The sequence below is a fragment of the Cryobacterium psychrophilum genome, assembly GCF_004365915.1.
Taxonomy (GTDB): Bacteria; Actinomycetota; Actinomycetes; order Actinomycetales; family Microbacteriaceae; genus Cryobacterium; species Cryobacterium psychrophilum.
On sequence record NZ_SODI01000001.1, the window covers coordinates 570,336 to 685,678 of the forward strand.

92 protein-coding genes, 1 tRNA gene, 3 rRNA genes and 4 pseudogenes (1 of these 100 only partly in view) are annotated in these 115,343 nt (G+C 63.4%); 32 read left to right on the forward strand and 68 right to left on the reverse strand.

Annotated features, from left to right (window positions below):
• Window positions 1-83: 83 nt before the first annotated feature.
• Together EDD25_RS02740 and EDD25_RS02745 are read right to left on the reverse strand one after the other, a co-directional pair.
• Window positions 84-740, reverse strand: coding sequence for a hypothetical protein (locus tag EDD25_RS02740; protein WP_206751349.1), 657 nt, complete (start codon window positions 738-740; stop codon window positions 84-86).
• Window positions 741-1,087: 347 nt separating this feature from the next.
• A pseudogene (locus EDD25_RS02745) lies at window positions 1,088-1,351 on the reverse strand (transposase); the annotation flags it as partial.
• Between the two features lie 122 nt (window positions 1,352-1,473).
• On the opposite strand from EDD25_RS02745, the gene EDD25_RS02750 reads away from it, so the two are divergent.
• The 4 genes and pseudogenes from EDD25_RS02750 to EDD25_RS02765 all read left to right on the forward strand — a co-directional run.
• Entirely contained in the window at window positions 1,474-2,592 is a 1,119-nt protein-coding gene (locus EDD25_RS02750; protein ID WP_134171926.1) for a tyrosine-type recombinase/integrase, read from the forward strand.
• A 599-nt stretch (window positions 2,593-3,191) separates the two neighbouring features.
• Window positions 3,192-4,841 carry a tyrosine-type recombinase/integrase gene (locus EDD25_RS02755; RefSeq protein ID WP_241986305.1) on the forward strand — a complete coding sequence of 550 codons (1,650 nt, stop codon included), beginning with the start codon at window positions 3,192-3,194 and terminating at the stop codon, window positions 4,839-4,841.
• The gene (locus EDD25_RS18325) at window positions 4,831-5,277 is read left to right on the forward strand and encodes a DUF6262 family protein (protein WP_422386768.1); all 447 of its coding nucleotides are present in this window, start codon (window positions 4,831-4,833) and stop codon (window positions 5,275-5,277) included. Before EDD25_RS02755 ends, EDD25_RS18325 begins: the two co-directional genes overlap by 11 nt.
• Before the next feature lie 101 nt (window positions 5,278-5,378).
• Window positions 5,379-5,636 (forward strand): annotated as a pseudogene (locus tag EDD25_RS02765) (transposase); the annotation flags it as partial.
• A 138-nt stretch (window positions 5,637-5,774) separates the two neighbouring features.
• Here the strand turns inward: EDD25_RS02765 and EDD25_RS02770 are convergent.
• On the reverse strand, window positions 5,775-6,476 hold the full coding sequence (locus EDD25_RS02770; RefSeq protein ID WP_338419612.1) for an NAD(P)H-quinone oxidoreductase: 702 nt from the start codon (window positions 6,474-6,476) through the stop codon (window positions 5,775-5,777).
• Between the two features lie 1,107 nt (window positions 6,477-7,583).
• Between EDD25_RS02770 and EDD25_RS17700 the strand changes: the two genes are divergently transcribed.
• Window positions 7,584-7,925, forward strand: coding sequence for a flavodoxin family protein (locus tag EDD25_RS17700; RefSeq protein WP_198418838.1), 342 nt, complete (start codon window positions 7,584-7,586; stop codon window positions 7,923-7,925).
• A gap of 204 nt (window positions 7,926-8,129) precedes the next feature.
• Window positions 8,130-10,043 carry an ABC transporter ATP-binding protein gene (locus EDD25_RS02780; RefSeq protein ID WP_134171927.1) on the forward strand — a complete coding sequence of 638 codons (1,914 nt, stop codon included), beginning with the start codon at window positions 8,130-8,132 and terminating at the stop codon, window positions 10,041-10,043.
• 68 nt (window positions 10,044-10,111) lie between these two features.
• On the opposite strand, the gene EDD25_RS02785 is transcribed toward EDD25_RS02780, so the two are convergent.
• Complete coding sequence (locus tag EDD25_RS02785; RefSeq protein WP_241986306.1) at window positions 10,112-10,564, reverse strand: hypothetical protein; 453 nt, start codon at window positions 10,562-10,564, stop codon at window positions 10,112-10,114.
• Window positions 10,565-11,213: 649 nt separating this feature from the next.
• Between EDD25_RS02785 and EDD25_RS02790 the strand changes: the two genes are divergently transcribed.
• Both EDD25_RS02790 and EDD25_RS02795 read left to right on the forward strand, forming a co-directional pair.
• On the forward strand, window positions 11,214-12,161 hold the full coding sequence (locus EDD25_RS02790; RefSeq protein ID WP_134171929.1) for a class I SAM-dependent methyltransferase: 948 nt from the start codon (window positions 11,214-11,216) through the stop codon (window positions 12,159-12,161).
• Window positions 12,162-12,700: 539 nt separating this feature from the next.
• Window positions 12,701-13,510: a hypothetical protein gene (locus EDD25_RS02795; protein ID WP_134171930.1), complete on the forward strand. Its 810-nt coding sequence runs from the start codon at window positions 12,701-12,703 to the stop codon at window positions 13,508-13,510.
• A 254-nt stretch (window positions 13,511-13,764) separates the two neighbouring features.
• On the opposite strand, the gene EDD25_RS02800 is transcribed toward EDD25_RS02795, so the two are convergent.
• The 3 genes from EDD25_RS02800 to EDD25_RS02810 form a co-directional block, all read right to left on the reverse strand.
• Window positions 13,765-15,039: a hypothetical protein gene (locus EDD25_RS02800; RefSeq protein ID WP_134171931.1), complete on the reverse strand. Its 1,275-nt coding sequence runs from the start codon at window positions 15,037-15,039 to the stop codon at window positions 13,765-13,767.
• An 8-nt stretch (window positions 15,040-15,047) separates the two neighbouring features.
• Window positions 15,048-15,311 (reverse strand): hypothetical protein, encoded by a 264-nt coding sequence (locus tag EDD25_RS02805; protein WP_134171932.1) that lies wholly within the window; start codon window positions 15,309-15,311, stop codon window positions 15,048-15,050.
• Window positions 15,312-15,430: 119 nt separating this feature from the next.
• Window positions 15,431-15,823: a sulfate permease gene (locus EDD25_RS02810; RefSeq protein ID WP_175182980.1), complete on the reverse strand. Its 393-nt coding sequence runs from the start codon at window positions 15,821-15,823 to the stop codon at window positions 15,431-15,433.
• A gap of 276 nt (window positions 15,824-16,099) precedes the next feature.
• Here EDD25_RS02810 and EDD25_RS02815 point away from each other — a divergent pair, with 276 nt between their 5' ends.
• Window positions 16,100-16,993, forward strand: a complete 894-nt coding sequence (locus tag EDD25_RS02815; protein WP_134171933.1) for a DUF808 domain-containing protein — start codon at window positions 16,100-16,102, stop codon at window positions 16,991-16,993.
• Window positions 16,994-17,102: 109 nt separating this feature from the next.
• On the opposite strand, the pseudogene EDD25_RS02820 reads toward EDD25_RS02815, so the two are convergent.
• A pseudogene (locus EDD25_RS02820) lies at window positions 17,103-18,971 on the reverse strand (ATP-dependent DNA helicase); the annotation flags it as partial.
• 75 nt (window positions 18,972-19,046) lie between these two features.
• On the opposite strand from EDD25_RS02820, the gene EDD25_RS02825 reads away from it, so the two are divergent.
• The 6 genes from EDD25_RS02825 (at window position 19,047) to EDD25_RS02850 (ending at window position 25,640) form a co-directional block, all read left to right on the forward strand.
• Window positions 19,047-19,952, forward strand: a complete 906-nt coding sequence (locus EDD25_RS02825) for a site-specific integrase (protein WP_134171935.1) — start codon at window positions 19,047-19,049, stop codon at window positions 19,950-19,952.
• Between the two features lie 91 nt (window positions 19,953-20,043).
• Window positions 20,044-20,574 carry a hypothetical protein gene (locus EDD25_RS02830; protein WP_134171936.1) on the forward strand — a complete coding sequence of 177 codons (531 nt, stop codon included), beginning with the start codon at window positions 20,044-20,046 and terminating at the stop codon, window positions 20,572-20,574.
• A 218-nt stretch (window positions 20,575-20,792) separates the two neighbouring features.
• Entirely contained in the window at window positions 20,793-22,274 is a 1,482-nt protein-coding gene (istA, locus tag EDD25_RS02835; RefSeq protein WP_134175076.1) for an IS21 family transposase, read from the forward strand.
• Window positions 22,271-23,002 carry an IS21-like element helper ATPase IstB gene (istB, locus tag EDD25_RS02840; RefSeq protein ID WP_175183030.1) on the forward strand — a complete coding sequence of 244 codons (732 nt, stop codon included), beginning with the start codon at window positions 22,271-22,273 and terminating at the stop codon, window positions 23,000-23,002. The genes istA and istB overlap by 4 nt, the downstream gene beginning before the upstream one ends.
• 200 nt (window positions 23,003-23,202) lie before the next feature.
• Window positions 23,203-23,724 (forward strand): tyrosine-type recombinase/integrase, encoded by a 522-nt coding sequence (locus EDD25_RS02845; RefSeq protein WP_134171937.1) that lies wholly within the window; start codon window positions 23,203-23,205, stop codon window positions 23,722-23,724.
• Window positions 23,721-25,640 (forward strand): hypothetical protein, encoded by a 1,920-nt coding sequence (locus EDD25_RS02850; RefSeq protein WP_134171938.1) that lies wholly within the window; start codon window positions 23,721-23,723, stop codon window positions 25,638-25,640. The genes EDD25_RS02845 and EDD25_RS02850 overlap by 4 nt, the downstream gene beginning before the upstream one ends.
• A 386-nt stretch (window positions 25,641-26,026) precedes the next feature.
• On the opposite strand, the pseudogene EDD25_RS02855 reads toward EDD25_RS02850, so the two are convergent.
• Window positions 26,027-26,176 (reverse strand): annotated as a pseudogene (locus EDD25_RS02855) (ATP-binding protein); the annotation flags it as partial.
• Between the two features lie 3 nt (window positions 26,177-26,179).
• Entirely contained in the window at window positions 26,180-29,152 is a 2,973-nt protein-coding gene (locus EDD25_RS02860) for a DEAD/DEAH box helicase (protein WP_166671179.1), read from the reverse strand.
• A gap of 493 nt (window positions 29,153-29,645) precedes the next feature.
• On the opposite strand from EDD25_RS02860, the gene EDD25_RS02865 reads away from it, so the two are divergent.
• Complete coding sequence (locus tag EDD25_RS02865; RefSeq protein WP_134171940.1) at window positions 29,646-31,445, forward strand: alpha/beta hydrolase family protein; 1,800 nt, start codon at window positions 29,646-29,648, stop codon at window positions 31,443-31,445.
• Here the strand turns inward: EDD25_RS02865 and EDD25_RS02870 are convergent.
• The 6 genes from EDD25_RS02870 to EDD25_RS02890 form a co-directional block, all read right to left on the reverse strand.
• Entirely contained in the window at window positions 31,358-31,921 is a 564-nt protein-coding gene (locus tag EDD25_RS02870; RefSeq protein WP_134171941.1) for a hypothetical protein, read from the reverse strand. The two genes, EDD25_RS02865 and EDD25_RS02870, sit on opposite strands and share 88 nt — an antisense overlap.
• A gap of 7 nt (window positions 31,922-31,928) precedes the next feature.
• Window positions 31,929-34,376 (reverse strand): AAA family ATPase, encoded by a 2,448-nt coding sequence (locus tag EDD25_RS02875; RefSeq protein WP_134171942.1) that lies wholly within the window; start codon window positions 34,374-34,376, stop codon window positions 31,929-31,931.
• Entirely contained in the window at window positions 34,373-34,549 is a 177-nt protein-coding gene (locus EDD25_RS17380) for a hypothetical protein (protein WP_166671180.1), read from the reverse strand. Before EDD25_RS17380 ends, EDD25_RS02875 begins: the two co-directional genes overlap by 4 nt.
• Before the next feature lie 43 nt (window positions 34,550-34,592).
• Complete coding sequence (locus EDD25_RS02880) at window positions 34,593-35,186, reverse strand: hypothetical protein (protein ID WP_134171943.1); 594 nt, start codon at window positions 35,184-35,186, stop codon at window positions 34,593-34,595.
• 458 nt (window positions 35,187-35,644) lie between these two features.
• Window positions 35,645-36,241, reverse strand: coding sequence for a metallophosphoesterase family protein (locus tag EDD25_RS02885; protein ID WP_134171944.1), 597 nt, complete (start codon window positions 36,239-36,241; stop codon window positions 35,645-35,647).
• Window positions 36,238-38,982, reverse strand: a complete 2,745-nt coding sequence (locus EDD25_RS02890; RefSeq protein WP_134171945.1) for an N-6 DNA methylase — start codon at window positions 38,980-38,982, stop codon at window positions 36,238-36,240. Before EDD25_RS02890 ends, EDD25_RS02885 begins: the two co-directional genes overlap by 4 nt.
• 335 nt (window positions 38,983-39,317) lie before the next feature.
• Between EDD25_RS02890 and EDD25_RS02895 the strand changes: the two genes are divergently transcribed.
• Window positions 39,318-39,497 (forward strand): hypothetical protein, encoded by a 180-nt coding sequence (locus EDD25_RS02895; protein WP_134171946.1) that lies wholly within the window; start codon window positions 39,318-39,320, stop codon window positions 39,495-39,497.
• A gap of 72 nt (window positions 39,498-39,569) precedes the next feature.
• Here EDD25_RS02895 and EDD25_RS02900 read toward each other — a convergent pair whose 3' ends face one another.
• From EDD25_RS02900 to EDD25_RS02940, 9 genes are all read right to left on the reverse strand, one after another.
• On the reverse strand, window positions 39,570-40,565 hold the full coding sequence (locus EDD25_RS02900) for a TY-Chap2 family putative peptide chaperone (protein ID WP_134171947.1): 996 nt from the start codon (window positions 40,563-40,565) through the stop codon (window positions 39,570-39,572).
• Between the two features lie 62 nt (window positions 40,566-40,627).
• Entirely contained in the window at window positions 40,628-42,736 is a 2,109-nt protein-coding gene (locus EDD25_RS02905) for a GmrSD restriction endonuclease domain-containing protein (protein ID WP_134171948.1), read from the reverse strand.
• Between the two features lie 163 nt (window positions 42,737-42,899).
• Window positions 42,900-43,253, reverse strand: a complete 354-nt coding sequence (locus EDD25_RS17385; protein WP_166671181.1) for a hypothetical protein — start codon at window positions 43,251-43,253, stop codon at window positions 42,900-42,902.
• Entirely contained in the window at window positions 43,254-43,856 is a 603-nt protein-coding gene (locus tag EDD25_RS02915) for a hypothetical protein (protein ID WP_134171949.1), read from the reverse strand.
• A gap of 954 nt (window positions 43,857-44,810) precedes the next feature.
• Window positions 44,811-45,650: a hypothetical protein gene (locus EDD25_RS02920; protein ID WP_134171950.1), complete on the reverse strand. Its 840-nt coding sequence runs from the start codon at window positions 45,648-45,650 to the stop codon at window positions 44,811-44,813.
• A gap of 31 nt (window positions 45,651-45,681) precedes the next feature.
• Window positions 45,682-48,870: a type I restriction endonuclease subunit R gene (locus EDD25_RS02925; RefSeq protein ID WP_134171951.1), complete on the reverse strand. Its 3,189-nt coding sequence runs from the start codon at window positions 48,868-48,870 to the stop codon at window positions 45,682-45,684.
• Window positions 48,870-50,087: a restriction endonuclease subunit S gene (locus tag EDD25_RS02930; protein WP_166671182.1), complete on the reverse strand. Its 1,218-nt coding sequence runs from the start codon at window positions 50,085-50,087 to the stop codon at window positions 48,870-48,872. Before EDD25_RS02930 ends, EDD25_RS02925 begins: the two co-directional genes overlap by 1 nt.
• Window positions 50,080-51,699 (reverse strand): type I restriction-modification system subunit M, encoded by a 1,620-nt coding sequence (locus EDD25_RS02935; RefSeq protein ID WP_134171953.1) that lies wholly within the window; start codon window positions 51,697-51,699, stop codon window positions 50,080-50,082. Before EDD25_RS02935 ends, EDD25_RS02930 begins: the two co-directional genes overlap by 8 nt.
• The gene (locus EDD25_RS02940; RefSeq protein ID WP_134171954.1) at window positions 51,699-53,903 is read right to left on the reverse strand and encodes a hypothetical protein; all 2,205 of its coding nucleotides are present in this window, start codon (window positions 53,901-53,903) and stop codon (window positions 51,699-51,701) included. The genes EDD25_RS02935 and EDD25_RS02940 overlap by 1 nt, the downstream gene beginning before the upstream one ends.
• A 402-nt stretch (window positions 53,904-54,305) precedes the next feature.
• Between EDD25_RS02940 and EDD25_RS02945 the strand changes: the two genes are divergently transcribed.
• Window positions 54,306-54,782 carry a hypothetical protein gene (locus EDD25_RS02945; RefSeq protein ID WP_134171955.1) on the forward strand — a complete coding sequence of 159 codons (477 nt, stop codon included), beginning with the start codon at window positions 54,306-54,308 and terminating at the stop codon, window positions 54,780-54,782.
• Window positions 54,783-54,851: 69 nt separating this feature from the next.
• Complete coding sequence (locus EDD25_RS17890) at window positions 54,852-55,733, forward strand: Ltp family lipoprotein (protein ID WP_166671183.1); 882 nt, start codon at window positions 54,852-54,854, stop codon at window positions 55,731-55,733.
• A gap of 97 nt (window positions 55,734-55,830) precedes the next feature.
• Here EDD25_RS17890 and EDD25_RS02955 read toward each other — a convergent pair whose 3' ends face one another.
• From EDD25_RS02955 to EDD25_RS02965, 3 genes are all read right to left on the reverse strand, one after another.
• Window positions 55,831-56,679 carry a metallophosphoesterase family protein gene (locus EDD25_RS02955; RefSeq protein ID WP_134171956.1) on the reverse strand — a complete coding sequence of 283 codons (849 nt, stop codon included), beginning with the start codon at window positions 56,677-56,679 and terminating at the stop codon, window positions 55,831-55,833.
• Between the two features lie 172 nt (window positions 56,680-56,851).
• Window positions 56,852-57,394 (reverse strand): hypothetical protein, encoded by a 543-nt coding sequence (locus tag EDD25_RS02960; protein ID WP_134171957.1) that lies wholly within the window; start codon window positions 57,392-57,394, stop codon window positions 56,852-56,854.
• A gap of 397 nt (window positions 57,395-57,791) precedes the next feature.
• Complete coding sequence (locus tag EDD25_RS02965) at window positions 57,792-58,304, reverse strand: hypothetical protein (RefSeq protein WP_134171958.1); 513 nt, start codon at window positions 58,302-58,304, stop codon at window positions 57,792-57,794.
• 354 nt (window positions 58,305-58,658) lie between these two features.
• On the opposite strand from EDD25_RS02965, the gene EDD25_RS02970 reads away from it, so the two are divergent.
• From EDD25_RS02970 to EDD25_RS02990, 5 genes are all read left to right on the forward strand, one after another.
• Window positions 58,659-58,988 (forward strand): hypothetical protein, encoded by a 330-nt coding sequence (locus tag EDD25_RS02970; RefSeq protein WP_134171959.1) that lies wholly within the window; start codon window positions 58,659-58,661, stop codon window positions 58,986-58,988.
• Between the two features lie 133 nt (window positions 58,989-59,121).
• The gene (locus tag EDD25_RS02975; protein WP_134171960.1) at window positions 59,122-59,325 is read left to right on the forward strand and encodes a hypothetical protein; all 204 of its coding nucleotides are present in this window, start codon (window positions 59,122-59,124) and stop codon (window positions 59,323-59,325) included.
• Window positions 59,322-60,218: a site-specific integrase gene (locus EDD25_RS02980; protein WP_134171961.1), complete on the forward strand. Its 897-nt coding sequence runs from the start codon at window positions 59,322-59,324 to the stop codon at window positions 60,216-60,218. The genes EDD25_RS02975 and EDD25_RS02980 overlap by 4 nt, the downstream gene beginning before the upstream one ends.
• 101 nt (window positions 60,219-60,319) lie before the next feature.
• A complete protein-coding gene (locus EDD25_RS02985) occupies window positions 60,320-61,318 on the forward strand; it encodes a site-specific integrase (RefSeq protein WP_134171962.1) in 999 nt (332 codons plus the stop codon).
• A complete protein-coding gene (locus EDD25_RS02990) occupies window positions 61,315-63,234 on the forward strand; it encodes a hypothetical protein (RefSeq protein WP_134171938.1) in 1,920 nt (639 codons plus the stop codon). The genes EDD25_RS02985 and EDD25_RS02990 overlap by 4 nt, the downstream gene beginning before the upstream one ends.
• A 237-nt stretch (window positions 63,235-63,471) precedes the next feature.
• Here the strand turns inward: EDD25_RS02990 and EDD25_RS02995 are convergent.
• The 4 genes from EDD25_RS02995 to EDD25_RS03010 form a co-directional block, all read right to left on the reverse strand.
• Window positions 63,472-63,545 (reverse strand) — tRNA-Pro (locus EDD25_RS02995).
• Window positions 63,546-63,818: 273 nt separating this feature from the next.
• On the reverse strand, window positions 63,819-65,792 hold the full coding sequence (gene acs, locus EDD25_RS03000; protein WP_134171963.1) for an acetate--CoA ligase: 1,974 nt from the start codon (window positions 65,790-65,792) through the stop codon (window positions 63,819-63,821).
• Window positions 65,792-67,405 (reverse strand): solute symporter family protein, encoded by a 1,614-nt coding sequence (locus EDD25_RS03005; RefSeq protein WP_134171964.1) that lies wholly within the window; start codon window positions 67,403-67,405, stop codon window positions 65,792-65,794. The genes acs and EDD25_RS03005 overlap by 1 nt, the downstream gene beginning before the upstream one ends.
• Window positions 67,402-67,770, reverse strand: a complete 369-nt coding sequence (locus tag EDD25_RS03010) for a DUF485 domain-containing protein (RefSeq protein WP_134171965.1) — start codon at window positions 67,768-67,770, stop codon at window positions 67,402-67,404. Before EDD25_RS03010 ends, EDD25_RS03005 begins: the two co-directional genes overlap by 4 nt.
• A 176-nt stretch (window positions 67,771-67,946) precedes the next feature.
• Here EDD25_RS03010 and EDD25_RS03015 point away from each other — a divergent pair, with 176 nt between their 5' ends.
• The 4 genes from EDD25_RS03015 to EDD25_RS03030 are packed head-to-tail and all read left to right on the forward strand — an operon-like array spanning window position 67,947 to window position 71,768.
• Window positions 67,947-69,140, forward strand: coding sequence for a histidine kinase (locus tag EDD25_RS03015; RefSeq protein WP_134171966.1), 1,194 nt, complete (start codon window positions 67,947-67,949; stop codon window positions 69,138-69,140).
• Window positions 69,141-69,172: 32 nt separating this feature from the next.
• The gene (locus EDD25_RS03020) at window positions 69,173-69,895 is read left to right on the forward strand and encodes a LytR/AlgR family response regulator transcription factor (RefSeq protein WP_134171967.1); all 723 of its coding nucleotides are present in this window, start codon (window positions 69,173-69,175) and stop codon (window positions 69,893-69,895) included.
• Entirely contained in the window at window positions 69,892-70,287 is a 396-nt protein-coding gene (locus tag EDD25_RS03025; RefSeq protein WP_134171968.1) for a DUF485 domain-containing protein, read from the forward strand. Before EDD25_RS03020 ends, EDD25_RS03025 begins: the two co-directional genes overlap by 4 nt.
• Window positions 70,284-71,768 (forward strand): sodium/solute symporter, encoded by a 1,485-nt coding sequence (locus tag EDD25_RS03030; RefSeq protein WP_134171969.1) that lies wholly within the window; start codon window positions 70,284-70,286, stop codon window positions 71,766-71,768. The genes EDD25_RS03025 and EDD25_RS03030 overlap by 4 nt, the downstream gene beginning before the upstream one ends.
• 175 nt (window positions 71,769-71,943) lie before the next feature.
• On the opposite strand, the gene der is transcribed toward EDD25_RS03030, so the two are convergent.
• From der to EDD25_RS03120, 18 genes are all read right to left on the reverse strand, one after another.
• Entirely contained in the window at window positions 71,944-73,455 is a 1,512-nt protein-coding gene (der, locus tag EDD25_RS03035) for a ribosome biogenesis GTPase Der (protein WP_134171970.1), read from the reverse strand.
• Window positions 73,448-74,137, reverse strand: coding sequence for a (d)CMP kinase (gene cmk, locus EDD25_RS03040; RefSeq protein ID WP_134171971.1), 690 nt, complete (start codon window positions 74,135-74,137; stop codon window positions 73,448-73,450). Before cmk ends, der begins: the two co-directional genes overlap by 8 nt.
• 4 nt (window positions 74,138-74,141) lie before the next feature.
• Window positions 74,142-75,263 carry a prephenate dehydrogenase gene (locus EDD25_RS03045; protein ID WP_134175081.1) on the reverse strand — a complete coding sequence of 374 codons (1,122 nt, stop codon included), beginning with the start codon at window positions 75,261-75,263 and terminating at the stop codon, window positions 74,142-74,144.
• Window positions 75,264-75,304: 41 nt separating this feature from the next.
• Window positions 75,305-76,213: a pseudouridine synthase gene (locus tag EDD25_RS03050; RefSeq protein ID WP_134171972.1), complete on the reverse strand. Its 909-nt coding sequence runs from the start codon at window positions 76,211-76,213 to the stop codon at window positions 75,305-75,307.
• Window positions 76,210-76,797: an SMC-Scp complex subunit ScpB gene (gene scpB / locus EDD25_RS03055; RefSeq protein ID WP_134171973.1), complete on the reverse strand. Its 588-nt coding sequence runs from the start codon at window positions 76,795-76,797 to the stop codon at window positions 76,210-76,212. Before scpB ends, EDD25_RS03050 begins: the two co-directional genes overlap by 4 nt.
• On the reverse strand, window positions 76,787-77,596 hold the full coding sequence (locus tag EDD25_RS03060; RefSeq protein ID WP_134171974.1) for a segregation and condensation protein A: 810 nt from the start codon (window positions 77,594-77,596) through the stop codon (window positions 76,787-76,789). Before EDD25_RS03060 ends, scpB begins: the two co-directional genes overlap by 11 nt.
• Entirely contained in the window at window positions 77,580-78,467 is an 888-nt protein-coding gene (locus EDD25_RS03065; RefSeq protein WP_134175083.1) for a ParA family protein, read from the reverse strand. The genes EDD25_RS03060 and EDD25_RS03065 overlap by 17 nt, the downstream gene beginning before the upstream one ends.
• Window positions 78,468-78,909: 442 nt before the next feature.
• Window positions 78,910-79,116: a hypothetical protein gene (locus EDD25_RS03070; RefSeq protein WP_134171975.1), complete on the reverse strand. Its 207-nt coding sequence runs from the start codon at window positions 79,114-79,116 to the stop codon at window positions 78,910-78,912.
• 139 nt (window positions 79,117-79,255) lie between these two features.
• Window positions 79,256-80,170: a site-specific tyrosine recombinase XerD gene (gene xerD / locus EDD25_RS03075; RefSeq protein ID WP_134175085.1), complete on the reverse strand. Its 915-nt coding sequence runs from the start codon at window positions 80,168-80,170 to the stop codon at window positions 79,256-79,258.
• A 5-nt stretch (window positions 80,171-80,175) separates the two neighbouring features.
• Window positions 80,176-80,799 (reverse strand): NUDIX domain-containing protein, encoded by a 624-nt coding sequence (locus tag EDD25_RS03080; RefSeq protein ID WP_134175087.1) that lies wholly within the window; start codon window positions 80,797-80,799, stop codon window positions 80,176-80,178.
• A gap of 41 nt (window positions 80,800-80,840) precedes the next feature.
• Window positions 80,841-81,050: a hypothetical protein gene (locus EDD25_RS03085; RefSeq protein WP_134171976.1), complete on the reverse strand. Its 210-nt coding sequence runs from the start codon at window positions 81,048-81,050 to the stop codon at window positions 80,841-80,843.
• Complete coding sequence (locus EDD25_RS03090; protein WP_241986297.1) at window positions 81,043-82,752, reverse strand: CTP synthase; 1,710 nt, start codon at window positions 82,750-82,752, stop codon at window positions 81,043-81,045. The genes EDD25_RS03085 and EDD25_RS03090 overlap by 8 nt, the downstream gene beginning before the upstream one ends.
• A gap of 17 nt (window positions 82,753-82,769) precedes the next feature.
• Window positions 82,770-84,473 (reverse strand): DNA repair protein RecN, encoded by a 1,704-nt coding sequence (recN, locus tag EDD25_RS03095; RefSeq protein ID WP_134171977.1) that lies wholly within the window; start codon window positions 84,471-84,473, stop codon window positions 82,770-82,772.
• 9 nt (window positions 84,474-84,482) lie between these two features.
• Entirely contained in the window at window positions 84,483-85,403 is a 921-nt protein-coding gene (locus EDD25_RS03100; RefSeq protein ID WP_134171978.1) for an NAD kinase, read from the reverse strand.
• Window positions 85,404-85,407: 4 nt separating this feature from the next.
• The gene (locus tag EDD25_RS03105; RefSeq protein ID WP_134171979.1) at window positions 85,408-86,358 is read right to left on the reverse strand and encodes a TlyA family RNA methyltransferase; all 951 of its coding nucleotides are present in this window, start codon (window positions 86,356-86,358) and stop codon (window positions 85,408-85,410) included.
• Window positions 86,355-86,555: a hypothetical protein gene (locus tag EDD25_RS03110; protein WP_134171980.1), complete on the reverse strand. Its 201-nt coding sequence runs from the start codon at window positions 86,553-86,555 to the stop codon at window positions 86,355-86,357. Before EDD25_RS03110 ends, EDD25_RS03105 begins: the two co-directional genes overlap by 4 nt.
• A gap of 9 nt (window positions 86,556-86,564) precedes the next feature.
• Window positions 86,565-87,605, reverse strand: a complete 1,041-nt coding sequence (locus EDD25_RS03115) for an HAD-IIA family hydrolase (RefSeq protein WP_134175091.1) — start codon at window positions 87,603-87,605, stop codon at window positions 86,565-86,567.
• Between the two features lie 106 nt (window positions 87,606-87,711).
• On the reverse strand, window positions 87,712-88,737 hold the full coding sequence (locus tag EDD25_RS03120) for a hypothetical protein (protein ID WP_134171981.1): 1,026 nt from the start codon (window positions 88,735-88,737) through the stop codon (window positions 87,712-87,714).
• Window positions 88,738-88,845: 108 nt separating this feature from the next.
• Between EDD25_RS03120 and EDD25_RS03125 the strand changes: the two genes are divergently transcribed.
• The gene (locus EDD25_RS03125; RefSeq protein WP_134171982.1) at window positions 88,846-89,532 is read left to right on the forward strand and encodes a hypothetical protein; all 687 of its coding nucleotides are present in this window, start codon (window positions 88,846-88,848) and stop codon (window positions 89,530-89,532) included.
• Window positions 89,533-89,784: 252 nt separating this feature from the next.
• On the opposite strand, the gene rrf is transcribed toward EDD25_RS03125, so the two are convergent.
• The 4 genes from rrf to tyrS form a co-directional block, all read right to left on the reverse strand.
• A 5S ribosomal RNA gene (gene rrf / locus EDD25_RS03130) occupies window positions 89,785-89,901 on the reverse strand.
• 139 nt (window positions 89,902-90,040) lie between these two features.
• Window positions 90,041-93,167, reverse strand: a 23S ribosomal RNA gene (locus tag EDD25_RS03135).
• Between the two features lie 478 nt (window positions 93,168-93,645).
• Window positions 93,646-95,180 (reverse strand): 16S ribosomal RNA (locus EDD25_RS03140).
• The 16S, 23S and 5S rRNA genes sit together here, the layout of an rRNA operon.
• Window positions 95,181-95,886: 706 nt before the next feature.
• On the reverse strand, window positions 95,887-97,188 hold the full coding sequence (tyrS, locus tag EDD25_RS03145; protein ID WP_134171983.1) for a tyrosine--tRNA ligase: 1,302 nt from the start codon (window positions 97,186-97,188) through the stop codon (window positions 95,887-95,889).
• 113 nt (window positions 97,189-97,301) lie between these two features.
• Between tyrS and EDD25_RS03150 the strand changes: the two genes are divergently transcribed.
• Window positions 97,302-97,961, forward strand: a complete 660-nt coding sequence (locus tag EDD25_RS03150) for a DNA-binding protein (RefSeq protein ID WP_134171984.1) — start codon at window positions 97,302-97,304, stop codon at window positions 97,959-97,961.
• Window positions 97,958-98,563, forward strand: coding sequence for a hypothetical protein (locus EDD25_RS03155; protein WP_134171985.1), 606 nt, complete (start codon window positions 97,958-97,960; stop codon window positions 98,561-98,563). The genes EDD25_RS03150 and EDD25_RS03155 overlap by 4 nt, the downstream gene beginning before the upstream one ends.
• A 64-nt stretch (window positions 98,564-98,627) precedes the next feature.
• Here EDD25_RS03155 and EDD25_RS03160 read toward each other — a convergent pair whose 3' ends face one another.
• From EDD25_RS03160 to argC, 8 genes are all read right to left on the reverse strand, one after another.
• Complete coding sequence (locus EDD25_RS03160; RefSeq protein ID WP_422386771.1) at window positions 98,628-99,221, reverse strand: DNA-3-methyladenine glycosylase; 594 nt, start codon at window positions 99,219-99,221, stop codon at window positions 98,628-98,630.
• Window positions 99,218-100,654, reverse strand: coding sequence for an argininosuccinate lyase (gene argH, locus EDD25_RS03165; RefSeq protein WP_134171986.1), 1,437 nt, complete (start codon window positions 100,652-100,654; stop codon window positions 99,218-99,220). Before argH ends, EDD25_RS03160 begins: the two co-directional genes overlap by 4 nt.
• A gap of 7 nt (window positions 100,655-100,661) precedes the next feature.
• Window positions 100,662-101,861: an argininosuccinate synthase gene (locus EDD25_RS03170; protein ID WP_134171987.1), complete on the reverse strand. Its 1,200-nt coding sequence runs from the start codon at window positions 101,859-101,861 to the stop codon at window positions 100,662-100,664.
• Window positions 101,862-101,932: 71 nt separating this feature from the next.
• The gene (argF, locus tag EDD25_RS03175; RefSeq protein ID WP_134171988.1) at window positions 101,933-102,868 is read right to left on the reverse strand and encodes an ornithine carbamoyltransferase; all 936 of its coding nucleotides are present in this window, start codon (window positions 102,866-102,868) and stop codon (window positions 101,933-101,935) included.
• 36 nt (window positions 102,869-102,904) lie between these two features.
• Window positions 102,905-104,095 carry an acetylornithine transaminase gene (locus EDD25_RS03180; RefSeq protein WP_134171989.1) on the reverse strand — a complete coding sequence of 397 codons (1,191 nt, stop codon included), beginning with the start codon at window positions 104,093-104,095 and terminating at the stop codon, window positions 102,905-102,907.
• Entirely contained in the window at window positions 104,092-105,036 is a 945-nt protein-coding gene (gene argB / locus EDD25_RS03185; RefSeq protein WP_134171990.1) for an acetylglutamate kinase, read from the reverse strand. The genes EDD25_RS03180 and argB overlap by 4 nt, the downstream gene beginning before the upstream one ends.
• Window positions 105,036-106,208 carry a bifunctional glutamate N-acetyltransferase/amino-acid acetyltransferase ArgJ gene (gene argJ / locus EDD25_RS03190; RefSeq protein ID WP_134171991.1) on the reverse strand — a complete coding sequence of 391 codons (1,173 nt, stop codon included), beginning with the start codon at window positions 106,206-106,208 and terminating at the stop codon, window positions 105,036-105,038. Before argJ ends, argB begins: the two co-directional genes overlap by 1 nt.
• The gene (gene argC, locus EDD25_RS03195) at window positions 106,205-107,248 is read right to left on the reverse strand and encodes an N-acetyl-gamma-glutamyl-phosphate reductase (protein WP_134171992.1); all 1,044 of its coding nucleotides are present in this window, start codon (window positions 107,246-107,248) and stop codon (window positions 106,205-106,207) included. Before argC ends, argJ begins: the two co-directional genes overlap by 4 nt.
• Window positions 107,249-107,544: 296 nt before the next feature.
• Between argC and EDD25_RS03200 the strand changes: the two genes are divergently transcribed.
• Window positions 107,545-108,549, forward strand: coding sequence for a hypothetical protein (locus EDD25_RS03200; protein WP_134171993.1), 1,005 nt, complete (start codon window positions 107,545-107,547; stop codon window positions 108,547-108,549).
• A gap of 139 nt (window positions 108,550-108,688) precedes the next feature.
• Here EDD25_RS03200 and pheT read toward each other — a convergent pair whose 3' ends face one another.
• The 6 genes from pheT to EDD25_RS03230 all read right to left on the reverse strand — a co-directional run.
• Complete coding sequence (pheT, locus tag EDD25_RS03205; RefSeq protein WP_134171994.1) at window positions 108,689-111,214, reverse strand: phenylalanine--tRNA ligase subunit beta; 2,526 nt, start codon at window positions 111,212-111,214, stop codon at window positions 108,689-108,691.
• Complete coding sequence (gene pheS, locus EDD25_RS03210) at window positions 111,214-112,272, reverse strand: phenylalanine--tRNA ligase subunit alpha (protein ID WP_241986364.1); 1,059 nt, start codon at window positions 112,270-112,272, stop codon at window positions 111,214-111,216. The genes pheT and pheS overlap by 1 nt, the downstream gene beginning before the upstream one ends.
• A gap of 20 nt (window positions 112,273-112,292) precedes the next feature.
• Window positions 112,293-113,204 carry an amino acid ABC transporter permease gene (locus tag EDD25_RS03215; RefSeq protein WP_134171995.1) on the reverse strand — a complete coding sequence of 304 codons (912 nt, stop codon included), beginning with the start codon at window positions 113,202-113,204 and terminating at the stop codon, window positions 112,293-112,295.
• Window positions 113,201-113,848, reverse strand: a complete 648-nt coding sequence (locus EDD25_RS03220) for an amino acid ABC transporter permease (RefSeq protein WP_134171996.1) — start codon at window positions 113,846-113,848, stop codon at window positions 113,201-113,203. Before EDD25_RS03220 ends, EDD25_RS03215 begins: the two co-directional genes overlap by 4 nt.
• Before the next feature lie 155 nt (window positions 113,849-114,003).
• On the reverse strand, window positions 114,004-114,873 hold the full coding sequence (locus EDD25_RS03225; protein WP_134171997.1) for a glutamate ABC transporter substrate-binding protein: 870 nt from the start codon (window positions 114,871-114,873) through the stop codon (window positions 114,004-114,006).
• A gap of 52 nt (window positions 114,874-114,925) precedes the next feature.
• Window positions 114,926-115,343 carry the 3' portion of an amino acid ABC transporter ATP-binding protein gene (locus EDD25_RS03230; RefSeq protein ID WP_134171998.1) on the reverse strand. The gene runs 371 nt beyond the window's last position, so only the last 418 of its 789 coding nucleotides appear in the window; its start codon lies off the right edge, out of view; the stop codon is at window positions 114,926-114,928.

Consider the following 115,343-nt stretch of genomic DNA (forward strand, 5'->3'; position numbering starts at 1 on the left):
TCGCCGATAAGCGCGATTACGTTACCCGGTCCCAAATCGCGAGGCGCCAGTCCCACCCCCGTGAACCTCTCCAGATCCGGTTGCTATTTCACGTCTTTGGCTAGAATCGCTACCGCCACTTTGCCCACCACCGTCGTCAGGACGTAGTTGGTTGAGCCACTGAAAGCGACACCTATGCCTAGCGGGAACGCCTTCGCCATCGACTTCTGGGTGAACGTGATGGCCGCCTTCTTGAAGAGCTGCTTGATCGTGATCAAGGCGGGTCCCTTTAGGTACTGGTAGACCAACTTCTGGGCGATCTTCTGGACTACCGGCTTGCCCCCCTTCATCACCATCTGTTCTGCCGAACCCGCGAGAGCGAGCACAAAGGTGAGGTGCTTCTTATCCTCATTGCTCAGGTCGGCCTCGTACAGTTCAACCAAACACATGCACATGTCGATCTGGAGCTTGAGTGTTATTGCGACGTCAGCGAGACCGCCTCCCAAGACAGCGACCGCCGTCCCGACCCCCGGTACAACGCTCGGGAGCGCAGTGACCGCACCACCGGCTGCCGACAGTTTGGAGTACCGGCCAATGATCTTGGCGGCAATCCGGCGCTTGTCCTCTAGGCTTTCGGGCTCCCGCTCGAACTTGGCCTTGAAGGTCGCACGGTAACCGCCCACGAGTTCAGCAGCCGCCTCCGGGGTGATGGCGATTGCCTCCACGGCCTTCTGGAGCCTAGTCGGGTCGATCTCGTCCACGGCTTGGTTCATTACTTTTCCCCAAATCTGCTTCAACTCATGATCCGCACAATTCCTACTGCACAAAGTCTCACACGCGGAGAGCCTGTGATTCGCTTGCGCCAAAGTGTCGATTTCTCAACGGGGGATCGTTCAACTTCTAGGTAAAGGGGTAATTCCCACAGCGAGCGTTGCTTCATAAGCGTGAAGGGAACGCTATTGCTTAACCTGAATCCACCGGTCGACCGCTGATGGAATCGTGATTTCGGTTTGATCCTGTTTCAGGGTTTCGGGCGCGGTTGAGGGCTGGGCCTCGATGCCGTGCGTGTTCCACTTGGGTTCCTGGTTGCGCCTGTCGGGCTGGGTGGTTAGGTGGCCGCGGGGCCGGGCGGGCCGCAGGTGCTGGTGAACAGCGTGGTCCAGCCGTCTTCCCAGGGCCAGTGTTCGGGCAGGTGCAAGGTGATGCGGCGGGCCGAGGTGGAGACTCTCGCGGCGACGTTGATGAGTTTGCGGCGAACGGTCGCGGTGACGGCTTTGCCGAGGGTGGGGCTGGCGAGGGTTCCGGCAGCGCGGGTCAGGTTGAACGCGATGCATGCGAGCACGAGCCAGGCTGCGTTGGCGGTGAAAACACCGTCCGTTATCTTTAGTCCCGAAAAGGGTATACAGCACGTGCACGACGGGGGTTAAGCGCTCGGGAAACGCGTCGTGGATGCGGTTACCTTGTGTTGTCCATTACGGCAACGGAAGGTGATTTATGAAAGTCCAACGTGTGCTCATGCCAAGTTCTCAGGCCGAGTCCTGGACGGTGCTTGGCGATGATCTCTCGCCTATAGATCCAGTTGAACGGTTCCTGGCCTATCTCGCTTCGATCGAACGGTCGCCGAACACCGTCAAGGCATACGCCCATGACTTGAAGGACTGGTTTGCTTTTCTCTCCAGCCGAAGCCTTGACTGGCGTTTGGTCACACTGGAGGACGTCGCCGGGTACGTGGCGTGGCTTCGGCTGTCACCTGCGGCTCGAGATGGTCAGGTGTTGATGTTGCCTTTGGTGAAGCATCACTGCAGTGCGTCGAGCGTGAATCGTAAACTTGCCGCGTTGACGTCGTTTTGTGAGTTTCATGCCCGTCACGGAGTGCCCTTGTCGGGGCTGCTGGTCACTATGGCACCAGCAGGGTGGAGGTCGCACACGTCAACGTCGTTCAAACCGTTCCTTCATCACATCACGAAGAATAACGATCAGCGTCGTCGCACAATCAAACTGTCGTCCTCGCCTCCGCAACCCAGAATCCTCACGGTCACCGAGGCTCAAGCGATCCTCGATGCTTGCGAGCATTTACGAGACCGGTTCTTATTCGCTCTGCTGCTGGATACTGGCGTGCGCATTGGTGAGGCCCTCGGACTACGGCATGAGGATTTGGCTATAGCCGAACGGGCGGTCGCCATCGTGCCGCGGGACAACGAGAACCGTGTTCGAGTTAAGGGCGGTAGATCACGGGTGATTCCGGCCAGTGCCGAACTGATGCGTCTCTATGCGGACTACCTCAACGATGAGTATGGTGCGCTGGACTCCGACTATGTTTTCGTGAACCTGTGGGGCCGTCCCCGGGGGCATCCATTGACCTACCCCGCCGTTTACGATCTCGTGGGCCGCTTGCGCCGACGCACCGGCGTTTTCTTTGGCCCACATTGGTTCCGCCACACGTATGCGACGTGGTTGTTGCGCCGGGGAGCTGGAGTTGAAAACGTCAAGGAACTGCTGGGTCATGCCTCGATTACGACAACGATGGACACCTACGGTCATCTCACCGTCGAAGACGCGCGGGCGAGTCTTCAGACTGCTGGCTGGTTCACCGGTCAGGAAGTACGCTGGTGAGCGCCGCGTCCCGACGCCATGAAGCGTCGTCGTCTCATACTGGGCTCCTGGGGAAACTGATGGCCGTGGTGCGTCCGGAGTTCCGTGCCGATATCTATTTTCCGGACCCCGATGACCCTGTGTTGGGGCGTCGACTATGTGTAGTGCCCGGTTGTGATCGCTCGTGGAATGAGAACGGTCTTTGTTCCGGTCATGGTGGGCGTCGTCGTCGTCAGGGCAGCCCGGAAATGGCGGTGTTCCTCACCGACCCCGGTCCTGCACTGAACGGTCGCCGCGATCTGAGCACATGCTCTGTTCTCGGTTGCCGATATGGCAGCGCAGGAGCGAGTCTTTGTCAGCGACACCGGCCGTCCTGGGTCCGGGCAGGCAAACCTGAGCTGGATGGTTGGGCAAGTCAGGCTCCTCTTAATCGAGCAGTTGACCCGGTTGAGTGTCTGTTGCCGTTTTGCACACTATGGGTTGAAAACGCCAATGGTTTGTATTGCAACTCCCATACGACACGCTGGGTCCAACTTGGTCGTCCTTCCGCGCCGGACTATTTGATGCACTGCCAACGCCGCGGCAAAGCACATATTGACTTCCGAGGATTGGCCCCGCAGGTGAAGCTCGAATTGCAGTACACCATTCAGTGTCGCCATGATCAAGCCACCCTCATCACGGGGCCATCGATGGTGACGTGGGTGGTGCGCAAGGTCAAGGAGGCTGGGGTGGACTCGATGCTGGACCTTGCGGTGGACCAGTGGCGTGAGCTGGCCGGTCAGAAGGCTGGCAGCTATACAAAGCTTCTCGAGTTCGCTCGGGACGCGGTCGATGCTTTACACGAGGGTGTCGGCTGGGAAGTTGAGTACTCGCGCGATGTTTGGCGTCTTCACCGGCTACCCGGGCTGACGGTGTCTCCAGGCAAGCGGCCCAACTCCCGTAGTCACTTACGTTTCGACCGGCTAAGCCAACCATGGTTGAAATCGTTGGCCAAACGCTGGGCTCGACTGCGCCTGAGCTCTGGCTTGACCCGGAACACCGTGTCCGCCGACATTCTGGGGCTGACTCGGTTTAGCGCCTTCCTGACCGAGACCGGCTTGGCCGCTGACGCTCTGGCCGATGTGGATCGGGAGGTACTGGAACGCTTCCTGGCATGGGTGTCTACTCAGCCGATTGGACACGGCGCAAAGGAAGACGCGATCACGGCACCAGGTACTTTCTTTCAAGCGATTCGCCAGCACGACTGGGATGGCAGCTTGTCGACCAGTGCTGTGTTTTTCCCTAGCGATTTCCCTCGTCGTCCAGCCAGAACCGACCGTCACGTTGCCGAGCACATCATGACGCAAGTCGAATCGGTAGCCAACCTTGACCGATGGCCTACCGCCGAGGGTCTCCTCATCACGCTCATCTTGATCCAAGGCGGATTGAGGGCAACAGACGCCTGCACCTTATCGTTCGATTGCATCGTCCATGATGGGCAGGGAGCGCCCTACCTCCGCTATTTCAACAACAAGATGCGTCGGGAGGCGGCCATTCCGATCGATGAGGACCTGGAAACGGCGATTCGTACGCAACAACAACGAGTGGCGAAGCGCTGGCCCGCTGAGCATCCTCATCTGTTCCCGGCATTGATAGGCAACGCCGGAGGGCAAAATCCGATGACCTACTACAGCTACCGGAACATGTTGATCTCGTGGTTATCCACCTGCAAGGTCCTCGATGAACACGGCCAGCCGGCGCACCTGACACCGCATCAATGGAGACACACGTTCGCCTCACGACTCATCAACCGCGATGTCCCTCAGGAAGTCATCCGGGTCCTACTGGACCACGAATCGACCCAAATGACCGCTCACTACGCACGACTCACCGACCAGACTGTTCGTCGTCGTTGGGAAGCGGCCACCAAGGTCAACATCACGGGGGAACAGGTTGACATTAGCGCCGAAGGACCGCTGGGCCAAGCTCAATGGGCCAAGACACGATTTGGCATGGCAACCCAGACTCTGCCCCATGGCTATTGCGGTTTGCCGGTGCAAAAGAGTTGTCCGCACGCCAACGCTTGTCTGACCTGTCCGCTGTTCCTGACTGGACCTGAGTTCTTGCCCGAGTTGCGCGAGCACCGTGGTCGAACCCTGACCCTGATCGACAAATCAAAAGCGAACGGTCACACCCGCGTGGCAGAGATGAATAAGGGAGTATTGACCAATCTCGACAAGATGATCAGCCAAATTGACGGCGACGCCACCGGGCTTCCCGATGCGATCTGATAACTCCCGCCACATTGTTGCCTCCGCCCAGAACCGATCCATTGAGACCCGTGCTCGTGCACTGCAGGCGCTGCGGCGTCTCGACGCTGGCGGCAAGGCGATCACATTCGAGTCAGTCGCCCGCGAGGCCAACGTCTCCCGGTCCTGGCTATATACGCAACCCGATCTTCGGGCAGAAATCCAACAACGACGCACCCGTGAGACGTCCACATCGGGAACTGTATTAACCCCTCATCGACAACGTGCCTCGGACGCGTCGCTGCTCTGCCGACTGGACGCGGCCAACGAACGATTGCATCGACTTGAGAACGACAACCGTGAACTACGTGCCGCCTTGGCCCAAGCCCTCGGCCTCGCGCGGGAAGACCGTGTCCTCGGACGACGACCTCTCGACACGCCCGGGCGACAGAGTTTAGAAATTGTTGAATCGCCTTGACTCAAGCCATTATGCTGTCTCGTGAGAGACATAGTCCACCACAAAGAAATGCTGATCAGCCCACTAGAACGAAACCGGGACTAAAGATAACCGAGGGGGTGTTCACGCCCAACGCGGCCTGGCTCGTCCTGGCCTGCATCGCGTTCAACCTCACCCGCGCCGCCGGCACACTGGCCAGCGGCGCCCTCGGAAAAGCCGTCACCGCGACCGTTCGCCGCAAACTCATCAACGTGGCCGCGAGAATCTCCACCTCGGCACGTCGCATCACGTTGCACCTGCCCGAAAGCTGGCCCTGGGAGGAAGGCTGGACCACGCTATTTGCCCATTCCTGCGGCCCGCCCGGGCAGGCCACCACCTAACCATCCAGCCCCAACGGGCGCGACCAGGAACCCCACAGTGGAACACCCAAGCATCGAGGCCCAGCACTCAACCGCGCCCAAAAATCAGAAGCAGAACCAGAACGAAATCAAGACTTCATCTCAGGTCGACCGGTGAATTCAGGCTAAGGCGCGCAGATTGCGGTCCAGATAAGTCGCGCCGACTACATCGAGAATCACGTCGGCCCCGTGCCCGAGCGAAAATTCGCGCATCCGCTCGACGAAATCGTCGTTCCGATAGTTTATCCCCGCCTCGGCGCCGAACCCACGGCAGTACTCGAGCTTCTCCCCACTGCCGGCGGTGACCACAGGATGGGCCCCAAACGCCGCAACCATCTGGGTGGCCATGGTGCCGATGCCGCCGGCCCCGCCGTGAACTAGCACCCAATCGCCGGTGACTACCCCCGCTTCCATGAACAGGTTCGACCACACCGTGCAGGTGACCTCAGGCAGCGCGGCCGCCTCGACCAATCCGGTGTTCCCGGGTACCGGAAGGACCTGCCCCGCCGGTACTGCAACGTATTCGGCGTATCCGCCCCCGGCAAGCAGCGCACAGACTGATGCCCCGGCCACGTGTCCATGGACGTCCCTGCCCAGTGCCGCTATCGTGCCGCTGACCTCCAGGCCGGGGATATCCGAGGCACCGGGCGGCGGCGGATAGACCCCGCGCCGTTGCTGGACGTCCGCGCGATTCAACCCGGCGGCGGCGACCTTAATGAGCACCTCACCCGGTCCCGCTTCTGGTCGTGGACGCTTGACGACGCGTATCATTTCCGGTCCCCCGGCGCCGTCATACTCAACGGCTGTCATAGTTTTCGTCATTCCGCCTCCACATCGTTGGCCGTGTACGACCGGTTGAGATTTACATGGCTCCGGTTCCGCCCCTGATCTGATGTCTCGCGGCGTCACCGCAACGCTTCTTGTGAGCGCTCGACTGCGCCTGTTGAGCTACATCTTGGCGCGCGATTCTCCGCTCACCTTGCCACAGCGAGCCTCGTGGAGTCATACGTGCGCTACGTGCGCAGCCACTCAACGGTGGTCACGTGTGTGGAGCGCCGGCTTTCGGCCAATTTACTCAGCGTCCTTCACCCAACAGGTAGAGACTATCGGGCAAGCGCGTCCCAATCGCGCTCGAACTTCCGGCTTTACTGGCGCGATAGCTCTGCCGTGGTGGTGGCGCCCATTAGAGAAACCTTGTAGGTGACAACGCCGTTGTCGTACGAGGACGTTTTCGTTGGGTCAGGAAAAACGCGAGCTTCGCGCCATCGCTTTGGGAGGTGTCGTTCTCCGACTCTCAAGTGAACGGGCCAAGGCTCGTCGGATGCCGATAAGGGCGCTAGACCGCGCAGTCCGAAGTAGCTGTGGGCTCTCGCAGCAGGTCGCTCAGCTCTATGAAGCGTTGAAGTCGCGCGCGGCGTCCCGGCTGGGCGCCGATAAGTGCGGACATGACGAGTCAGACGCCGGCCCGGGCACGCGATCACCGAACCGCAGCCCATTGTCCGTCCCTGGGCGACGGCTTCTCGGTTCAGGTGTCGGATTCCGCTCCCGAAGCCATGCCGGGCCCCAAACCGCGCCCACTCCCCCCGGACTTGTGCGAGACAAATCAGATTCTCGCTGCGCATTCCCGACATTTTGGTTGGCTCAGGTTCGTGCTGGTTAGTTTTCCAACCATGCAACCGACACGCTTTCTAGGCAAGAAAGAGCCCCCGTGAGAAACCATGTCCCACCCGGGCTTTTTCACTTTGTCGGGCTGTCAGGATCTGAACCTGCGGCCCTCTGAAGGTTCAAGCCTTAACTCGATCTGCACGGAATGTCTCGGAAAACCCGCGGATTCCCTTGTGTTTACAGGGAACCGGGCAGTTCACTGCCTCCAATTGCACTCGGTCAATTCGAGCCGGCTGAAATTGATTCTGATGAAATGATGACCATTTGAACCGCTCTTGGCGGGCGTTTGTTGTTGCCGACACTTACGCCAGCATCTTCGGAACCCCGACCTACACGGGAAGTGCGTCAGACGCATTCCATGCTTTCGCTGAGGCGTCCTCCAAGCCCTGGATGCAACGCACGTGGCAGGACAAGCTCGCCGCCGGATTCACCAACTCCGGCTCCATGAGCGGCGACAAGCTGCACACGCTGCAGCACCTCTCTCTCCTCGCCGCACTGCACGGCATGCATTGGGTCAGTCTCGGGCCGCTCCCCGGCTGGAACACCACCACGTCCACCGACCACGACGACAACCGTCTTGCCTTCGACCTCGGAGCCGGCGCATAGTCATTGAATGGCCGCGGACCAACGCGGTCCATGACGCTGACCGACGCACCGCGCGTCACCTCGGCCTCCGGGGCGCAGATACCGCCCACAAGCTCGTTGCCGGCCGAGCCATTTCCTCAAACACCCTCGGCTCGCCGCCGCTGAGGAGAACCCCGAGGTCAAGTCGCCATCTAAACTGGTCGTTTGCCCACGGAAGGAACCTCAATGAGCATGGAAGGCGCGGCCTGGAGCTCGCTCTACAAGATCTCAACCGCCAGGGACGGCAAGCACGGCTTCTCCCGTGAGTCCGTTCGGCGGATCATGACGTTCGCGGTGCCCTACCGGTCCAAGCTGCTGATCTTCATCACCCTCTCCACCGTGGGGGCTTTCCTCGCGGTCGCGACGCCGGTACTCGCCGGCCAGGTGGTCGACGTCATCGTCGCCCAGGGCGCGGCCACCACGATCGTGTGGCTCGCCGTCGTCATCGCCCTCGTGGCCGTGGCCGACGCCGCCGTGTCACTCGTGACGCGCTGGTACTCGGCGCGGATCGGCGAAGGCGTGATCCTGGACCTCCGCACCGCCGTCTTCAACCACGTGCAGAAGATGCCGATCGCGTTCTTCACCCGCACACGGACGGGCGCCCTCGTGAGCCGCCTCAACAACGATGTGATCGGCGCTCAGCAGGCCTTCAGCGGCACGCTGTCCGGCGTGGTCACGAACGTCGTGGCGCTGATCCTCACCCTGATCGTCATGCTCAGCACGTCCTGGCTCGTGACGGTTCTCGCCGTGATCATGCTCCCCATCTTCCTGGTACCCGCCCGCCGTATGGGCAGTCGCCTCGCTGCGCTGCGCCGCGAGGCCGCCGATCACAATTCCGCCATGAGCACGCAGATGACCGAGCGCTTCTCGGCGCCCGGCGCCACCCTCGTCAAGCTGTTCGGCCGGCCCGACGAGGAGGCCGAGGAGTTCCGCGTCCGCGCCGCCCGCGTCCGCGACATCGGGGTCCGCACCGCGATGCTGCAGTTCGTCTTCTTCACCGCACTGATGCTCGTCTCCGCTCTCGCCCTCGCGCTCGTGTATGGGCTCGGCGGCTTCCTCGCACTGGCCGGCCAGCTGAATACCGGTGACGTGGTCACCCTGGCGCTCCTCCTCACCCGCCTCTACGCGCCGCTCACCGGCCTCGCAAACGCACGGGTGGAGATCATGAGCGCGGTGGTCAGCTTCGAGCGCGTCTTCGAGGTGCTCGACCTCGAACCGCTCATCCAGGAGAAGCCTGACGCCGTCGCCGTCCCCGAAGGCCCGGTGGCCGTCGAGTTCGACGACGTCCGCTTCGCCTACCCGTCCGCGGACAAAGTGTCTCTCGCCTCTCTCGAGGAGGTTGCCACGCTGGACACCCGCGGCGGCGAGGAGGTGCTGCACGGCGTGTCCTTCAGGATCGAGCCGGGGCAGACCGTTGCCCTCGTTGGTTCGTCCGGTGCCGGCAAGTCCACGATTGCGCAGCTCCTCTCGCGCCTGTATGACGTCGACAGCGGCGCCGTGCGCCTCGCGGGGACGGATGTCCGCGATGTCACTTTTGCCTCCATGCGGCACACCCTGGGCATGGTGACGCAGGACGGCCACCTGTTCCACGAGACCATCCTCTCCAATCTGCGCCTCGCGAGGCCGGAGGCGACCGACGACGAGGTGTGGGACGCCGTCCGCCGTGCAAGGCTCGAGCCGCTCATCCGGTCCCTGCCGGACCAGCTGGACACCATGGTGGGAGAGCGTGGCTACCGATTGTCCGGGGGTGAGCGCCAGCGGATGACCATCGCGAGGCTCCTGCTCGCCCAGCCGCGCGTCGTCATCCTCGACGAGGCGACGGCGGCACTGGACTCGACGTCTGAGGCCGCCGTGCAGGCGGCGCTCAGCGAGGCGCTCAAGGGACGGACAGCGATGGTGATCGCACACCGCCTCTCCACCATCCGCAGCGCGGACCTGATCCTCGTGGTTGAGGACGGCTCGATCGTGGAGCGCGGCACGCACGAGGAACTGCTGGCCGTGGGTGGGCGGTACGAGGAATTGCACCGGACCCAGTTCGCCGTGCAGAAGAATGTTGCGGCCGATGAGGAAGCGCTGAGCGGGATCGGGACTGTCTCTTAAAAGGTGTTTCCGGCCTCACGCGCTGGACGTGGGTCTGGCGGGAGCGGCGTCGATGCAACGAATTGCCGCTACGCGGGGTCGACAAGGGCGACGTCATCCTCGTCGCCCCAGTGCTCAACAAGCGTGATTCGCCCGCGCGAATCGCGAATCGAAAGCACGAGCGCAATGATCGCGGTGGCGATGCCGATAACGCCCAGGGGGTTCGCGATACCAATAGCGATATCCAACCCAGGCTGTGTGGGTCCGCTGGTGATTGTCTGCAAACCGCGAGGTGTTGAATCTGGAAGCGTGAGTCCCAACAAGATTCCGCTAACGCCTGATGCAATGAGAAACGCGTATGTTATCGCGCGAGTTTCGAACCCTCGACGCGCCGTGCGTCGTATCGCGAGCCCTGTGAACACCAGCAAGGCGGCAAAAATCACACCCAGCGTTGCCGCGTAGATGATGGTGAGGTCGCCACCGATCCCGAAGAGGTGGCGGCCGAAAGAGGTCCACGCGGCCACCGCGATACCAGCAACCACGACCACACCACCTGTGTGCCCTGATCGCGAGGCACTAGGCGTCGCGCGAACTCGAATTACGCTGTACGTCATCACGCGCTCTCAATCACTGTGCTCGCCACAATCGTAGCCATGGAAGTGCGTGCGCGTGCGAACCTCCAAAGATGGACAAGCCCCGCGAACCGCGAAATAGATGCGACGCTATCCGACAACACACCTCTACGTCACTTGGGACTGCTGCCGGTTCGATCGACTGACCTAGCCGTACTGTTCGCCGGATGCCTGCCGATAGGTGCGGTTATGTCGGCACGGCCGAAACCCATCAGTGGCCGCACCGCGGCACTCCCCCGCCGGTGCCCCTGCGAACTCGAACCGGGCGGCAGCTCTTTCCGCGCACCCTGACAGTGAACTGACCGAATTGGGCGTCACCGGTGGCCGTACTGTTGCCCACGTCACGAGCGACGACCGGACCATCACCACCTTGCTCGCAGGGTGGCTCCGAAACACAGTCACCTCTTCGATGGCACGCAGCCCCCGGGGTTCGTTTCACTTCCAAGCACGGACACCCCACGGGCACGGGCGCCCGCGTTTCACCGCAATGACCCTAGAAGCTATGGAGTCGAGAGCTGAGACCTTCCGATGGCATGGATCGGCGTACTAATCTGATGGCGTGATCGTCCCCAGTATCTCCCAGAGCGCCGTGGCTGTCGCGGATCACTACGACGAGCTCGATCCGATTTATCGTCGGGTGTGGGGTGAGCATGTTCATCACGGGCTATGGGCGACGGGTAACGAGACGCCCGCCGAGGCCGTCAAGGCGCTTGTCGACACCGTCGGCGACCGGTTGCACCTTATGCCCGGCGAGGCGTGCGTCGACATCGGTTGCGGCTATGGTTCCACCGCGAGGCAGCTCGCGGTAACACGCAGGGTCCGCGTTACCGGCTTCACGCTTTCCGCTGAGCAGGCCCACTACGCTGCCGCGCATCCCGAACCCGAGGTGGACATCCATCTTCGCGACTGGCTCGTCAACGGGCTGGCCGATGCCTCGGCCAATGCCGCATGGGCGATCGAGTCGAGCGAGCACATGGTCGACAAACCCAGGTTCTTCGCCGAGGCGCATCGCGTGCTCTCGCCCGGCGGTCGCTTCGTCGTCTGCGCGTGGCTCGCCGAGACTGATGCTAGCGGTTGGAAGGTTCGCCACCTGCTCGAGCCGATCTGCCGCGAAGGGCGCCTGCCCTCGATGGGCACGCGCGAGGAGTATGAGGCGATGGCAATGGCGGCGGGCTTTGTGATCGCTGGCTATGAGGATGTCAGCCGCCGCGTCGCGCGCACATGGACGATCTGCGCCCGTCTACTTGTGAAGGCCTTGCTCGTCGATCGCGAGACCCGTCGTCTCGCCTTTGGCGCACGCAATCGCATCTTCGTTCTGAGCTTCCCCCGCCTGATCCTGGCCTACCGCACCGGTGCGATGCGCTACGGGATATTCACGCTGTCGAAGGCGAGGGAGAACGAGGTGCCACGCGAACCCGACAAATCAACGCAGCATGAGCCATGCTTGATCGCCAGAACCACTACACGGTCAAGCTCTGGAAGAACAGAACGAGGGCACGGGCACTGAGCCGATGCCTTCCACACGCTCGGGCGGCAGCTTCCGCTCCCCTACGTGTCAGGGTCGGGTGAGACGAGTAGCTAACAGCAAGTCCGCCGCATGACGTAGGGCGAGAACCAGGAAGCCACCACCATGTCCAGCCCATCTTTGATCGCCGTGCGCGACGATAGTCCCACGTGTTAACGCCGACTGAAAACAGTAAGCATGGAGCTGCTGCGCAGCCGCACCTGGGCGGATGAGAATCGAGAGGCCTGCACTGAACGATTGCTAACGTTGCCTTCCCGCCCGCGGGAGGAAAGCCTGCGGAAACGTCGGCCGGGCCGGCCGTTTGGCCTGCTCGATCTGGTGGGTGGATTCCCAGCAGGCCGTCACCGCGGACGGCTGTAACCACGAGCTCTGAAACGCTCAAGCCGCCCGAGGGTTTGGCCGATAGGACCGGAAATGTCAACGGTCCGATAGCCGTCACGCCAGGCAAGATCCGCGGGGTAGGCAATTTCCTGTCGGCGCGATAGTCTCACTCTTCGACTACTAGCAGGGGGACGAACCGCGTGGAGTTCATCATCAGTGGGGAAAAGCGCGACTTGTCAGCAGCCGACGTCAGCGCACGGCTGCGCGGGCATGATCCCGATCGCGTGTTCGAATACTCGGTTGAGATCGACGGACGAGACTGGCCGGTAAAGCAAGCCTTCGGCATCGCGGCAGGCCTACGGCTCAGTGCCTTCACCTCCCAGACCGCGCGGCGCCAGCTGCGGAAGCTCGGATTCCCGATGACGGCGGAGCCATCACTGGTTCCCGCGCCGCCGTCCCGGTCGACGCGGAACTCCCGAGTTTTTGATCAATCCCGGTTGCATGAAATGGACACTGTCTCGGCAACAACGAGCTTCACCTGGCTGCTCGCCGGCGAAATCACGCTGGACAACAACGGCTGGCCAGCGTTCCCACCGCTCCCGCACGCGCCTGGGCTCTACCGGTTCTCGTTCCGACCGCTCGAGCAAGCCGGAGGGGGCACGGTCTACGTTGGGGAATCCGTCAATCTTGCGCGCCGTGGGAGCAACTACCGGAACGCGAAGACGGATCGTTCCCGCCAGCGCACCAGTCGGCGCATTCACAAGGAATTGGTTCGGCATCTGGCCATCGGGGGCGGCGTGGATTTGTCGATTGCGACGGACGTCGTCCTCGGAGTCGACGGTGAACCGGTCGACTTGAGATGGAAATCGGCGAGACGCCTCGCGGAGAATGCTGCAGTATTGCTTGCACAGCTGGATGGCGAAAAAGAGGTGTTGAACATCGACGCGGACCTCGGCAGCGCGGAATCCATAGGCGACAAGGGGCCTGCGAACGAGATCACTTTAGGCTAAGAGTAAACAAAACCATCATCAGTTCCTTCGGGAGTCCTGACGATCTGGTTGACTCCTGCGGCCATGGTCGCCACAAACGACCGATATGGGCGCATATGGCAAGTGGCCGCAGAGATTCTCTAATTTGCGAACCTAGGCGTGTCCAGCCGAAAGGTTGGTGACACTCGGTTGATCGGGGTGGTTCAGATGACCGTGCGGCAGGGTTCGTGGGGCACAGAATTCGACCATGCCAAACGCGACACGCCACCGGTCAGTTATCCGATCGACCGGCCGTGAGTGGGCTCCCCCGCATTGTCCGGACGACCGCGGAACTGTAGAGCAATTCGCAGCTTCGCGACGCGGGCGGCATTTCGAACATCCTCGACGACCAGCGTGTTCGTTGGCAGGCTCTCCATGGCCTCTTGAATTGCGAGCTGCACGACCAGCGACTCGACGGATGCACGCGGTTTCCCTCTGTGCGCCCGTGCCTGGTTCTCCATCTCCGCGTCAACGGCATAACGCGCACTGTTGCGGTTCACTTGCGTCACCACAGTCTTTACAAGCTGATCGAGCTGCCGCTGACGCTCCTCGCGTCGGACCTCGGCACGAGTGCTTCGCACGGCCGCAGCGACGTCGCGGCTGGTGAGCAGGTCGATGCGACGCATGCGTTCTGCGACGATCTCGACAGCTCGGGCGTAGACGATGTTCTCGACCGGGACCGCAGGGAGTCCCATGCGTGCCCTGGTTGCCGCGTAGGCTTCGGCGAATTCGCGCATGCGGGCGCCGTTTTTGAGCATGTGCTCGGTCAGGGATTCAGTGAACACGGTGAACTGCCGTAAATGCTCGGGCAGCGCTGGATCACTGAAATAGGTGTCGGCTTCGCGTTCGTTTGCACGGCGTTCTGCGGCGGTCGACGGGTGGAGCTGCTTCGGCGGGAGACCGGCCCGGCCGAGCGTGCGCTTAAGCCGTCTCGCGGCGGCGTTGGCCTCCAGTTCAGACTGGTAGGTCTCCGGGTCCCTGCGCCGGTCGCGCTGCAACTCGGCACGGCGCTCCTTGTTGCGCTCCGCCCACTCCTTGCTGGCCTGCTTCGTGCGGTCGGGATTCTGGTCGCGTCTGGCCGCCGCCCGGGTGCTGACCTCGTCGCGATGGGCCTCGTAGTAGCGGTTGTAGTATTCCCGGATCTTCTCGCGGTTCGCCTCTACCCACCCTCGCTGGTACTCGCGCCTGCGATCCGGATGCGCTTCCCGCCAGCGCTTGGCACGCTCCCTCCCCCGAGCCCGCACGTCTTCCTCGTGCCGCTTGCGGTCCGCGACGCGGCGCATCGAGTCGCGATTGAGCTGCCGTGATCGCTCGAGGTGCTCCGCCGGCCATCGCCGATTCATCTCGCGAACCCGGTCGCGGTTCGCTGCCACCCACCGGTGGCGGGTTTCCGGGTTGCGATCGGGGTTGCTCCCTCGACTCGCCTTGCGCTTGGCGTCATCGTCGTGGACAGGCTGCGGATTCCCCAGCGACTTGTGCGCCGCGGCATTCTCATCGGATGGATCGTTCATGATTGCTGCTACTTGGGCGGTTGCGCCAGCTCGATGACGAGCGCGAGAAGTTCGGAACGATGCGCCGTCGGATTCGTGATCACGCGCCCGACGACAGCGCGGAGCCGCACGGCATCCGCGTCACCGATCCCGGCGACGGGCTCCAGGCAGTACGCGATGTCATTCTGGATGCTGTACTCGTCATTGTCGACCGCGATCTCCGGATAGTAGAAGAGCGCGGCGAGTGCGGCGCGACTGAGTAGGTCGTCGAATTGTTCTTGCGGGATTGTCATGGCGAAGCCTCCTACTGGCGGACGTGTGTGAGCCCATCTTGCCGCGAACAGTAGGTACGCCGACGGTTACTGGCCGCGAACCTCACCGAGTTTCCGGCTGTGCACGCGACGGTGGCGACTCAGACGCGCCGCGAGGCGAGCTCCGGCTCCGCAAAGCGTTCCAGGCCATTGCCGTCCCTGGGAATCGCCCGCGACGCCTGGCGCCGCCCGTTGGCCTCGCGGGCAAGCACCCACAGCAGACGCATCAACGTCATGGGTCCGACGACGAGGAACTTCAGTGCGTTCCACGCGAAGACCAGCGCGAGCAAGTTGAACCAGCCGGAGCCGCCTGCGTCGGCCTGCCCGGTACAGAACACGGCGGCGAGTGCGTACGGAACCGCGAGGAGCATGGCCGGCACGCCCCACTTGAGACCGCGCCGCGTGTGGAGAGCGTCGAGCAGGACGTTGGTCGGCATCAACCCGCGCAGAGCGTAGTGAATGCGGGCGGTGGCACCCAAGATGAGTCCGAACATGATGCAGCCTTCCAGAAGTTCAGCAACAAGAACCTGAAAGGACTGCCCGGTGAACGGGAGTCATACCATCGCGACAAGCGATGGCGCGTATAGAGGTTGCCTGACAATATTTTAGAACCGGATGCCCGCGGACGGGCCCCACAGAGACCTCCGCCCCTCTCGAGCGGATGCTCCCGCCTGCCCTGTTGCCACGGCTTGCGGGCACCTTCCCGCGGTACGGTTGACACCACTGCCGTTGCCGTTCACGAGGACGACGCCCCATTCGAGGAGAACCAGATGTCGGTCGGTTTGCTCGCCGTAGTCGATGACATACTTACCGCCGCCCTCAAGGCGAGTGCTAAAACCGCAGGCGTCGTCATCGACGACGCGGCCGTCACCCCGCAGTATGTTCAGGGGCTCTCGCCGGCACGCGAGCTCCACGTCGTCTGGCGCATCGCACTCGGCAGCCTGTTCAACAAGTTCGTCATCATCATCCCCCTCGCATTGCTCCTTTCCGCGTTCGCGCCGTGGGTGTTGCCGTGGTTGCTCATCCTCGGCGGCACCTATCTGTGCTTCGAGGGCGCGGAGAAAGTCACCGAATGGTTCGGCGCGCATCACGCCGTCGACGAGACCGAAGCCCGCGATGAGGGCAAGCTCATCTTCGGCGCGATTCGCACCGACCTCATCCTCAGCACAGAGATCATGCTGATCGCGCTGGCCAGCCTCGACCCCGATTTTGGCCTCTGGAACACGCTCGGCGCGTTGGTGGTCATCGGCCTCGGCATGACAGTACTCGTCTACGGCGCCGTCGCTCTGCTGGTCAAGATCGACGACATCGGACTGTCACTCATGAAGAACTCAGAACGACGGGTGCGACGCACCGGCGCGCGCATCGTGCGTTCGATGCCCACCGTCTTCCGAGTGATCGGCATCATCGGCACGGTCGCCATGTTGTGGGTGGGCGGCCACCTGGTGATCCTGAACCTGGCCGAAACGTTCTGGCATGCCCCCTACGATGTGCTGCACGCCGTGACGCAGGCTGTCGAATCTGCCGGACCTGTCGTCGCCTGGGTGACCGACACGGCAATGTCGGCCGTGTTCGGACTCATTCTTGGCCTGATCATCGTCTGGATTGTTTTCGGTATGTCGGGTCTCTTCAAGCGGAACAAGACAGACGTCGTCGCGGCCTAACCGAAGTCGATTCCCGCTTGTGATGACGGGTTGCTGGGCCTCGCTTGCTGGAGGAACACTCAGCGCCGCCTGTTGAGCTGGCGCGCAATATAGGTTGCCTAACGACACTTCAGAAACGGATGCCCGCGGGCGGCATCCCCACAGCAACAGTCCGTCTCGGTGGTTCATGGGCCTGACGTTTCTCCGCCAGCCGATGCGCTGCTTCGAGCGCGGCATGAGCGCGGGCGGCATCGAGTTTCTGCGCCGTCGAGTCCGGTGCCGCACCGAGCGCCCTCGCGCCGACGATGCCGTAGCGGTCCCGATAGGACGAGACCGTGCACGCATGCTGTCGCCACGCCGCCGACGCCGATCCCCGTGGTGCAACCCCGAGTGCTCGAGTCCAGGTCTCCCCCGCTCGCAATGCCTGATCGAGGATGGCGCTCGCTCGTGATTCCATCAGGTCGCTTCGCTCGACGAGAGCACGGCTCATGGCGGCATCCATCGGCCCGATCGCCCTCGGGATGAGCCCGGCGACCAGGCGCGGCACTCTGCGAGAACGCCCCGCCCCGCTATCTCGCGAGACTACTGCCGCGACTCGGACTCGAAGAACGGCCGCGATGTCCTGAGCATCCTCCAACCCGCGAGCCGCAACCACGCGTGAAAGCACGCTGGGAATGTCGAGGTTCTCTCGCGGCATGCTCGATGCGACGACGACGTGCGCGGTGTCGGTGGTGATTCCCTGCGCACGGTGAGTGGTGACCGCGTAGCCGAGTTCGACGTGGCTTTTCACGTAGTCGGCGGGAAGCAGCACAGTGCTCCCCCACCGCCTTCCGGGGCGGCGCACTTCGATCGCGCCGTTTCGGCGCACGCCGATCACCGCCCATCGGTCGCCGTTGCGCACCCAGGTTCCGGGCGCGAAGAGCCGGCGGTCGTTGCGGCGCGTGATAACAGTGTCACCGACGGCCGCTCGGGTTCCGTCATGCAGGGCGACTTCGCGGAGCGCATCGATACGCCCCTCCAAAATGAGTTCGGTGCGAGCACGCTCGTTGAGTGACGCAACCGCCTCGTTCGAGTCGCTGATCAGTACCGTCGCCTTGCCAGCTCTAACATCTGCGCGCCAGGCATCGTACGCGGCATCGGCCATTTCCTCGGTGGTGCCATCGCGCAAGCGGTCGTGCGCGGCATAGTGGTCGATGGACTCGGAGTTGCCCTGCCTCAGCGCGAGGGATGCGGTCTTCTCCCACTCGTAGACGAAACGGTGCACGTCGATGAGTTCGGGAGCATCCGCTCGATCGTGCACAAGCAGGGAAAACGCGCCGCCCGCGTCGACCGACTGCAGCTGGGCGTAGTCGCCGACCAGGAGAACTTTCGCGCCGGCATTTGCGGCGATGGCGGTGACGCGATCCAGAGGCAACGTGCCCGCCAAAGATGCCTCGTCGATGATCACGAGCTGACCGGCGCGAAACGTTGCTCCGTGGTCACCATGGTTCTGCCACCATTTGGCAAGGTTCTCGGTCGGGACTCCGAGGTCCGTGGCCAGTACCGTCGCGGCAGCGGCGGAGGGAGCGAGCCCGACAACGGAGCCCGCACCGTGCTGTGCGTCCCCGGCCCGACGCAGCGCATTCATGGCTGTCGTCTTGCCTGCACCGGCCGGCCCCACGAGAACATCGACGACGCGACCCGAGCTGGCGATCGCCAATAAAGCCGCGATCTGGTCCTCTGCGAGCCGCCCGCCACCCGGCAACTGCGTGCGAGCTACCGAACGCAGGGCGGTCGCAGCGAGTCGCGGTGCGGTCAGCTCGGCGGCGCGCTCCAGCAGCCAAGTCTCTGCGTCGAGCAACTCCGTGGAGGTGAAGACGATGGAGTGCTTGGGACGGAAGACCGACGTGCCGTCATCTCGTTGGAACGGCACGGGGCTGGAGGCGAGGTCTGGGGGCGTGAGGCGCAGGGATGCGTGCTCGGCGGCATCCACTACGAGCCCGACAACAGCCTCTCGATCGGATGCGCCCGTACAGTGAATTGAAACAGATTCTCCTAACGTCTGTCTCAATTCACTGTACGGGCGCAGTTGGTCATGACCGCCGCCGAGGCTCGCCCCTACGATTACCGCCCCATCAACGCTCTGCCCTATTGGGACACGATTGGTGACTTCATCAGCGCTGCAGTCGCAGACACCGCCTCAGCGACGAACCGCGACGAACGTTCCCTCTACCCCGCAACCGTCGCGTTCGTGCTTTGGTGCTGGCAAAGCAGAGGCACGCCCCTGGAACGCAAACGCATCTTTCGCCGCAGCACGGTCGAAGAATTCATCCACCTGGCCATGAAGAAATATGCCACCAGCAGCAGAGCCACCCACCGATCGACGCTCTGGCTCATGGTCGAAACTCTGAACCCGGCAGGCGTGACTGAGCACCGGCCGATCCCGCGTTCAGTGCCGACGAAACCCTATTCGTCGTCGGAGGTTGCCATGCTCTACAGCTGGGCCACATCGCAAGGAACCGAACATCGGCGCCGCGATGCCGTCGCCCTCCTGGCCCTCGGGCTCGGGGCCGGCCTGGCGGCGAGAGAGATCCTCGGAGTTCGCGTGAAAGACCTCGACACCACAACCGATGACATTCACGTAATCGTGCAGGAAAGCCGGCCACGCGTCGTACCCCTCAGTCCCCAGTGGGACCGACCCCTCCGGCGAATCCTTGAGGACCTCACACCCACTGACTGGCTCTTTCGCCCCGGCCGCATCAGCGCGACCTCCGGACAAGTCACGGATTTTCTCCTGCGCGCCCGCACCGACCTCGACGTTCGGCCTAGTCGCATGCGCGCGACATGGCTCATGGAGCACCTCCGCGAAGGGACACCGCCCCAAGAACTATTGCGAATCTCCGGACTCAAGAATCTGGCAGCCCTCGACAAAATGGCCGTCTTCGTGCCCCGAACGGCGGTTCCTGCAAAAATTTCTCACAAAAGTTTTAACAGTGGCTGATCAGGGCTTTGGTGCGTCATGATCACAGAGGGTAGTGCGATACAGGGGGATTTGATCCTGGCCCGGAAATTGCGCCGCACACACAGTCTGCGTGACCCGAAAAGACCGACTCAACGACATCTTCCGCCGCGACTCCCGCACGTACGCCCACCTGCGCGCTGCGGACCCCGAGCTTCCCGAGCACGTCTGGGAAGTGATCATCCGATACCGGCCGCAGCTCTCCGCCCTGCAATGGGATGCCGTGCGCGAGTTCACGATCGTGACTGCAATCAACATGGAACCGCGCACGTTCGAGACCGTGCGGCGGATGATGACGATGACCGCCCGCTTCAACGCCTGGGTCTGGGCGACCACCGGCACAATACTCACCGTCGAACGCGTGTACACGCAGAACAACGTGTATCGATACCTGCAGGAACGCCTCCCCAAACACTCCGAAACTCACCGCTGGGGCGTTGCACGCCAACTCGGCACCATCGCCGAGGTGCTGGCTCAGAACACGGTCGACCGCCTCCCCACGCCCCACGCCCACCGTCGCCGCCCCTTCACCATCGCTGAAGTCGCGTCTGTGTGTGATCAACTCTTTGTAGGCCGTTTCGGCGCTGGATTCCTGCCAAGTTAGCGGCTGGTTTCCTGCCAAAAAAGCGCTAAGAATCAGGCCAGCAGATTCCCCTCCAAAACCTTGGATCCGGGGATGCGTAGAGATTGAGATCACCGGTGGCCGTGGCCCTCTCCCAAGCGATGGAGACATGGGCCCGCCACCCCCCGATAGGTTCCTAAAGGCGTGTCTACTGCCAAGCGGTCGCGCCGGAAGGAACCAGGAAGCAGATGACGGTACCCATGTCCGTGCAAGAAAATATCAGAACTCTCGACTCCCACGGAATTGCGGGCCGTGAAATCGCCCGCCGGTTGGGAGTCAGCCGCGACGCGGTGGTCAAATACACCGGTCAACGTGACTACTCACCCCAGCCTCCGGCGCCGATGGCCCGGCCCGCGGGCTCGGCGATGACTGGGTTTGAAACGACCGTGGAAGAGTGGTTGAGCGAGGACCAGCGCCGACCCCGGAAGCAACGCCACACGGCCAAGCGGGTCTTTGACCGGTTGGTCGCCGAGAGGGGTTTCACCGGCAGTTACTCTCCGGTGCAACGCTTCGTGAAGAAGTGGAACGACCTTCATCGCCAGGCCGGGGAGGGCTTCACCGAATTGGTCTGGCCGGCCGGCACCGCGCAGGTCGACTTCGGCCAGGCCGAGGCCATCATCGGCGGGCTCCGGCAGGTCCTGCATATCTTCGTTGTCACGTTTCCGTTCTCGAACATGCGCTTCGTGCAGGCCTACCGCGGCGAAACCGCCGAGTGCGTCTGCCACGGGCTGCGCACTGTGTTTGATCACATCGGTGCTGCGCCGCGGCACTTGGTCTTTGACAATGCCACTGGCATCGGACGACGCGTCGGCACCAAGGTCGTCGAGACCAAGCTGTTTGGCGCGTTCAAACTGCACTACCGATCCGAATCCAGATACTGCAATCCATACTCCGGCAACGAGAAAGGCAACGTGGAAAACGCCGTCGGGTTCCTCCGCCGGAACCTGATGGTCCCCGAGCCCGAAGCAGCCACCTTGCAGGGCCTGAACGAGGTGCTGATGACGCGGTGCCTGGCGCTGGCTGAGGCCACGCACTACCGGAAAGGCCTGCCCATCAGCGAGCTCTTCGCCCAGGACGTCGCTGCCAGCCTGGCGTTGCCCGGCGTCGGCTTTGACCCGGTGCGTTACGAGTCCCGCACCGCCGACAAGAAGGGCAACCTCCTCATCGACGGGAACACCTACGCGGCCGGTTCCTCCTTCCACAGCCGCACCCTCACGGTCGGATTACGCCACGACGTCATCGAGATCCTCGACGAACAGTCGACGCCCGTCCGCTCCTTCCCGCGGGCCTTCGGACGACAGACCGAGACGATCTTCGGACCGGCCGCGCTCCTGCCGTTGCTAGTGACCAAGCCCGGCGCCTGGAGCCATTCCCAGCTGCGGCCGTTGGTCCCAGGGCCCGTGCGCGACTGGCTCGACAAGGCCACCGCAACCAACCGGCGCCGACTTCTCAGTGCCGTTGATGCCGCATCAGGATCGGCCGGGTTCGATGCTGCCATCACTGCTGCTGACATGCTGATCCAGCGCGGAGACACCCCGGAGATCGCTGCGTTGGGCATGCTCGCCCGGCGCCTGGCCGGCGGGACCAGCCCGGCAGTGGAGAACGTGGACTTGAGCGTTTATGACATCTTCACCGCCGACGCCTTCACTACCGTCAACACGCTGACGGGAGAAATCGCATGACCCTGATCACTGCGCAGGACATCATCGCGACCGGCCGGCAAGCATCGCTGACCCACGCCGTGCTGGTCGAATGGGCCGAGAAAGGCACCCCGAAACAACGCGAATACCTTCACGGAGTGCTCCTGGCCGAGCACGAATCCCGACAAGCATCACGCCGTCAACGACTGTTGACGGCCGCTCGGCTGCCGGCGCTGAAATCGCTCACAGGTTTCGACTACTCAAGCGTGAAATTCCCCGAGGACTACGGCCGGGAGGAGCTGACGTCGTTGGATTTCATCAACCGGGCCGAAGACCTGGTCCTCTACGGCGACGTTGGCACCGGCAAAACCCACCTCGCCAGCGCGCTCATCGCCGCCGCCTGCCAGCAAGGAATCCCAGGCCGCTTCTACACGACCTCGTCGCTAGTGATGCAGCTGCGCCGCGCCAAAGACGAAGGCCGCCTCGACCGGGAACTAGCCAACATAGCGAAGAACCGGCTCATCGCAATTGACGAATTTGGCTACCTCCCGATTGATACTGAGGGAGCTCGGCTCTTGTTCCAAGTCATCGCGGATGGTTATGAAAAAAGAAGCCTGATCATCACAACAAATCTAGAATTTTCGCGCTGGGGAACGGTGTTCGGCGACGACAACATGGCCGCAGCCGTCATCGACCGCATCGTCCACCACGGCCGCCTCCTCCAGTTTCGCGGCGAGTCCTACCGCGTGAAGCACGCGCTCATGAAATAGCCCTGGACCGGCCCGGCCGACCTCGAACCTGACGCCGACCGGGCCACCGCAACGCCCTGCTCCAAGGCTCGTGGCGACGGAGTTAACCCCGAAAACCGGCCGATGAGGCCGCGGTGCTCAACTGGCCGGAAACGGTGCTGAACTGGCAGGTTTCTTAGCGCTGAAATGGCCGGCTTCAAGTTGACAAAACACACGCGTCCATGCACAGCTGGGCGGCAAGCCTCACGACAGACCTGAAACGGCAAAACGCCCAGGCCCTCCTCGGACTCGCCGGCGGCGCCGGACTCCGCGCCAATGAAATCATCGACCTCCGCCTCGGCGACATCGACGTCATCGACGGGCGCCTTTTCGTCAATGTGCCCGGCGTGAACCCTCGCCGAGTTCCGGTGCGGCACCCGTGGAACCGCACCCTGCTTCGCAGCGTCGCCTGCCGCACCGACCCCAACGAGTACGTCTTCCGGGCCTACCGCTTCGAGGAGTACCGCCCGCGGGCCATCCAGACATTCCTCACCGACCACCCAGGCCGCGTGCGAGCTACCGTGTCACGTCTGCGTGCAACATGGATCGTTGCACAGATCGATCTCGGACTCCCTCTCCCCGTACTCATGGCCCTGGCTGGGTTCTCCACGACGGGGAGTCTGGACAAACACCTCGTGCACGCCCGGTCACTCGATGTGGCCAACTACGTCGGCCTCGTCATTGGTGAAGAGGTGTCCGCATGAGCGCTGGCGACATCGACTATGGCTTTACGGGATACAGCCCCGACCTCGGCGGGATGACTGAGGCAGAAATCATGGGCCGCGGGCGCATCCACGACCTGATCGACCACCAGACGGTGGTGCTGACGGAAGGACGGGTGCGCAAGACTCGTGTTCTGGAACGACTACAGGCGTGGCGCGACGAAGACGCTCTCGCGTTCAGCATCGGTGGCCGCCCATCACTCATCTCCGAACGCGCCGTTATCACCGCTATGTTGCTGCTCGCCAAGGAAGGATCAGCTATGTTCCTCACCAACGTGCGCGATCTCTTCATGTTTCGCCTCAGCGACGCCTCCCGGGAACTCCTCGGATTGGAAAAATCCACCGAAGCCTTCGTCGGCCACGTCGGTGAAAAAAAACGCTGGTACGCCAATACCAGCCGCGCCTTCCACCGAATGACCGACCTCATGGACCCGTTCCCGCAGGAACGGCGACATTCAAAAACCTATACAGAAATCCAGGCAATCCTCCGCGCTCACGACGTGGAATTGGAAGCGAAACGCAAAGCCCGTCTCGATGAGTTCACCAAACTCTTCCTGGTAATGACCTACAACGAACAGCCTCGCAATATTCGACGTGCCTCCAAGAAGATTGACCTTTCCTTCGACCAGACCTACATCGGAACCCCGACTGTGAAGGGGTACTCCAAGAAGGACCTCGCGAAACGCGTCGCGGACGAATCCAAGGTTAAGGACATGAAGACCTTGAAACCGGGGCCCGTCGATGCCTACGCCGGCTGGCACGTCACTACAGGACCCCGCACAGACGTCGGCAAGGGCCAGACAGATTTCACCGAGCCTGGCAGGAAAGCCGATTCCGCAGAGTATCGGTGGGGTTGGGAAGTCAACATCGCCGTTCGCGTTGATTCCGAAGCTCCCGGACAGAAACGATTTCCCGCTCTCGCCGTCGCCGCGACGATGAGTCTGCCCAATGTCCGCGTCGCCGAGGAAGCAGTCTCCCTGATGCGCGCCGCCTTAGCCCTTGGTCTGGAAGCCGGGGTCGGCGACGCAGACAAGCAATACTGGGCAAACTCACTCGCCGAACGCCTCCACGAGCCCGCCTTCAACTTAGGGTTCACGCCGTCCACGGACTACCGTACCGACCGTCTCGGGAATCAGGGCGGCGACCACGGCGCCCTTTACATCGAAGGCGGCACTTACTGTCCCGCAACGCCCGCACCCCTGCAGAACGCCACCAAGGACCTCTTAGGCGCCGTCATCGACACCGAAACATACCGAGCACGTATCGCAGGCCGAACCGCATTCAAACTTCATGTCAAGGAAAAACCTGATGCCAAAGGCCGCACCGTGCTGCGCTGCCCCGCGCTTGGACCCAGCCCCACAGTGACCTGCCCACTGCGAGAGCTCCTCAAGACCAGGAAAGTCCTGGAAGGGGTCGACAGCGAAGATCTCCCGGACTTCGCCGACAAGATCTGCACCCAGCACTCCGTGTCCTTCGACACGGCCGACAACCGCCGCACCGCCCAGGCGTTTGACTACGGCACCAAGGAATGGGACAAGTTTCACACCCACGCCCGAAACAGCATCGAGTCCCTCAACAACCAGGTGAAAAGCGGCGGCACCGAAGATATCGAATCCGCCAGCCGCCGCCGCGTCCGCGGCTTTGGTGCCGCCCAAATCATCGTCACGATGCTGCTTACCAACTTCAACCTGCGCAAAATCGCCGCCTTCATCAGCGACAAGATCAAAGACGACGCCAAGAAGCAGGTCAACGGTGAGCCCCCAGTCGCGCTCGTCCGCCGTCGCGATCGCGAATTCCACAACCCCTACACGGACACCTACCCACCCGATGTAAAGCGACCCACCAAACCCAAACGCTCAGACAGCGACGAAACCGGCGGACCACCGCGAAGAACCTAACCGGCCACATACGCCGCCACTACCGCCCAAGAGGGCAAGCCTCCCCGCATTGCGAACAATCCGACGCGCCCCAAAACACAAAAAACCACCGCAGACACGGTCGCGGTCGTCGAATCGCCGACACAGTCCCACGAACACACCGCTTAAACCAGAAATCGCTCCTGAGAATCCTCAGGAGCGATTTCTTTTTGTTCCGACCGGGCCGTTTCGTGAACAGTTCCGCGAACGGCCCTGCGGTGGGCTGTTTACGAAAGCCAGCAGGGCGCCTATCCGGCAGGATCACGGATTGCATTTTCCTCCGCGGCCCACCACATTTTCCTCCAGTGTCGACGCCGTTGAAACGTTATCCGCTGGTGCTCTTCGAAAAGTAGGCCACCGTCGTTCATTTATTTTGCGGTGTTCTCGGGTCGAGCGGAAGGCAAAGTGGTGATTCCACTGTCCTTGATTCGGTAGTTGGCGCCCTTGAGCGAGAGGACGTCGGCATGGTGAACGATGCGATCGATCATGGGTGCGGCCACGACCTGGTCGCCGAAGACGCGCTATTCATTCACAACGATACGAAGCCGCGCTCCCACAGCTCCGGCAGAAGCCCAGACACTTTGGATTAGGTAGAGCGCCTGCAGAGCTTGCGGTGTTCCCCGCCTCGCGGAGGGCATGAATTTATTCTTGTTCAGAATCCCTGCAGTTGCGATCAAGACTTCACGTTCATAGGACGGATCACGGAGCGCATTCCACACGAGAGCTGCCGCAGTCGCCGCATCGTGCCCTGACTGAATCCGGGGCACTTCGCTGCCCTCGAGCAAAGTCCAGCGCTTCTTCCACCGAGCAGCCATCTTCTTCCGATCGAACCCTCTACCGCCAGGTCGCATCGTGCCGAGGTGTTTCTGTGCTTGAGCTGCAACATCGTGGAGACCAGATGCGCCCCTTCCCCCGCTGCCCGCTTTGACTTTGGCATGGATTGCGATCAGCTTACGATTGGTGACATCGACTACATAAAAATCAGCAGTTTCTCCCGAATCGTCGTCGCAAACCACGAGGGAATCCGCCGACACCCTCTCGCCGAAAAGGGTGCCGGCCTTGATCTCTTCGCAGATAAGTCGGAACATGCTTCCTTGCGTCCAGGTGCTGGCGACTACCGCACCGCCTTTCTCTGAGGTTACGGCGCTAAGAGCAGCCCCAGCCAGCAGTCCGTCTAGAACCACGCCGCTCCCATTGCTACTGAGCGCCATGCTGCTTCTTGGTCTAACAAACTGCGCATCGACGTACTGCATGAGTTCATCCGGCGAGTGTCGGTCGTGCACGATGAGGCGGAAAGCCTGTCTGTCAGAGATCTCAGCCGACAGTGATCCATACCGAGAAACAGGACTTGAGAACTCCGAGTCGAGCTTGCCGCTCGTAAACTCGTACCGCCGACCCGACCAAGTAAGCGAACATTCAAATTCTTCGTTGTCCGACATCCGGAACAATTTGAGGCTCGAATCAGAAACGAGATCGACACAGATATCAGTCAGATTCAGGGCCATGCCGTCTGTCCCCACGTACTCCTCCATCGTGGCGGCATCTAGGTCGAGGAGAAAATTCTGCGCCACGGGATCACCGCACGAAACGATTTCGGCGTACCTCGAAAAGATTGAGTGGTCAACATTGGTGACATGCGCAAGGAGCGCTGCCTCGATTTGTGCCAGCCAATTAAGACATTCGTCGATCGACACGCGCCCGTGTTCACGGATGCGGCTCTTTGAAAAACCGACGTAGCGAAGCGAACCGTATTTCTCTCCATCAAGAGCCACGTTGTTCACGGTTCCAGTGATTGTGCTCGGAGATTTGAAGTAGTCGCCAAGGTCAGGCGCGAGATCCGACAATGAGACGGCAGTCTGCGTTCGCGTTCTCTCGGCCGTGGAAGAAAGGTCCGTGTTCTTGAGAGACACGCTCGTAAACGTTCCGTTAGAGTCGGCAAATGCTGACCGGAGAACGTCTGGAGAAACCGTCCGAAAGCCGTTGCCGACGAAATCGAGACGGACAGCGGGTTGAGCGTACACGCGCGATCCCGTGACAGCAAAGAATACGAGTTTAAGGGACGAGTCGTAGAAGCTGCTCCGCGCGAGGATCGGCGACTGTTCGCTCACATAAACGAGTTGCGCCACCCAAGCGATGGTCGGGGATTCAGGCCGCGTCCACTCGCCTACGATGGGGCTTCCAACTTTTTCGCCGTCGGTTTCTCCAATACTCGTATCGAGCATTTGAAGTAGAAGGCTGATCGGATCGGTGGCGGACGCCGGAAGTTCGTGCACAGTGAATGAGCGTGGGACCCGAAGCTCATTGGGATCGATGTTCTCGATGTCCAATGGCAATCGAAATGTGCCGCTCGTGTAGAAATGGCGGCCGGACGCGAGCCCAAGAATTCCCCGAATTGAAGACACAGACGAGTCATTCTGGAAGTCGTACGAGAGAAAGGCGTCCCAAACTCTGCGGAGGTCATCGCCGCTTATTCCGAGAACTAAGGCGCGAGGGTTCTGGTGCGCGCCGCGCAAGACTCGACCTATCTGCTGAATGAGAGCTCGATCGCTTCTCGGGGATCGATATAGCGCGACGCAACGGAATTCCGCATGGTCGACGCCTTCTATCAACTTGTTCTGGTGCACCCAATATCGAGCCTCATGCGTCGCTGGAACTTTCGCGACAAGTCCCTCTGACGAATCCTCCGCTGTAAATCGTTCATGTATTCCGAGCACGGATTGTTCGGCTTGCTGGAGCAGTTGAACGACGCGCCTGATCTCCTGATGAGTCGCGCAACGAACGATGATCTTGTCAGCGTCGTTCAGATTCTCCTCGACGAACGCCGTCAGCTGCTCGACAAATGACTGAGGTGTATCCACAGAAATAGAGTGAAATTCCGGGGTGCGCAACCTCCCGGACTCTATGGCCGCCCTGGCCGGGTAGTGGAAACTGTCTCCCTCGGCGACATCAAAATACTTGACGTCGTTCCTGAATGGTGTCGCGGTGAAGAGAAGGGTGCGTTTGCCAAGTTTTCGCACGGCCTGCGCCCATGAAGGTGCAGGCTCGTAGTGGCCCTCATCAATGATGACAGTCTGCAGGCGCGCCTCAAGGCTCCGCCTGTCTTCGGCAGCCATCCCGACAAGCGCCGCCAACGTCATGATCCAGATCGTGGGCTTCACGGCAGACTGAATCTCGCCGCGGGCGGTTGAGGGATATAGGCGAACTGGCGCCAGCATGGACGACGCATCGACCCCGGCGTGACTCCAGAAACGAGCGCCGACGTCGTCGCTGAGCTGCGTAACAAGGGCGTCCCACGGACAAAGAAGCAACACGTCGCCCGCATCACCAACCCGGTCCTGAGCGACATATGCAATGACTCCGCTCTTGCCGCTCCCCGTGGGCATTGAAACTATGAAGGTATTCCCGCGCGATTCGTCTGCGTCCAGGAAACTCTCGACGGACTCCACCGCGTCGAGCTGGAAGTCGTAAAGCGTAGATCGAACCGGAATGTCCAAACGTGACACGTTTCCCCCAACTGGCGCTGACGCGCACATGTCAACTATGTCGGAGATATTCGCGCACGGGCTGCTCGACGTTAGGAATTCTCTCGCCCGGTTCCGCTTAGCGAGCGAATTGGCGACTGCTTCCACGACAGCCGCCGGTGGCGCCTTGTAGGCAACAACGACATGACGAGCGAGCGTTTCCTTGTCGAGAATCTCAAGAGACTCGTGCCGGAATAACTTCGGGGTGAAGCACGTCGATGTAGCCACTCTGGGGTCAATTAAGTCTGGTGTGACTCGTTATCGTGACGGCTCAGCCGCGGTTCAGCAGATCGCCCCATAGGTGCGTCTCAAGCTTGCGGTGCTGATGACGCTGCCAGTTAAATCGCCACTTACGTGCACGCGGGCTGTCCCGCGCAGGCGGTTCCATGTTAAATCGCTATTCTTGACCTGAAGTCCTGGGTATTCAGCTCTGAATGCCGAAGGGCGGCGCGGACTGGGGGCTCCTTTGTCGAACGACCCGATTTTGCTGTTCTTGCATGGGATTGGGGACGGCGACCAGGACGACTCCTGGAAGATTAGCGCGACAGAGGCCCTGACCCGTCTGGGATACCCCGATCTGGACACAGTGCGCGTGATCGCACCCAAGTACGCGCACGCGCTCAAGGGCTGGGATGACAAAGTGCCCCTGCCGGGCGTGACGATCAAGCAGGCTTCCCGCGAGGCGGCCAAGACCAACCGCAGAGACTTCGAGCGCCGCATGGGCGCCGTTGAGTACAGGCTCGGACGTCATGATCGCGGCAATGGCCAGCCAGGTGGAGACGCTCTTATCGGTGTCGCCGTCGGACTTCCTTTCTTCAGGCAAGCTCACAACTACCTCAAGAATCCTGAGATTCGCGCGCAGGTCCTGACTCGTATCCTCACGAGGCTGCCCGAGTCAGGGAGTCTTGTGATCGTGGGCCATAGCCTCGGTTCCGTGATCGCCGCCGACCTCGTGCGTCGCTTGCCCGTTGGGCTCGATGTTGTCGGCATGGTGACTATTGGGAGCCCGTTGGCAAACGGAACCTTCGATGTTGACAAACTGAGGGAGACGCTAAAGGAACCGCCGATAAATCTGGGATGGTGGGTCAGCTTCTGGAATGCCCCCGATCTCGTGGCCGCACACCGTGGTGTGTCCTCCGTATTTCCCTGGATGGTCGATTTTCGGATTGACACGAAAAATGTGGGGACCCAAGCTCACGCGGCGGCAGAATATCTATCCAACGAGGCGGTTGCGGCTGCCATTGGCTTCGCGCTGTTCGGGTCTAGATCGAAGGAGCTCGCCGGCATCGACAAGGGTCTCGACATCCCCGTGGACCAAATAGAAAACATGGCTCTTGTTGCGCTGCGGTACGCGCACCTCACGAAGATGAGGATGGAAGGTGACCAACAGGATCGTTTCGCCGGCGCACTTCGACACGTTCAAGGGACCGTCATCGAGGGCATCAGAAGACGAAACGACAGCGAGGACAGAGGAATACCATACGCGGTTGCACGCCTCGCCTTCGACCTGTCCGATCCGCAAGTGACTGTGCCCGAGCCGCTCCCGAGCAGCCACATGGCGAAGGACGAGGCCGCCGTTCTGTTGACGATCCTCGCGGCAGAGAACGTCATCCGACCGTTCGAGATTTCGATTTCAAAGGATAAGTGGCAGGAGGCCATGAAAGATCTCACCGCCGAGATGGGTTTGGGAAGCCAGTACGGCGTCGATATATTCGCGGCCGCCAAGCGTGCGCAAGAGGCACTAAGCGGCGGAGTGAACTGGGTGAAGTGGGGTGTACTTGGTGCCGGCGCGGCCCTGATTGTTCTGGCGACCGGCGGTTTGGTCCTCGCCGCTGGAGCAGGTCTGGCCGGAGCCGCAGTGATTACCAGCGCATTGGCGGCCTTTGGGCCGGGCGGGATGATGGGGGGCCTGCTGACGGCTGGCACCCTCCTAACAGCGGGTGGCAGCGGCCTCGCACTCGGCCTGGCTAGCCCAGGAACCACCGCGGCGACTCTCGAAGCGGTTGTCGAACGCCAGCTGGCTATTGCAATTTTGCGGCAAAGTCAAGACCTCGAGCAGGATCCGGCTGGCTGGAGAGTCCTAGCCGAGACCGAGATTGAGGTCCGTCGTGAATATGAGCGGCTCGACGAGTTCTCGGACGATTCGTCACCGGCGCTTAAAGAGCTGAAGCGGAAGATTCAGACCATCGAGCGTGCGCTCAAATATCTGAAAGACAATGGCCTCGAGCCAGGTAATACCTCCAGCATTCCCGACCACACCGGTTGACGCGCCGAGCTACAGACGCAGTTCAGCTGATTGCCGCACGCGGTGCTGCCGGCCATCTCGCGGGAAACCGAGGAGCCGCCTGATCGCCCGCATCGAACGAACAGTCGATGAGTACGGCTGGGATTCTTCAGGTCCGATAAAAGCGGATATGTCAACACCGCCGAAACCTGCCAGCCCATCGCGCCGCGCCAATGGCTTCTAACCAGCCAGTTCCTTGGCTGAAATAGTGCACAGAACCGGTTCAGAAAGGCGAGCTGGCCGTGGGCCTTGGTATGCGCCAGCCCGGCGGTGATTGCAGCGTTGTTGTACTCGGCGTTCTGGTCGTTGGTGTTCAGCGACACGGCGACACCCTCAACGAGATTTCGCAGTTGTAGCAGCATGTTTTGAGACAGCAGCCCGCGATGGTCTCCGAGCGCGTCAATGTTGCTGCCGATCGCTTCATCGATGCCGCGAATGTGCACGGCGACAGTACTCACGCTGACCCTACTGCTTCTTCTTGAGGTTCAGGTTGTACTTGCCACAGGCGCAGCGCAGCGCTTCTTCCGGGCGTCCGACAACGTAAATCCAGCCGCCACACGCCGGGTTGTCGCAGGTGAACAGATTCAAGAATTCGCGAGACGCCTTGAGCACGGGCTTGAAGTCGTTCACGGAGCCATTCGCCCAGTCATTGTTGTGCACGAGAGCATTGATGAGCCACGCTTGGGCTTCCTGTCCAGGCGCAACTGCGGCGCGGGCATTCTTCTGGGCTTGAACCGCTGCGACAGCGTCCGCGTCGCTCCACGAGTTTGCTGCCGCCGCGGCCTTACCAAGGAGGTCTCCATATCGACCTTTTACGGCATCGAGGAAGACAGACAGATCGTAGTTATTGTCTCCTTGGTAGGCGACCTTCCCACCGATGGCTTCTGCGATGTCCGAAACAGCAGCCTCAAGGCGACGACGAAGCTTGTGAGCAGCACCAGCGACTTCTTCCTTCGCGAGGTCTTCGTCGATTCGCTCCCAGATGTCACCTTGCTCGTGGACCGGTCCGCCATTGACCGTCCACCCGTAGAAACGGGCTTGAGACTTCGACGTGATGAGTCCCGCGGACTGCATCTGCCGCGCCCACACTACGTCGTGCGTGGTAATGATGAACTGGACGCAGGGAAACTCGGCCTTCAAGAGTTCGCAGAACTGCTTGCGGTGATTGACGTCGACTGACATGACCACGTCGTCGAGCACTGCGTAGCGGAAGCCTTCGCCGAGCAACTGCTTCACGAGCGCAAGGTACAGGCAGACCCCCATTCCGTCCTGGTGACCCTCGCTGTGGTACGCCGTCGGCGGGAACTTGCCGATGCCATAGAAGTCCACCGACAGATCGAGACTTCCGGACGATGGCTTCAACTCCGCGGTGAAGTGCCCCTCATCGTCGGAGTTGATGATCTGGTAGAAGCGGCTGAAGTCCGCCTCGACCGTTTCGTAAAGCTCCTTGAGCGCTGTATCCGAGACCTCGCAGAAGCTGTCGTAGATCATCTGAGCGTTGTCTCGGACAGACATCGCCTTGCCTGCCTGCGACCGCGCTACTCGGACCCGTGACCAGCGGTCCTGTGCAACCGCGAGGTAACTCCGGGCCGCCGTCGCTGCGCTCTGATCTGGCAACGCCTTTAGGTTCGTGTCCATTTCACCAAGTAGGAGACGGATGTCACCTTCAGCTGTGAACGCCGAAGCGAGCAGCGTGTTTGCGGCAGCGAGGATTGATTCCGGTGTCGCCCCGACGGTTTGTCCATGCGCAGCGAGGCCAGCCGAGAAGGTGGTGAGGAGGTGGGGAAGCGTGTCATCGCCATGGGACATAGCGAACGGAATGGCGTTATCGACTGACTCCTTCATCCGACGAACATCTGCGCGGTAGAAGTCTGCAGCTTTCAATAGCCGGGTCCGTGCGTCAACCGCGCTCTTCGACCGCTCGATCTTCGAGCTCAGGTGAGAACGAAGCGTATCGATGTCCTCCCAGTCATGGTCACAGAGCGGACAATGACCATCAACCAAAGCGGCGAGCCCGGTGTCGAGGAGTTGCCGGTGCTGCAGCGCCTCGAGCAGGGCTGGATCGTCGACAAACTCCTGCGCCACTGCAGCCAGCTCTGATTGATGAGTCCTGAGGTGGGTCGTGTCCTCGAGCGCCGCGATCAGGCCGGCCACCTCAGAAAGCGCGGTGACGAGATTGAAGCTACCCGAGTCCGCGGTGGCCGCGAGTCTTTCCTCGAGGTTGGTATCGATGGTGATCTCAGTTAGGGACGGAGCACCTAAGGCGCTGCGGCGCTGGTTCACTTCGCGCGCGATCTCTCCCGCAAAAAGCTCCCCGATTCCCAGATGGGCCGCGAAATTCGTCTCAGCCGTCGACTTCTCAGTGGTCGACACATTGAGCGCAGCGCTCGTCTTAGTGAGCGCCGACTTCAAAAGCTTCCTGAACTCGTCGAGTCGGTCGAGCTTGAGCAGGGCTTGCACCTCTTGGGCGCGGGTACCTGGCTGAGCGAGAACGTACCTAATAATTTCCCGGCGCGACAGTGTGAGTTCGGGGTGAGCTTGAGCCTCAGCGATCGACGCGCGCATCGGCGCCGTGTCGGGCGTCAACGAGAAGATGTTCGGGTCCTTGATACTTCGACGAATGACGGCAGTATCACCGGTGTCGATGTCTTTCACTGTCAATTCAACGACGGCGGCCCCCGGGTCGTTACGCTTGTGCACATGCGGGCCGTGCTTGAGGAGTGAGACGCCTCCGGTTCCGGCGCCCAGAAGACGATGGATGCTGCCCGAGAGCGCGAAGTCGATCGCATCGACGACACCGCTCTTGCCCGATCCATTGGGACCGTGGATCGCGAACGACTTCGATTTCAAGGGCAGGTTCAGGACCCGGATACCTCGGAAGTCCTCAACATGGAGGTGTTCGAGCTGAATCATGCGAGCTTGTCCCCACTATGGCTCTTGATCAACTCGGCCAGCACTTCTGCGTTCGGCAGCTTTTCGACCATGAATGCCAGGCCAACTGCTTTCACGAGGCCTTCCTGCACTCCCTTTTCAAGAAGGTCAGCAAGACACGACGCAAGAACCGCGTCTTCGAGCGGAGTGCTCATCCTGTTCACTTGCTCCTGATCTGGAGTCATACCGGTCATTCGTTCAGAGCGCAACAGTGGTCGCATTCACTATGGACATCGTGCCGCTCACCATCGGGCGGGCTTCCAGCTTTGAAATCAGTTCTCTGGCCTTAGATTCATCTCGGCACCACCGCAGTACGCGCCAAGGCATTTCTTCAATCGATGAACCTGGCTCGGCACGTAAAGCGAAGTCTGCTTCATCTTTTCGAAGTCGAACGAGACGCTCGCTCGCATTCCTCAGGACCGCATCCGGGACACTTACACCGGTTCTCACCATTAGTTCAGAAGCTTGATCTGCCCTATCCAAATCTTCTTCCACGACCAGGTTTTCGCCGTCAACCAGAATATGAGCCTTAGTTCCCGTCAGATAGACGCGGGAATATAGAGATTCAGAGTCGTCGCTCGACGAGCTCTCCTCAAAGTGGAAGTCTGGAGCGTCGATAGCGGCTTCCAGCCTTACTGCTTCAGACCGGGCCCTTGAGGCGCGCTGGCGCGCATCTTGTCTAATGTCATCTGGATCAATAGGCGCGGCGATAATTGCCCAGGAATCCCTTACGCGTTCAGTGGTCGAATAACGCGTTCCATCCGGAAAAATGATTGACTTCGAAACGTTCATTGACTGGTCCCCCCAGGCGTTCGGCGGTAGCTCCGTCGAGCAGCAACCTCCCCAGTCTGCCTGACATTCGTCTGTATGCAGAAACGTAACCCGCGGTCAGGTTGGTCATGCGCACTCTTGCGAGCTTCGAACGCCGTTTCCGCATGCAACATCACCGATTTCAGGTGCTAGATTCCGAACGCCGCCAGTTTGTCAGCGCGAAATCGTGCAGCTCACTGACCCGTCGGACCTGGAAAATTATCCATGCAATCACTCTAAGGTCACGCACTCGTCTTGAAGAACTCAGGTGCTGCGGGCAATTCGGACGGCGGAATTAGTGACATATTCTGGGCTCCCAAAGCTGGCCGTTGACAACCGGAGTGGACTTCATCGCCAGCGTCATCACCCCGGTCCGGGTTCGCGATTCGTGAGATCTCAACGCCGGCCGCGATGCCCGAAGTGCGCAGCCTCCCCACAGTTCATTCGATCTCACTCTTCGAAATCAGGCCTTCTAACCATCGCAAGATGACGGACTCTCCGACAGGCGCATACTGGCGAACATCCACGCCAACGTTGAACTGGCGGCCGCGCTCGACGAATTCATTGTGGACGTGGCCGTGGATGATGGGCAGCCCCTTGTCGACGGGACGATACGTAAGGTACCTGTCATGATCTTTCGAGTCCCCGATATAGGGGAAATGGCAAACGAGAACCCGGTGCGCTCCAATGGAGTGTTCAAACTGCTCGGGAAGAATGATCCATCCAGCGTCCTCGTACATACGTGAGAACCCTGCTGCGTTTCGTCGCCCAGCGAACGACTCCGCTATTCGGTCGTGATTTCCACGTACGAGCCGTTTGTCGCCGTGGAGCTCCGCAGTCAGAGCAATCTGTCGCCCAATATCGTGCCCAAGAGCCAGGTCGCCCAGGTGAAAGACAACGTCGTCGGCCGCTACAGTCGAATTCCATTTCTCAATGAGGGCCTCATTCATCTCCTGAACATCTCGAAACGGACGATTGCAGTACTCAATGATGTTCGCGTGGGAGAAATGAGTGTCGCTGGTCCACCACACGGTCATGGTGTCAACGGGTCCTGTATTGCGGTCGTACCGATCGCTTGCCTGATGACTGGATTCCTGAGCGTGATCTCACTCTGTTCCGCTGTTTCGTAAGATACGAACCGAAATCCTTCCCCGTCGGCGCGGCTGTAGAAGTAGCTCGTGTACCTCTCGCTGGCTGGAGACTGTTGCATAATCACGAACGGTTGCAAGGCGAGACCGATGTCACCGGGCGGTGCGATTAGGTAGAGTCGCTCGCCGTCCAGCATGTCCGCCACCTCAAGTCGGGTTACTCGAAAGGGAGTCGACGGTCCCAAGAGCAACTCCGCATTCTGGCTAATTTGACCGCCGTGTTTCGAGGCGTTTCCTGCTCTGACGAGTTGAAGGCCTCGCCAGGCCGACCCCACCTCGGCTCTTAACTCATCGAGGAGCCCGTTCATATGATCTAGGTGACCTTGGAGCTCCGTCTGGCTCGCCGCACCAGAATGGCCATCCCACGCGTTCCGTTTGTTGTTGGCTTCGGACACGAGCCTCACCACGGCAGGTGCGATCAGCCTCGACAAAGACGACCGGGCGACTCCCCCGAATGTTCGAAGAACGCGTTCTTGCTGATCCATCTCTTTACTAGTGAGCATGTCCCGAAAGATTGCCCCTAATCGCTGCAGAATGATGGACCACGTCCCGAGCGTGGCGCGCTCCAGGCTGAGTCCCACGTCGTTCAATGCTCGTTTCAGGCCCGGCATTTCAGCGTCACGCAGCGACTCATCAACCGCCAACGCGGATAGGAGCATCGTCGCGGTAAACGCCGCATAGGCTTCCCAGAAGAGGAAGGTCTGTTTGTGCTTCGCTTCGACCGTCTCCTTCGTGTGGAGCGTCCACAGTGCGGCTGCCACTGGGTACGGCAGATCATTGGCCCACTTATGCGGACTCTCATCGAGGAGGTCATCGAACTTACTCACGAACTCTTGCCCCTTGGTGGGCTGCTCCCAGAACTCTCCGCGAGTGCGCCGTACCAAGGACTCCACGCGCTTGAGCTTCGCGTCCTCGGTCGCAATGCGCGACTGCTCAGCCAGCGCCGGGACAGGGACAACGATCTCGGCCGCGAGCTGCATCAGACTCCGAGAATCGGACCGCACGATTCCCAGGGTTCCTCCTAGACGCCGGTGAGCCGCTGTGATCGACTCACGCCCCAGCGGACTCGCAAGCCATCCGTTAAGAAACGCAGCGTCAGCGCGCCCGCTAGCAACCGCGATGCTCAGGACGGCCCCACTGGAGCCCAGCCACGGAGTGGCATCCTCCTCCGAGGCGGCGGCCACTGCGAAGGTTGAGCTCAGACCGGCCTTGCCGGGCGGATGCAGGACGGGCGGCGCTGTTACTACAGTGGCCAATCGAGATGTTGGCCACTTCATCTTCAGCGCCCAGCGCGCAACCTCGTCTCTTTCGAAGAGCGGCTCCACCTCGATCCGACAACTTGACGACACCTCGGTTTCTGAAACGGTGACCTCTCCCGGCTCGTAGCGTGCCGCGAGGAACTTCTCTAGCGATTCACTGTTCGGAACGTCAATGTTCCACTCAACCGCACCCGGCGCCATGCTTCGCACTCGCCTGCGAACGATCTGGAACCGCTCCACAGGCACAGTGCGCGCCAGTTGGCTGTCCTTTGTCGACCGCAACGATTGTTGCAAGAGCTCGAAGCCGGAACTCGTCAGCTGCCACCTCGCCGATGCTCGACGCGGTGTGTTCTCGAACTGACTTCGAAGATCAACAACGCGGACTAATCCAGCTCGATTTCTGTTCTTTCGCTTGTCGAAAACCAGAGCGTAGATGGGAATTGTTGTGTTCGGGAGGATTCCTCCTGGCAGTGCGATTACCGCGTCGAGCAAATCATTGTCGAGCAACGACTGACGGAGGCCCGATGAATGCCGTTCTTGGAGCGGCGAGGAGTTGCTGAACACCACAGCGCGCCCACCACCTTCGATTCGCGACTCCAGTTTCTCCAGCGCGCGCTGCGCGAAAAGCCACGTGGCGTCCGACTTGGGCGGCAAACCATGTCGAAAGGCCCTCCCGCTGTCGGACAGTTCGGAGACCGCGTCGAATGAACTTCTCCAATCGAGCCCCATCGGAGCCTGGGACACGGAGAAGTCTGCCAAATCTTCTTCGAATCCGTCGTCGGTCAGCGAGTTACCAACCGCGGCCCGAGATGGCATCCCGGCCAGATAGAAATTAGCCTCGGCCAGGAGCGCTACCTGTTGGTTGATCTCCTGAGCTAGGAGGAACGGACTAAGGCCGACGGTATCTGCGGCGCGACCCGCGGCGACCAAGGAAGCCCCGATCCCCGCCGCCGGATCGTAGATGGTGACCGGCCCTTCCGACGATATCCTCCGAGCGAAAAGCGCAGCCTGGGCCACCTCATCCAGCGACGGTGTAGCCACATGCTCGGCCAGCTCGTCCCTGCCAATAACGCTGATTAGCCCCGGCAAATACCGCCATACCTCGGACTCACCTAGAGTCGCCAGAAAGTCTCTCTGAAGAGCGAGAACCTCCGTGGGTAGTTGGGCGGCCAATTGTTGAGAACTCTCGATCGTCTGAGGAAGGGGATGTCCTGAACTCCGCTGAAACCAGAGGGCGGCATCGATCGCGAGAGATGTGACTGCGTCAGGAGCTGACCGCCCGCGAAGAGTATCGGCGAGACGCCACAAGTGGTCCGTCAAACGACCGCCCACCGGCTCCACAAACCGATCGAAGACTGGCAGATCTTTCACTCGATACCTCCAAGCCTTTGACGCGCGCCACCGAAGGCGAGGTGCCCCCTTAACATGCGCCGGACTGCCCCGCTGCCCATTTCGCTCCCGACGTCAATTACCTGTGCTCAGTATGCCGGAGGCGATTGTCTCCATAGTGCACACATAGGTCCGACCACACGATTCTCGTAGGCAGCAAGACCGCATACCGATTGATCCGACCTCAACGGCCCCTGCTGCGATGCAGCAGGTCCCGACCACGCCGCGAGCGGTCACTTCGGCCCCGCCGATAGTCACAGGGCGGCGCCGGGGCCAACTGTCGTTCGGCCAGAACACCGCTCGCTAGACTTCCACGCATGGAACCCCGAACCGAACCGGTTACGCCGAACACGCTCGCGCGCGATCTTCCCGTCCTCGCCAAGACGATTCGTGGGTGGCTCAGACAACAGGGGTTCCGGCCCGAGGTTGAAAAAGGAACGCGCTGGCAGCTGACGGAGGAGCAAGCTGCGCTCGTGCGCGAGCATTTCAACCGCTAAGACTGCAGACCGCGGCTAGGCACGCTACACGCACAATCTCAGTGATCCGGACGCTGCGCAGCCGCTTGCATGTCAATGCAGCCAGTCGCCCGCGCACTTGGCGACAACATGGGTGATGCTGCGTCCAACCGCCTGGTATTCGGCCATGAGGTCGAATGTGCCGCTGTCCCGGTAGAGCACGCCGTCGATGGAGATGATGGCGACGGGTTCCTCGTCACGCAGGATCGCCCAGAAGTGGGACTGCGGCTCACCGGGCAGGCCGATCTCCGGCGCCGTTCGCGCTGCTTCGGCCGCTGCGGGGAACCGTCCGAGATACCCGCGGAGGTTGTCGTGGTTCCACACGGAGTCGAGGAATTCGTTGCGGGCATCCCAGGTGTGGCGGTCGTGCAGCTGCAGACGCAGCAGTGTTGCGATAAAACGGTACGCGAGTGTACGTCGCGTCGAGGACGGGCGGGAGCCGCCCAGCGTGAGCCTCGCCGCCTCCTCAATCGCTTTGACTGGGCCGTGTGGAGACTGGTCTGCCAGCACGTCACTCCAGCTGAGGTGGAAATCGGTACTCGTGAGCACGTGGAGCGACCCGGCACGATTCAGCTGCACCGACGGATCCTCCCCTGGCTTCCATAGGGCAAGGCAGTCATACATCCCGCCGCCCGGATGCATCTCCCATATGAGGTGCTCGGGGTGTCGAGTTGCGAGCTCACTGGCGATCCACCACGACTCGGAGATGATCCGGCGCATCGCCGGCGTTGCGGGAGCGACCACCGGTGCGGGTTCGTCGACATCTTCAGCGTCGTGGATGTCCGGCACATCCGCCACATGGGTCAATGTCGGGTGTTCCACCGCCAGGAACTCCGCGACCATCGACTCGATCACCACCTCCATTGGTTGATTAGTATCGATGGGCGACCAGTTGGCGCCATAGGTCGAGGTGGTCTCTTCGCGCATGGCCAGCCATGTCTCGTATGTGTGCGCATTTCCCCGATCAGCGAAGGACTGGGCACCCTTCGCCTGTAGCGCGCCCGTCGACACCGGGTAGTGACACTCGCCGTCCTCATTCCAGATTCCCACTGGTCCGTTCTGAGAGTGCCCTGGTATCCAGTCGAAATGAATCGCGTATCGTCGACATTCATTCACACGAATACCTCGGCGTTCTGAACGATGTCGGTCAGCGGCACCAAGCCATTCTCGGTTTCTAGCGCCCAGAACTCGAGGCCGCTCATGTTGGTGACGCCCACGTGGTACGCGGCCTCGTCCAGGGAGTCAAACACGTGCACGCCGTCGATAACGAGAGTGCCATCATCAGAAATGGTCGCATCAACCTCCCAAGCTGGATCGACAGGGTCGAGATTGTCGCCGGCACTGAGCAGCGATCGTTCGACCAGCTCTGCGAGAGTCGGCTCAGCCACAACGTCAATGTCCTCAACGATGGCGGGAAGCAAGATGTTTGCGCCCTTTCCCTCACTCAGGCGCGCGAAGGCATCGCGGATCACGGTCGCGATGAGCCGACGTCGCTGTTGTAGGAAGTCGTCATAGCCCAGGCTCTCCCAGTTTTCGGGCAGCGCGTGCCAGTACTGCTGCTTGGCGAGCCACCCGGCATCAGCTCCACGATCGGCCACCAACTGGGGCCAGTACTCCGACGGGTTGCGGTCCGAGATGAGGATATTCGTGTCCCAGTCAGTGGGAGCGAAGTTGGACGCTTGGTTGATGCGCTTGAGGTCTGTGATGCCGAGGACCTTTTCCTGGTAGCTCCGGGGGAAGAGGTGGTGCCCCTCGACTCCCTTCACGCTCGGCAGCGACGGGTCCATCCAGTCACGCACCGACATCCGGAGCATGAACATGTCAGCGTCGAGGATGTTGAGTGCGGCCAGGTAACACTGGTAGGCGGGCGAGAGCGACATGCTCGACGTGACGAGCGCATCGGGCACCCGATAGGCCCAGAAGTCTGGGGTGAGCTCATTCGCGATGACTTCGTCGGCGATTCGGATGAACCCGACCGAGTCGTTTGGGCGGAGCTCCGCGAAGCGGTCCAAGTCCTTCTGCAGCTGGGACTCTCCGCTGCCGGTATACCGCGCGGTGAGCTGCGACATGAATAGCCACCGGCCGACGAGGGTGCGCAGGGTCTGCAGGTCTACCCCATAGCGCGTCCGTCCGAGCAGGAAGAAAACGTAGGTGGAGACGATGTTGGTGCTGGAGGTGATGCCTCTGCGAGACCGGAAGCCAGCAGTCTGGATGGAGCGGATGAACTCCTGCCAATGCAATGGGTTCAGCACGGTGGGCAATGCGTTGCTGAGCAGCTGCAGTTCACGCTGCTGCCGCTCGGCATCTACCATCCCGGTGACGCGATCCTTAGCCTGCAGCGCGTTGTAGGCGTCGGCCAGCTTCGCCCGATTCTGACCGATGGCAACGAGCGCACGAATGACGTGACCGGTCTCCACGTCGAGGTATGGATTCTTCGCGGTCCAGGCAACACGCTGCCCGGAGACCTCACTGGCATGCGCCGGATGAAGCCGCGAGTTGCGGGCAAAATCCTCGATCTCCTCTCGGCCGTCCGGCCAGAACACGCTCAACCACGTCAGGATGTAGTCGTATGCCTTGAGGCTCACGCCCTCGGAGTTGATGCGCACGAAAATATCGGCGACAGTGCGTTTGCCAACCTCCTTCTGAATATGGACGACGTCGAACAGATAGTTCTGCAGGCCGTGCAAGCGAACGAAGACGTCGGCGAGTTGGTCATCCATCTCCTCGTTGAGATCCTTGCCGGAGGCGGTGTACCGCCGCACGAATGCCCGGTGGGCCGCAAGGGGCGAGGTGAAGCACGTGGAGATGTCCTCCACCCAGTCCGCGGACTTCGCGTAGGCCGGTGTCCGGACTTCGAATCTTTCAGTGAAGGGGTTGAACGAGATGGTGATCTCTTTCGGCCGATAGTTCTCGTCGCGAACCTTCTGGCCTTTGATCGCCGCATACAGGCTTGTTAGGCGCTGCTGTCCGTCGACAATCTGGTGCGCAGCACCCATGTTGTCCTTGCCTGAAATGGAGCGAGTCTCGCCTAACGCCGAGACGTCCCAGAACATCAGCTCACCGACCGGGTACCCGCGGTACATCGAGTCGAAAAGGTCTCGTACCTTCGTCGCAGGCCACACAAAGGGGCGCTGCAAGTCCGGCAACTGAATCGTGCCGTTCTCCACTGAGGACACGAGCGACCCCACCTGCCATGACACTGTCTTGAAAATCGCGTTCATGCCGCGTCCCCCATCTATCTCGTGTCCATCCTGTCAGTCATCGTGGCCCGTGCACGGTTAGCGACCAGCCGTAGCTGGTCGATCATTGGCGGGCGAAGGCCGCACAGCACCTCCTACTGGTGGCTGGTGGGCGCGCGTGGAGAAGCTGCCCTGATTGTCGCCGCTACTCGCGGTCGTCCGGGTACGTGGACTGGTACAGATCCGGGTCCGTGACGGCGAAAACCCGAAGTTCCCACTGGGAGAGATTCCCCGTCCAGCTGCGGAAGCCTTCGCCCGGTCCGTACTCCGACTCGGTCAGACCCAGGACGTCAGCCCAGGACGCGCAGAGCGCTTCGGAGTCCGGGTGGCCGCGACCGCCCGGGTGCGTCCCGTCAATGCCCGCGTCGTCTTCGAAGACCAACGTCCAGGCCAGTGCCGGCAGGTGCGCGGCTGCCCCGAAATCGTTCAGGAATCCGTTGATGGCAGCAAGGAGCCCGGTGGAGAGGACCTGGTCCAGGTCGGGACCGATGACGGTCATCTACTTCGCCCCTTCCGCGGCGAGGTAGTCGGCGACGGCTTCGTCGATGCGTTCGAGGGCCCGCAGGGAGCCGACGAACAAACGCTCGGCAGCGTCCAGCGCTTCCGGGTCGACGTCGGCGATCCGGCCGTTGAACCGGGCCGCGAACGTCTCGAACTCGACCGGGGTGCCGGCATGGATGATGATCGCCGCGGCCTCGTCGATGAGGTCGGAGTTGACGGTGCAGAAGGCCAGCGACCATGCGGCCACCTCAGCGACGAATCCGTTCGCGGCGACCATGTCATCCAGATACGCCCCGTCGCCGCGGGCGGCATCGTCCCGCCATGACTCCAACATCTGAACCATCGACTCGCCCGGATCCCCCTCGCCCTCGATCATCTCGATCACGATCTCCAGGCAGGGACCGGCCGCGGAGACGCGGCCCGGGGCCTTCGGGTCCGCCCCGGCGTCCAGCCCGACCAGCGTGCACAAACCGTCGGCACTCGACCTCGCCGAAACGAGGCTCCCGCCCACGGCGAGACACGCCAGAACGTGGGCCGCCTCGTGCCGGGCCAGACCGAGGTCGTGCCGGACGGGCGCCACCGGTAGGGCTGCTGACTTCATGATTCTCCTTGCTTCGAACGCTCTCGTGCCCGCACTGCCGCGCTGCCGAAGATGAACGCTACCGGATCTTCCGGCCGCCGTCCCGCCAGCCCAAGCACAATCAGACGTGAGGGTTGGTCAGGTATTTTCCTCCTCCATCCAGCACGCCTTGTCCAAAGTGACAAGTGGAGATCGAATCCGTCAGACCCGGGCCTGCGCGGCCATCCTCCCCGAAGCGTCAAGGACTAAATCGAGGTTTTCGGCCGCGCCGTTGCGTCCCCGATTCCTGATCTGTGACCCATCGGTTCGACCCGAATTGCGTGCCCGACGGGCCCGGATCCCGCTGCTGGGGCGCGACTCGTGCCCGCGGTGTTCGCTGGCCGGCCCAGGGAAACCGCGGCCCGACCCGGCGCACGAACCGGATTCCCGGCCGTCGCGGCGGTTAAGAAGTGAATTCTCGTTTGCACCGGATCACGTAATTCGGGCCGCCGGGGCGGTAGAGATCGGTAAAAACCGACAAGTGAAAGGGAATCGGACGAGCCCGGATCTGGGCGGCCGTCGGCACCGTCCGTGGGCGCGGGGAGGGGTCCGGCTGCCGGGATTTGGCCCAAAAGAATTTTCGATATTGGTCGGCGACACGGCCCGGAGCGCCGTTTTTGTTCCGGAAACGACCTGGTCAGGGCTCCTCGGCGGCCCGCGTTGGACTCGCCGGATTCGGGTTCCGCTTCGCCTGCGGCCCGACGGCCGGGAGAATCCGGGGGCCTGTCGGGTCCGGCCCTGCCGCCTCCGAGGAAGCCGGGTCTGGCCGATAACGGGTACATATGTCCAGAAGTTTGAGCCCGCCAGTCCGTACCGGCGGTTCCAGGCCGCACGGGTGATACGCCCGGCTACCACGGCATAACTCCGTACCCGAATTCCGCCCGCTGTCCGACAACGGCCAAAGTGCCAGGGATAAAGTCGGCAATTCGTTTGAACTTAGATCTCCTGAAGCCTGCGGAAGATATTGGCCAGCTGAATCACGGCATCCGCAGCGATGCCAGCTTCCATGCGCGTGCCCGACGGTCGGTGCTTGACGCCCTGCGCCATCTCGATGGACGCCCTGGTGAGTTTGCGCAATGAGGCATTCTCCGGCCCCGGCATGGAGACCTCCACATACCGATCAAATCGATCCTTCGTGCTCGCGACAGGTGGCTCTGACTCTCCCGAGCGAAGGTGGACAGCTGCGTCGTACACGACAGCACTGAGCGCTTCCAACACCGTCACACAGTCGTTGCCCGCGTTTCGGTAGTCCTGAGGTGAAACAGCAATCTCAAAGTGTCGTCGCAACTCTGCGATCTCTTCGTCGACCCGGGGCCATCCGGTTGTCTTGTGGGGAGAAATTGACGACACCAGGGAAGACGATATGTTTCCGGCCTCAAGATCGGCCAAGCGAACATGAAGAGGCTCGAAGACTATGTTGAGCATGTCCCGGCGAGCCTGCCAACTCCCGTAACCGTCGTTTCGGTTCCAGTAGGTTTTGAAAGTACTGAAGTCGCTGAACGGAGGAGAGAAGTCGCTAATTCCGAGTCGTTTCGCCACGGAGATGAGTGAGCGTAGGGTCTCTCGCGAACCGACCTCAGTCAGAAGCTGAGTGCTGTCGGTGCCGAATTTCTCGAACTCGTCGTGATTGAGACGGGCAAGGGCCACCGCAACCTCGGCATCGGGATGGCCGACAACCACTCCGGTGCGAACCTGAGCCAACAACTCCATATCGAGCACCGGCGGCCTATATCCCTCCGGGCCGATCTGGTCCATCCAGAAATCGTCAGTTCTCATGCGTGGTTGTCGATTCCACACTCGGAGCCGCTCACGCAGCCCGCTCTTCGCTATACCGCGGCGCCATCGACTCCATCTGCTCCATCACGAGCTTGATGGCGACCGGCTGCCGGTCCGGCGGATAACCGTGCTTCACCAGTAGCCGTTTGATCGAAGATCGCAGCTTGGCGCGCACATCGTCGCGCACGGTCCAGTCGGTGCGCACATCTCGGCGCATCACGGCGACCAGTTCGCGGGCGATATCGGCCAGCACACCCTCGCCCTGCACCTCGACGGCGGACTCGTTCTGCGCCACGGCATCGAAGAACGCCAGCTCGTCGTGGTTCAGCGGTGGCGTGAAGCCGGCCCCGCGGTTTGCCTCTGCGGCGACCTCGCGGGCGAGGGCCACGAGTTCGGCGATCACCTCCGCCGAGGTGAGCTGCTGGTTCGTGTACTTGTTCATCAGCTCGGAGATCCGGTCCGAGAAGGCGCGCTGGCGCACGAGGTTGTTGCGCGTCGTGCGCACCGCCTCATCGGTGAGCAGCTTGCGCAGCGCCTCGATCGCGAGCTGCGGGTTGCGCGCCTGCTGCGTTTTGGCCATGAACCCCGGGCTGAGATCGTCAAGCGAGGGCTTCGGCATCCCGGCGGCCTCGTAGATGTCGAGCACCCCGCCCGCTGATGTCGCGGATGCGATCAGCTCGCCGAGCAGGCGCTGCACGTCTTCGGGCACGGGTTGCCCGGAGGCCTGCCGTTCGGCGGCATCGAACTTGGCCATCCACACCCGGGCCTCTTCGTACAGCTGGATCTCCGGCCGGCGCTCCTCGAGCTCCTGCGACCCGGCACCCGAGCACAGCGCCCACGCCCGAGAGAGCTGCCCCGAGTAGCGGCGGTACGCGGCGGCCAAGGTCTCTTCGCCGTCGGCAACCTGGTTGCCCGGCGTCGCCGCATCCCGCAGATAGTTGACCGCCCCGGTCACCGCGTTCAGGTAGCGCTTCGGGCCGCCCTTGGCGAGCTCAGCCTTCCAGTCGTACCCGGCGAGCATCGCACGCAGCGTGTCGACGAGCGACAGGGTCAGCACGATGGCGTCGTCGACGTCTCGCCCGATGGGCTTGCTCTCCTGGTCGCTCTTCGTGTACTCGCCGAGCGCCTTGGCCAGGTTGTCGGCAAGCGGCGCATACGCCACGAGCAGGCCGTCCTCCTTGCCGCGGAACGTGCGGTTCACCCGCGCGAGCGTCTGCATGAGCAGGGCACCCTTGAGCGGCCGGTCCAGGTAGAGCGTGTGCAGCGGCGGCGAGTCATACCCGGTGAGCATCATGTCTTTCACGATCACCAGCTGCAACTCGTCGTCGACATCCTTCAGCCGCCCCTTGACCACGGCGTTGGCCGAGCTCCGGCGCACGTGGTCGGAGACCGGCGGCTTGTCCGACGCGGTGCCCGAGTAGACAACCTTGATGACGCCCTTGTCGAGGTCGTCGGAGTGCCAGGCCGGGCGGAGCGCGACGATCGCCGAGTACAGGTTCGCGCAGATCTCCCGCGTTCCGCCGACGATCATGGCCTTGCCGGGCGACTTGATGAACTTCGTCATCTGTCCGCTCCGGTTTTCCCAGTGCGTCACGATGTCCTCGGCGAGGGCGGCGATGCGGTCCGGGGCGCCGTAGACGGCGTTGACCACGGCGACGGATGCCTCGATCCGCGCCCGCTCGGTGTCGTCGAGCCCCACGGTGGCTTCGTCCGCGGCCCTGTCGAGGGTCTCTTCCGTGACTTCCGTTGCCAGGTTCACCTTGATCAGGCGCGGCTCGAAGTACACCGGCACCGTGGCGCCGTCGTCGACGGCGCGGGAGAGGTCGTAGATGTCGATGTACTCGCCGAACACGTCGCGGGTGTTGCGGTCGTCGAAGGAGATGGGCGTGCCGGTGAACGCGATGAGGGTGGCGTGCGGCAGGGCGTCGCGCAGGTGCCGGGCGTAGCCGTCGAGGTCGTCGTAGTGGCTGCGGTGCGCCTCATCGACGACCACGATGATGTTGCGGCGGTCGGATAGCAGCGGATGCTCCGCGCCGGCCTGCTTCTCGGCCTCGCTGCGCCCGAACTTCTGCAGTGTCGTGAAGTAGATGCCGCCCGTGGCGCGGTTGCTGAGCTCATCGCGCAACTCGCTGCGCCGCTTGATCTGCTGCGGCTTGCCCGGCAGCAGCAGGCTCTGCGCGAACGTCTCATAGAGCTGCCCGTCGAGCTCGTTGCGGTCGGTGATCACCACGACCGTCGGGTTCTTCAGCTTCGGATGCCGGGACACCAGGTTGGTGTAGAGCTCCATCTCCATCGACTTGCCCGAGCCCTGGGTGTGCCAGACCACGCCGGCCTTGCCATTGCTCTCCACCGCCTGCACCGTGCTGCCGACCGCCTTGGTGACGGCGAAGTACTGGTGCGGCTTCGCGATGCGCTTGGCGAGCCCGTCGGCGCCCTCGTCGAACGCGGTGAAGGAGCGCAGCAGCTGCAGGAACCGTTCCTGGTTGTAGAGGCCGAGCAGCGCGATCTCCATGCCGGTGGTCGCGTCCCAGTCGTTCGTGTCGCCGGGCTTCACCGGGGTGCCGTCGTCATCGACGTTCCACGGCGAGAAGTGGTTGAGCGGCGTGAACGGGGTGCCGTACTTGGCGAGGATCCCGTCGCTGGCGAGCGTGAACACGCAGAACCGGAACGCCATCGGGAACTCGCGCAGGTACGTCTGCAGCTGCGCGTGCGCCGCGGCGACATCTGCCGTCTCACTGCCCGCCTTCTTCAGCTCGATGATGCTCACCGGCATGCCGTTGCAGTAAAGCACCAGGTCGAAGCGCCGCTTGTAGTCGCCGCGGATGAGCGTGACCTGGTTCACCGCGAGCCAGTCGTTCTCCGACGGTTCGGCACTGACCAGACGGATGCTCGGATTCACCTCGGTGCCGTCGTCGCCGATGTAGCTCAGCCGGAATCCGTCGATCAGGTAGTCGTGGATGCGCTGGTTCTCGGTGATCGCGTCCTGCGACTTCGGCGACGCGATCTCGGCGAGCGCCTGCACCAGGTACTCCCCTGGGACTGTCGGGTTCAGCCGCCGCAGCGAGTCCAACAGTCGCGGACGGATCAGCAGCTCATCCCAGCTGTCCCGCTCACCGCTGCCCGGCGCGATCTTGTCGCCCGCCTTCGGCTGCCAGTCGAGTGGCCCAGCCAACAGATCAAGCGCAACGTTCTCCCACTCCGCTTCCGAAAATCCCGCCATCAGAGCACCCCCTCAAGTACTTTCTCTGCATCCCTCACCCGAAGCTTGCCAGACATGAGCGCAGGGAAGAGCGCGTCGCGCGTTGCGCTTAGCGCTTCGCTCTCACTCGTCAGGGAATCGCTCATTTCCAGCATTGGCAGAGCGACTGATGCATAGTGCTGCTGGACGACCGCAGAAACTCGAGGAGCACTGAAAGTGGGTATCGCAGCAGAAGCAAGGTGAAGCACCGTCGTGCCGCTCGTTCTGCTCTTGCAATGGGTACGGAATCGCCCCTGGAGCATCAACCCGAGTATAAATTCGACGGGGACGCCTGTAACAGGGCGGACGATTGCGAGATCCAAGCTGGCCACCAGGGTCTCATGGTTTCGGCTTGCAGGGACACGAATTGCTCGCCCGACAACTTCGGCGGCCTGGGTGAGATCGGTCTGGGCAACCACAATTTCGCCGGGGTGAATCTGCTGCACGGGCTTGTAGGGGCCAGCGTAATCTTTCAGACCGCGGGCTGAATAGCCACCAGTTCTGTCAAATGACTTAAGAGTGACCAGGGCTGTCCGAGAGTCCACAAGATCAACGCTTCGATAGGACACACCCTTGGTCACAGTGGCAAGGTCGCTGAACGCCACGAAGCTTTCAGGCTCTCTCACAATTGAAGTGAACGAAGCCTCGAGATTCTCGCTCAGCAAGGCGACCAGTTTGGTGTTGGCCGCGACTTTGTCGTCGAGCGCTCCCAGCACGTCAGCAATTCCTTCTTGGTCATTGATAGGCGGAATCGATACGTTCATCTGCCGAAGGTGGCTAGGGCCGAAGTGACGCATGACGCTGCCTACGCCCATTGCTTGGATCTGCCGCTTGAACGTTGGTGCGGTCAGCACAAAGGGAATGAAGCGCTGGCAAAGTCGGCCATCTCGTGCTCTGAATCCGATTATTCCGGTGTATGGAACGGCTCCGACCGCGGCATGATCCACGGTCGCGACCTCGCCAAGCGAAGCGGAAGAGCTCAACAGGACCTCACCAAGTGCGAGCCTGAACTGGGACCATCGGGTTGACACGAGTTCCGGATCAAGAAAATTGCAGCCTTTAAGCAACCCCGCACCCTCCTTGAGACCAGCCAAGCGGATGAGCGGTACGCCTTGCGCATGGAAGTCCTTCGCAAGCACGCCTGGCCCTTCACGAAACGTCATCAGTTCGGCCAGTGGGAGCGTTATCCACTCAGACATAGACCCGGCCCAACTGATCGCGAACGACATCCGCTAGGCGCTCAGACCCCTCGAACTGAGCGAAGAGCTCCGTGCGCAAACGCAGGATCTTTTCCTCGATCGGCTCACCGTCGTCTTCGACGTCGACCGCCCCGACGTAGCGGCCAGGGGTGAGTGCGTATTCAGCGGCTTTGACATCTGCCAGCGACGCGGAATATGCAAAGCCGAGCTGGTCTGAATACGAAGGTGCATCATCTAACGCCGAAGGAGTCCCCCGCCACGCGTGATACGTGCCGGCGATCTTGGCGATGTCGTCGTCGGACAACGCGCGCTCAGCCCGGTCGATCATGTGGCCGAGATTGCTGGCGTCAATGAAGAGCACCTGGCCGGTGCGGTCGATGCTGCCATGCTCGCCAGCCGACTTGTCCTTGGCGAAGAACCAGGTGCAGACCGGGATACCGGTGCTGCGGAACAGCTGCGTGGGCAGAGCGATCATGCAGGAGACAAGGTCCGCCTCAACCAGCTGGGCACGGATCTCACCCTCACCGCTCGAGTTCGACGACATCGAGCCGTTCGCCATCACCACGCCGGCGCTGCCACCGGGTGCGAGCTTGGAGATGATGTGCTGGATCCAGGCGTAGTTAGCGTTGCCGGCCGGGGGCACTCCGTACTTCCAACGCGGGTCGCTCTCGCTGCGGGCCCAGTCCTTGATGTTGAAGGGCGGGTTGGCGAGCACGTAGTCGGCCTGCAGCTCGGGGTGCTGGTCTCGGGCGAAGGTGTCGCCCCAGCGGCTGGCGAGGTTGCCGTTCAGCCCGTGGATGGCGAGGTTCATCTTGGCCATCCGCCAGGTTCGCTCGTTCATCTCCTGCCCGTAGACGGAGATGTTCGACCCCTCCTTCTGGTGCGACTCGAGGAACTTCTCGGTCTGCACGAACATGCCGCCCGACCCGCAGCACGGGTCGTAGACGCGGCCGTGGGTGGGTTCGAGCACCTCGACGAGCACCCGCACCACACCGGCGGGCGTGTAGAACTCGCCGCCGCGCTTGCCCTCGGCGGCCGCGAACTTCTCCAGGAAGTACTCGTAGACCTCGCCGAGGATGTCGCGGGCCTTTGTGGCGCCGTGGCCGGTGAAGCGGGCCGAGTTGAGCAGGTCGAGCAGCTCGCCGAGGCGGCGCTGGTCGACGCCGTCGCGGTTGTAGATGCGCGGAAGTGAACCGGCCAGAGCGGCGTTGTCGGCGGAGAGCAGGTCCATCGCCTCGTCGATGAGCAGCCCGATCGACTTCGGCGCCTCCCCCGGGGCGGCCGGCAGGCCCTTCGCGTTCTCGGCGAGGTAGGTCCAGCGGGCGCGGGCGCCCACCCAGAACACGCCACGGCCGGTGTACTCGTCGACGTCGTCGATCAACTGGCCAATCTGGTCCTCGTTCAGGCCGTCGGCCTCCAGCTCGGTGCGGATCTGCTCACGGCGCTCATCGAACGCGTCGGACACGTACTTGAGGAACACCAGACCCAGGATGACGTCTTTGTACTGCGAGGCATCCATCGAGCCGCGCAGCTTGTCGGCGGCCTTCCAGAGGGTGTCCTTCAGCTCTTTCATGGTCGACGGCAAGGCGGCGACTTTGGTCTTGGGTGCCACTAGTTGGTTCCTTCCGATGAAGCGAATGCGTGTGAAATGTGTGAGCCGACGGTCTGGGAGACCGTGAGGCTGCCCGCGGTGACCCCCGCCATCAGCAGGGAAGTCAGCTCGTCAAGGTGGGCGAGACGTTCGTGCGCCCGTTCCTGTTCCAACCGTACCGAGGCGAGCGCGTCGGCGAGCGCAGCGCGCTGCCGGTGGTGCACCTGGCGCAGCGGCCAGCGCTGCCAGCCCCGGTGCTCGTGCGGGAGCGCCGTGATGTCTGAGGCGACAATCTCGCTGAGGAGCCCGTTCGGGTCGTCGGGGTTGATCCGCAGGATACGGGCGGGGAAGAGCACCACCGAGGTGCCTTCCCGGTCGACGATCGCGGCCGGGCGCGGCACGGTGGTGAACACCACGTCGCCGGGTTCCGTCACCCGGCCTGAGGGGTAGTCGGCGGCGAAACGCAGCCGGTCGATGCTTCGGTGACCGAGCGCGGTGTCGCCGAGCACTTCGGCCGGGCCGATGAGACGGATGCCGCCCGTGCGCCGCCCGCCCACGGCGATGTCGTCGACGTCGAGGCGATTGCCCGGGATGTACCGGAGATGTTTGGCGGCGAGGAGCTGCTCGATCGTCTGAGGTGCGGCGGAGCCGGCGGCTGTGTGGGCGGCGGAGCCGGCGGCCGTGTGGGCGGCCGAGCCGGAGTGGCCGGAGGGGCCCGGCGCACTCGTAGATAGCCGGGCGAGCCCGCTGAGGCCGGGCGCGGCATCCGTTTCGGGGGTGAGCAGGGCAAGCAACTCGTCGACCCGAACGGCGAGCGCGGCGCCGTGTGTCTGGGGTGTGGCTGCGACGGTGCGCGCGCCGGCGACGAGCGAGCCATGGCTGGCGAGCAGGGTGCGGGTGAGTACGAAGCGCGCGAACCGGAACGCGTGGGCGCGCACGGTGCCGCGGTCGCCGAGCGTGGCGATGAGGTCGCTGATCAGGTCGTCGATCACCGCCTCTGTGAGGGGCGTCGCGGTGAGATCGGCGACCATGGTCCAGCGGTCGGCGAGGGGAACGTGTGCGTGCGCGGCGCCGAGCACCCAGAGCGCCTGGGCCTGCTGGGGCTTGGTGGTGAGGAGCCCGGCCGGCAGGCGCACGATCGCTCGCACGCGACCCGAACGCAGCAGGGTGGAGCGCAGTTCGTCGCTCTCGCGGGAGAGGCCTGCGTCGTTGAGCACGGCCGACGGGGCGATCACCACGCCGAGCTGGTCGTTGGTCATCTGCAGCACGATCTGGTCGATCGCCGAAAGCATCTCCGCCGGCGTCATTCCCGATTGGCTCGCCGACGGCAACTGGGCGATGTGCACGGCCGTTCCCGTTACGGCGAACGCCCCGGAGTGCTGTACCTCGAGGCCTACCCGGGTGATGCCGTGCACGAGCAGCCGCCGGCGCAGGAGCCGCGCAGGGTCGCCGTCGTCGTTCGGGGTGAGCACGGTCAGGTCGCGACCCGCGTCGGCGCGGGCGTGGGCGACGGCCAGCAGGATGTCGCCGGCACTCCCGGTCGCATCGACGAACACCGGGCCCGCGTTCCCGGCATCGCTACCCTCGGTGGCGGCGAGCGCCGATGCGGCCAGCGCCAGGAGTTCGAGGGCGGGGGCGCTCAGTGCGGTGTCGCTGCGGACGGATCCGCTTCGGGTTGAGTCGCCATGACCCTGAGCGCCGAGCCGGAACCGGTCGGCCAGGATGCGCTCGAACGCCGGGGCCTCCCCGTAGGCGGCCTCCACGAGTGCGTCGACGTAGCCGACCAGTGTCCCGCGCGCCGCACCGATGTCGTCGATCTCCCGGTAGAACAGGGCGTCGTCGGGGTCGTGCTCGTCGGCGGCATCGAGCAGATCGGCGTCGGAGAGAGCGCCGAGCGGAATGCCGAGCTGGCTGCGCAGGGCAAGCAGGGCGGTCACTGCGCGGAGGGTCGACCCCGCGGTGCCGGTCGAGTCGCCGGGGATGGCGTGAGCCGCGGTATCCATCGACGCCTCAGGGTTGTTGCCGCGGTGCGTGTCGGTGAGCCACTGGCCTACCTGGTGGGCGTCGAAGAGGTCCTGGCCGCGTCGCCGGCTCACCGGGCTCGGGAACGGGGTGTCGCTGCGGGCGGCGCGGGTGCGCCAGACCGAGACGACCGGACGCTGCACCCGGGCGAGGGCGGCGATGTCGGACATCGTCATCAGGAGCGCCGGCTCAGACGTGCTCATTCGCGCTCCCCCTCTACCTGTCGTGTGTCTGCTCGTGTGACTTCAGGTTAGGGCAACGTCACTCTCGTGCACCGCATTTGCTGATAACCCCAGTTATCAGTATCCAAAGATGCTCGGGTGCACAGCCGGCCCTAGCGTGACGTTGTGCCTGATCCACCCGAAGTTTCAGGCATAGGCAGGCGGCGCACGGTCACGGGGGGAACGTCCGCGCACCGCCTGCTCCCACCATCTCAGCACTCGGCGCGCAGCGCCCGGTGCACCACGCCCGGCACTCAGCGCCTGGCCAGAACACGCACAGGAGATCACGGCCATGACATCAGAGGAGAACGGCGTTCCACGCGTCGAGACGACCGCCACGGCCGTTGCCGATCCGCCCCGGCCCCGGCCCCGGGACCGGCACCCATGACGGCTGCCGCACCGGCCGCACCCGCGGCACCGCTCACGGCGATGCCGCCGGCGTTCAGCACCCGCGAACTCCGGATCGGCGCCGTAGCCCTGGGCATCGGCCTGGTCGTCGGCGTCGTCGGGTCGCTGCTCGTGGCATCCGTCGCCGGCGGTCTCGGCTCGATCGCGATGGGCAGCCCGATGACGGATGCCACGACCACCTGCGAGATCAAAGACGACCCCTGGATCACCGTGGGCGACGAGGGTCGCAGTATCTCGATGCAGAGCGAGGGCGAGGAAGCGGTCGGCGCCGACTTCGAGGATCTGGCCTGCGTGCTGCTCGAGCTCGACACCCCGGACAGTGTCATCAGCCGGATCGACAGCACCCGGGCCCTCGACGGCCGCCAGACCGGCACCTGGGACGGCTTTTCCGCATCGTGGGGTTACCACCCCGACAACGGCCTAGACATCGTGATCGAGACGGCGGCCAAGTAACGCACGGCAGGCCTGTCCATTACTCACCCAGCACTATTCGCACAGCACCACCCGAACAGGAGACACAGCATGACTGACACCAATCACATTTCAGCCCCGACCGGCATTCCGGCCACGCAGCAGGAGCAGCCGATCCCCCTCACTCCCCCGGCCCCGCAGCCGGGCTCCCCCGCCGGCTCGGCCGCGAGATCCGGCCCGATGCTCGTCTCGAACAAATCATTCGTGGTCACCTGGCTGTTCGCTCTGCTGCTCGGAATATTCGCAGTCGACCGCTTCTACCTCGGCAAGGTCGGCACGGGACTGCTCAAACTGTTCACCTTCGGCGGTCTGGGCGTCTGGGTGCTGGTCGACCTGATCCTGGTTCTCACCGGAGCCCAGCGTGACAAGCAGGGACGGACGCTGGCCGGCTATGACCAGAACAAGAAGATCGCCTGGATCGTCTCCGCCGTGGTGATCGCCCTCTCGATGCTGATCTCGGGGGTGAACGCCGCGGCGAACCCGACGGATGCAACATCCGCTGCCGTGGCGCCGGTCGCCGCAGCTGACTCGGCTGAGATGACGGAACCGAAGGCAGTCGAAACGACGGCCCCGGAGGCGGCACCGGTTGAGGAGACGAAGGCGCCCGAGCCTGTGGCCCCAGCTGTACCTGCCGAGTACAGTTCCGCGCTGGTCAAGGCCACGAGCTACTCGAAGAATATGAACATGAGCAAATCGGGACTCTACGGTCAGCTCACCTCGGAGTACGGCGAACGGTTCTCGCCGGAGGCCGCGCAGTATGGGGTGGACAACGTGCAGGCTGACTGGAACGCGAATGCTCTCGCCAAGGCGAAGTCGTACCAGGAGAACATGGCCATGTCCCCGGAATCGATTCGTGAGCAGCTCACCAGCGAGTACGGAGAACAGTTCACCGCGGAGGAAGCCGACTTCGCAATCCAGCACCTGAACGACTAACCGGTCGTTCACAGCGAGGATCCCGCCCGAGGGCGGGGTTCTCGTCATTCCCGGGCATGGACAGCGGCGACAGTCCTTCGCAGCTGCTCGAATGAAGTCATTGCGATCTCGAGCGCCCTACATTGCCACCATCCCTGGTGATGAATTCCAGTCCAAGGGTGCGCACGTCGAGGATGGCCTGGCTGGTCGCAGATGCTGAGCCGCCTTGGTCCAGGATCACGACACGTGTCTGGAATTCCCGGTTGCCGGGCCTGTAGGTGACCAGTTCATCGACATGCCGATGGTAGTGGCCGCCGAGGTAGAGCCGGGGACGTACTTGCTGGAACCCACGATGGAACATGGCACGTCCTTCAGCGGAGTACTTGAGGCCGGCTGGCGGCCACCCGTGGTCTGTTGCCGCCAGCCACGCATCTAGGGACGGTAGGTCCAAAGGTGCATCGTGTCCGATGAGCACGTCGGCCACTTCGTGCCCGAGCGTGATGAGGTCTGCCTCGGTGATTGACTCTTCCCCCCAGACGGAACGCCCCGGGACCCGATGGCCGACATCGACCGAGTTGGCGCCGCCGAGGGCAGCTAGGGTGGCGCCGCTGGCAAGTACGGTCCTGTAGCCACGGGGTATGTGGACGATGTTCGGTCGGATCCAGCGCAGCCCGTCATCGGCGACCGGGAACTTGTAGAGGAGGTCGAAGTCCTCGTGATTGCCGTCAACGAACGCGAGGGTCTGGGCCGTCGTCTTGAGTCGCCTGCTCAGCTTGTCAATATCGATACCCCAGTTGTGCCCGGGCCACAGAAACCCGAAATCGCCCAGGACCACCAGGTGTTCGATGCCTCGGGCTGACATCGTTCGTGCCACGGTCAGCACGTGTTGCATGTCGCCGTGAGTATCGCCGAGGAATCCGATGCGACTCGCCGTGGACAGCGTGACGCGCCCAGTCTTAGCTGTCACGGTGCACTCAGCGATTTGTTCCGCGCTCGGCGATCACCGAGCGCAGAACTCCCGTTTCGGGTCGATTCAGAGCCAGCTGACACATGCCATCAGACTACGTTCGAGCTTTCCTGATGGCAGCGTCCGTGGCAACAAATGTCGATGAGTCGGTTTTTTTTTGGGCCTCTTGTTCTCAGCGTGGGTGGCCGATTTGCCCGGTTGTGCTCCGAAGGGCCAGGAGGACGGCCAGTTGGTCGGCTCTGTTCTTGGGCTGCACGCCTATTTGACCTTGCCGGAGTTGCCGGTTGAACCATCGGCCGAGCGCGAACTCGACCGGGTCTGCACCTTTGAGGTAGGGCGGGTTCCCAGTCAGCTGCAGGTGGTGCAGGTACGCAGCGAAGTTCTTCTGCCAGATATGCTCCTGCGGATCCCATTCAAAGGCCGGCGAGAGGTCGAGGCGGATGATCTGGTAGCGGCAGAGTGTGATTTCGAAGCGACGCTGGTACCGGGCCCATTCGCCCCGTCGGCGCTCGTCGCCGGGGAGCGTGGTGAGGTTGCGGGTGCGTTCACGCGGGGTCCGCCCGTTCTCCCGCCAGAAATCTTCATAACCGTAGAGCGCGGAAACCCAGTTCACGGCCCACTTGCTGGCGGAGGTGCGATCGGCGTCGCCGTTCGCACCATCCTCGTCGGCTTTGGCGTAGTGGGCGGAGCGTGGGCCCAGATCTGGCTCTGCCAACCAGAGTTCCCTGGCTCTGACGTAAAGGTGTTCTCGAGGATTCGTTTCGTTCATAGGTAGCCCGTCGTGGCCGCCCGGATGGCAGCCTCAACGAGCTCATGCGCGGCAACAGCGCGGACAACGCGTATTCAGATGCGGGATCAGCGAACTTTGTCACTGAAGCGGTGGATGAACGCCGAATTCTTTCTACTGTTGTGCCGTGCAGTCGTGTCAGGCCGTTGGATTACACACGACGTGTCCCCGGAGATCCTTCGGACTAGCAGCTGCCGGCTGCGCTCTGTGGCCGCGGCACTCAGCGCTGACGACCACGAGTAAGAAGTCGCTCCTGAGATTACTCAGGAGCGACTTTCTTCTGTCGTGAGCAGGACCGTGCGGTTGCCTGTCGGCTCCGGCCTCGTCACCATTGGGTCTCGAACTCGTTTCTGGCGGCGGCAACCACAGAATCAGGATCGTGGAAGTGGTCCACGGGACGGTCTTCCTCCTCAAAGGCTGTATTCGGCCCGCAGAGCCACAGCAACAGGTCGTGTTCGGTCCAGCCGTTCGCCACTGCCAACCCGATGAGTCGCCCCATCAGCGGGAGGATCTTTCCGTGAACCCGATCGAATTGAAATCCGGGATAAAGAACAGCGTTTCCCCTCACGATGCCAGCGATGTGATGCGCCGCGCGGTTCCGCGACGCCAACATCCGATTTGACGGCCTAGCTCCGAGCACTTTCGCGACCTGGCTGCTGGTCAACAGCCCGAACTCCGCCTCCATATGGGCCCAGGCAGTCTGGGTTGCCTGCACGCTGCGCGCCAGCGGATCCGATACGACGTCGGCGCTCGGATGCGCCGCGTGTCTGGGGCGCCGACCGCTTCTGTCGGGAACCTCGGCGTGGTCCGGCTCCGCAGTTGGCCCTGATGTAGTCATGATCTGCCTTTCTCAGGGCGGTCTGCCTCGCACAGAGGACTGCAGCCGCCGAACACTGTCGATGATCTCCCCTCACGGCGGAGCGACGCCGAGTTTGTCGTTGATTCGGTGGTTTGAAAATAGGAACTTTCGTACATTTGGAATTCAGCAGGCCGGAAAGGTCCAACAGAAGGGCACCCGACCACGAGAATCGGGGTTCGAAATGGTTTACACGAGTCACAATGCAACAGACGACAGCCCGGAAACAGGACCGAAGTGCCTGTGGGGTATCGAAGGCGGATGCTGGCTGATCACGACCAACCCCGTCGTCAGCATTCAAGCGGTACGGGCACGTCCCATCGAGAGCCCGGAACGATGACCGACAGCCTGACTGGCGCCGAAGGTGGCCGCTGGATCGTCACAACCATCGGTTCCGCGCACAGATTCGATTTGGATGCGATGACCGTCACCCGCCTTCCCGGCAAGGATGCCGCGGCAACATTGAACGATCAAACGCGTCCCCTCATCGAGATCGTGCACTGCACCGTCGGCGCTCGAGGCTACTGGCTGATGAGTCCAGAGCCTGACGAGTCGGACTATGTCGAACACTTCTGGCACCTGTCGAGCACGATCCAAACAATCAACCCTGTCGCCGACGAAGGTCGCGACGGCGATATCGCCCGGCGACAAGACCCCGAGAGGTGAGGCGATGCGTTACGTGCCGGAGGGACAGCCCTCCCTGGAGTCCCTCAGCGAAGACTGCACTGGCTCCTACGTCGTCAGCACAGAATCTGACACCCGTTACTGGATCCACTGCGACCGGCGCTTGGTCCGCCGCGTGCCCAGCGCAGAAAACGAGCGTGCGCTCCGGCTGCGGGGCGACGGCGAAGACCTCATCCTCGAAGAGATCGTCCAGTGCCGCCGGGGCCGGCCGCTGCTGCTCCTGATCAATCTGCGGCTGCCCGGCGTCTTGATCACCACTCGCGAATCCACTCCGATCATCCGCATCGACGCGGTACCGGAAATTCGAGGTTGGTCATGACCGCCGCCGAGGCTCGCCCCTACGATTACCGCCCCATCAACGTTCTGCCCTATTGGGACACGATTGGTGACTTCATCAGCGCTGCAGTCGCCGACACCGCCTCAGCGACGAACCGCGACGAACGTTCCCTCTACCCCGCAACCGTCGCGTTCGTGCTTTGGTGCTGGCAAAGCAGAGGCACGCCCCTGGAACGCAAACGCATCTTTCGCCGCAGCACGGTCGAAGAATTCATCCACCTGGCCATGAAGAAATATGCCACCAGCAGCAGAGCCACCCACCGATCGACGCTCTGGCTCATGGTCGAAACTCTGAACCCGGCAGGCGTGACTGAGCACCGGCCGATCCCGCGTTCAGTGCCGACGAAACCCTATTCGTCGTCGGAGGTTGCCGCCCTCTACAGCTGGGCCACAGCGCAAGGAACCGATCATCGGCGCCGTGACGCCATCGCCCTCCTCGCCCTCGGACTCGGGGCCGGCCTGGCAGCGAGAGAGATCCTCGGAGTTCGCGTCCGAGACCTCGACACCACAACCGATGACATCCACGTCGTCGTGTGGGAAAGCCGGCCCCGTGTCGTCCCCCTCAGCAAGCAGTGGGACCGACCCCTCGGGCGAATCCTCGCAGACCTCAAACCCAACGATTGGCTCTTTCGTCCTGGCCGCTTCAGCGCGACCTCTGGACAAGTCACGGATTTTCTCCTGCGGGCCCGCACCGACCTCGACGTTCGGCCCAGTCGTATGCGCGCGACGTGGCTCGTGGAGCACCTCCGCGACGGGACACCACCGCAGGAACTTCTGCGAATCTCCGGCCTCAAGAATCTGGCAGCCCTCGACAAACTCGCCGCCTTCGAGCCCCCGAACGGCGGTTTTTGCAAAAGTTTCTCAAAGAAATTTTAACAGATTCTGATCAGGGTTTTGGTGTGCCGTGATCATCGAGGATAGGGCAATTGGGCGGATTTTGACCCAGTCTCCAAAATTCCGCCGCACACACACTCTTCATGACCCGAAAAGACCGACTCAACGACATTTTCCGCGACGACTCCCGCACGTACGCCCACCTGCGCGCTGCGGACCCCGAACTTCCCGACCACGTTTGGGAAGTGATCATCAGGTTCCGGCCCCAGCTCTCCGCCCTGCAGTGGGATGCCGTGCGCGAGTTCACGATCGTGACTGCAATCAACATGGAACCGCGCACGTTCGAGACCGTGCGGCGGATGATGACGATGACCGCCCGCTTCAACGCCTGGGTCTGGGCGACCACCGGCACAATACTCACCGTCGAACGCGTGTACACGCAGAACAACGTGTATCGATACCTGCAGGAACGCCTCCCCAAACACTCCGAAACTCACCGCTGGGGCGTTGCACGCCAACTCGGCACCATCGCCGAGGTGCTGGCTCAGAACACGGTCGACCGCCTCCCCACGCCCCACGCCCACCGTCGCCGCCCCTTCACCATCGCTGAAGTCGCGTCCATGCACAGCTGGGCGGCAAGCCTCACGACAGACCTGAAACGGCAAAACGCCCAGGCCCTCCTCGGACTCGCCGGCGGCGCCGGACTCCGCGCCAATGAAATCATCGACCTCCGCCTCGGCGACATCGACGTCATCGACGGGCGCCTTTTCGTCAATGTGCCCGGCGTGAACCCTCGCCGAGTTCCGGTGCGGCACCCGTGGAACCGCACCCTGCTTCGCAGCGTCGCCTGCCGCACCGACCCCAACGAGTACGTCTTCCGGGCCTACCGCTTCGAGGAGTACCGCCCGCGGGCCATCCAGACATTCCTCACCGACCACCCAGGCCGCGTGCGAGCTACCGTGTCACGTCTGCGTGCAACATGGATCGTTGCACAGATCGATCTCGGACTCCCTCTCCCCGTACTCATGGCCCTGGCTGGGTTCTCCACGACGGGGAGTCTGGACAAACACCTCGTGCACGCCCGGTCACTCGATGTGGCCAACTACGTCGGCCTCGTCATTGGTGAAGAGGTGTCCGCATGAGCGCTGGCGACATCGACTATGGCTTTACGGGATACAGCCCCGACCTCGGCGGGATGACTGAGGCAGAAATCATGGGCCGCGGGCGCATCCACGACCTGATCGACCACCAGACGGTGGTGCTGACGGAAGGACGGGTGCGCAAGACTCGTGTTCTGGAACGACTACAGGCGTGGCGCGACGAAGACGCTCTCGCGTTCAGCATCGGTGGCCGCCCATCACTCATCTCCGAACGCGCCGTTATCACCGCTATGTTGCTGCTCGCCAAGGAAGGATCAGCTATGTTCCTCACCAACGTGCGCGATCTCTTCATGTTTCGCCTCAGCGACGCCTCCCGGGAACTCCTCGGATTGGAAAAATCCACCGAAGCCTTCGTCGGCCACGTCGGTGAAAAAAAACGCTGGTACGCCAATACCAGCCGCGCCTTCCACCGAATGACCGACCTCATGGACCCGTTCCCGCAGGAACGGCGACATTCAAAAACCTATACAGAAATCCAGGCAATCCTCCGCGCTCACGACGTGGAATTGGAAGCGAAACGCAAAGCCCGTCTCGATGAGTTCACCAAACTCTTCCTGGTAATGACCTACAACGAACAGCCTCGCAATATTCGACGTGCCTCCAAGAAGATTGACCTTTCCTTCGACCAGACCTACATCGGAACCCCGACTGTGAAGGGGTACTCCAAGAAGGACCTCGCGAAACGCGTCGCGGACGAATCCAAGGTTAAGGACATGAAGACCTTGAAACCGGGGCCCGTCGATGCCTACGCCGGCTGGCACGTCACTACAGGACCCCGCACAGACGTCGGCAAGGGCCAGACAGATTTCACCGAGCCTGGCAGGAAAGCCGATTCCGCAGAGTATCGGTGGGGTTGGGAAGTCAACATCGCCGTTCGCGTTGATTCCGAAGCTCCCGGACAGAAACGATTTCCCGCTCTCGCCGTCGCCGCGACGATGAGTCTGCCCAATGTCCGCGTCGCCGAGGAAGCAGTCTCCCTGATGCGCGCCGCCTTAGCCCTTGGTCTGGAAGCCGGGGTCGGCGACGCAGACAAGCAATACTGGGCAAACTCACTCGCCGAACGCCTCCACGAGCCCGCCTTCAACTTAGGGTTCACGCCGTCCACGGACTACCGTACCGACCGTCTCGGGAATCAGGGCGGCGACCACGGCGCCCTTTACATCGAAGGCGGCACTTACTGTCCCGCAACGCCCGCACCCCTGCAGAACGCCACCAAGGACCTCTTAGGCGCCGTCATCGACACCGAAACATACCGAGCACGTATCGCAGGCCGAACCGCATTCAAACTTCATGTCAAGGAAAAACCTGATGCCAAAGGCCGCACCGTGCTGCGCTGCCCCGCGCTTGGACCCAGCCCCACAGTGACCTGCCCACTGCGAGAGCTCCTCAAGACCAGGAAAGTCCTGGAAGGGGTCGACAGCGAAGATCTCCCGGACTTCGCCGACAAGATCTGCACCCAGCACTCCGTGTCCTTCGACACGGCCGACAACCGCCGCACCGCCCAGGCGTTTGACTACGGCACCAAGGAATGGGACAAGTTTCACACCCACGCCCGAAACAGCATCGAGTCCCTCAACAACCAGGTGAAAAGCGGCGGCACCGAAGATATCGAATCCGCCAGCCGCCGCCGCGTCCGCGGCTTTGGTGCCGCCCAAATCATCGTCACGATGCTGCTTACCAACTTCAACCTGCGCAAAATCGCCGCCTTCATCAGCGACAAGATCAAAGACGACGCCAAGAAGCAGGTCAACGGTGAGCCCCCAGTCGCGCTCGTCCGCCGTCGCGATCGCGAATTCCACAACCCCTACACGGACACCTACCCACCCGATGTAAAGCGACCCACCAAACCCAAACGCTCAGACAGCGACGAAACCGGCGGACCACCGCGAAGAACCTAACCGGCCACATACGCCGCCACTACCGCTCGAGAGGGCAAGCCTCCCCGCATTGCGAACAATCCGACGCGCCCCAAAACACAAAAAACCACCGCAGACACGGTCGCGGTCGTCGAATCGCCGACACAGTCCCACGAACACACCGCTTAAACCAGAAATCGCTCCTGAGAATCCTCAGGAGCGATTTCTTTTTGTTCCGACCGGGCCGTTTCGTGAACAGTTTCGCGAACGGCCCTGCGGTCGGGCTGACAGGATTTGAACCTGCGACCCCCTGACCCCCAGTCAGGTGCGCTACCAAGCTGCGCTACAGCCCGCCGCTCCAACGTGATGGTTTCAACGAACAAAACCCGCAGGAGGCAACTGGATTAGCTTACCGCCTCTGAGCGGCTGCAAAGTGCACATCGGCCCCTCGGGAGCACTCCACCCCAAAGAATCCACGGAGTATCGTCCTCGCATGAACCAAACCAGTGAGATCACGGTGGCCTCCGTAGGCCGAGCATGACACCGAGTTGTAAGAATGGCCCATTCGCAGGAGAGGGACGGTGGCGGCGGGCACAAGGCGCCCGCCGCCACTTCGCTCCAGCGATCTAGACGGTCGGCGCACCCGCCATGCTGGCCGCGATGGTGCGCATGGCCGAGGTGTCGGCCAGGGTGGCGACATCGCCGACATCCCGGCCCTCGGCCACATCTCGCAGCAGACGCCGCATGATCTTGCCCGACCGCGTCTTCGGCAGCTCCGGCACGATCAGCAGGCGCTTCGGCCTCGCGATCGGCCCGATCTCCTTGGCAACGTGGGCCATGAGCACCGCGGCGACGCCCGCCTGGTCACGGGCGTCGTTGCCGTTGCCGTCGCGGAGGATGACAAAGGCCACGATGGCCTGGCCAGTCGTCGGGTCCGAGGCACCCACGACGGCGGACTCCGCCACGGCGGGGTGGGAGACGAGAGCCGACTCCACCTCCACCGTTGAGATGCGGTGGCCCGAGATGTTCATCACGTCATCGACCCGGCCGAGCAGCCAGATGTCACCGTGCTCGTCGTACTTCGCCCCGTCCCCGGCGAAGTAGTAGCCCTGCGCCTTGAACTGGTCCCAGTAGACCTCTTGGGCGCGTTCCGGTTCGCCCCAGATGCCCCGGGACATGGCGGGCCAGGGCTTGTCGATGACGAGGTACCCACCCTCGCCCGCTTCGACCTGCTGGCCGTGGTCGTCGACGATCTGCACGGATATCCCGGGCAGCGCCACCTGCGCCGAGCCCGGTTTCGTGGCCGTGACGCCGGGCAGCGGGGTGATCATGATCGCGCCGGTCTCGGTCTGCCACCACGTATCGACGATCGGTGTCGTACCCCGGCCGATGTGCGTGTGGTACCACATCCACGCTTCCGGGTTGATGGGCTCCCCCACGCTGCCGAGCAGACGCACCGACTCGAGGTTGTACCCCTGCGGAATGTGCTCGCCCCACTTCATGAAGGTGCGGATCAGCGTCGGCGCAATGTAGTAGATCGTCACGCCGTACTTCTCGATAATCTCGAAGTGCCGTCCCTCGTGCGGGGTGTTCGGCGTTCCCTCGTACATCACCTGGGTGGCGCGGTTGGCCAGGGGCCCGTAGACGATGTAGCTGTGCCCCGTGATCCAGCCGATGTCGGCACCGCACCAGTAGACATCCGTGTCCGGTTTGAGGTCGAAGACCACGCGGTGCGTATACGCGACCTGGGTGAGGTATCCACCGGAGGTGTGCAGGATGCCCTTGGGCTTACCTGTCGTGCCCGACGTGTAGAGAATGAACAGCGGATGCTCCGAGTCGAACGACTCGGGCTCGTGCTCGGGCGACTGGGAGCCGACGAACTCGTCCCACCAGAGATCCCGCCCGCCCTGCATCGCGACAGGCTCCCCCACACGCCGAACAACAAGCACCTTCTCCACGGTTTCGGCGCCCTCGAGCGCCTCGTCGACATTCGCCTTCATCGGCGCGCCGGCTCCTCGCCGGTATTGCCCATCAGAGGTGATGACGACTCGTGCCTCGGCGTCGTCCACCCTGGCGCGCAGGGCAGCCGGCGAGAATCCGCCGAAGACGACACTGTGCACGAGGCCCAGACGGGCGCAGGCGAGCATGGAGACGACCGCCTCCGGGATCATCGGCAGCTGGATGACGACCCGGTCGCCGGCGACCAGGCCGAGTGAGGACAGCGCGTTGGCCGCCCGGCTGACCTCGTCCTTGAGCTGCGCGTAGGTGATGTCGCGGGTGTCGCCGGGCTCGCCGACCCAGTGCAGGGCAACCTGGTCACCGTGCCCGGACTCCACGTGACGGTCCACGCAGTTGTACGCCACGTTGAGCTTGCCGCCGTGGAACCAGCGCGCGTTCGGCGGGTTCGACCAGTCGAGCACCTCGTCCCATGGCTGCGTCCAGACGAGATTCTCGGCCTGGGTGGCCCAGAAGTGCTCGCTGTCCCGATCGGCGTGCTCGTAGTGCGAGGCATCGGCATTCGCTTGGGCCTGAAAATGCTCCGTCGGCGCGAAGGTGCGGGTGACATCCGGACCGGTCCGGGCACTGGATTCCCTCGACATCAGTGGTCCACCGCTTCCTTCTCGGCGCCGACGCCGGTGAGCGAACGCACCTCCATTTCGGCCTGCTTGTCCACGTCGCGCGGGACCTTGTCGAGCACGGTGCCGAGCCAGCCCAGGATGAAGGCGAGCGGGATGGAGACAAGGCCCGGGTTGCTGAGCGGGAAGATCGCGAAGTCAGCGCCGGGGATCATCGACGTTGCGGAGCCGGAGACGACGGGCGAGAACGCGATCAGGAGGATGGCCGAGGCCAGTCCGCCGTACATGCTCCACACGGCGCCCTGGGTGCTGAACTTCTTCCAGAACAGTGAGTACAGGATGGTCGGCAGGTTGGCCGAGGCTGCGACGGCGAACGCCAGCGCCACGAGGAAGGCCACGTTCTGGCCGTTGGCGCCGATACCGCCGATGATCGCAATGATGCCGATGATGATCACGGTGCGACGTGCAATCTTGACCTCGTCCTCCGGACGGGCGTTGCCCTTCTTGAACACGCTGGCGTAGATGTCGTGGGCGAAGGACGCGGCGGCGGTGATGGTCAGGCCGGCCACAACGGCCAGGATCGTCGCGAAGGCCACCGCAGAGATCAGGCCGAGCAGAATCGGACCGCCGAGCTCGAAGGCCAGCAACGGAGCGGCGGAGTTGACGCCGCCCGGGGAGGCAAGGATGCGGTCGGCGCCGATGAGTGCTGCCGCGCCGTAACCGAGAACCAGCGTGAAGATGTAGAACCCACCGATGAGCCAGATGGCCCACACGACTGAGCGGCGAGCTTCCTTGGCCGTCGGAACGGTGTAGAAGCGCATCAGCACGTGCGGCAGCGCCGCGGTGCCGAGCACCAGGGCGAGAGCCAGGGAGATGAAGTCAAGCTTGGTGACATCGTTCAGGCCGAACTTGAGGCCGGGGTTCAGGATCTCCGGGTTGCCCGCAGTCACCACGGCGGCGTCCAGCAGGGTGGAGAGGTTGAAGCCGTGCAGGGCGAGCACCCAGACGGTCATCACGGCGGCGCCAGCGATCAGCAGGCAGGCCTTGATGATCTGCACCCAGGTGGTGCCCTTCATGCCGCCGATGAGTACATAAACGATCATCAGGGCACCGACGATGGTAATGACGATGGACTGGCCGGCCTTGTCGTTGATTCCGAGAAGGAGCGAGACGAGCCCGCCGGCGCCGGCCATCTGGGCCAGCAGGTAGAAGAAGCACACGACCAGGGTGGTGATCGCGGCCGCGATGCGAACCGGGCGCTGCTTCAAACGGAAGGAGAGGACATCCGCCATCGTGTATTTGCCGGTGTTGCGCAGGAGCTCAGCGACCAGCAGTAGCGCGACCAGCCACGCGACGAGGAAGCCGATGGAGTACATGAAGCCGTCGTAGCCGGTGATGGCAATCGCCCCAACGATGCCGAGGAACGACGCCGCAGAGAGGTAGTCGCCGGCGATGGCGGTGCCGTTCTGGCCGCCGGTGAAGGAACGTCCGGCCGCGTAGTAGTCGGCTGCGGTCTTGTTGTTGCGGCTCGCGCGAAGCACGATGAACAGCGTGATCGCGACAAAGGCGCCGAAAATGCTGATATTCAGGACCGGGTTGCCCGGGGAGGATGCCGCGGTTGCAAGGTGGATATTCACTTGGACTCCTTCGTGGCAAATGCGAGCGGGCCCTCAATTTCGTGGCGGATTTTCGACGCGATCGGGTCGAGCCGGCGCCCGGCGTAGCTGACGTACCAGGTGGTGATCGCGAAGGTGGTGACGATCTGTGCGAGGCCGAGCAGCAGGCCGATGTTCACGCTGCCGAAGACCTTGATCGACATGAAGTCGTGCGCGTAACCCGCCAGGAGCACGTACGCGAAATACCAGAGCAGGAAGGCGATGGCCACCGGGAAGACGAAACTCCGATGACGTTTGCGCAGCTCCTGGAATTCGTCCGATTTCTGCACTTGATGGAAGGTCTCTGCCGAAACGGCCACTTCCTCGGTCAGGGCGTCATTGCCCATGATGTTCTCCTCGTCATTGAAAAAGATTCCCGCAGTCGCTGCCGGGACTTGTATGGTGCGGCCCACTCTCCCCCGAGTCGCCTCTCCGGTGACCGCGTTCCGGGGAATCCATCGCCCAACGGCAGTCAGCATGCGCCGAACGGCAGGTTCCTCGCGTGAGGATTAGTGTTAGCACCATGCCCGAGTCACCGCTGCTCACCGTGGCCGTTATCGGCGTCGTCGTGATCACCCTGATCATCGCGCTCGTCGGCGCCGTGGGATTCCGGCTGCTCCGCTCGTGGCGGGAACTGGGCACGGATGCGGAGCGGGCCACGTTCACGACGCTGCACTCAGCATCTTTGGCGGGCAAGCACCTGCGCAACGGACTCGAACCGGCCGGTGCCGCGAAGGCGAGCAAACATCTGCGGAGCCTGCTGGGCTGCGAGGCGGTGGCCCTCACGGATGTTACTGGTGTGCTCGCCTGGGACGGGATCGGGGAAGATCACCGCGACGCGGCCATGGGCCTGGCCGCGAAGGTGCTGGCGACGGGCCGCACCCAGGTGGTCCGGGAGTCCGGGACGCACTTGGTCGAGCTGAAAGAGGCCGTCGTGGCCCCGATCCGGGCCGGATCGCGCATCGTGGGCGCGCTTGTCGCCTACGCGCCGCGGGCCAAGCCGGGCCTGGTTCGCGCCACCGGCGAGGTGGCCGACTGGGTGGCGGCGCAGGTCGAACTGGCCGAACTTGAGTCCTCCCGCACGCTTCTGGTCGAGGCCGAAGTGCGCGCGCTGCGCGCCCAGATCAGCCCTCATTTCATCTACAACTCGCTCAACGCCATCGCCTCCTTCATCACCACCGATCCGGCCAAGGCCCGCGACCTCGTGCTGGAGTTCGCCGACTTCACCCGGTACTCCTTCCGCCGGCACGGCGATTTCACCACCGTCGCCGAGGAGTTACGCTGCATCGAGCACTACCTCAAGCTGGAACGCGCCCGTTTCGGCGACCGGTTGCTGGTCAGCCTGACCATCGCGCCGGAGGTGCTGAGCACCGTGATTCCCTTCCTCAGCCTGCAGCCGCTCGTGGAGAATGCCGTGCGGCACGGGCTTGAGGACAAGGAAGGCATCGGCAGAATAACGATCACCGCCCAGGATGCGGGGGCGTTCGTGGAGGTCACGATCGAAGACGATGGTGTCGGCATCGAACCGGAGCACCTGCGGTCGGTGCTTGCAGGCCATAGCGACAGCGATCACGTCGGGCTGCGCAACGTCGACTCCCGGCTGCGCCAGGTCTACGGCGATGACCATGGGCTGGTCGTGGACACCGCCCCCGGTGCGGGAACGCTCATCACCATGCGGGTGCCCAAGTCCCAGCCCCGACCCGACCTCGCCTCATGACCGACGTGCCCAGTGACTGACAGACTGACTCCATGATCACTGTCCTCATTGCCGATGACGAGCCGCCCGCCCTGGACGAGCTGACCTTCCTGCTCGGCAAGGACGAACGGGTCGGTACGATTCACCGCGCCTCGTCCGGATCAGAGGCCCTGCGCATCCTCGATCACGAACGTGTGGACGCGCTGTTCCTCGACATCCATATGCCGGGGCTGTCAGGCCTGGATATCGCCCGCGCCCTGTCGCGGGCGGGCCACGCCCCCGCCGTGGTTTTCGTCACCGCCGACGAGGACCACGCCGTGAAAGCCTTTGAGCTGGCCGCCGTCGATTACCTGCTCAAGCCCGTTCGCGCCGAACGGCTGGCCATATCGGTCGGGCGGGTGATCGAGGCAATGACGATCGCCGAAACCGTCCCCGCCGCGATGATCACCGTCGACGTCGGCGGCGCGAAAAGAATGATCCGCCGCGACGAGGTGCGTTACGTGCAGGCCCAGGGCGACTACGCCCGGCTGCACACCGCGGACTCCAGCCACCTCATCCGGGTTCCGCTCGCCGATCTGGAGAAGCAATGGGCCGAGGCCGGCTTCCTGCGCATCCACCGGTCCTATCTGGTGTCGATGGCGCACGTCACGAAGGCGAACCTGGGCGCCGCGCAGCCGACGGTGATCACCAACGGCGCCGAACTGCCCGTGAGCCGGCGGCACCTGCCCGCCCTGCGGGAAAAGCTCGAGGCCACGCGCATCCGGCCGTCCGCATGAGCCCCGACGAGACCCCCGGCCAGAACTCGCCCCGACGGGTGCGGGTCACTGCGCCGCGGTCCCAGGCCCGGCGAGCTTCGCCGGGCTACCCGGTGGCCCGAGAAGTGGCCGAGCAGTCGGAGGTGGGCCAGGTCTTCGTGCGATCGCTCATCCGCTCACAGCTTCGGCTTGCGGTGGTCGTCGCGGTCGGCTTCCTCCTCGTGCTGCTGGCCTTTCCGCTGCTACTGGCCTGGGTGCCCGGCATCGACCAGGCCACGTTTCTCGGGGTGCCCTTCAGCTGGTTACTGCTCGGCGTCGGCGTCTACCCGCTGATCGGGCTGAGCGCCTGGTTATACGTGCGCACCGCCTCGCGCAACGAGGCCCGGTACCTCGACCTGGTCGAAGACGAATGAACCCGGCGGTGGGCTACGCGGGCCTGATCGGCGTCTTCGTCGTGACCGCGGTGATCGGCTTCTACGGCCTCCGGATCTCCCGGACCACCGAGGATTTCTACGTCGCCTCGCGCACGGTCCGGCCGTGGTGGAACGCCTCCGCCATCGGCGGCGAGTATCTCTCCGCCGCCAGCTTCCTCGGTGTCGCCGGGCTGATCCTGATCTCCGGGGCGGAAGCGCTCTGGTTCCCGATCGGTTACACGGCCGGCTACCTGATGCTGCTGCTCTTCGTGGCAGCGCCGCTCCGCCGCTCCGGCGCGTACACGGTTCCCGATTTCACCGAGGGGCGCCTGGAGTCGGTGGCGGCGCGCCGGGTCACCAGCCTCCTCGTGGTCCTCGTCGGCTGGTTCTACATCGTTCCGCAGTTGCAGGGCGCGGCGCTCACCATCCGCATAGCCACCGGGCTGCCACCGTGGATCGGATCGGTGGCCGTCGCCGTCGTCGTCTGCATCACGGTCCTGATGGGCGGTATGAGGTCCATCACCTTCGTGCAGGCCTTCCAGTTCTGGCTCAAACTCACGGCGATCGCCGTTCCCATCGTCTTCGTCCTGATCGTGATGGCCAACAACGGGCTCGCCGTTCCCGTCGTCGCCGAGCCGTTTGCGTCCGATCCGGTCAGTTTTCCCGCGGCCGGCGCCTACCGGAACATTTCGCTGGTCATTGCCCTGTTGTTCGGCACGCTGGGACTGCCGCACGTGCTGGTGCGCTTTTACACGAACCCGGACGGCCCGTCCGCCAGACGCACGACCCTCATCGTGCTGGCGCTCCTGTCCGTTTTCTACATCTTTCCCACACTGTACGGCGTCGTGGGGCGGGCATTCGCGCCTGACCTCGCGGTCGTCGGCACAGCGGATGCGCTGGTGCTGCTGCTGCCCGGACGGCTGATCCCCGGGCTGGCGGGCGACGCACTCACGGCCCTGGTCATCGCCGGGGCCTTCGCCGCATTCCTTTCGACCACCTCGGGGCTCGTGGTCTCCGTCGCGGGCGTGATCAGCCAGGACGTGCTCGGCGGACGGGTGCGCGGATTCCGGATCGCGGCGGTGTTCTCCTCCATCGCCCCGCTCGGCGTGGCCCTGATGACCGACCCGATGCAACTGGCCGGCAGCGTGGGCCTGGTCTTCGCCTTTACCGCCTCGACCCTGTGCCCGCTGTTATTGCTCGGCATCTGGTGGCGCGGCCTGACCGACGCCGGCGCGATAGCCGGGATGCTCGCGGGCGGCGCCCTCTGCGGTGGGTCCATCGTGCTCGGCAGGGTGCTCGGGTCCGGCGCCGGTCCGCTCGCAGAGCTGCTGGCGCAACCGGCCGCCTGGACCGTTCCCGCGGCCTTCGCCGTGATGATCGGGGTATCACTGGCCACGAAGAGCCGGCGTCCGGGCGGCATAACGAAAATCATGACCCGGTTGCACACACCGGAACGTCCGCCGGCCTCCGCGACCCGCTGATCGGCCGACCATCGCTCGACGGGCTCGACCTCCGAAGCGCACATTTCGACAAGCACGCGCACGCTCAGCCGTGCGCACACTGTCTAAATTGGCGCGCGAGCATCCGTCCTGTGGACGGGGGAAACGCGAAACGCGCGCGCCCCGAAGGACGCGCGCGTTTCTGTAAGCAAACTGTTTAGCGCTTGCGCTTCTCACGCACGCGCATGCTGAGGTTGATCGGGCTTCCTTCGAAGCCGTAGAGCTCGCGCAGACGACGCTGGATGTAACGGCGGTAACCCGGGTCCAGGAACCCCGTGGTGAACACCACGAACGTCGGAGGACGGCTCGACGCCTGGGTGCCGAAGAGGATGCGAGGCTGCTTGCCACCGCGCACGGGGTGCGGGTGGGCTGCGGCGAGCTCGGCCAGGAAGGCGTTGAACTTGCCGGTGGCGATGCGGGTGTCCCACGACTCGAGCGCGAGTTCGAGGGCCGGAACCAGCTTCTCCATGTGGCGACCGGTCAGCGCCGAGATGTTCACGCGCGGGGCCCACGACACGTGTGCCAGGTCCTGCTCGATTTCACGCTCGAGGTAGCGGCGACGGTCGTCGTCGATCTGGTCCCACTTGTTGAAGGCGAGAACGAGGGCGCGACCCGATTCAATGACGAGGTCTATCACGCGAATGTCCTGCTCGCTGATGACCTCGGTCACGTCGAGGAGAACCACGGCGACCTCGGCCTTTTCGAGCGCGGCACTGGTACGCAGCGAGGCGTAGAAGTCGGCGCCCTGCGCGAGGTGAACGCGGCGGCGAATTCCGGCGGTGTCAACGAAACGCCACACCTTGCCGCCGAGCTCAACCTGTTCGTCAACCGGGTCGCGGGTGGTTCCGGCGAGGCTGTTGACGACAACGCGCTCTTCACCGACGACCTTGTTCAGGAGGCTCGACTTGCCCACGTTCGGGCGGCCGAGGATGGCCACGCGGCGGGGGCCGCCGATTTCCTGCTTGGCTACAGCGGAGATCTCGGGGAGAACTTTGAGGATCTCGTCGAGCAGGTCAGCGACGCCACGACCGTGCAGGGCGGAAACCGGCCACGGCTGGCCGAGTCCGAGCGACCACAGGCTTGCCGCTTCGGGCTCCTGGCGTACGTCGTCAACCTTGTTGGCGATCAGGAAGACGGGCTTGCCGCTCTTGCGCAGCATCCGTACAACGGCTTCGTCGGTCGACGTGGGCCCAACGTTCGCGTCAACGACAAACATGACGAGGTCGGAGAGGTCGATGGCGATCTCGGCCTGGGCGGCAACGGATGCGTCGATGCCCTTGGCGTCGGGCTCCCACCCTCCGGTGTCGACGAGGCTGAACTTGCGTTCGTTCCAATCGCCCTTGTACGCCACGCGGTCACGCGTCACGCCGGGGGTGTCTTCAACGACGGCCTCGCGGCGGCCGAGAATACGGTTGACGAGCGCCGACTTGCCCACGTTGGGGCGGCCGACGATCGCGATCACCGGAACGGCCGGCAGGTACTGGATCGCGTTCGGGTCGTCGGTGACGGTCGACAGCACGTCGAAGTCTTCGTCATCGAGATCGTACTCGTCGAGGCCGGTGCGCAGCGCTTCTGCTCGCTTGGCGGCCAGCTCCTCGTCGAGGTTCGCCAGCCTTTCCGCCAGCTCGTTGTCGAGCGCGGAGCCCGTGTCGTCGTATTCCTCAGTCATTTGCCCTAGCCGTACGTGTGTGGATGACGTCGATGACCGCGGTAATGGTCTGTTCTAAGTCAAGGTGGGTGGAGTCAACGGTGGTGACACCGTCTGCGGCGCTCATAAAATCGACGACCTGTGAGTCAGCACGATCTCTCGATCGCAGCTGATCTGCTACGGTTTCGGCCGACTGGGTGGTTATTTCCGCAGAGCGCCTAGCCATTCTAGCCTCTTCGGATGCGGTGAGTAGAATGCGCACGTCTGCATCGGGTGCCACGACGGTCGTAATGTCGCGTCCTTCCACGACGACGCCGGGCCGATCCACGTTGTTCGCGAGGTTCTGAAACAGCCAGGTGAGGTGCGTGCGCACCTCGGGAACCCGGGCCACGGCGCTGACGGCAGCAGACACGGCGGGCGAGCGGATGGCGTCGGTCACGTCGGTCTCCCCCACGAGCACGAAGTATTCGTCGGGGTCGGTTCCGATGGAGTAGTCGAAGTCGGCCAGTGCGGCCTTCACCGCGTCGGCGCTTTCGGTGTCGACCTTGTGGTCGAGCACGTGCCAGGCGAGAGCGCGATATGCGGCGCCGGTGTCGAGGTAGGCGAAGCCGAGGCGGCGGGCCGCGGCGCGACTCACGCTCGACTTCCCGCTTCCGGCCGGACCATCTATGGCGACGACCGTGGGGAAAGAGTGACGAGCCATGCGTTTAACCAGCAATCCGCCAGCCGCGGGCGGCCAGCTCAGTCGTGAGGCGAGAAACGGCCTCGGGAAGAACGGAAATTTCAGCAAGCCCCAGCGGGGCGCCCGGCGAGTGCTCGAGTCGGAGGTCCTCGAGGTTCACGCCGAGGTCACCGATGTCATTGAGCAGGGCGGCGATCTGCCCCGGGCGGTCGTTGACCATGACGATCATCGAGGCGAAGCGACGGTCCTGGCCGTGCTTGCCGGGCAGGCGCGCCACCCCGGCGTTGCCACCCACGAGTTCCTCGGCGACGCGGCGCTGGGCACCGGGGGCGGCGGGGTCGGCGAGGGCGTCAATGAAACGGTCGAGGTCGTCGCGGTAGGCGAGGAGGATCTCGCGAACCGGCGCCGAGTTGGCGCCGAGAATCTGCACCCACAGGTCGGGGTCGCTCGCCGCGACGCGCGTCACGTCGCGCAGGCCCTGGCCAGCCAGGTTCAGGGAGGAATTGGCGGCATCGGTCAATCGCCTGGCCATGAGCGTGGAGATCACCTGCGGCACGTGGGACACCAGTGCCACACCGCGGTCGTGCTCCTCGGGGGTCAGCTCCACGAGAATGGCACCGAGGTCGAGAATGAGATCGTCGATCGCGCCGGCCTGCTGGTAGCTGATGGCGTCGTGTGCGGCGACGACCCAGGGACGGCCGATGAAGAGGTCGGCGCGACCCGAGAGCGGACCGCCCTTCTCCCGACCGGCAAGCGGATGCGAGCCGATGTAGCGGCTGATGTCGGCTCCCCTGGCACGCAACTCGGCGAGGGGTGCGAGCTTGACGCTGGCAACATCGGTGACGATCGCGTTCGGGTAGGACTCGAGTTCGCGGGCCACCACCTCGGCGGTGACGTCCGGTGGAACGCACACGACGATGAGCTGCGGGGCGTCGCCCGGAACGGCCGCGCGGCCCGCTCCGTAGTCGATCGCGATGCTCAGGTGCGTGGGGGACGCGTCAGCGAGGATGACCTCGATACCGCGGTTGCGCAGGCCGAGGCCCACGCTCGTGCCGAGCAGGCCAACGCCCACGACGCGCACCGGACCGACGAGTCGGCTCTCGATCGGTGTGCTCGCGGCCGGCCGCGCGTCGATTCCGGCCGGCATTGTGCTGCCTTCGCCGTCAGCGCGCTCGGCGGGTGTGGTCATTAGCGAGCGTCGCGACGGTCGTCACGAGAGTCGCGGGAATCGCGGGAATCGCGATCGTCACGAGAGTCGCGCTGCTCGCCGGCGGGCTGGTCGGCCTGCGGGCGCTTGCTCGGCGCCTGACGCGACACGGTGAGCAGCAGTCCGAGCTCTTCACGGGTGAGTTCGCGCAGTGCGCCCTGGCGCAACGTGCCCAGGTGGAGCGGGCCAAACTGGCGGCGCACGAGGTCGATCACGGGATGGCCGACGGACTCCAGCATCCGTCGCACGATGCGGTTACGCCCGGAGTGCAACGTCACCTCGACCATGCTCACGCCATCGCCGGGAGGGCTCGTGATGATGCGCGCCTTGTCGGCCTTGATGGGGCCGTCTTCGAGTTCGATGCCGCTCTGCAGCTGGCCGATGGTCTGCGCGGAGACGCGGCCCTCCACCTTGGCGATGTAGGTCTTCATCACGCCGAACGAGGGGTGGGCGAGCACGTGTGCCATGTCGCCGTCGTTCGTGAGGATGAGCAGCCCACTGGTCTGGGCGTCGAGGCGGCCCACGTTGAAGAGGCGCTCGTCGAACTGGTCCGTGAACTCGCGCAGGTCGGGGCGGCCGTGCTCGTCCATCATGGAGGAGACCACCCCAACGGGCTTGTTGAGCATGATGTAGCGGCGGGTCGTGTCAAGCTGCACGGCCACGTTGTCCACGGCCACCTGGTCCGTTTCGGGGTGCACGCGACGGCCGAGCTCGGTGACGACCTTGCCGTTCACCCGCACCCGACCCGAGGTGATCATCTCTTCCGACACGCGACGCGACGCTACGCCGGCCGCTGCGAGCACCTTCTGCAGGCGGATGCCGTCGGCCGCGGCCTCGGGGTTCGTTCCCGCGTCAGGATTGTTCGTGATTTCATGGTGGTCGTTCGTCATCGCAGATCCTCGAATCCGTCGGAGCCGTCGTCGAGCAACGGCGATATGTGTGGCAACTCGTCGAGCGAGTTGATTCCGAGCTGGGTCAACAGCAAGTCTGTGGTGGCGTAGTTGATTGCGCCAGTTTCGACGTCGGCGAACGCCTCGGTGATGAGGCCCCGGCCCAGCAGCGTGCGCACGACGGAATCGACGTTCACCGCACGGATGGACGCGACCGCGCCGCGCCCGATCGGCTGCTTGTAGGCGATCACTGCGAGCGTCTCGAGCGCGGCCTGCGAGAGGCGGCTCGGGTTCTGGGTGAGCACGAAGTCGGCCACGAGCGGGTCGTGGGCGGCGCGCACGTAGATACGCCAGCCGCCGGCCACTTCGCGCAGCTCGAAGCCGCGCCGCACGGTGTTGAATTTTCCGTCAAAGTCGTCGACGAGCCGCGATACGGATGCGGCGACGTCCCCGGCCGGCCGGCTCACGGCCGTCGCGAGGTGCACGATGCTCTGCGGTTCATCCGCCACCATGAGCAGGGCCTCAAGTTCACGGTCAAGCGCAAACGGCTCCGCGGCCGGGTGGGTCTGTGTGTCAGTTGTCATAGTCGGCTCCGAGATTCGCGAGGTTCTCATCTGACCAGTTGGAGGCGCTCCAGCGCAGGGTGAGCTCACCGAGAGGCTCGATCTGGTCGAAGGAAATGGCACCGTAGCGGTACAGCTCGAGCACCGCGAGAAAGCGGGCGATCACGATGCCCTTCTCGTTGGTGCCCACGATGAGGTGGCGAAAGGAGAGCGGCTCCCCCGGCTTGAGCATGGCCACGATGTACGCGGCCTGCTCACGGATGCTCACCAGCGGCGCGTGCAGGTGGTCAAGTCCCACGGTGGGCAGCTCGCGCGGCGTGAGGGCGAGCGCGGCAAGGGCCCCGAAATCCTGCAGCGAGAGCGTCCACATAAGTTCGGGGGTCTGCTGACGGTACTTCTCCTCCAGCCGCACGGACCGCACATGCCGGGACGACTCCGTGTCGAGGCGGTCGCCGAACCAGATCGAAGCCTGCTTGAACGCCCGGTACTGCAGCAGGCGGGCGAAGAGCAGGTCCCTGGCCTCGAGCAGGGCCACATCCTCGGCATCGACCAGTTCGCCCTGCGGCAACAGGCCAGCCACCTTGAGGTCGAGCAGCGTCGCGGCTACCACCAGAAACTCGGTCGCCTGGTCGAGCTCTTCCGGACCGGTGAGGCCGCGCAGGTACCCGATGAACTCGTCGGTCACCTGGCTCAGGGAGATCTCGGTGATGTCCAGCTCGTGGCGCGAGATCAGGTTGAGCAGCAGGTCGAATGGGCCCTCGAAATTGCCGAGGGCGACCGAAAACGCGGGCTTCTCGGCCGCGCTAGGCGACTGCGCCACGTTGAATCAGTTCCCGAGCCACGGAGAGGTACGCCTTGGCGGCCGGGTGTTCCGGGGCGAATTCGGTGATCGGTATTCCGGCGACGCTGGCGTCGGGGAACTTCACGGTGCGGCCGACCACGGTGTCGAGCACGCGATCGCCGAACGCGTCGACGACCCGCTCGAGAACTTCCCGTGAGTGCAGCGTGCGGGAGTCGTACATGGTGGCGAGAATACCGTCGAGCTCGATGGCCGGGTTGAGCCGGTCGCGTACCTTGTCGATGGTTTCGATGAGCAGGGCGACGCCGCGCAGGGCGAAGAACTCACACTCGAGCGGGATCAGCACGCCGTGAGCAGCGGTAAGCGCGTTCACGGTGAGAATTCCGAGGGAGGGCTGGCAGTCGATGAGAATGACGTCATATTCGGGTGTGAGCTTGCGCAGCACCCGCGTGAGGATCTGCTCGCGGGCGACCTCGTTCACGAGGTGCACCTCAGCGGCCGAGAGGTCAATGTTTGCCGGGATCACGTCGAGACCCTCAACGGAGGTCTGCTGCACCGCATCCATCGGGTCGACCTTGCTGCTCAGCAGCAGGTCATAAATGGTGGTGACATCGTGCGTGGGCACGCCGAGGCCGGCCGAGAGGGCGCCCTGCGGGTCGAAGTCGATGGCGAGCACGCGGCGGCCGTAGCTCGCCAGGGCCGCACCGAGGTTAATGGTGGTCGTGGTCTTGCCCACGCCGCCCTTCTGGTTGCAGAGCGCAATAACGCGCGCCGGACCGTGGCTGTTCAGCGGTTCAGGATCAGCAAAATCCTGCTTCTCACGTCCTGTGGGACCAACGGGAGTCTCATCCAATCCGGGTAGAGATATCCGTTCACCCTGCCGACGCGCCACTGATGTCCTCGATCCGCTTTTTGCCACCTTCCGATTCTACCGATTGCACGGCCCGAGCGTTGCTCGCCGTGCCGCGCGCCCCGCATTCCTGCCCGCAACCACCCGCAATGGTCATGAATCGGCTCTGGCGTTCTGGGGGTTCCCCGTCGTCGACGACGTGTTTGCGGCATCCGTGCACGTGCCGAGTGGCCAGAAATGCACCGTGTCAGGGAGTTGGCTGGTCTCGCCGAATATGTGAAACCTGAGTATCTGCATGGAATGACGCCCGGCGATGCTGTCCTGAAGGAGAAAGTGCGGGAATACGACCGTCGAGCCGACGGAGACACCGCGGCTGAATGGCCCCCGGAGGACCTACGCAAACGTCAATGACTGTTGCGCATCCTCACGACGGCGGGCCTGCCCTCCGTGCGCTGGTGGATTCTCCGTTGGGCGGTGACCCGACCTATTCCTGCGGTTGGCGAAGGTTCGACAGCGCGCGCGTGAAGCACACCACAGCGGCGAAGGCGGCTGCGCTCGCGGTGACGGTCGTGTACAGGTCGAAGGCGCCGAGAAAGAGAACGACGCTCGCAAGTGCCAGCGACACCGCGCCGACGCCCCACATCAAGGCGAATGTCTTGCGGTGGTTACGGGTGGATTTCTCGGTTGCCATCCTCCAACGGTATCCGTTCGGCGCTTCGCGTGCCGCTCAGATCCCCGCAACCGTTGCCGAATCGCACAAATGTTGCCGGCGCACCCGGCACTCACGTCGTGTAAGGGAACCATAGCGTCCGGCAGGGACGGGGCGCGCGTCAGCGGGCTCGGGGATGCGCCGTCGTGTACATGTCACGGAGGGTGTCCACGGTGACGAGGGTGTAGATCTGGGTGGTGGCCACAGACGAGTGGCCGAGAAGCTCCTGCACCACGCGCACGTCGGCACCGCCGGCGAGCAGGTGCGTGGCGAATGAGTGCCGCAGCGTGTGCGGCGACACGGGAACGGTGAGCCCGGCCCGTTCCGCAGCCGCGCGAATGATCAGCCACGCGTTCTGCCTGCTCACCCGCTGCCCACGCACCCCGAGAAACAGCGCCGGGGTGGCCTTGCCCCGGCCCGACAGCGTCGGCCGCGCTCGCACAACGTACGCGTTCACGGCCGCCCGGGCGTAGCTGCCCACGGGCACAATGCGCTGCTTGTCTCCCTTGCCTGTGAGCCGCACCATTTCCTCGTCGAGCACCTCGGCGAGCACGTCGTCCACGTTGAGGCTCACGACCTCGGAGACACGCGCGCCGGTCGCGTAGAGCAACTCGAGCAACGCTTTGTCCCGCAGCTGAAGCACGTCGTCGCCATCCGTTGCCGCCAACAGTGCCGTGACCTCGTCGATCGAAATGGCTTTGGGCAACCGCATGGCGAGCTTGGGCGGCTTGGTCTCATGCGCCACGTCAACGTCAACGAGCGCCTCCTCGAGCAGAAACCGGTGCCAGCCGCGCACCGTTGACAGCACGCGAGCGATCGACGCCGCGGTCAACGGCGACTCGCCGCGCGTTCCGAGAAACCGCACGAAGGCCGAGATGTGCGCCGCGGTGATACCGCGCGGCTCTGTCACCGGCACGTCCTCGAGCCACGCCGCATACATCGTGAGGTCGCGCCGGTACGCGGCCACGGTGTTCGTTGCGAGGCCGCGTTCAATCGAGACGTGCCGCAGGTACGAGTCCACAGCCGCCTCGATCATGGGGTTCACTCCGAGTGCTTCCAATTGAGTGGATGCCCCGGCCACGGCGCGTCGCCGGCCGCGAGCGTGCTCCACCCGCGAGACCGGGACACCTGGGCGGCGAGTACCCCGATCACGAGCGATGGGTTCTGCACTCGCCGGGCGAGAACCGCGTCGACACACTCGTCGAGAGGCACCCAGCGAAGCTCAATATCGGCCTCTTCCTCCGTGCGAGCGAAGACTTCGGCGCTGGCCGAGACGCCGCGGGCGAGGTAGATGCGAATGGCCTCGCTGCTGCCGCCGGGCGAGGTGTAGAAGTCGCTCAGCACGTTCCACTCGGTCGCGACCACGTCGGCTTCCTCAGCGAGTTCGCGCTGGGCGCCCACGAGGGGATCTTCACCGCTGATGTCGAGCAGGCCGGCGGGAAGCTCCCATTCGCGCATGCGCACGGGGTGCCGGTACTGCTTGATCAGAAGCACTCGATCCTGCTCGTCGAGGGCGAGCACAACGACGGCGCCGGTGTGGTCCACAAACTCGCGCACGATGGTGGCGCCGTTGTAATCGAAGTCATCCCGACGAATGCTCCACACCTTGCCGGCGAACACCTGCTCGGAGTCCGTCACCGTGAAATCTGCGGTTTCGTCCTGCAGTAGCTCGCTGACCGGCGTGGTGACGCTCGAGGGGGCGGCATTCACGGCTGGTCCTCGGTCGTCCCCGCACTCGCCGCGGAATCACCACGTGTCGGGGCATCCGTGTCGTCATCGTCGTTCTCGCTGGGACCGGGCGCGGCAGAGCGCGTCGCGGCGACACTCAACCAGTCGGTGCGCTTCAGCGGCGACGTCCAGGGGGCCGGACCGTCGAACGGCGCCATGCTCAGCAGGCTAGCCGAGAGGTCAGACATCGGCGTCCTCTTTCACCTCAAACAGACGGCTCGATTGCTGACGAGCGAGCGCCGCGGCAACGAGGCCACGAAACAGTGGATGCGCGTGGTTGGGGCGCGAACGCAGCTCCGGGTGGGCCTGCGTGCCCACATAGAACGGGTGCACCTCGCGGGGCAGCTCAACGTACTCCACGAGCTTGCGGTCGGGCGAGACACCGGAGAAGGAGAGGCCGGCGAGGGCGATCTGGTCGCGGAACGCGTTATTGACCTCGTAACGGTGACGGTGACGTTCGGAGGCAACGTTGGCGCCGTAGAGTTCGGCGACGATGGAACCCTCGGCGAGGTCCGCCGGGTACAGGCCGAGGCGCATGGTGCCGCCCAGGTCTCCGCCGGCGATGATTTCGATCTGCTCCTCCATGGTCGCGATCACGGGGAATTCGGTCTCGGGGTCGAACTCGCTCGACGAGGCTCCCGGCAGGCCGGCCTTGTCGCGGGCGTATTCAATCACCATGCACTGCAGGCCCAGGCACAGGCCGAGCGTGGGAATGCCGTTCTCGCGAGCGAATTTGAGCGCGCCGAGCTTGCCCTCGATGCCACGGATGCCGAAGCCACCGGGAACGCAGATGCCGTCGAGTTCGCCGAGCAGGCGCGCCGCGCCCTCTTCGGTCTCGCAGTCGTCGGAGCCGATCCACACGATGTTCACCTTCGCCTGGTTCGCGAAGCCGCCGGCGCGCAGCGCTTCGGTGACCGAAAGGTAGGCATCCGGAAGGTCAACGTACTTGCCCACCAGACCGATGGTGACGTCGTACTTGGGGTGACGCACCGCCACCAGCAGGTTCTCCCAGGCGGACCAGTCCACGGTGGAGGCGGTGAGGCCGAGGGCGTTGACGATGTAGCGGTCGAGGCCCTGGTCGTGCAGCATGGTGGGGATCTCGTAGATGCTCGCCACGTCGACGGCGTTGACAACCGCGTCCTCGTCGACGTCGCACATGAGCGCGATTTTGCGCTTGTTCGACTCGGAAACGGGTCGGTCGCTGCGCAGGACGAGCGCGTCGGGCTGAATACCGATGGAACGGAGCATGGCCACGGAGTGCTGTGTGGGCTTCGTCTTCTGCTCGCCTGCCGCGCCGAGGAACGGCACGAGGGACACGTGAACGAAGAAGACATTGTTGCGACCGAGTTCGTGGCGCACCTGGCGTGCGGCCTCGATGAAGGGCTGCGATTCAATGTCACCGACGGTGCCACCGATCTCGGTGATGATCACGTCGGGACGCAGGTCGTCGCTCGCCTGCAGGCGCATGCGACGCTTGATCTCATCGGTGATGTGCGGGATGACCTGCACCGTGTCACCGAGGTACTCGCCGCGGCGTTCCTTGGCGATCACCTGGGAATACACCTGACCGGTGGTCACGTTGGCGCTCTGGCCCAGGTTGATGTCGAGGAAACGTTCGTAGTGACCGATGTCGAGGTCGGTTTCGGCGCCATCGTCGGTGACGAACACTTCACCGTGCTGGAACGGATTCATCGTTCCCGGATCGACGTTGAGGTATGGGTCCAGCTTCTGCATGACGACGCGCACGCCGCGAGCAGTGAGTAGGTTGCCGAGGCTTGCCGCCGTCAGGCCCTTACCCAGGGAAGAAACAACACCACCCGTGACAAAAATGTGCTTCACAGTTTTGTCGAGTTGGCTGCTGTCTGAAATGTCCGCGTTTATTTTATCCACCACGGGCTTCAATGCTATCAGGTAGTTTCCACACCCTGAGCGAGGGCCATCAGCTCCCTCGCATGCACGAGGCCACTTTGGGAATCGGGCAGCCCCGACAGAAGCCTGGCCATCTCGGCGGCGCGGTCGTCGCCGTGCAGCTGGCGCACGCTGCTCGCCGTCACCGAGCCGTCGCTGTCTTTCACGACGCTGAGGTGGTTTCCGGCGAATGCGGCCACCTGCGCCAGGTGGGTCACGACGATCACCTGGGCGGTTTCGGCGAGCCGCGCGAGGCGTCGTCCGATCTCGATCGCGGCGGAACCACCCACTCCGGCGTCGACCTCATCGAACACGAACGTGGGTACGGGGTCGGTGGCGTTGATGACAACTTCGATCGCGAGCATGACCCGCGAGAGTTCGCCACCGGACGCACCTCGGCCGAGCGAGCGTGGTTCGGCGCCGGCATGGGGCTGCAGCAGAATCTTCACGAGGTCCTGGCCGCTCACGGTGAATTCGTCGCGGCTCTCCACCTGCGCGAGCAGGCGGGCGTCCGGCATGGCCAGCGCGGCCAGTTCCGCCGTCACGAGCGTGCCGAGCGACACGGCGGCGCCCTCCCGCAGGGCGGTCACCGTGTCGGCCAGGCTGGTCACGAGGGTTCGGTCGGCGTCGGCATCGGCACCCAGCTGTTCGATGCGCTCCGAGTCGCCGTCAAGTTCCAGCAACCGGATGCTGCCGCTCTCGAGAAACCCGATCGCCTCGTCGAGCCCGCCCACGTATTTACGGGCCAGCGAGCCCAGTTCGGCGCGACGTTCCTGCACGATCTCGAGCTCGCGCGCGCCGTCCACGTCGACTCCGGCAAGGTAGGTGGAGAGTTCGGCGGCGATGTCCGCCACAACGAAGCCGGCGTTGGCGAGGGCCGCGGTGAGGGGCGACAGGGCCGCGTCGTGCGCGGCCACGCGGTCGAGGGCACGCCGGGCACCCTCGAGCAGGCCCACCACGTCGGGTGCGTCGTCGGGATTGTCTTCGGAGGAGAGCCGCTCTCGGGCCTGCGCCGCGGCGAGCCGGAGTTCTTCCAGGTTGCCGAGGCGTTCGGCGCGCTCGGCAAGTTCGGTGTCTTCGCCGGGCTGCGGGGCCACGGTCTCGATCAGGGCGAGGGCAACGCGCAGGTCTTCGGCTTCGCGTTCGCGTCGATCGTGCTCGGCGGTGAGTCGATCGAGTTCGAGCTGGTTGGCCTGCCAGCGGTGGAAGGCGTGCTGGTACAGGCCGAGGGCCTCCGCCAGGTCGGGGCCGGCGAAGCGGTCGAGGGCGTCGCGCTGCGCAACGGCGGAGCGCAGGCGCACCTGATCGGATTGGCCGTGCACGACGACGAGCGCGCTGCGCAGGTCGTTCAATACTCCGGCGGGAGCGCTGCGTCCGCCGACGACGGCCCGGCTGCGGCCCTCCGTCGACACGGTGCGTCCGAGGATGAGTTCGGGGCCGTCGAGGTCTCCCCCGGCTTCGCGTACGCGTTCCGCCACGGGACCGGCCGGGTCGATGACCCAGCGCCCCTCGACGGAACTCTGCGACTGCCCCTGCCGCACGGTTGCGGCATCCGCTCGGTCACCGAGCAGCAGGCCGAGGGCGGTGACGACCATGGTCTTGCCGGCGCCGGTTTCACCCGTGACGGCGGTGAAGCCGGGGCCGAGTGGCAGGGTGGCATCGGCAATCACGCCGAGGTCGCGGATGACTATTTCCTCGATCATGCGGATGCCTCACTCACGCCCAACCGGGCCTCGCCAGCCGGTCACGGGCAAATTGAACTTGTTGACCAGACGGTCGGTGAACACTCCGCTGTGCAGTCGGGCGAGCCGCACGGGTACGGGGGAACGGCGCACGATCACGCGCGCCCCGGGCGGAAGATCGAATGTGCGTCGGCCATCGGCACACAGTACCGCCGAAACGCCGGTGCGGGCCAGAACCTCCACGGCGAGCGAGGAATCCGGCGCGACAACGAGCGGCCTGGCAAAGAGCGCGTGGGCGCTCAGCGGCACGAGCATGAGGGCGTCGAGGGTGGGCCACACGATGGGGCCGCCGGCCGAGAACGCGTAGGCCGTGGAACCGGTGGGAGTGGACATGACCACGCCGTCGCAGCCGAACGACGACAGCGGGCGCCCGTCAACCTCGACGACGACCTCGATCATGCGTTCCCGGCTTGCCTTCTCCACGGTGACTTCGTTGAGCGCCCACGATTCGTACACGACCTCGTTGAAGACCTTCACCCGCACGCTGAGCGTCATGCGTTCTTCCACGGCGTAGTCGCGCCGCAGTGCGCGGTGCACGGCGGCACCGAGGTCGTCGCGCTCGCTTTCGGCCAGGAACCCCACATGGCCGAGGTTGATCCCGAGCAGCGGGATCGGGTGTCCGCGCACGAGCTCGGCGGCGCGCAGAATCGTCCCGTCCCCGCCGAGCACAATCGCCAGCTCAATGTCGGCGGCTTGCACGGTGTCGCCGAGAATCTCGAGGTTACCGTCCAGGTCGGGCCAGGACGCGAGCACGTCATCGCGCTCATTCGCCGCGAGCACCGGAATGGCGCCCGCCGCGATCAGCTGCCCGGCGACAGTGACGGCCGCTTCGAGCGAGTCGTCTCGTCCGGTGTGGGCGATGATGAGAATATGGCGCGGTGCCTGGGTCATCGCGTCACACTCCGACCAGCGCGTCGATCCGGTCGATCCATTCGGTGGGACTGCTGCCCACGGTCGTACTCATGTGGCAGAGGTACTCGCGGTTACCCGCGGCGCCGGCGATCGGCGAGGCGATGAGTCCGTTCGTGCGCAGCCCGATATCCCAGCCGGCCCAGAGCACACTCGCCACGGCGTCGGAACGCAGGCCGGCGTCGTGCACAACGCCCTCACGAATTCCGCCACGGCCCACTTCGAACTGCGGCTTGATGAGCAGTACGAAGTCGGCTCGGTCGGCGGCCGTGGCCAGAAGCGCCGGCAGCACGGTCGTGAGCGAGATGAACGAGAGGTCGGCGACCACGAGGTCGGCCCGTGTGGTGATTCCGGATGCCCCGGCGAGTTTTTCCGCCGTGGAATAGCGCAGGTTGAACCCCTCGACGAGGGTGAGTTTGGGCTCGAGGGCGAGCTGCGGGGCCAGCTGGCCGTGACCCACGTCGACGGCAATCACCTGCGCGGCTCCGCGTTCGAGTACCACCTGGCTGAATCCACCGGTGGAGGCGCCCGCGTCAAGCACGGTGCGTCCCGTCACGGGAATGTCGAATGCGTCAAGCGCGGCGACGAGTTTGTGGGCGCCACGGCTCACGTAATGATCGGTGGCGGCAACTTCGAGGACGGCGTCTTCTTTCACGCGGTGCGAGGATTTGACGACAGGGACGCCGTCGACGGTCACAAGGCCACCGGTGATGAGTTTTGCAGCGACCGTGCGGGAGCGCACGAGACCACGTTCCGTGAGCGCAGCGTCGAGGCGCAACACCTCCGGCGGGGCAATCGCGTGCAGGGCCGCTTCCGCGAGCTCCTCCTCGGTGAGGTCTTGTTCGTTGAACCCCGCCCCGTCCGGCCGTACGGGCTCGCTCAGCGCGGCCTCTCGTTCTTCATTCGATCGGTAGCCGCTCGTGCCGGTGTCGCTCATTCGTGATTGTCCTTCGTGGTCGCGATCGCATCTACGCCTATGGGCGTGTCCGCTCCCTCGAGGCGGGCGAGCAGCTCCTCGTGCAGCTGCACGAAGGCCGCGGCGCGCGCTTCCAAGGGTTGTTCGTTAATCACGCTGAGGCGAGAACCAAGGTCGGTCTCGCCATCAACGTTGGGATTGCTGGGCTGGTAGGTCACCTACCTAGGCTACTGCGCGAGATACAACCGCTCGGGAACGTTGAGACCATAAATGGGTCGGCCCGAGTTCCAGATCACCGCGCACGCGGCGCGCAACAGGTTGATTCCGTTGTCGCCGTCGTTGGTGACGACAACATCTGCGCCCCGGATGCTCACCGTCGCACCATCGACCGTGGCCGTGGTTCCGTCGTCAGAGAAGACCGTGACGGGGTATGGCTCGTGCAATTGACGCAGATCGTCGAGCAAAAACGTGGGCCGCGAGTCGGGGTCGGCGGCGAGGGCCTGTTTGGCACGGTCGATTCCGGTGAGCACCAGAACGGCCGGGATTCCAGCGCGGTTGGCGCCGAGAATATCGGTGTCGAGGCGGTCGCCGATGAAGAGCGCACGGTCCGCGCCAAAGCGGTTGACGGCCTCCACGAAAATGGCTGCCTCGGGCTTGCCCGCCACGATCGGCAGGCGTCCCACCGCGGTGTGCACCGCAGAAACAAGGGTTCCATTGCCGGGTGCGATCCCCCGGGCCACCGGAATGGTCCAGTCGGTGTTGGTGGCAATCCACGGGATTCCCGCGGTGGGTCCCGTCGGGCTCAACGCGAAGGAGGCTTCGGCCAGATGTGCCCAGCCCACGTCGGGCGCGAAGCCCTGGATGACTGCGGCGGGGTTCTCGTCGGCAGATCGGGTGACGATGAATCCTGCCTTTTCAACCTCGGAGACGAGTCCTTCCCCTCCGATCACGAGAATGCGAGCTCCCGCCGGGACCTCCTCTGCCAGGAGGCGCACGGCGGCCTGCGGCGAGGTGACGACATCCGTCGCCTCCACCGACAGCCCGAGTTCGCTGAGATGATCGGCCACGGACTGGTCGGTGCGCGACGCGTTGTTGGTGATGTAGCCCACCCGAACGGTTTGCGCCGCACGGTTGAGGCTCTCCACGGCGAACGGAATCGCCGCCGGGCCGGCGTAGACGACGCCGTCGAGGTCGGCCAGCAACACGTCGACCCCGTTGAGCGGCGTCACCGCAGCAGCCTGTTCGCTCGCCTCGCCGGTCGAGCGCATCTCGCCGGTCGAGCCAACTTCGCCGGTCGAGCCAGCTTCGCCGGTCGAGCTCGTCGAGACCCCGCCCGAGCCGAAAAGGCCCCGCACGAAGTCCCCCACGCCGCCCTTAGCGGGCACGCTCGGCGCTGTCCTCGTCAGATGCCTCGTCGGATGCAACAGCGTCGCTCTGCTCCGGCGCGTCATGGGCGTCGGCGGCCTCGTCCGAGTTGCCCTCAGACTCGTCGTCGTCATCGTCATCGCCGGCGTCCGCAGCTTCCTCAGCCAGGGCTTCGTCGTCGTCTTCTTCGATCTCGTGAATCTCGATCGTTTCGTCGACGTCACCGTTCGACCCGAGGGCAGCATCGGCGCGCTCGGCGCGCTCCAGCCATTTCTCGGCTTCTTCGGCGCGGCCAAGCTCGTTGAGAACTTCGGCGTACGCCACGAACAGCTCGGGGCTGTACGAGAACGCCGTGTTCGGATCGAGCTGCGGAATCTCGAGCTCGCCGAGCGCGGAGTCCGTTTCACCGAGGTCAAGGCGTGCACCGGACATGGCGATGGCCAGCGAAACCTGAACGCCTGCAGGCAGAGTGCTGCGGTCGACCGAGCGGCCAAGCTCGAGGGCTCGGTCGGGGCGTCCGACGCCACGTTCGCTGTCCACCATGAGGGCGAGCTGGTCGTTGGAACCGGAGATGCGACGGTAGGTGCGCAGCTCGCGAAGGGCCAGTGCGAAATCACCCGTGGCGTAGGCGGTGATCGCGAGGCTCTCGCGAACGACGCCGATGCGCCCGGCCCGACGGGCGGCGCTCATCACGTGGCGGTGTGCGAGCTCTGGATCTTCATCGATGACGCGAGCAGCCATGGCGAGGTGACGCCCCACGGTCTCGGCGTTCTCTTTGGTGAGGGTCTTGAGCTCGTTGCGCGCAATGCGGTCGAGGTCCTGGGCCGAAACGTCGTCGGGCAGTTCCGGGTCGTCATGGCGCGGGCGAACGGAACGCAACTCGCGCTGCATCCGCTGCTCTTCGGTCATTTCCTCTTCAACGACCCGTGCATCTCGGTCGTTGCGCGCGGGGGCGCCGTCGCGGGTCCACAGCTTCTTGCCGTCGTCGCGAGGAGCGCCGGCGCGGTTCGGGCTTCCGCCACGCTGGGTCGCCATGCCGCCGGGACGACGGTCGCTGTCCTGACGGGGACGCTCGGAGCGCTCTCCCTCCTTGGCCCAGGGCTTACGCTCACCGGAGCCGGACGGGCGGTCGGAGTTACCACGATGGGGAGGACGCTCACCCTGCTGGGGACGGTCGGAGTTACCACGATACGGGGCACGCTCGTTTCCACCGGAGGGACGGTCGGAGTTACCACGATAGGGGGGACGCTCACCCTGCTGGGGACGGTCGGAGTTACCACGATACGGGGCACGCTCGTTTCCACCGGAGGGACGGTCGGAGTTACCACGATAGGGAGGACGCTCACCCTGCTGAGGACGGTCGGAGTTACCACGATACGGGGCACGCTCGTTTCCACCAGAGGGACGGTCGGAGTTACCACGATAGGGAGGACGCTCACCCTGCTGAGGACGGTCGGAGTTACCACGATACGGGGCACGCTCGTTTCCACCGGAGGGACGGTCGGAGTTACCACGATAGGGAGGACGCTCACCCTGCTGAGGACGGTCGGAGTTACCACGATAGGGAGGACGCTCACCTTGCTGAGGACGGTCGCTGTTACCACGGTACGGAGGACGCTCACCCTGCTGGGGACGGTCACTGTTCCCGCGATACGGGGCACGATCGTTTCCACCGGAGGGACGGTCGCTGTTCCCACGGTACGGAGGACGCTCACCCTGCTGAGGACGGTCACTGTTCCCGCGATACGGGGCACGATCGTTTCCACCGGAGGGACGGTCGCTGTTACCACGGTAGGGAGCACGTTCGCCGCCCTGGTGGGGACGCTGTGAGCGGCCCTCATAACCGCCGGATCGCGGCGCACCCGTGGCGCCGTCGCGCGCCCCCTGGGGGCGTCCGCTCTGGTTTCCGCCTGTGCGGCGGTCGTCTCGGCCGCCTTTGCGTGCATCGTCGCCGTGCGTTCCTGAAGGGCTCACTGTGTCTCCTGTGTAATTAATCCGTCATTTCGACGACTTTCAATAGCCTAAGCCTTAACGCAAAATGGCCACCCTTTAGGTGGCCATTTTGTGTTTATTCTAAGTTAAGTCCGGCGGTGTCCTACTCTCCCACAGGGTCCCCCCTGCAGTACCATCGGCGCAAAGAGTCTTAGCTTCCGGGTTCGGAATGTGACCGGGCGTTTCCCTCTTGCTATAGCCGCCGAAACACTTGGTGATGCGTGTTTCGAACCTATATTTTTTAGTTATAGAACCCTGCAATGTTTATTAGACACCGTGGGTGTTGTTCTCGACCGTACATCGAGAACCACATAGTGGACGCTAAAGCAGCTTCTTCAAACTGAGTGTTATCAAATTATCGGCTTATTAGTACCGGTCAGCTTCATGGGTCTTTAGTCCCCACTTCCACATCCGGCCTATCAACGCAGTAGTCTAGCTGCGAGCCTCTCCCCCTAAGGGATGGAAATCTCATCTCGAAGCCGGCTTCCCGCTTAGATGCTTTCAGCGGTTATCCGTTCCGAACGTAGCTAATCAGCGGTGCTCCTGGCGGAACAACTGACACACCAGAGGTTCGTCCATCCCGGTCCTCTCGTACTAGGGATAGATCTTCTCAAATTTCCTGCGCGCGCAGCGGATAGGGACCGAACTGTCTCACGACGTTCTAAACCCAGCTCGCGTACCGCTTTAATGGGCGAACAGCCCAACCCTTGGGACCTACTCCAGCCCCAGGATGCGACGAGCCGACATCGAGGTGCCAAACCATGCCGTCGATATGGACTCTTGGGCAAGATCAGCCTGTTATCCCCGAGGTACCTTTTATCCGTTGAGCGACAGCGCTTCCACAAGCCACTGCCGGATCACTAGTCCCGACTTTCGTCCCTGCTCGACGTGTCAGTCTCACAGTCAAGCTCCCTTGTGCACTTACACTCGACACCTGATTACCAACCAGGTTGAGGGAACCTTTGGGCGCCTCCGTTACTTTTTAGGAGGCAACCGCCCCAGTTAAACTACCCACCAGGCACTGTCCCTGAACCGGATCACGGTTCGAAGTTAGGTATCCAATATGACCAGAGTGGTATTTCAACGATGACTCCACCTGAACTAGCGTCCAAGCTTCACAGTCTCCCACCTATCCTACACAAGCCACACCGAACACCAATACCAAGCTGTAGTAAAGGTCACGGGGTCTTTCCGTCCTGCTGCGCGTAACGAGCATCTTTACTCGTAATGCAATTTCGCCGAGTTCGCGGTTGAGACAGCTGGGAAGTCGTTACGCCATTCGTGCAGGTCGGAACTTACCCGACAAGGAATTTCGCTACCTTAGGATGGTTATAGTTACCACCGCCGTTTACTGGGGCTTAAATTCTCAGCTTCGCCTTGCGGCTAACCGTTCCTCTTAACCTTCCAGCACCGGGCAGGCGTCAGTCCGTATACATCGTCTTGCGACTTAGCACGGACCTGTGTTTTTAGTAAACAGTCGCTTCCCACTGGTCTCTGCGGCCTTCGAACGCTCCCGGAGCAAGTCCGTTCACGCCTCAGGCCCCCCTTCTCCCGAAGTTACGGGGGCATTTTGCCGAGTTCCTTAACCACGATTCTCTCGATCTCCTTAGTATTCTCTACCTGATCACCTGAGTCGGTTTGGGGTACGGGTGACTAAAACCTCGCGTCGATGCTTTTCTTGGCAGCATAGGATCACTGATTTCGCCCTTACGGGCTACCCATCGGGTCTCAGGCTATATGAACGACGGATTTGCCTATCGTTCGCCCTACATCCTTAGACCGGGACAACCATCGCCCGGCTCAGCTACCTTCCTGCGTCACACCTGTTAATACGCTAACCGCACCAGTGTCGGGTCGTACGCTAGGCCCCTGGCCTCACCCCGAAGGGATTAGCTAGAGGATTCAGATACTTAGCATTACTGGATTAGCTTGGGCGGTTTTTCGTCAGTACGGGAATATCAACCCGTTGTCCATCGACTACGCCTGTCGGCCTCGCCTTAGGTCCCGACTTACCCAGGGCGGATTAGCCTGGCCCTGGAACCCTTGATCTTTCGGAGGACGGGTTTCTCACCCGTCTTTCGCTACTCATGCCTGCATTCTCACTCGTGTAGCCTCCACGGCTGGTTTACACCGCCGCTTCGCTGGCCACACGACGCTCTCCTACCCATCAACACGGCTGAACCAACCACACAAGGTGGCGGCTTACCAAAAATATCAATGCCACAACTTCGGTGGCGTGCTTGAGCCCCGTTACATTGTCGGCGCGGAATCACTTGACCAGTGAGCTATTACGCACTCTTTCAAGGGTGGCTGCTTCTAAGCCAACCTCCTGGTTGTCTGCGCAACTCCACATCCTTTCCCACTTAGCACGCGCTTTGGGACCTTAGTTGGTGGTCTGGGTTGTTTCCCTCTCGACGATGAAGCTTATCCCCCACCGTCTCACTGCTGCGCTCTCACTTACCGGCATTCGGAGTTTGGCTGACGTCAGTAAGCTTTTGGGCCCCATCGGCCATCCAGTAGCTCTACCTCCGGCAAGAAACACGCAACGCTGCACCTAAATGCATTTCGGAGAGAACCAGCTATCACGAAGTTTGATTGGCCTTTCACCCCTATCCACAGCTCATCCCCTCCATTTTCAACTGAAGTGGGTTCGGTCCTCCACGACGTCTTACCGTCGCTTCAACCTGGCCATGGATAGATCACTTCGCTTCGGGTCTAGGACATGCGACTGAATCGCCCTATTCAGACTCGCTTTCGCTACGCATTCCCCTCTCGGGTTAAGCTCGCCACATATCACTAACTCGCAGGCTCATTCTTCAAAAGGCACGCTGTCACCAGAATCAGACTGGCTCCAACGGTTTGTAAGCAAACGGTTTCAGGTACTATTTCACTCCCCTCCCGGGGTACTTTTCACCTTTCCCTCACGGTACTTGTTCACTATCGGTCATGTAGGAGTATTTAGGCTTATCAGGTGGTCCTGACGGATTCACACGGGATTTCTCGGGCCCCGTGCTACTTGGGATACTCTTCGGGTGATTACTGCATTTCGACTACGGGGTTCGCACCCTCTATGACCAGGCTTTCAATCCTGTTCGTCTATACAACGCTCTAACCCTTGCCATTCGGTAGAATCGGCTGAAAAGTCCCACAACCCCGACCATGCAACGCCTACCGGCTATCACACATGATCGGTTTAGCCTCATCCGGGTTCGCTCGCCACTACTAACGGAATCACTATTGTTTTCTCTTCCTGTGGGTACTGAGATGTTTCACTTCCCCACGTTCCCTCTACCCGCCCTATATATTCAGGCGGGAGTCACCAGGTCACCTTACGGGCCTGGCGGGGTTTCCCCATTCGGAAATCCTCGGATCACAGTTCGTTTATCAACTCCCCGAGGCTTATCGCAGATTACTACGTCCTTCTTCGGCTCTACATGCCAAGGCATTCACCGTTTGCTCTTAAAAATTTGAAATCACATGAGTTTGAATCGATTAAGTATCACCACTCGAAAGTGATGATCGAAATTGACCAATGATCACGCACTTATAAATAAGTGCATAGATCTTTGTAATCCAACGGACCAAAGTCCGTCAAATTTAAGATGCTCGCGTCCACTGTGTAGTTCTCAAAGTACGGGCGGTACCCCAACTGCCGGCCATTGATGCCAACAGAAAAGGATCCAGAGGAACAGTTCATACCCGGTCTCAACAAACTCGACCAACGATATGTTCCGGTCCCTCAGGACCCAACAGCGTGCACATACAATTCTCTCCGAACCCGAATCCTCCAACTCCCCCGTGTAAACACCGGAAAGCGTACTAACTCGAGAACGACCGTCCTCATACCAATGTCAATGTTCCACCCATGAGCGCCATCCACACCGTTCGGCGTGGTATGACTGGCATCTTTGATCTCCCTGTATACAGAGGAGAGATGCACGTGCTCCTTAGAAAGGAGGTGATCCAGCCGCACCTTCCGGTACGGCTACCTTGTTACGACTTAGTCCTAATCACCGATCCCACCTTCGACAGCTCCTTCCCACAAGGGGTTAGGCCACCGGCTTCGGGTGTTACCGACTTTCATGACTTGACGGGCGGTGTGTACAAGGCCCGGGAACGTATTCACCGCAGCGTTGCTGATCTGCGATTACTAGCGACTCCGACTTCATGAGGTCGAGTTGCAGACCTCAATCCGAACTGAGACCGGCTTTTTGGGATTCGCTCCACCTTACGGTATTGCAGCCCTTTGTACCGGCCATTGTAGCATGCGTGAAGCCCAAGACATAAGGGGCATGATGATTTGACGTCATCCCCACCTTCCTCCGAGTTGACCCCGGCAGTATCCCATGAGTTCCCACCATTACGTGCTGGCAACATAGGACGAGGGTTGCGCTCGTTGCGGGACTTAACCCAACATCTCACGACACGAGCTGACGACAACCATGCACCACCTGTATACCGACCTTGCGGGGCGACTGTTTCCAGCCGTTTCCGGTATATGTCAAGCCTTGGTAAGGTTCTTCGCGTTGCATCGAATTAATCCGCATGCTCCGCCGCTTGTGCGGGCCCCCGTCAATTCCTTTGAGTTTTAGCCTTGCGGCCGTACTCCCCAGGCGGGGAACTTAATGCGTTAGCTGCGACACGGAGACCGTGGAATGGTCCCCACATCTAGTTCCCAACGTTTACGGCATGGACTACCAGGGTATCTAATCCTGTTCGCTCCCCATGCTTTCGCTCCTCAGCGTCAGTTACGGCCCAGAGATCTGCCTTCGCCATTGGTGTTCCTCCTGATATCTGCGCATTCCACCGCTACACCAGGAATTCCAATCTCCCCTACCGCACTCTAGTCTGCCCGTACCCACTGCAGGCCCGAGGTTGAGCCTCGGGTTTTCACAGCAGACGCAACAAACCGCCTACGAGCTCTTTACGCCCAATAATTCCGGACAACGCTTGCACCCTACGTATTACCGCGGCTGCTGGCACGTAGTTAGCCGGTGCTTTTTCTGCAGGTACCGTCACTTCCAGGAAAACCCAGTCACTTCTTCCCTACTAAAAGAGGTTTACAACCCGAAGGCCTTCGTCCCTCACGCGGCGTTGCTGCATCAGGCTTGCGCCCATTGTGCAATATTCCCCACTGCTGCCTCCCGTAGGAGTCTGGGCCGTGTCTCAGTCCCAGTGTGGCCGGTCACCCTCTCAGGCCGGCTACCCGTCGTCGCCTTGGTGAGCCATTACCTCACCAACTAGCTGATAGGCCGCGAGCTCATCCTTGACCAAAATTCTTTCCACCAAGAAAGATGCCTTCCAAGGTCGTATCCGGTATTAGCTACAGTTTCCCGCAGTTATCCCAGAGTCAAGGGCAGATTGCTCACGTGTTACTCACCCGTTCGCCACTGATCAGAGAAGCAAGCTCCTCATCACCGTTCGACTTGCATGTGTTAAGCACGCCGCCAGCGTTCGTCCTGAGCCAGGATCAAACTCTCCGTAAATGTTGAATAGCTCCCCAGCCGAAACCAGGTGCCCATCTAGTGCAGAAACCCGCCGGAATAGGCGAAGAAACTGCAAGTTTGAAACTAGCAAGAACAAATCATTACTGACTTGCTTTTGTTATTTTGCGTGGTCATTAACCACGACTTCAATTGTTATTCCAAAGGAATCTCTTAGCTGCGCACCCGCTAGAAACGGATACAACAACCACGAGGTTTTTGGCATTTGACATTGTGCACGCTGTTGAGTTCTCAAGGATCGGACGCACCCAGCTTCGAACCCTAATGGGCTATCTCGCTGAGGCAACTTGTCTAACTTAGCCACCCTGCTCGCCGCTGTCAAGTCGAGCGAAACGCACGTTCCAGGCCGCCGAAGCACACCACAAAACCCACGACTCAGACCAGGAAACCAGCGAGATGGAAGACTTACAATTCTAAACCACGAGACAACATTCATACAAGATGAACAACGGCTGTCTTCACGGCGTCGAGATGGTCCCGCATGAGGCCGAAAAGCTAAGCAGCTCTCCGCACCTGTGGGGTGACTTAGAAGACATTACGGCCATTCCCCACACGCCGCAAATCCACACCCATTTACCCACATCCCGGGCGCGTCCCGCCTGCAACTCGCCCGGAACCTGCCCGAAACGCGCCGGCCAGGGCCGCGCGCGGTTTTGGGCGCCATGCCAGCCTCGGGGCGCGGAGCGTCTTATTCGACGAACACGCCCGCGAGGGTCTTCTTGCCCCGTCGCAACACGGCCACTCCCCCGGACAGCACATGACCCTCAATCGTGGCGTCCTCGCTCGCTACCTTCACGTTGTTGAGGTAAACGCCCCCCTGGGCCACCGCGCGACGCCCGTCACCCAAGCTCTTGGTCAGTCCCGTGTCGAGCAGCAGCTGCACAACCGATGCGAATGGTGCGGTCGTCGTGTGCGGCAGCTCGCGCAGGGCCGCCTCGAGCGTTGACGGGTCGAGATCACCCAGCTCCCCCTGTCCGAAGAGGGCCTGCGCTGCGCTGATAGCGGCATCCGTTGCGGGAATGCCGTGCACCAGACTCGTCACCTCGTAGGCCAGCGTGCGCTGAGCCTCACGCTTGAAGGGTTCGGTTGCCACGATATCGGTGAGGCGCTCGATCTCGACTCGGCTGAGGAATGTGAAGACCTTGAGGCGAAAAACCACGTCGGCATCGTCGGTGTTGAGCCAGAACTGGTAGAAGGCGTAGGGGCTCGTGAGCTTGGGGTCCAGCCACACGGCGTTTCCCTCGCTCTTACCGAACTTCGTGCCGTCACTGTTCGTGATGAGTGGCGTGCCGATGGCGTGCACGCTGCTCCCCTCCGCGCGGCGGATGAGGTCGGTACCGCTCGTGAGGTTGCCCCACTGGTCGCTCCCTCCGGTCTGCAGCACGCAGCCGTAGGTGCGAAAGAGTTCGAGGTAATCGAGCCCCTGAAGAATTTGGTAGCTGAACTCGGTGTAGCTGATGCCGGCGTCCGAGTTGAGGCGCGCGCTCACGGCATCCTTCTTGAGCATGGTGCCCACCCGGAAGTACTTGCCGATTTCGCGCAGGAAGTCGATGGCGCTGAGCGGGGCGGTCCAGTCGAGGTTGTTCACGAGGGTGACGGCGTTGTCACCCTCCGCACTGAGAAAGCGAGACACCTGTGCCCGCAGGTAGCCGACCCATTCGACAACGGTGTCGGCGGGCGTGAGCGTGCGTTCGGCGGTCGGCCGCGGGTCGCCAATCAGACCGGTCGAGCCACCGACGAGCCCGAGGGGGCGGTGGCCGGCGAGTTGGAGCCGACGCATGAGCAGCAGCTGCACGAGATTGCCGAGGTGCAGGCTCGGTGCCGTGGGATCGAATCCACAGTAATACGTGATCGGAGCCCCCGAGAGCAGCGTGCGCAACTCGTCCTCGTTGGTCGAGACGTGCACGAGGCCACGCCAGTTGATCTCCTCCCATACATTGTCGAAGGAGGAATCGTTGGTCTGCTGGGTAAGGATCACGGGGTCTGACACACGGCCAAGATTACCAGCGAGACCCGCCCCCGCTGATGAAGGTTGAGGGCTTATTGAGAAGAACTTTAGCTTGAAGCCTTGATTTCCATGTATTAAGGACAGAGACTTAGAACATGTTCGTGATCACTGCAGACCAGATCGACAGCCGAAACGACCGAGATCGTGCGGGCGACATGATCGACGCCTTGCGCGAGCAGTTCGGTGACACATTCGCCCTTCCCGCCGACCAGACCTCCGGCGACGAGATCCAAGTGATCATCACAGATGCCCAGGCCACACTCGACGCCATTATGCTGCTCCATCGCTCCGGCCACTGGAGCGTAGGCCTCGGCATCGGCACGGTGCGCACTCCCCTGCCGGCATCGACGCGTCAGGCCGCAGGCGCCGCCTTCATCGCCGCCCGGCATGCCGTAACGCGCGCGAAGAAGGCGGATACCCACGTGGCGATCGATACGCCCCCTACCGAAGATCTGCCCGCCGAGGCACCCCCCGGTGAGTCGTGCTCCCTGACGGTCGAACACGTGGATGCCCTGCTCGCGATGCTCCTGCTGCTGCGCCAGCGCCGATCAGCGGAAGGGTGGGAGGCCGTAGACCTGCTCGACAGCGGACTGAACCAGGTGGACATCGCCGCCACCCTCGGCATTTCCACCGCCGCCGTGAGCCAGCGGATCAAGGTAGCGCAATATCACCTCGAACAAGCAGCGCATCCGGCGATCGTTAGGCTGCTAGAGCATCTCGACCGCGCCACGAGCGAAATGGACACCCCGGCATGAACCTTCCAACGTCCTTCACCATCCTCACCTTCCTGTACTGGGTTGTGCTCCTGCTCATCACCCTCGGCTCCCTCGTCTTCGCGGCGCTCGCATTCAAGCTGCACCGGCAGGTCTTCGCGATCGCGTCGGTCGCCACGCTGGTTGCGGCTCTGGTCCTGGCCAGCGTGCCCACTGCGGCGGGGCCGTCATCGTTCGGAATCGTTCTCGGCATGCTCGCATTGGCGCTGTCCGTTCTCGGCGGTGGTCCGATGGCAGTTCTCGCGCTCAACCTCGCCACGCGCGGCAGCGTCGCACCCGGCACGCACGGCGGCATCATGGTCGACGATCAAGCGACATCCGGCGCACCGGGTACGGCCGAGAACACCGTGCACGAGGTGCTCCGCGGCGGTCTCGCCATCGGTATCCTCGAGCGGTTCGCCGTCACCGGCGCAATCCTCACGGGATTTCCCGAGGCAATCGCGGTGGTCATTGCCATCAAGGGTGTTGGTCGGTTCACGGAGCTGGCCTCCGCCGAGTCGCGTGAACGCTTCATCATCGGAACGTTCGCGAGTCTGATCTGGGCGTGCGCCTGCGCCGCCCTCGTGCATCTGGCCCTCAGCTAGGTAGATCGTCGAACGGGGTCTCGACAGGCTCGACCAGCGACGGGTGGCGTTTCCGAGTCGCCGGTCAGGGAGCGGCGTGTGGGTGGCGGCGGTATGGCGAGACGGATGCCTCCCCTGGCATCCTGAACCGCCACGGGTACGCCGCTCCCCCGCCGTCTCCGCCCACGCCCGTGCGCGGCCCGGTCAGAAAATGTACGGGCAGGAGGGGCAACTCCAGGCTGAACGGAGCTACGGTCACGGCGGCACCGTCATCGGTCAGCAAAATTCCAAGCGCCTTCGTCAACCGCGCCGGCCCTCTGGCCAGGTCGCGATCACGGCGCGCGGTCGGGCGTCGCGCGCGCGCCTCCTCGACACCGGCCACGATCTCCCCGCCGCGCAGCAGCACGGCGGATGCCTCCCCCTCCGGCGAGCAGACGACGTTGGCACACACGTGCATGCCGTAACTGAAATACGCATACACATGCCCGGGCGCCCCGAACATCGTGCTCGTGCGTCTCGTCAGCCCGCGGAACGCGTGCGAGCCGGGATCCGATTCGCCCAGATACGCCTCGACCTCGGTCACCCGAACGGATACGCCGCCGCGGGTGAGGATCGCCCCCAGCAGCAGCGGGGCCATCTGCAGAGATGACCGGGCGAACTGCCGAGGGTCGGTGGTCACTCGGTGAGTGCCACTGCCAGCTTGCGCACGCGCTCCACGAGAGCCGCGCGCTGCTCGGCGACACGCACGGGGGCGGTTCCCCCGATGCCGTCACGGCTTTCGACCGATCCCTGGATGGTCAAGACCTCGCGAACCTCGGGTACGAGGTGGGGTGAGATGGCCAGAAGCGCCGCGTCATCAACCTCGTGCAGGTCGAGACCGTTCGTTTCGGCGAACTTCACGAGCGAACCGGTGATCTCGTGCGCATCTCGGAACGAGACGTGACGTTTCACCAGCCACTCGGCGACATCCGTTGCCAGGGAGAACCCCTGTGGAGCGAGCTCGGCCATGCGATCCGTGTGGAAATGCAGGGTTGCGATCATGCCCGCGAACGCCGGCAGCAGCACTTCAAGCGTTTCGATCGAGTCGAAGACGGGTTCTTTGTCTTCCTGCAGGTCGCGGTTGTACGCGAGCGGCAGACCCTTGAGCGTGCTGAGCAGTCCGGTGAGGTTTCCGATCATACGGCCCGATTTGCCGCGCGCGAGCTCCGCGATGTCGGGGTTCTTCTTCTGCGGCATTATGGACGACCCCGTGGAATACGCGTCGTCGAGCGTGACGAAGCCGAATTCCTTGGTGTTCCAGAGGATGATCTCCTCGGCCAGGCGCGACATATCGATGCCGATCTGGGCCGTGATGTAGGCAAACTCCGCCACCAGGTCGCGGCTCGCGGTGCCATCAATGGAGTTCTCGACGACGGCGCCGAAACCGAGGTCGGTGGCCACCAGATTGGCGTCGAGACCAAGCGTGTTACCGGCAAGAGCACCGGAGCCGTACGGCGAGAAGTCCGCGCGCTTGCTCCAGTCGGCGAAACGGTCGAGGTCACGCACGAGCGGCCAGCAATGCGCCAGCAGGTGGTGCGCGAGCAGCACCGGCTGCGCGTGCTGCAGGTGCGTGCGGCCGGGCATGATCGCGCCGGAGTGCGCCTCGGCCTGCGAGACCAGGGCGTCGATGAGCTCGATCACGTTACCGGCGATGATGGCCGCGTGGTCGCGCAGCGACATGCGCACGAGCGTAGCCACCTGGTCGTTTCGGCTGCGTCCGGCGCGAAGCTTGCCGCCGACCTCCACCCCGACCCGGTCGATGAGGCCGCGCTCGAGAGCGGAGTGCACGTCTTCGTCGCTTTCGGCCGGCACGAATCGGCCGTCGGCCACGTCGAGGGCGAGGAGGTCGAGGGCCGCAAGCATCTGGTCAAGTTCATCCGCACTCAGGTAGCCGGCCGCCGCAAGGGCACGGGCGTGTGCCCGAGAACCCTGCAGGTCATACTCGGCCAGCTGCCAGTCGAAGTGCGTTGACTTGCTCAGACGCGCCAACTCCGGTGACGGTCCCCCGGCGAAGCGACCACCCCAGAGGGCACCCGCCTTTCCGGCACGGTTCGCGTTCTTCTCGCCCGACACGCGCGCCCTACTTGGCGGCGGCGTCGCGTCGCGCGGCCACCTTGCTCGGCAGCGACCACAGCTCAATGAATCCCTTGGCCATCGACTGGTCGAAGGAGTCACCAGTGTCGTACGTGGCAAGGTTGAAGTCGTACAGGCCCGTGGTGGTCGAGCGGCCGGTGACGACGGCCGAGCCGGCGTGCATCTTGAGACGAATGTCTCCGCTCACGTACTTCTGGGTGTCCTCGATGAAGACGTCGAGGCTGCGCTTGAGCCCGGAGAACCAGAGGCCGTCATAGACAAGCTCAGCCCATTTGCTCTCGACACCGCGCTTGTAGCGGGCAACGTCCCGCTCGAGGGTCATGTTCTCCAGCTCTTCGTGAGCGGCGATGAGGGCCATACCGGCGGGCGCTTCGTACACCTCACGACTCTTGATGCCCACGAGGCGGTCTTCGACGATGTCGATACGGCCAACACCCTGGTCGCCGGCGAGGCGGTTCATGAGCTGAATGACCTGCAGCGGGGTGACCTTCTTGCCGTCGATGGCAACGGGAACGCCCTGGTCGAAGGAAATGACGACCTCGGTGGGTGCGCGCGTGACCGAGGGGTCCTGCGTGTACGTGTAGAGGTCCTCGATCGGTGCGTTCCACGGGTCTTCGAGGAATCCGGTCTCAACGGCCCGGCCCCACACGTTCTGGTCGATCGAGTACGGGCTCTTCTTCGACTGCACGATGGGCAGGTCGTGCGTTGCCGCGTATTCGATTGCCTTGTCGCGCGTCAGCGCAAAGTCACGCACCGGCGCGAGCGAGGTGAGTTCCGGCGCGAGGGCGGCGACGGCAGCTTCGAAACGAACCTGGTCGTTGCCCTTGCCCGTGCACCCGTGCGCCACGCTGTCGGCACCGAGCTCGATGGCGGTGGAGGCGAGATACTTGGCAATGAGCGGGCGGCTAATGGCCGAGACGAGGGGGTAACGCTTCTGGTACAGGGCGTTGGCCTTGAGCGTGGGAACGATGTAGTCGTTCGCGAATTCTTCCTTCGCGTCGATGACGATCGACTCCACGGCACCACAGTCGAGTGCTCGCTGGCGGATGACGTCCATGTCTTCGCCCTCTTGTCCAACGTCGACGGCGAGGGCGACAACCTCCTTGCCAGTGGCGTCTTTCAGCCAGCCGATACCAACAGAGGTATCGAGTCCACCGGAGTATGCGAGCACAACACGTTCAGCCATGGTTCTCCCTAAAAATCTTTGATCTGGTTCAAGTTTACGTGAGCGAGCGGGTCGAGATCTCGACCCCTCGATCAGTGCGACGCGGTGTTCTGCGCGAGCAGCCACACCAGCAGGGCCTTCTGGGCGTGCAGGCGGTTCTCCGCCTCGTCCCAGATGATGCTCTGTGGTCCGTCGATCACGTCGGCGGTCACCTCGTACCCGCGGTCGGCCGGCAGGCAGTGCAAGAAGTGTGCGCCCGGTTTGGCGAGGGCCATCATGGCCGCATCGACCCGATAGTGACCGAGGTCGCTGAGGCGCGTGGACTTCTCCTCTTCCTTGCCCATCGACACCCAGGTGTCAGTGATGACCACATCGACGCCGACGACCGCCTCGAGGGGATCCTCGAAGAGCGTCACGGAGCCGCCGGTGCGCCCGGCGATGGCCGTGGCATCCGCTACCACCGCGTCGGTGGGCGTGTAGCCGGCCGGGGAGGCGATGCGCACGTGCATGCCGGCGGTTGCGCCGGCGAGCAGGTAGGACTGGCCCATGTTGCACGCTCCGTCACCGAGGAACACGAGCGTCTGTCCCGCGAGGTCGCCGCGGTGCTCACGAATGGTGAGCAGGTCGGCGAGCAGCTGGCACGGGTGAAAGTCGTCGGAGAGCGCATTGATGACGGGAACGGTCGTTCCGAACGCCATCTCCTCAAGGCCGGCCTGGCCGTAGGTGCGCCACACGATCGCGGCCACCTGGCGCTCAAGAACGCGCGCCGTGTCCGACGCGGTTTCCTTGCCGCCGAGCTGACTGTTCGCGGTACTGATGATGAGCGGGCTGCCGCCGAGGTCGGCGATGCCCACCGCAAAAGACACCCGGGTGCGCGTGGAGGACTTGTCGAAGATCACGGCGACGGTCTGCGGGCCCTCCAGGGGGCGCAGCGCGAATCGGCCTCGCTTGAGCTCCAGGGCCAGATCGAGAATTTCGGCCTGTTCGGCCGGGGAGAGGTCATCGTCGCGCAGGAAATGGCGGGTCACGGTGTCACTTTCGATCGTTTATGGAATCTGTCAACTCTAGAGCGTGGCCAGCGCCTGCCCGAATCGTCGCTCGAACTGCTCCAGTTCGGCGTCACCGATAATGAGCGGCGGCGCGAGGCGAATGGTGGTCTCGTTGGCCGCATTCACGATGAGTCCCGCCGCCAGGGCGGCTGCCGCGAGCCTGGGTGCGACCGGCTCGCGCAGCGCGACGCCGAGCAGCAGCCCCTGGCCGCGCACGCCGGAAATGAGCGGTGAGTGCAGCCCGGCGATGATCTCGCGCAGCTGCTCACCACGGCGGGCCGCGTTGCTCACGAGGTCGTCGCGCTCGATGGTATCCAGCACCGCGTTCGCGGCGGCCGTGACGAGCGGGTTGCCGCCGAAGGTCGAGCCGTGCTGTCCGCGCTGGAACAGGGCGGATGCCGCGCCGAACGTCACAAGGGCTCCGATCGGCAGTCCTCCGCCCAGCCCCTTGGCCAGGGTGAGCGCATCCGGGGTGACGCCCTCGTGCTGGTAGGCGAACCAGGCCCCGGTGCGACCGACCCCGGTCTGGATCTCGTCGATGATGAGCAGGACCCCGTGCTCGGTGCACAGCTCGCGCGCCCGACGCAGAAACCCGGCGGGCAGCGGGATCACGCCGGCCTCACCCTTGATGGGCTCAAGCACGACGGCGCACACGGTATCGTCGATGCTCGCCTCAAGGGCCTTAAGCGTGGCGTCGATGTGCTCGACGCCGCCGGGCATGGGTTCGAAGGGCACCCGCATGGCTGCCTTGCCGGTGAGCGCGAGGGAGCCCATGGTGCGGCCGTGGAAGGAGTCGGTGAGCGCGAGAATGCGCATGCGCCGGCCACCAGCCACGTTGAGGCGCGCGAGTTTAAACGCTGCCTCGTTGGCTTCGGTACCGGAGTTACAGAAGTAGACCCGGCCGGCGGAACCTGCTCCGGTGAGGCGCTGCAGACGTTCGGCAAGTTCAATCTGCGGTTCGCTCGCAAAGTAGTTGGAGATGTGGGCGAGCGTTCCCACCTGCCGGGTGACAGCATCCACGAGGTCGGGATGAGCGTGGCCGAGCGAGTTCACGGCGATTCCGGCAAGAAAGTCGAGGTACTCCGTGCCATTCTCGTCCCACGCGTAGCAGCCGGAACCGCGAACAAGCGTGGCGAGGGGCGGCGCAAAGGTGCCCATCATCGAGGCGCTGTAGCGGTCCTGCCAGGTACTGTCGTTCGTGCTCATGCGGGGACTACCTCCGTGCCGATGCCGCTTCCGGTGAAAATTTCGAGCAGGATCGAGTGCGGCACTCGACCGTCGATGATCGCGGCCTTGGCCACACCGCCTTCGACCGCGTCCAGGCACGCGGTCATCTTGGGGATCATGCCCGATTCGAGTGCGGGCAGGAGCGCGCGTAGCTCGGGCACCGCAATGATCGACACGAGGGATTCGCGATTCGGCCAGTCGCTGTAGAGACCTGCGACATCGGTGAGGATCACGAGCTTCGCGGCGCCGAGGGCGATGGCGAGAGCCGCCGCCGCCGCGTCGGCGTTCACGTTGAGGGACTGTCCGGGCACCTCTGAGTCGGGCGCGATCGAGGAGACCACGGGAATACGTCCGGCAGCCAGCTGGGCATGCACGGCCTCCGGGTCGACACCCACGACGTCGCCGACGAGGCCGAGGTCGAGCTGTTCGCCGTCAATGACGACTCCGCGGCGTTTACCCCGGAACAGCCCGGCGTCTTCACCGGACAGGCCGGCGGCGAGCGGGCCATGCTGGTTGATGTGGCTCACGAGGTCGCGGTTGATCTGGCCCGTGAGCACCATGCGCACGACATCCATGGCCTCGGGGGTCGTGACCCGGTAGCCGCCGCGAAATTCGCTCTCAATGCCGAGGCGGGCGAGCATGGCGGAAATCTGCGGTCCGCCTCCGTGCACGATAACGGGACGGATGCCGGCATAGCGCAGGTAGACGATATCTTCCGCGAAGGCCCGCTGCAGTTCCTCACTGACCATGGCGTTGCCGCCGAATTTGACGACCACAATCTGGTCGTGGAAGCGTTTGAGCCAGGGCAGCGATTCGATGAGGGTCGCGGCCTTGATCGCGGCCTCGGCCGTCGTGCTCGCCGGCACGCTGTCGTGCTCGTTCGCACCGCTGACCGGTGCCCCTTCACGTGCGTTCTGCATCAGCTGGAGTATGCGCTGTTCTCTTCGACGTACTCCTGGGTGAGGTCGTTGGTCCACACGGTGGCGGAGTGGCTGCCGGCGTGCAGATCGATGACCACGGAAACCGCGCGGGGGGTGAGGTCGACGAGCTCGCGGGGCTGGTCGGGTTCCCCCGCGGTGCACACCTGCACGTCGTTGATGGCGACATCGATGCCGTAGGGGTCAAAGACAGCGGCGGTGGTGCCCACGGCCGCGAGTACACGCCCCCAGTTGGGATCGTTGCCGTAGATCGCGGTCTTGAACAGGGCGCTGCGGGAGACGGCGCGGGCCACGGTCACGGCATCCGCTTCGGTGTCGGCATTGCGCACCTCGATGGCCACGTCGTGCGCGGAACCCTCCGCGTCGCCCTGCAGCTGCAGGGTGAGGTCCTGGCACAGCGCAATCAGGGCGGCGGTGAACTCGGCCACGTCGGCTTCGACTCCACTCGCGCCGGAGCCGAGCAGGCTCACGGTGTCGTTCGTGGACATGCAGCCGTCGGAGTCGAGGCGGTCGAACGTGAGGCGGGTGGCCTCGCGCAGGGCGGCGTCAAGCTGCGCCGAGTTCAGCACGGCGTCGGTCGTGAGCACCACGAGCATCGTCGCCAGCCCGGGCGCGAGCATTCCGGCGCCCTTGGCCATGCCGCCGACGGTCCAGCCAGACGGTGAGACGACGACCGCCTGCTTGGGCGTGGTGTCGGTGGTCATGATGGCCTGCGCGGCCAGCAGTCCGGCCTCCGGCGAGGTGGCGGCATCCGTTTTGAGAGCGCGTGCTGCATCGAACACGCCAGCCTTCACCAAGTCCAGGTTGAGCTGCTCACCGATGAGGCCCGTCGAGCACACAACCACGTCGACCGCGGAGATGTCCAGTTCGGTGGCGACGGCCTCGGCGGTGGCGTGGGTGGTTTGGAAACCCATCGAGCCCGTGTAACAGTTGGCGCCGCCGGAGTTGAGCACGATGGCGCGAACGACGCCGTCTTTCATCACCTGCTGGCTCCAGATCACCGGGTTGGCCTGGCACCGGTTGGTCGTGAACACGGTGGCGCAACTGGTGAGCGGGCCGACATTCTCCACGATGGCGAGGTCAAGTCCGCCCGATTTCTTCAGGCCGGCGGTGACGCCGGCCGCGGCGAATCCTGCTGCTGCGGTAACACTCATGGGGCAACTCCATTCGTGGTCAGCCCCAGCGTCTGGGGCAAACCGAGGGCGATATTGGCCGATTGGAGGGCAGCGCCGGCGGTGCCCTTAACGAGATTATCGACGGCGGTGATGGTGACGACCCGGCCGGCCGCTTCATCGACGGCGAGGCCGATGAGCGCCGTGTTGGCGCCGAGAACGTCGGCGGTGCGTGGAAAGTGGCCAGGCGGCAGCACGTGCACGAAGGGCTCGTCGGCGTAGGTGTCCTCCCACGCCGCGCGCACGGCGGCCGCCGACGTGCCGGGAACGAGACGTGCTGTCGCGGTGGAGAGGATGCCGCGCGCCATGGGCACGATGATGGGCGTGAACGAGATGGTGGGGTTCTCCGCCCCCGCAAAGCGCAGGCTCTGCTGAATCTCGGGGATGTGCCGGTGGGTGCCACCAACCGCGTAGGGGTTGGCGGAACCGAGGATCTCGCTGGCGAGGTTGGGAAGTTTGAGGCTTTTGCCGGCGCCTGACGGACCGACGGCGAGAACGGCCACGAGGTCGGTCTCGTCAATGACGCCGGCGCGGATTCCCGGTGCGAGGGCCAATGCCACGGTGCTCGCGTTGCACCCCGGCGCCGCGATACGCCGCGCGCTCCTGAGCAGGTCCCGGAGGCGGCCGGAGCCGGTGGGCAGTTCGGGTACGCCGTAGGCCCAGGCACCGTAGTAGTCGCCGCCGTAGAAGGCGGCCCAGTCCTCTTCGCTCTGCAGTCGGTGGTCCGCACCGCAGTCAACGACGAGAGTGTCGGCGTTCAGGTGAGCGGTGAGCTCTCCCGATTTGCCGTGCGGAAGGGCAAGAAAAACAACCTCATGCCCGCTGAGCGTCTCCGGCGTCGTATCGACGAGCGTGAGGTGCGCGAGCGATCGCAGGTGCGGTTGCACGTCGATCAGCGGATGTCCCGCGTTGCTGTTTGCGGTGACCGTTCGCACCTCGAATTCGGGGTGTCCGGCCAGCAGACGCAACAATTCGCCGCCCGCATAGCCACTCGCGCCCGCCACTGCCACCGAAAATGCCATGTGTTAAACCTAGTCCTGCCCCGGTGCCGCAAAAAATCGCCGCGGGCGGGCCCAATGATCATCCGTCGCGCTCTGCGCATCCTCTTCCCCCCGATCACCTGCCCGACCCGGCACGCGTTCGAACTCACGGCACGTGTGGCAACGAGTGCCGTGGGCTCCAACGTGTGCCGTCACGGCTGCGCTGCCCAGGAGCGGCCGCAGCATTTCTGTCCCTCCACGGGGACTGCGACTGCGAGGTGTGAACAAAAGTTGTGTCCTCGCTGCGGTGCCGCAGCGTTCCGCGACAGAGTGTCGGCATGTTAGAGATGCTCAAGACCTACGGTGTGATCTTTGGGGGTCTCATACCTACGCAGGCGCTGCGCGATTCCGGGTTGAGCTCACATGCTGTGGACGCGTTGCGACAGCGTGCTGAACTCGTGCGAGTGCGCCGAGGCTGGTACGCACTCGGGGCCAGTTGGGAAGCCATGGGCGCAGATAAACGGTACCGCCTCGTCGTTCGTGCCACTGCGCACCAGGCTGGACCTCAGCTGGTGCTGTCGCACCACTCGGCGGCGGTGCTTCACAATCTGCCGTTGATCGGCTCGTGGCCCAGCGCGGTGCACGCCCTACGCCCCGACTCTGCGGGCGGGAGCAGCCAGCGCCTGCTCACAGCGCATCGTGGGATGCCCGATCCCCATCAGATTCTCATCGGTGGCGTCAACGTGACAAGCCTTCCACGCACGCTCATCGATATGGCGGCCGACTCGAGCTTCCTCGTTGGCGTGACCATGATCGATCATGTGCTCAATAGGGAGACGGTGCGGGTCGCGTGGGAACAGCATGCGGGCGTCCGAGGGCCACCACCGATCACGAAGGAGATGCTTTTCACCGAGCTGGAGGAGGTGCGGCCCCGCGCGGGACGGCGCGCCGCGGAGCGGGCCATCGCCTTCGCGAACGGACTCTCTGCCAACGAGGGCGAATCGCTCAGCAGGGTGCGCTTCGCTGAACTCGGTTTCGAGGTCCCCGAGCTGCAGGTGCGTTTTGAGGTTCGGGGGCACACCTACTTCGTTGACTACTACTGGCGTGGGGTTCGCAAGATCGGAGAATTCGACGGGGATATTAAGTACACCCGTGCGGAGGTAATGAACGGCCGCGACATCGTCGGCGTGATCATGGCCGAGAAGGAGCGCGAGAATCTCCTCCGTCCGTTGGTGAATAGTCTCGACCGTTGGGGTTGGAGGCTCGCCTTCAACGCGACCGAGTTCTACCGATTCCTGACAAAGAAGGACGTGCCACGCGCCCACGGTCAACGAGCCCTATAGGATTCGCCCCGCTCAGCACCGGCGAGGCCGGGCACACCGACGCGTCGTGGTACGCGTTGAAGCTGGTGGCACTCGTCGAGGCGAGCGGCACTCGTCCCAACTAGTGCCGCGGGGCCTACCGAGTGCCGCGGGCGTCGGGTTACTCGCGCAGGGTCGCCCCGAAGCGAACGGATGCCAGCGCCACGCCGGCCAGACGCGCGTCGCTCGCCTCGGCCGCGGTGAGCGTTCGATCCGGCGCGCGGAAGCGCAGCGCGAACGTGAGTGACTTCTGACCGGGCTCGATGCCCGTTCCGCGGTAGTCATCCACGAGTTCGATGCGTTCGAGCAGGGCGCCGGCACCCTCCACGATGGCCGCACGGAGTTCGCCGGCAGGCACCGAATCCGCCACGACGAGCGAGAGGTCCTGCGTGGCGGCGGGCTTGGTGTGGATGATGCTCGCCGACACCACGGTGTCCGCCTGGTTGATGACGGCGTCAAGGTTGATCTCGGCGACGGCCACGACGGACGGCAGGTCGTAGTCCTTGGCGACGGTGGGCAGCAACTCCCCCGCGTAGCCGACGACGACCTCGCCGGTCTCGGTGGTCACGGTGAGCTCGGCCGTACGACCGGGGTGCATGGCCGGGCGCGCTCCCTGACGCACGTTGATCTGCACGCCGGTGGCGAGCGAAACCTGCGCGACGGCGGTGAGGGCGTCCTGCCACCCGGCGGCCACGGCCGGAAGGCCGGGCTGGTGCCGACGCGTGGCGCCCACGAGCACGAGGCCCACGTGCAGCGGCTGCTTCGGGATGCCGTCGTTGAGTGCGGCGATCTGCTCGGCGCTCGGCAGGGCGCCACCGGGCGGCACCGTGGGGGTGCCGTAGGTCACGCCGGCCTCGGGCTGGAAGACGAGTCCCTGTTCGAACAGGGACACATCGACGAGGCCGCGTGAACGATTGCGGTGCGCAACATGCAGCAGCCCCGGAAGCAGGGTGGTGCGCAGGAACGGTGCCGCCCCGTCCATGGGGTTGGCCACGCGCACCTGCGCAACGTCCGTGCCATTGAACGTGGTGTTGGCCGTGGCCGCCAGGAACGGGTACGCGAGCACCTCGGTATGGCCGGTCGCGGCCAGCGTCTGCGACACGGAGCGGCGCAAGGTCTGCGCGCGGGTGAATCCGCGACCGGGGGGCGCGACGGGCAGCACGGAGGGGATGCGGTCGTACCCGACGATGCGGGCAACCTCCTCGGCGAGCGTCCACTTGTCGGTGAGGTCGGGGCGCCAGGTGGGCGGGGTGACCGCGAGGTCGCCGTCCACCTCCTCGAGTGTCGTTCCGATCTCCAGCAGCGAGTTGCGCACCTCGTCGCCGGTGTACTCAAGGCCGATGAGTCCGGAGATGAAGCCGGTAGGCAGGTGGATCGGCACGGGCACCCGACTGACGTCGTGAGTGGACCCGAGTCCGTCGGCCACTCCCCCGGCGAGATCCACGAGCAGTTGCACGACCCGAGCCGCAGCCACGGAGGCGACGGCGGGGTCGACGCCGCGTTCGAAGCGCCTGGACGCCTCGCTCGGCAGCTTGTGGCGGCGAGCGGATCGCGCGATCGATACCGGGTCGAAGTTCGCGGCTTCGACGAGCACGTTGACGCTGGTGGAGCCGATTTCGGTCGTGGCACCGCCCATGACACCGGCGAGGCCGATCGGTCCGGATCCGTCGGTGATCAGCAGGTCTTCCCGCACGAGCGTGCGCACGGAGCCGTCGAGAGTCGTGATCTTCTCGCCGGCTTCAGCCCGGCGCACGACAATGCCGTCGGTGAGCTTGTCCAGGTCGTAGCCGTGCAGCGGCTGGCCGAGTTCGACCATGACGTAGTTGGTCACGTCCACGATGAGCGAAATCGAACGGATGCCGGCCAGCCCAAGCCGAGACACCATCCAGGCCGGAGTGGGCCGGGTCGGGTCGATGCCTCGCACGGCGCGGGTGGTGAAGACCGTGCAACCGATGCGGCCACGAATCGGGGCCTGATCGTCAATGGCAACGGGGAAGACCGTAGACGGGGAGAACGACGCGGTCGTGAGTGCCGGGTCGCGGAACGTGGCTCCCGTCGCGTGCGCGTATTCGCGGGCAATGCCGCGGATCGAGAACGCGTAACCGCGGTCGGGGGTGACATTGACCTCAACGGCCGAGTCGTCGAGTCCCAGCAGTGCAACCGCGTCGGTACCGACCGGGGCGTCAAGCCCGAGCGACGCCAGGAGCAGGATTCCGTCGTGCTCGTCGCCAAGCCCGAGTTCGCGAGCCGAGGCGATCATGCCGTCGGACACGTGGCCGTAGGTCTGGCGCGGGGCAATGGGGAACGGGCCGGGCAGTACCGCGCCGGGCAGCGTCACGACAACCTTGTCGCCGACCGCGAAGTTGTGTGCTCCGCAAACGATGCCGTGAACGGCGGGTCCGCCATCGGCCGCGAGTTCGCCATCGGCGGCGACGCGCACCTGGCACCAGTTGATGATCTTGCCGTTCTTCTGCGGTTCCCCGACGAACTCGAGAACCTCGCCAACGACGATCGGGCCGGACAGCTCAAAGCGGTGAATATCTTCCTCTTCGAGGCCCACGCTCACGAGGGCGGCGTGCACATCTTCGGGCGTGGTTCCTGCGGCAAGGTCGACGAATTCGCCCAGCCAGCTCAGTGGTACGCGCATCAGATGGTCATCCCATACTGCTGGCTGAACCGGGTATCGCCCTCGACCATGTCGTGCATGTCCTTTACATCATTTCTAAACATCAAAGCTCGCTCCACGCCAACGCCGAACGCGAACCCGGAATAGACCTCCGGGTCGATCCCGGCCGCGCGCAGCACGTTCGCGTGCACCATGCCGCAGCCGCCCCACTCGATCCAGCGCGCGCCATCTTTGAACGTGGGATGCCACACGTCGAGCTCGGCGCTCGGCTCGGTGAACGGAAAGTAGTTGGGGCGCAGACGCACCTTGGCCTCCGGGCCGAACAATGCCTGCACGAAGTGGTCGAGTGTCCCGCGCAGGTGAGCCATCGTGAGGCCCGTGTCGATGGCGATGCCCTCGATCTGGTGGAACACGGGCGTGTGCGTCGCGTCGAGTTCGTCGGTGCGGAACACACGCCCGGGCGCCACGACATACACGGGCAGCTCACGGGAGAGCAGCGCCCGCAGCTGCACGGGCGAGGTCTGGGTGCGGAGCACCAGGTGGGCATCTGTCGGCTCGACGAAGAAGGTGTCCTGCATCGCCCGGGCGGGGTGATCCTCGTCGAAGTTGAGCCCGTCGAAGTTGAACCATTCGCTCTCGAGCTCCGGTCCCTCGGCCACTTCCCAGCCCATGGCCACGAACACGTCGGAGGCCCGTTCGGTCAGCAGCGAGATCGGATGCCGCGCCCCCGGCTTCCAGGCTGACGCCGCGGCGGTCACGTCCACGGTTTCGGCGGCGAGCTGGGCGGTCGCCTCGGCCTCGCCGATCGCGGTCTCCCGCGCCGTGAACGCCGCAGAGACACGACCCTTGGCCTGGCCGAGGAGTTTGCCCGCGACGGCCTTCTGATCTCCCGGCACCGTGCGCATCAGGGCGTTGAGCCTGGCAAGGGGGGAAAACTCCCCCACATGCTCGGCTCGCACGGCCTTGAGGTCTGCGGAGGTTTCGGACACGCAAATGGCGGTGAGGGCTGCGTCAACCGCAGCGCTCACCGCCTCTTCGGTAATGGCGGGCGGGTCAATGGGACCAGAAAATTCAGACACAGTTCCTGAGTTTAGCGGCCTCAGACCCCGCTTCGGCTCTGTGCCCCCGTCGCATGCGGACCGACCACGTCTGGGTCGACCGATGGTGTCTCGTCCGGCTGGATCAGCTTGCCCGCCTGCGGGCCGGTGCGCTTGGCAATTCTGCGCGCCACCCAGGACAGCGACAGGTTCATGGTCAGGTAGATGGCCAGCACGATGAAGAAAAACGAGAACTGGTACTGGTTACCGAAGAAGCCGCCGAGATTGTTCAGTCCAGAGCGAAGCAGTTCGTTGTAGCCCACGACGAAGGCCAGAGAGGTGTCCTTGAGCAGCACCACCAATTGGGCGATGATGATCGGCAGCATCTGTCGGAACGCCTGGGGGAACTCGATCCGGAACCGGGTAGCGACGGGAGTGAGACCGATGGCGAGCCCGGCTTCACGCTGGCCGCGCGGAAGGGCGTTGATGCCGGCACGGAGGGCTTCGCCGATGATGGCGCCGTTGTACACGGAGAGGGCGGCGACGCCGGCCCAGAACGAGCCGGTGCCAAACACCAGCAGGATGAACAGCATCATCAGCAGCACCGGCATGCCGCGGAAGAATTCGAGCACCACGGTGGTCGGCAGGCGGATCCAGGCAGTTTCCGACGCACGCCCGAACGAGAACACTACGCCGAGCACGAGCGCCAACGCGGCGGCGACAGCAGCCATGCGCAGCGTCGCCAGAGCCCCCAGGCCGAGGGTGCGCCAGACCAGCAGGTCGTTGAAGACATCCCAGCGGCTGATGTCCCACAGGCCGGGCTGCACCGCGCCGTTGGCGCTCGCCTTGGGCAGGCCCAGCACCACGATCAGGGCGACCAGGCCGCCGGCGATTATGAGCGCTCCGACGATGGAGAGAAGGCGCGAGCGCGCCCGGGACTTCGGCCCGGGGGCGTCATACAGGACAGAACTCATCGGAGCACCGCGACCTTCTTCTCGATCCTGCCGGCGAAGATGCCCAGAGGAATGGTGATGATGAGGTAGAACGCCGCGACGGCGAGCAGGATGGCGATGGTGGCGTCGCCGCGGTCATTGGTCACCCTGCGGGCCGCCCCGAACAGTTCGAAGACGAAGAAGGCACCGGCCACCGACGTGTTCTTGGTCAGGGCGATGAACACGTTGATCAGCGGGGGAACCACCATGCGGATGGCCTGGGGCATGACCACGAACGAGAGCGTCTGGCCGAAGGTGAGACCCACGCTCCGTGCCGCTTCGGCCTGTCCCACGTGCACACCGTTGACGCCGGACCGCAGTGCCTCGGCGACGAACGGGGAGGTGTAAACCGTGAGACCGATGGCCGCCAGCTGGAAATACCCCGGGGTGAACTGCAGGAACGGCAGCAAAAATGCGCAGAAGAACAGCACGAGTGTGAGCGGCGTGTTGCGCACGAGCTCCGTGTAGACCGTGGCGAACAGGCGGAACGATGCGATCGGTGAGATGCGCATGGCGGCGACGATCAGGCCGAGAAATGATGCGCCGACGCCGGCGATAGCGAGCAGGCCCAGGGTGTTCCGGAAGCCTTCCAGGAACAGCGGCAGGTTGTCGATGACTGCGTCCACAACTCACCTCCTCTTCTTTGTCTGTCTGCGGGTGGGGCAGGGGGGTACGTGGAACATGCTGGGCCGCGTCACCGCAGCGACCCGTCCGTCGGGCGGGCCACTGCGGCTGCGTGGATTACTGCGGGTAGTGCGGGTTTCCGACGGGGACAGTCGACCTAGTAGCGGTCGATGGCCGGAGGGGTCGGGGTGTCGAGCACGGAGCCCGCGGTGGACTCCCAGGCCTTGACCCAGCTGCCATCGTCGTAGGACTCTTCGAGCACGTCGTTGATGAAGTTGCGGAACTCGGTGTCGTCGTGCGCGAGACCGATGCCGTAGGGCTCTTCGGTGAACGCGTTGTTGACAACTTCGAATTCACCGGGGTTCTGGTCGGCGAGGCCGGCCAGGATCACGTTGTCTGTGGTGACGGCGGCAACCTCGCCGCTGCGCAGCGGGCCGAGGCAGTTGGAGTACGTGTCCGTCGCGATGACGTCCGTCGTGTACGCGGCGACGTTCTTCTCCGAGGTGGAACCGCTCACGGTGCACACCTTCTTGCCGGCAAGGTCCTCGGGACCGGTGATGTTGTCCGGGTTGCCCTCGAGTACGAGCAGATCCTGGCCGGCCGAGTAATACGGTCCGGCGAAGGACACGACCTCCTTGCGGGTATCGTTGATCGTGTACGTCGCGATCACGAGGTCAACCTCGCCGTTTTCGATGAACGGTTCGCGGTTGGCGGAGACGGTCTCGCTCCAATTGATACCGCTGGCCGGGATGCCGAGCTTGGACGCGATGATCTTGCCCATTTCCACGTCGAAGCCGACGGGCTTGCCGTCGGGTCCACGGAGGCCGAACAGCGGCTGGTCGAACTTGGTGCCGATGTTGATGCTTCCGGCTTCGGCCAGTTTCGCCATCGTGGTACCGGCTTCGAAGTCTGTGGCGTCAGCTACGGGCGGCGCATCCGCGGACGGTGCGCCAGAGTCGCTGCAGCCGCTGAGGACGAGCGCGCTGATGGCAATGGCCGAAATCACTAGACCTTTTTTGAGTCTCATGGTTCTTCTCCTGATTGCTGGTGTTGCTGCTGTGTGGGGCTTGCTCACCGTTTTAGTGGGCAAGTATTTTGGAGAGGAAGTCTTGCGCTCTCGTGCTTTGGGGATTGGTGAAGAACTGCTCGGGAGTGGCCTCCTCCACGATCTCGCCCTCCGACATGAAGATCACGCGGTCGGCAGCCTTGCGGGCGAAGCCCATCTCGTGCGTGACGACGATCATGGTCATTCCGTCGTTGGCGAGGTCGATCATGACCTCGAGTACCTCATTGATCATTTCCGGGTCGAGCGCGCTGGTCGGTTCGTCGAGCAGGATGACTTTCGGATCCATGGCCAGGGCGCGTGCAATGGCGACCCGCTGTTGCTGACCACCGGACAGCTGCGCGGGCATCTTCTTGGCCTGGTTGGCCACTCCGACGCGGTCGAGCAGGGCCATGGCCCTCTTCTCGGCATCGGCCTTCTTCATGCCGCGCACC

Excerpts from the sequence above, each read along its gene's own strand:
- EDD25_RS02750 (WP_134171926.1), top strand. The coding sequence starts at position 1,474 with ATGAAAGTCCAACGTGTGCTCATGCCAAGTTCTCAGGCCGAGTCCTGG.
- EDD25_RS18325 (WP_422386768.1), top strand. The coding sequence starts at position 4,831 with ATGCGATCTGATAACTCCCGCCACATTGTTGCCTCCGCCCAGAACCGA.
- EDD25_RS02770 (WP_338419612.1), bottom strand. The coding sequence starts at position 6,476 with ATGACGAAAACTATGACAGCCGTTGAGTATGACGGCGCCGGGGGACCG.
- EDD25_RS02780 (WP_134171927.1), top strand. The coding sequence starts at position 8,130 with ATGAGCATGGAAGGCGCGGCCTGGAGCTCGCTCTACAAGATCTCAACC.
- EDD25_RS02800 (WP_134171931.1), bottom strand. The coding sequence starts at position 15,039 with ATGAACGATCCATCCGATGAGAATGCCGCGGCGCACAAGTCGCTGGGG.
- EDD25_RS02805 (WP_134171932.1), bottom strand. The coding sequence starts at position 15,311 with ATGACAATCCCGCAAGAACAATTCGACGACCTACTCAGTCGCGCCGCA.
- EDD25_RS02810 (WP_175182980.1), bottom strand. The coding sequence starts at position 15,823 with ATGTTCGGACTCATCTTGGGTGCCACCGCCCGCATTCACTACGCTCTG.
- EDD25_RS02815 (WP_134171933.1), top strand. The coding sequence starts at position 16,100 with ATGTCGGTCGGTTTGCTCGCCGTAGTCGATGACATACTTACCGCCGCC.
- EDD25_RS02825 (WP_134171935.1), top strand. The coding sequence starts at position 19,047 with ATGACCGCCGCCGAGGCTCGCCCCTACGATTACCGCCCCATCAACGCT.
- istA (WP_134175076.1), top strand. The coding sequence starts at position 20,793 with ATGTCCGTGCAAGAAAATATCAGAACTCTCGACTCCCACGGAATTGCG.
- istB (WP_175183030.1), top strand. The coding sequence starts at position 22,271 with ATGACCCTGATCACTGCGCAGGACATCATCGCGACCGGCCGGCAAGCA.
- EDD25_RS02845 (WP_134171937.1), top strand. The coding sequence starts at position 23,203 with ATGCACAGCTGGGCGGCAAGCCTCACGACAGACCTGAAACGGCAAAAC.
- EDD25_RS02850 (WP_134171938.1), top strand. The coding sequence starts at position 23,721 with ATGAGCGCTGGCGACATCGACTATGGCTTTACGGGATACAGCCCCGAC.
- EDD25_RS02875 (WP_134171942.1), bottom strand. The coding sequence starts at position 34,376 with ATGATTCAGCTCGAACACCTCCATGTTGAGGACTTCCGAGGTATCCGG.
- EDD25_RS17380 (WP_166671180.1), bottom strand. The coding sequence starts at position 34,549 with ATGAGCACTCCGCTCGAAGACGCGGTTCTTGCGTCGTGTCTTGCTGAC.
- EDD25_RS02880 (WP_134171943.1), bottom strand. The coding sequence starts at position 35,186 with ATGAACGTTTCGAAGTCAATCATTTTTCCGGATGGAACGCGTTATTCG.
- EDD25_RS02885 (WP_134171944.1), bottom strand. The coding sequence starts at position 36,241 with ATGACCGTGTGGTGGACCAGCGACACTCATTTCTCCCACGCGAACATC.
- EDD25_RS02895 (WP_134171946.1), top strand. The coding sequence starts at position 39,318 with ATGGAACCCCGAACCGAACCGGTTACGCCGAACACGCTCGCGCGCGAT.
- EDD25_RS02905 (WP_134171948.1), bottom strand. The coding sequence starts at position 42,736 with ATGAACGCGATTTTCAAGACAGTGTCATGGCAGGTGGGGTCGCTCGTG.
- EDD25_RS17385 (WP_166671181.1), bottom strand. The coding sequence starts at position 43,253 with ATGACCGTCATCGGTCCCGACCTGGACCAGGTCCTCTCCACCGGGCTC.
- EDD25_RS02915 (WP_134171949.1), bottom strand. The coding sequence starts at position 43,856 with ATGAAGTCAGCAGCCCTACCGGTGGCGCCCGTCCGGCACGACCTCGGT.
- EDD25_RS02920 (WP_134171950.1), bottom strand. The coding sequence starts at position 45,650 with ATGAGAACTGACGATTTCTGGATGGACCAGATCGGCCCGGAGGGATAT.
- EDD25_RS02925 (WP_134171951.1), bottom strand. The coding sequence starts at position 48,870 with ATGGCGGGATTTTCGGAAGCGGAGTGGGAGAACGTTGCGCTTGATCTG.
- EDD25_RS02930 (WP_166671182.1), bottom strand. The coding sequence starts at position 50,087 with ATGTCTGAGTGGATAACGCTCCCACTGGCCGAACTGATGACGTTTCGT.
- EDD25_RS02940 (WP_134171954.1), bottom strand. The coding sequence starts at position 53,903 with ATGAGCACGTCTGAGCCGGCGCTCCTGATGACGATGTCCGACATCGCC.
- EDD25_RS02945 (WP_134171955.1), top strand. The coding sequence starts at position 54,306 with ATGACGGCTGCCGCACCGGCCGCACCCGCGGCACCGCTCACGGCGATG.
- EDD25_RS17890 (WP_166671183.1), top strand. The coding sequence starts at position 54,852 with ATGACTGACACCAATCACATTTCAGCCCCGACCGGCATTCCGGCCACG.
- EDD25_RS02965 (WP_134171958.1), bottom strand. The coding sequence starts at position 58,304 with ATGACTACATCAGGGCCAACTGCGGAGCCGGACCACGCCGAGGTTCCC.
- EDD25_RS02970 (WP_134171959.1), top strand. The coding sequence starts at position 58,659 with ATGACCGACAGCCTGACTGGCGCCGAAGGTGGCCGCTGGATCGTCACA.
- EDD25_RS02980 (WP_134171961.1), top strand. The coding sequence starts at position 59,322 with ATGACCGCCGCCGAGGCTCGCCCCTACGATTACCGCCCCATCAACGTT.
- EDD25_RS02985 (WP_134171962.1), top strand. The coding sequence starts at position 60,320 with ATGACCCGAAAAGACCGACTCAACGACATTTTCCGCGACGACTCCCGC.
- EDD25_RS02990 (WP_134171938.1), top strand. The coding sequence starts at position 61,315 with ATGAGCGCTGGCGACATCGACTATGGCTTTACGGGATACAGCCCCGAC.
- acs (WP_134171963.1), bottom strand. The coding sequence starts at position 65,792 with ATGTCGAGGGAATCCAGTGCCCGGACCGGTCCGGATGTCACCCGCACC.
- EDD25_RS03010 (WP_134171965.1), bottom strand. The coding sequence starts at position 67,770 with ATGGGCAATGACGCCCTGACCGAGGAAGTGGCCGTTTCGGCAGAGACC.
- EDD25_RS03015 (WP_134171966.1), top strand. The coding sequence starts at position 67,947 with ATGCCCGAGTCACCGCTGCTCACCGTGGCCGTTATCGGCGTCGTCGTG.
- EDD25_RS03020 (WP_134171967.1), top strand. The coding sequence starts at position 69,173 with ATGATCACTGTCCTCATTGCCGATGACGAGCCGCCCGCCCTGGACGAG.
- EDD25_RS03025 (WP_134171968.1), top strand. The coding sequence starts at position 69,892 with ATGAGCCCCGACGAGACCCCCGGCCAGAACTCGCCCCGACGGGTGCGG.
- EDD25_RS03030 (WP_134171969.1), top strand. The coding sequence starts at position 70,284 with ATGAACCCGGCGGTGGGCTACGCGGGCCTGATCGGCGTCTTCGTCGTG.
- der (WP_134171970.1), bottom strand. The coding sequence starts at position 73,455 with ATGACTGAGGAATACGACGACACGGGCTCCGCGCTCGACAACGAGCTG.
- cmk (WP_134171971.1), bottom strand. The coding sequence starts at position 74,137 with ATGGCTCGTCACTCTTTCCCCACGGTCGTCGCCATAGATGGTCCGGCC.
- EDD25_RS03045 (WP_134175081.1), bottom strand. The coding sequence starts at position 75,263 with ATGCCGGCCGGAATCGACGCGCGGCCGGCCGCGAGCACACCGATCGAG.
- EDD25_RS03050 (WP_134171972.1), bottom strand. The coding sequence starts at position 76,213 with ATGACGAACGACCACCATGAAATCACGAACAATCCTGACGCGGGAACG.
- scpB (WP_134171973.1), bottom strand. The coding sequence starts at position 76,797 with ATGACAACTGACACACAGACCCACCCGGCCGCGGAGCCGTTTGCGCTT.
- EDD25_RS03070 (WP_134171975.1), bottom strand. The coding sequence starts at position 79,116 with ATGGCAACCGAGAAATCCACCCGTAACCACCGCAAGACATTCGCCTTG.
- xerD (WP_134175085.1), bottom strand. The coding sequence starts at position 80,170 with ATGATCGAGGCGGCTGTGGACTCGTACCTGCGGCACGTCTCGATTGAA.
- EDD25_RS03085 (WP_134171976.1), bottom strand. The coding sequence starts at position 81,050 with ATGTCTGACCTCTCGGCTAGCCTGCTGAGCATGGCGCCGTTCGACGGT.
- recN (WP_134171977.1), bottom strand. The coding sequence starts at position 84,473 with ATGATCGAGGAAATAGTCATCCGCGACCTCGGCGTGATTGCCGATGCC.
- EDD25_RS03100 (WP_134171978.1), bottom strand. The coding sequence starts at position 85,403 with ATGACCCAGGCACCGCGCCATATTCTCATCATCGCCCACACCGGACGA.
- EDD25_RS03105 (WP_134171979.1), bottom strand. The coding sequence starts at position 86,358 with ATGAGCGACACCGGCACGAGCGGCTACCGATCGAATGAAGAACGAGAG.
- EDD25_RS03115 (WP_134175091.1), bottom strand. The coding sequence starts at position 87,605 with ATGCGCTCGACCGGCGAGGCGAGCGAACAGGCTGCTGCGGTGACGCCG.
- EDD25_RS03120 (WP_134171981.1), bottom strand. The coding sequence starts at position 88,737 with ATGGCGACCCAGCGTGGCGGAAGCCCGAACCGCGCCGGCGCTCCTCGC.
- EDD25_RS03125 (WP_134171982.1), top strand. The coding sequence starts at position 88,846 with ATGGGGAGGACGCTCACCCTGCTGGGGACGGTCGGAGTTACCACGATA.
- EDD25_RS03150 (WP_134171984.1), top strand. The coding sequence starts at position 97,302 with ATGTTCGTGATCACTGCAGACCAGATCGACAGCCGAAACGACCGAGAT.
- EDD25_RS03155 (WP_134171985.1), top strand. The coding sequence starts at position 97,958 with ATGAACCTTCCAACGTCCTTCACCATCCTCACCTTCCTGTACTGGGTT.
- EDD25_RS03170 (WP_134171987.1), bottom strand. The coding sequence starts at position 101,861 with ATGGCTGAACGTGTTGTGCTCGCATACTCCGGTGGACTCGATACCTCT.
- EDD25_RS03180 (WP_134171989.1), bottom strand. The coding sequence starts at position 104,095 with ATGAGCACGAACGACAGTACCTGGCAGGACCGCTACAGCGCCTCGATG.
- argB (WP_134171990.1), bottom strand. The coding sequence starts at position 105,036 with ATGCAGAACGCACGTGAAGGGGCACCGGTCAGCGGTGCGAACGAGCAC.
- argJ (WP_134171991.1), bottom strand. The coding sequence starts at position 106,208 with ATGAGTGTTACCGCAGCAGCAGGATTCGCCGCGGCCGGCGTCACCGCC.
- argC (WP_134171992.1), bottom strand. The coding sequence starts at position 107,248 with ATGGCATTTTCGGTGGCAGTGGCGGGCGCGAGTGGCTATGCGGGCGGC.
- EDD25_RS03200 (WP_134171993.1), top strand. The coding sequence starts at position 107,545 with ATGTTAGAGATGCTCAAGACCTACGGTGTGATCTTTGGGGGTCTCATA.
- pheT (WP_134171994.1), bottom strand. The coding sequence starts at position 111,214 with ATGCGCGTACCACTGAGCTGGCTGGGCGAATTCGTCGACCTTGCCGCA.
- EDD25_RS03215 (WP_134171995.1), bottom strand. The coding sequence starts at position 113,204 with ATGAGTTCTGTCCTGTATGACGCCCCCGGGCCGAAGTCCCGGGCGCGC.
- EDD25_RS03225 (WP_134171997.1), bottom strand. The coding sequence starts at position 114,873 with ATGAGACTCAAAAAAGGTCTAGTGATTTCGGCCATTGCCATCAGCGCG.